This window comes from Halalkalicoccus paucihalophilus (assembly GCF_001593955.1).
Classification (GTDB): Archaea; Halobacteriota; Halobacteria; order Halobacteriales; family Halalkalicoccaceae; genus Halalkalicoccus; species Halalkalicoccus paucihalophilus.
This window is the reverse complement of the sequence record NZ_LTAZ01000004.1, coordinates 707441-815990: the sequence shown is the minus strand read 5'-3', so window position 1 is coordinate 815990 and position 108550 is coordinate 707441. Positions and strand designations below refer to the sequence as shown.

Here is a 108550-nt window from a genome sequence, read left to right as displayed (position 1 = left end):
CTCCTCGCCCCCTCCTTGCCCCCCTTCCTCCTCGTTTTCCCCGTCCTCTTCGGACTGACCGGGGACACCGGTCTCGTCACCGACGTCGGTACAGCCGGCGACGAGCGCGGTACTTGCGGCTGCCGCTGTGAGGAACGTTCGTCGTTGCATACTCGCCCGAGTCGTCCGCGGGACAAGTACTCAGCGGTCGTCCGCGACCGTCGCTCGGCGGAGCGGTTTAGTATCGAGTCACTGTACGAACAGGTATGGCATCGACCCTCTCGTTCGACGATCTGCTCGCGGACGGGTTCGTCATCGGCGCGATCCTGTTCTGTTGGTGGACCGTCGCCCTGATCGTAACGCTGCCCGCACTCGCGCTCGGAAGTTTCCTGCTCGCCGACGCGCTGCGATGGCTCGCGATCTTACTCATGGTGACCGGCGCGGGAAACGCCCTCGTCTACGCGATCGCACGGGGAGTCGCCCTCTCGGAGGAGGCTCGCTTCCAGTAGCGCGAAAAACGGGTCCGTCGGTTGTTATCGCGTTCGAGTAGCGATGCGTACGTCGTCGACCCGCAGGAGGTCCTCGGTGAGACCCTCGCCCTCGCAGTCGTCGTTCGGGCAGGCGTAGTGCCAGCCGTCGCGGGTCGCCCGCCGTTCGGCGAAGCGGTCCCCGCAGACACGACAGAACAGCTGTCCCGCCGAACACGTATCGCGATGGAGCGACAGCGCGACTTCGGTCCGGAAGGTCCGCTTGCAGTTACGGCACGTATACATATCAGATCCTACTCACACGTCAGACATAGCTGTACTGGTTTCAGTCGGGTTGTTGAGACGTCTGAGCCGCCACCGTGGCGTGCACCCCCGAACGTTACTCCTGTCCAAGGATTCCGCGGTGGGTCATCAGTTCGGGATCGAGGACCTCCTCTACTTCGTCCTCGTCGAGATAGCCCTTCTCGACGACGACCTCCCGGACCGTCTTTCCCTCCTTCAGAGCTGTTTTTGCGGCATCGGATGCCTTGTCGTAGCCGATGTGGGGGTTGAGCGCGGTCGCGAGCGCCATCGACTGTTCGACCTGCCGTTCGCAGTGTTCGGCGTTGGCCTCGAGTTTGGCGACAAAGCGCTCGCCGAACGCCTCGGCAGCGTTCGCGATCATGCTGGCTGATTCGAGGAAGGTATGCGCGAGGACGGGCTTGTAGAGGTTCAAGTCGAGTTCGCCGCGTGCACCGCCGGTCGAGACAGTCGCGTCGTTGCCGACGACCTGTTTGTGGACCTGATTGACCGATTCGGCCACGACGGGATTGATCTTCCCGGGCATGATCGAGGAACCGGGCTGGTTCTCGGGCTGTTCGAGTTCGCCCAGCCCGTTTCGTGGGCCCGATGCCAGCAGGCGCATGTCGTTTGCCATCTTGTTCATCGACCCCGCGACGACCCGAAGCGCACCGTGGGCCTCGACCATTGCGTCGTGGGCGGCCTGGGCTTCGAAGTGGTTGTCGGCCTCCACGAAGTCGATCCCCGTCTCCTCGCTGATGTATTCGGCCGCGCGCTCGGGGAACTCCTCATGGGTGTTCAAACCGGTGCCGACGGCGGTCCCGCCGAGTGCGAGTTCCGCGAGGTGGGCGCGGACGGCCTTTACGCGCACGCGCCCCTTCTCGATCTGGGTCCGGTACCCCGAGAACTCCTGGCCCAGCGTCACGGGCGTGGCGTCCTGTAGGTGGGTGCGCCCGGTTTTGACGATGTCCGCGAACTCCTCTTCTTTCTCGGCGAGTTCCTCCTCGAGGGTTTCGAGTGCGGGCAGGACGTCCTTCTCGACGCCTTCGAGCGCCGAGACGTGCATCGTCGTCGGAATCACGTCGTTGCTCGACTGGCCGTAGTTGACGTGATCGTTCGGGTGAACGTCACGCGAGCCGATCTCACCCCCTCGAATCTCGGTCGCGCGGTTGGCGATCACCTCGTTCGCGTTCATGTTCGAGGAAGTGCCCGATCCCGTCTGGAAGACGTCGACGGGGAACTGATCGTCGTGCTGGCCCGCGATCACCTCGTCTGCGGCCTCGATGATCGCTTCTGCGGTGTCCTCCTCGACGAGGTCGAGATCGCGGTTGGCCTCGGCGGCGGCCTTCTTGACGATCCCGAGCGCGCGGATGAACCTTCGGGAGAAGGTGATCCCCGAGATCGGGAAGTTCTCCACTGCACGTTGGGTCTGTGCGCCCCAGTAGGCGTCTTCCGGAACCTCGATCTCTCCGAGACTGTCCTCCTCGATTCGAACGTCCTCGCTCATATCTGGCCCCTCGCGGGCCGGGCGGTAAAACCTACTGGAACGGTGGTCGACCCCGCCCGATCACCGGAACGTAGTCGGGATTCAATAACGATCTTCCCAGCCAGTAGTCGTGTGTCGGTTCTGAACTGTTTGTCGAAAATCAGCGTACTGAATCGATTCAGAAGGCATAATTCTAGCTTGTTATTCGATAATGAAAAATTCTCGAAACGATTAAGTGGGCTGACTACGCTCGTACGAACGCATCTACAGGACTAACCATGAGTAATAAACAATCGAAGACGATTCCGAGACGGGCGTATCTGAAGGGAGCCGGAGCGATGGGTGCGATCGGCGTTGCGGGACTGTCCGGCTGTCTGAGCGGCGGCGAGGGGGGATCGGGCGGTGGCGGGGACGGTAACACGCTCGAGATCCTCCACGGATGGACGGGCGGGGACGGCAAGGAGGCGGCCGACGCCCTCTTCGGCGCGTTCGAGGAGGAGTATCCCGACATCGACCTCGACGAGAACCCGATCGGCGGCGGGGGCAACCAGACCCTCGATCAGACGGTCGCGAACCGGCTCCAGAGCAACGACCCGCCGAGTTCCTTCGCCGGTTGGCCCGGTGCCAACCTCCAGCAGTACGAGGGCGTCCTCGGCGACATCGAGGAGGATGTTTGGAACGAGGCGAACCTGAAGGACGCCCACGCTCCGGAGGCCGTCGAGGCATGTCAGTTCGACGATGGGTTCTCCGCGGTCCCGATCGGTTCCCATCGGATGAACGACCTCTTTTACAACGTCGAGGTCGTCGAGCAGGCCGGCGTCGATCCGAGTTCGCTCACCGACGTGAACGCGTTGATCGACGCGTTCGACGCCGTCAACACCCAGACCGAGGCCACGCCGTTTGCGATGTCGCTCGCCCCGTGGAGCATCCTCCAGACGTGGGCAGTCACGATGCTTGGCACGCAGGGATTCGAGGCCTACACGAACTTCATCGAAGGAAACGGTGACGAAGCGGCCGTTCGCGCGACCTTCGAGACGCTCGGGCAGATGCTCGAAAACTACATCAACGCCGACGCCGCATCCGTCGACTTCACCGAGGTCAACCAGCGCATCATGAGCGGCGATGCGGCGTTCATCCACCAGGGCAACTGGGTCGCCGGCGCGTACATCAACGAAGGACTGGAGTACGGCACCGAGTGGGACGCCGTCCGATTCCCCGGTACCGACGGGATGTACGGCCTGCACATCGACTCGTTCATCTACCCGGGCGAGAACCCGAGTCCCGAGGAGACCGCCACCTTCATGCGCTTTGCCGGCGGCGAGACGGCACAGGTCCAGTTCAACCAGTACAAAGGCTCGATCCCGACCCGTCAGGAGGTGCCGACCGACGAGTTCAACGCCTACCTCACGGATACGATCGAGGACTTCCAGAACGCCACCGAAAAACCCCCGACGCTGGCCCACGGACTCGCGGTCCCTCAGAGCACGCAGTCGGAACTCGAGGGAGTTCTCAACCAGAACTTCGCGGATCCCTTCGACGTCGACGCGGCGACCCAAGGGTTCATGGACACCGTCTAATCACGACACTGTATGAAACGTGTTCTAGCGTTTTTGCGGCGCAGACGGGATGAGAGCCGCGCGCGGACGGACGGAGGGTCGACCGAAAGCAGATCGACGGCCAGACGCTGGCTCGACAACGACTTCGTCCGCTCGGCGCCGTTCTGGGGGCCGCCGTTCCTGCTCATGGGCTTTTTCGTCTATGCGGCGATCGGCTGGAACTTCCTGCTTTCATTGACCGATTATACGGGCTTCGGCGGGGCCGACTACAGCAGCCTCGACTTCGAGAACTACCGGCGATTGTTCGAGGACCCGGCGATCTGGGAGGCGACCAGAAACACGTTCGTTCTGCTGGTCGTCTTTACGATCACGTGTCTGCTCATCGGACTCGGACTCGCGATCCTGCTCGACCGGCAGGTCCGATTCGGGCGGGGTTTCCGGACGATCTACCTGCTCCCCTTTGCCCTCTCGTTCATCGTCACCGCGCAGTTCTGGCGGTGGATGTACAACGTCAACGACGGGATCGTCAACCAGTTCGTCGGGATCTTCGGAATCGGCCCGTACAACTGGCTCGGGAACCCCCAGATCGTGCTGGGCGCGGTGATCTTCGCGCTCGTCTGGCAGTTCAGCGGCTATACGATGGTCATCTATCTAGCCGCGCTCCGGTCGATCCCGACCGACCAGTACGAGGCGTCGCGGGTCGATGGGGCCAGTACGCTTCGGATGTATCGCCGCGTGATCATCCCGCAGTTACGGCCCGCAATGGTCAGCGCCTCGGTCACGCTGGTGCTGTTCGCGCTCAAGGCCTTCGACTTCCTGTATGCGGTCTTCGGGGGCTATCGCCCCAGACAGGGTGCGGACATCCTCGCGACCAAGATGGTCCGTGAGGCATTCGGCCAGTCCCAATGGGCCTACGGGTCGGCGATCGCGATCGCACTGTTCGTGCTGTCGCTCGCGGTGATCGCGCCGTATCTGTACAACCAGTACACACGAGGAAACCTATGAGCGAACGATCCGTCTCGGTCGGCGATGAAACGAGCGACGAAACGACGACGGCGTTCGATCTCCGCAGGATCGGGCTGTACGCGACGATGCTCGGGCTGGTCGTCTTCTACCTGCTCCCGATCGAGTCGGGGCTGGTGACCTCGATCAAGACCTCGGAGGCGCTCATCAACACCCAACCGTTTGCCCCGCCGGGTCCGGCAGGTGTCACCCTCGAGAAGTGGCAGTTCGCGTTCGATACCCTCTGGTCCGGGATGATAAACAGTATGCTGTTTACGATCCCCGCGACGCTCCTCTGTGCGGTCCTCGGGAGCATGGCCGCCTACGGGCTGACGCTCGTCGACTGGCGCGGCCAAGTCGCGGTGTTCGCGCTGTTCATCGCGGGGATCTTCATCCCTTATCAGGCGGTCATCGTCCCGCTGACCCAGTTCTGGTCGCAGTACGCGATGCTCGAGATGCGTCTCGGGCTGCTACTGTCGGCACGGAGCGCGACGCTCCTCGAACTCATCATTACGCACACCGCCTACGGGATTCCGATCTGTACGCTGCTGTTTCGCTCCCAGTACAAGACGATGTCCTGGGAGATGATCGAGGCGGCCAGACTCGACGGCGCGACCGTCTGGCGCATCTACAAGCGGATCGTGCTGCCGCTGTCGATCCCGATGTTCGCGGTCGTGTTCATCTTCCAGTTCACGCAGATCTGGAACGAGTTCCTCTTCTCGCTGACTATCATCGGGAGCGTCAGCGACCCCGCCGCCTCGGCGACGCTGATCCTCTCGGGGCTGGGCGAGGCGCTCGAAGGCGTCGACTACCCGCTGCGGATGGCCGGCGCGTTCATCACGGCGCTCCCGACGCTGGTGGTCTATCTCCTCTTTGCCGACGAGTTCGCGGAGGGGGTAGAGGTATGATCGCCCGACGACTGCAACTAGCAACACGGAGGTTCTGACTATGGCTCACACCAAACTCGATACGGTAACGAAAGTGTTCACGGAGGACGACGGCAGCGAGATAATCGCCGTCGACGAGGTATCGATCGACATCGACGACGGCGAATTCCTCGTCCTCGTCGGTCCGTCGGGCTGTGGCAAGTCGACGACGCTACGGATGATCGCCGGTCTCGAGTCGATCACGTCGGGCACGATCTCTCTCGACGACCGGGTGATAAACAACATCCCGGCCAAGGACAGGGACATCGCGATGGTGTTCCAGTCGTACGCACTCTACCCGCACATGACCGTTCGGGAGAACATGTCGTTCGGGCTCGAGGAGTCGACGGACATGGGCGACGACGAGATCCGAACACGCGTCGAGGAGACCGCCGAGATGATGGGGATCGAACGGCTGCTCGAACGCAAACCGGGCGAGCTCTCGGGTGGCCAACAACAGCGGGTCGCGCTCGGGCGGTCGATCGTGCGCGATCCGGCGGTGTTCCTGATGGACGAACCCCTCTCGAACCTCGACGCGAAGCTTCGCTCCTCGATGCGAACGGAGCTCCAGCGCATCCAGGACGAACTCGGCGTGACGACGGTCTACGTCACGCACGACCAGACCGAGGCGATGACAATGGGCGATCGGATCGCCATCCTCGACGGCGGCGTCCTCCAGCAGGTCGCGACGCCGCTCGAGTGTTACCATCGTCCGGAAAACCAGTTCGTCGCGGGCTTCATCGGCGATCCGTCGATGAACTTCTTCGATATGCGCCTCGAAGGCGAGCGTCTCGCCGGCGAGGGCTTCGAGTATCCGCTCTCGTCGGACATCACGGGGAAACTCGACGACTCTCCCGTCGTTCTCGGGATCCGCCCCGAGGACATCGAACTGATCGACGGGACGGGAGGCGACCACGAGTACGCCGCCGAGGTACTCGTCGTCGAGCCGATGGGCAACGAGAACAACGTCCACTTGCGAATCGGCGACACACGATTTATCGCCACCGTCAACGGGATGCGCCGGATCACAGAGGGCGAAACCGTCACGATTCGGCTGCCCGAGAAGGCGATCCACGTCTTCGACCGGGAGACTGGCGAGGCGTTACACAACCGCCGGCTCGACGAGGAACTGGCCGAACCGCCGGTATAGCCGGCCTACCAACGATAGCGCTACTGTGATTCGTACTCCGCGGGCGTGTAGGTCTTCAGTTCGAGGGCGTGGATGTCCGTTGTCATGTGCTCGCCGAGCGCGTCGTAGACGAGCTGGTGCTGTTGTACCAACGGTTTGCCCTCGAAGGCGGGCGAGACGACGACCGCCGCGAGGTGGTCCTCGTCGTGGACCCCTCTGGGTTGGGTGACCGTCGCCCGTGCGTCCTCGATTTCCTCCTCGATCAGTTCGGCGACGTCCTCGGCGTTCATACGCTCCGTTGTGAGCCGGAGGGGCAAAACGGTTTCAGGTCCACTGATCCAACCCCGTTTGCGTGACCGACTCCTCGATGCGCTCGAACCCGCGGGCGACCTCCTCGGCAGGGATCTCCCAGTCGTCCGTGACGAACTCTTGGGCGGTTTCGATATCGGGCGAGAGCGTCGTGTCGAACTCGTAATCGTCGGTCACGTCGGGATCGAGGAACAGCTCTCGAACCGCCTCCACGCTCCCGATCGCGGCGTCCCGTGAGTCTAGTACCGAGAGGAGATCCCCGTGTTCGTGGATCGCTTTGACCGCCGTTTTCGGCCCCATTCCGTGGACACCCTCGTTGAAGTCGGTCCCACAGAGGATCCCCACGTCGACCAGCTGCTCGTAGGTGAGGTCGTGGGCCGCGAGCGTGGCCTCGAGGTCCATACACTCGGGGTCGCCCTTGCTGGTGAGCTGACGGAGCGTCAGCGGCGAGCCGAACAACAGCGCGTCGTAGTCCTCAGTGCCGGCATAATCCACGTCGCCCGCTTTGGCCATGTGGGCGGCCTGGGCCTCGCCCTCGGCGGGGGCCTCGACGTACGGCACGTCGAGCAGGTCGAGCAGTTCCCGCGTGGTGCGTTGGATGGCGTCGGTCAGGCGCTGGGTGCGCGCTTCGAGGCGGGCGGCCTCGATCCCGTCGCCCCGGTCGCGTGCGGCCCGCGCCTTGGCCGCGGCGCGCTCCTTTGCGGCGCGTCGCTCGCTCACCTCGCCCTCCTTGAGGTCGGTGACGACGCCGTCGAAGACGAACACGGGGACGAGATCGTTCTCGAAGAACTTCGGGAGTCCCTGAACGATCCCCATCAGGTTCGCGACCTCGGTGCCGCCTTCGGTGGTGTAGATCCCGCTCGCGGTCCACTTGACGGTCGTCGTCAGATACCGGTAGAGCCAGTTGTGGGCGTCGATCGCGACGACAGACCCCGACAGCTCCTCGAACCGGATCGGCTCGATGGCCGCGAGGTCCCTGAGTGCTGCGTTTCCCATTGGGATCGGTTGGGTCGCACCCGGTTTCAAGCTACGGATACGCTGTCTGTAGGGAAACGACAACACTTAATCGCCAGGCCCCGTCGAACCGGTATATGGTCGGACGGGGGAAGCTATGGCCGGGTCGCCGGGGGGCGACCCTGATCGGAGTCGTACTGCTCGTGGTCATTACAAGCGGCGTCGTCGCCGGAGTGCAGGGCCAGCCGAACGTCAGCGTCTTCGCGCCCGAGAACACTGTCTCGCCCGGCGAGACGACGCAGATCGAACTCCAGTTGATGAACAACGGGACGATCGAGGAGGGAAGCGAGGGCATCGAAATCATCACTCAGCAGGGTGACCGCCAGCGCGTCCAGACGGCGCGCAACGTGACCGTCGAGGCCGAGGCCGACGGCCCGCCCTTCGAGGTCGAGACCGCGACGGTCCCGGTGGGAAGCCTCCCGGAGGGGACGAGCGGGCCGATCCCGATCACGCTGTCGGTCAACGAGGACGCCCCGGCGAGCACCTATCAGCTCACGGTGACCGTCGAGTACGTCTACACGAGTCAGGTCGAGGACGGCGAGGAGACGGTCGTCTCCGAGACGATCACTGAGGAGGTACCCATCGTGATCGAGGAGAGCGCCCGCTTCGACGTCGAGGACACGAGAAGCGACCTCGAGGTCGGCAGCGACGGCGAGGTGACGGGCACCGTCGAGAACGTCGGCAGCGGGGACGCCGAGAACGCCGTCCTCCGGCTGGCAAACGAGTCGGGCACGCTCGGGTTCGCCGAGCGGGAGTACGCGCTGGGCGACCTCGAACCCGGCGAGAGCGCCGAGTTCGCGTTCGACGCCGACGTGAGCGCGGAGGCGAGCGCGGGCGACCGACAGCTCGATTTCGTCGTCGCCTACCAGGACGAGCAGGGCAACGACCGCGAAGCGACGACGAGCACGCAGGTGAGTGTCGCCCCCGAGAGCGAGAGGTTCAGCGTCGAACCGCTCAACGCGAGCGTCGAAAGCGGAGGGAGTGAGACGGTCGAACTCGAAGTCACCAACGAGGGCGAGGAGGACGTGAGCAACCTCAACGCACAGCTCTTCGCCGACAGTCCGCTCTCGGTCGAGACCGATCAGGCCTACGCCCCCGAACTGCCCGCCGGCGAGTCGGTCGTCCTCACCTTCGACGTGAACGCGGAGAGCGACGTCGCAGGGACCTACCCGGTCGACATCGACTTCAGCTACGACGACGGCGATGGCGACACCCAGCTCTCCGAGCAGTATCAGGTCCCCGTCGAGGTGACCGAACCGGCCGACGACGGCTTCGGCGGCTGGACGCTCGGTGCGGCCGGCCTCGCGCTGGCCGTCATCGGACTGGCGGTCGGAATCCGCCGGTTCGCGTAGATGTCGCGCCACGAGCGCGCCGTCGAGCGACTCGGCGAGGTGATCACCGAGCGGCCGGGAGCCGTCGTGCTGGCCTTTCTCGCGGTCACGCTCCTGTTTGCGGGCGGGCTCGGGGAAACCGGTACCGAAGCGGGGACCGGCCAGTTCACCGAGGACGTCCCCGCACAGCAGGCCTTCGAGGACGTCCAGGACCGCTTCGGTCCGCGCGGCGAGTCCGCCGATACGGCCTCGACACAGCTCATCCAACGGGGTGAGAACGTCCTAGCCCGCGAGGAGCTCATACGAATGCTCGCGCTCCAGGAGTCGGTCCTCGACCGCGAGGAGCTGCGTGCGACCGAGGCGAACAGCGCCGCGGCGATCGTCGCCCGGACGATCGATCCCGAGGCCGATACGACCGCCGACCAGCGCGCAACCCTCGAGGCGGCGAGCGACCGCGAGGTCCGCGAGGCGGTGCGGGCGAACGCCGACAATCCCGCCTTTACTGGACAACTGAGCGAGGACTTCAACACGGAGTCGGCGACCGCCTCGGCGACCATCGGCACCGTCACCCACGAGCTTCCCGGCGGCGTTTCGGAGACGACCGGCAACGACGCGAACAGCCCGATGACGCCGATCCAGCAGGAGATCGAGACGATAGCCGAGCGAAGCGACGGCCAATTCCAGGTGTTCGGCAGCGGTATCGTCTCCGCGGAGTTCCAGACGATCATCGAGGACTCGCTGCTGATCGTCGTGCCCGCGGCCGTCGTGTTGCTGTTGTTCTTCCTGATCGTCGCCTACCGCGACCCGATCGACCTGGCGATCGGGCTGCTCGCGCTCTCGATGACGGTCGTCTGGACGTTCGGGTTCATGGGACTCGCGGGGATCCCCTTCTCGCAGATGCTGATCTCGGTGCCGGTTCTGCTGTTGGCGGTAGGAATCGACTTCGGGATCCACATCATCAACCGCTACCGCGAGGAACGCTCCGCGACGGCCTCCGTCACGGCGGCCATGGAGCGGACCACCGACCAACTGCTGGTCGCGTTCGTGCTCGTGATCGGTACTACTGTGGTCGGATTCGGCGCGAACTACACGAGTTCGCTCCCGCCGATCCGGAATTTCGGGCTGGTGTCGGCGCTGGGGATCGCCTTTACGTTCCTCATCTTCGGGATCTTCATGCCCGCGCTGAAGGTGCTCACCGACCGCTGGCGCGAGGATACCCTTATTCCGGAGTTCAGTTCCGAGCCACTGGGCGAGGAGGACTCGGCGCTCGGGCGCGTCCTGCCGGTCGGGGTCGTAATCGCCAGACGGGCCCCGATCGCGTTCCTGCTCGTGACGCTCGTGGCCGCCGGCGCGATGGGGGCCTACGGGAGCGAGGTCGACACCTCATTCAGCGACGAGGACTTCCTCCCGCCGGAGGAGCAGCCGGGCTACATCGAGTACCTCCCCGCCGAACTCCAGCCTGCCGAACCGCAGGTCACGGGCACGATGAACTACCTGGAGGAGACGTTCCCGCAGGGTCAGGAGGGGACGGTGGTCGTCTCCCTCGAAGGGCAACTCCGGGAGGACTACGCGCTCGAATCGATCCACCGGGCCGGCGAGGATCCCCCCGAAACGGTGATCCGCGACGGGCGATACGCCGATTCCCAGAGCATCATCACCGTCATCGAGCAGTACGCCGCCCAGAACCCGGAGTTCGCCGCGCTGGTCGAGCGAAACGACCGCAACGGCAACGGGGTGCCCGATCAGAACCTCGAATTGATTTACGACGAACTCTACGCCTCGCCCTACGAGGACCAGGCCCGTCAGTACATCACCGAGGACTATCGGGCGGCCCAGGTCCAGTACGCAGTCGAGGGCGACGCCGCCCAGGAGGCGGTCGGCGAGGACGCCCGCGAACTGGCCGATCGCCACCGGCTGGACGCGACCGCGACGGGCGAGACCCTCGTCTTCGAGGCGGTCTCGGACGTGATCTTCGAGTCGGCCCTCCGGAGTCTCGTGCTCGCGCTCGCGGCGACGGGGGTGTTTCTGGTTGCGGGCTACTGGGTCGTCGCCCGCCGGCCGTCGCTCGGCGTCGTCAACCTGTTCCCGATCGCCGTCGCGATCGCGGCGCTCGCGGGGACGATGCGCTATGCGGGGATCCCGTTCAACGCCTTGACCGCGACGATCCTCTCGGTGTCGATCGGGCTGGGCGTCGACTACACCGTCCATGTCGTCCACCGATTCGTCGACGAACTCGACGCCGGGGCCGATACCCTCGCGGCGCTCGATCGAACCGTTCGGGGGACCGGCGGCGCGCTCACGGGGAGCATGCTCACCACCGTGGCCGGGATGGGCGTGCTGGTGCTCGCGATCACGCCGATCCTCGGGCAGTTCGGCCTGTTGCTCTCGATCTCGATCCTCTATGCCTATCTGGCGTCGCTCCTCGTGTTGCCCTCGGCGCTGGTGGTCTGGGCGCGCGTCGCCTGATTCGAAACCCTTACTCTCCATCCACGGGTTCTCCCCGTATGAGCGAACAGTCCGTCGACGCCGAGGAGGTGCGCCACGTCGCCGCGCTCGCGCGGGTCGACCTCGATGAGTCCGAAATCGAGGCCTTCGCCGAACAGTTCGGCGAGATCCTCGACGCCTTCGAGACCCTCGATGAGGTGCCCGAGATCGAGCGCGAGGACGACCTCGAGAACGTGATGCGGGCCGACGAGGTGCGCGAAAGCCTGAGTCAGGAGGAGGCGCTCCGGAACGCCCCCGAGAGCGAGAACGGCTACTTCAAGGGGCCGAGCGTTTCATGAGCGAGTCCTCGATCTTCATCACCGAGGAGCGAATCGAGGGCGAGGACGAGGGTCCCCTCGCGGGCGAGACGGTCGCCGTCAAGGACAACATCAGCACGGCGGGCGTGCGCACGACCTGCGGATCCGAGATGCTCGCGGAGTACGTCCCGCCCTACGACGCGACGGTGATCGAGCGCCTGACGGGCGCTGGCGCGACGATCGTCGGCAAGACGAACATGGACGAGTTCGGCATGGGCTCGACGACCGAGACCTCGGCGTTCGGTCCCGCGCCCAATCCCGCTGCCGAGGGGCGCGTTCCGGGCGGCTCCTCGGGAGGAAGCGCCGCCGCGGTCGCCGCCGGCGAGGCCGACTACGCGCTTGGAACCGACACGGGCGGATCAGTTAGAAACCCGGCGGCCTTCTGTGGCGTCGTCGGGATCAAACCGACCTACGGGCTGGTCTCGCGGTACGGGCTGGTCGCGTACGCCAACTCCTTGGAGCAGATCGGGCCGCTTGCCCCCACCGTGGAGGACGCCGCCAGAGTGCTCGATGCCATCTCGGGACCCGACGACCGGGACGCGACGACCCGCTGCGAAGGCGCTGATAGCGACTACGCGAGCGCCGCCGACGGCGACATAGAGGGGCTCTCGATCGGGATCCCGACCGAACTCGTCGAGGGGGCCGACGAGGGCGTCAGGGAGGCCTTCTGGGACGCGATTTCCGACCTCGAATCGGAGGGGGCGAGCTACCACGAGGTGAGCCTCCCCTCGATCGAGCACGCCGTCGCCGCCTACTACGTGATCGCGATGTCGGAGGCGTCCTCGAACCTCGCGCGCTTCGACGGGGTGCGCTATGGCCCCGTCACGGAGTCGGGCGGTAACTGGAACGAGGCGTTCGCGGCCGTCCGCGAGCAGGGTTTCGGCGAGGAGGTCAAACGCCGGATCCTGTTGGGGACCTACGCGCTCTCGGCGGGCTACCACGACAAATACTACAAGAAGGCACAGGACGCCCGCGCGTGGGTTGCACGGGACTTCGAGGAAGCGTTCGAGGAGGCGGACGTCCTCGCCAGCCCGACGATGCCGGTTCCGCCCTTCGAGGTCGGCGAGAGCTTAGAGGACCCCCTCCAGATGTACCTCGCCGATGCGAACACGGTTCCCGTGAACCTCGCGAACCTCCCGGCGATCTCGGTTCCAGCAGGCGAAACCGAGGGTCTCCCCGTGGGAGTGCAACTCATCGGGCCGACGTTCGGCGAGAAGCGAATCATCCGCGCCGCGAGCGCGCTCGAATAGCTTGTATTACTGGCGGCCATACATCGTTCGAGCTGCTCGCTGGCCCGAGGGTGCGAGAACCGTCACACAGGTACGGCCGACAGTGTCACTCCTTCGGGGAGAGCTTCCCCGCGAAGGTCTGGAATTCGATGGTGTCGTCGGGAATGTAGAACGTGTCGGTCGCGAACTCGTAGACGTTCTCGGGCGTCTCGGCGTTCCAGACGATGTAGCCGAACTCGTCTTCGACGAGCTGTTCGTCTATCGTCATCGAGGACTCTCCGGAACTGAACTCCGAAAACAGGTCCTCGAACAGCCCTTCGATCTCCCTTAGTCCTCTGAAGGTCCCCATGTTGGTGACGACGACCGACTCGTCGGTGTAGTCCTCCATGGTCCCCTCGATGTCCTGTTCACCGAACGTCTCCAAGTGATGGTCGAGAACGGATTCTGTGGTGCTCATAGCGATCTCCATCCCCCTGTCGCTTTCGATCACGTCACGGAGATGAAACGAGGTTCAGCACGAACGACAATAAACGTTGGCTAACTTTCGTACGCGAGGTTCATGATCCACTGGGAGAAGGCGTCGCTGTTGGCGTCGATCTCCTCCTCGCCGATAAACGGCGAGAGCATGTCCCCGGCCATCAGCAACGAGAAGTCCAGATCGCGGGCCGCGGGGGTGAGCAGGTAGGTGTTGTGGCCGTTGTAGACGGTGTCGTGGCGCTCGATCAGGTCGGCCTCCGCGAGTTTCTCGACGATCCGGCTGCCCTTTCGTGAGGAGACGTCGAGTTCCTTCCAGAAGTCGCTCTGGTGGATTCCCCCGCTCCGGCGGACGAGTTCGAGTCCGGCGCGTTCGTCCTCCGACAGCTCGGCTTCGAGTTCGGCGGCGCTCATACCCAAACAACGCCGCCCGACGCCTTTAACGTTGACCGTCCGCGACCGGGAGGGTCATGAGTCGCCTGCCCGTAGGCCGGCCCATGACCCCCGAGGAACTCCGCGCCGAGACGCCCGGTTTCGAGAACTGTACCTACCTCAACACCGGCGCGAGCGGCCCCAGCCCGCGCCGCGTGGTCGAGGCTGCGACCGGATTCCTCGAACACCACGAGTACGAATCGCCGAACGAGGAGGGGATGTACGCCGCCGCGGACGCGGTCTACACGGACGCCCGCGAGGCGGTCGCGGACCTGCTGAACACCGACGAGCGACGGGTGGCACTGACCCAGAGCACGACCGACGGAATCAACCGGATCGCGAGCGCGGTCGACTTCGAGCCCGGGGACGTCGTGGTCCGGACGGACCTCGAACACTCGGCCGGAATCCTGCCGTGGCAGCGCCTCGCGGACCTCCACGACCTCGAAATTCGAGTCCTCGAGACACACGACGGGAGAATAGACCCCGACGAGTACGCCGAGGCGGTTTCTGACGCTCGGCTGGTCTGTTTCAGCGCGCTCACGTGGACCCACGGGACGCGCCTGCCCGTGCGCGAGTTGGTCGAGATCGCCCACGACGCCGGCGCGCGGGTGCTGGTCGACGCCGTCCAGATGCCGGGACAGGCCGATCTCGACGTCGAGGCGTGGGGCGCGGACGCGGTCGCGGCCGCCGGACACAAGTGGCTACTCGGAACGTGGGGTGCCGGTTTCCTCGCCGTCTCGCCCGAATTTCTCGCGGATCTCGAACCGCGCTCGGTGGGCTATCGCAGCGTGGCCGAACCCGACGCCGACGAATACGCTTTCCACGAGGGCGCGCGCCGTCTGGAGATCGGCACGACCAACCCCGCGTCCTACGCCGCGCTCGTCGAGGCCATCCGCACGATGGACGAACTGGGCTACGACCGGATCGAGTCCCGGATCGCCGAGTTGACCGACCGGCTCAAGGCGGGGCTCGGCGAGGAGCGTTTGTTGAGCCCTCGGGAGTACAAGAGCGGGTTGGTAACGTTCGCCGACGGAAATCCCGAGGAAACCGTCGGACGACTCGCCGAGAGCGGGGTTCGAGTGCGGACGCTTCCCGGTGGCGAGTCGATCCGCGCGTCAGTCCACGCGATCAACACCGAGGCCGATATCGAGGCGCTACTCGGGGCGCTCTGAGCGCTCCGAGAGGATCTCGCGGACGGCCCCGCGGTCGACGGTTCCCGACGCCGTGCGGGGCAGTTCGTCGGAAACGGCGACCGTCTTCGGGTGCTTATACTCCGCGAGTCGACCCTCGCAGAACTCCTGAACCTCCGCGGCGCTCGCCTCCCCGACGACCAGCGCACAGACGCGCTCGCCCCACTCGGGGTCGGGCAGGCCGACGACTGCGCAGTCCTCGACCCGAGGATGAGAACGCAGGACACGGGCGACCTCGGCAGGGTGGACGTTCTCGCCGCCGGTGATGATCGCGTCGTCGATCCGGCCGAGCACCCGGACCGAGCCGTCGGGATCGACGCTTCCGAGATCGCCGGTGTGAAAGCCGTGTGGCCCGAAAACCCGCTCGTTCGTCTCCGGGTCGTCGTGGTACCCTTGCATTACTGTCGGCCCCGAGACGACGAGCTCGCCGGGTTCACCCGTCGGAAGCGGTTCGTTCCCGTCGATCGCTCGAATGCGGGTACAGGCGAGCGGTCGTCCGGCCCGCTCGGGGTTCGCGAAGGCCTCCTCGGGCCGGGCGGTCGCGACCTGCGAGGCCGTCTCGGTCATCCCGTAAGTCGGGTGGATCGGGACCCCGCGGCGCTCGCATCGGGCGATCAGTTCCGGCCGAGTCGGCGCACCCCCCGTGAGGACGAACCGGAGCGATTCGGGGAGATCGCCCGAGTCGAGCAGTCGAGAGAGCATCGTCGGCACCACGGAGACGCCCGTGGCGTCGCGTTCGTGGAGGTCGGCGAGCGCCCGCTCCGCGTCGAACCCGCCTCTTCCAGCGAGGACGACGCAGGTCCCGTAGATCGCCGAGCGGACGATCGGCGCGAGTCCGCCCATGTGGTAGCCCGCAAGCGGGTCGTACCAGCGATCCGTCGGGAGTACGCCGAGACGAAACGCCGAGGCGACGGCACTGGAAAGGAGGTTTCGACCCGTGAGGACGACCGCCTTGGGCTCGCCGGTCGTCCCCGAGGTGAAGAGCATCGTCCGGGGCCTGTCGAGCAATTGCTCCTCGGCGACGAACTCGGCGACCGGTTCATCGTCGAGCGTCGAAAGCGACCGAACGGGGGCAGTAGCGACCGTCCGTGCCCGTTTCGCGTGGGGTTCTCCGGCGACGAGCGCCGCGAGGTCGACCCTCTGAACCTGCTCTCGAAGCCCCGACTCGGAGAGACGGGTGTTAAACGGGATCAGTACCACGCCGATCCGCCATGCCGCGTGGACGAGGCGGACGAACTCGGGGGCAGTGTCCGCGAGCACGCCGAGTTGATCGCCCGGCCGCAGACCGAGCGACCACAGTCGACCTGCACGCCACTCGACCGCCCGGTCGAGGTCGGCATAGGTCCACTTATTGCCCGACTCGGCGTCGATCACCGCGGTCGAGTCGGGAACCGCGTGGCGCTGGTACGAAACCGGGTCACGCATCGAACGCACCCCCAGCCCACGGGCCGTCGGTCCCGAGTCCCGGCCCCGTCGGAACCGGGATCGTCCCGTCGCGGACCGGCGCGGGGTCGGGCGCGAGGTCCTCGGCGAGCATATCCGCCGTTGCGAGCCCGCAGGCGCGCTCGAGGTCGAGTGCCGCGGCGGCGTGGACTGCCGCCGTGCGGGCGATCACGGCGTCGATCGTCGTCGTGACGACCACGTCCCCGAGTCGCCGGCCCAGTTCGACGACCCGATCGATCCCGCCGAGCGCCATCGGCTTCAGGACGAAAGTGTCGGCGACGTCTGCGAGCGCCTCGATCTTCGCCACCGTGCGCCCGGCGAGCGACTCGTCCAGTGCGATCGGCACCGGCGAGGAAAGCTCGCGGTGGCCCGCGAGATCGTCGGCTACGAGGGGCTGTTCGACGTACTCGAGATCGTACTCGGCCAGTTCGTCGAGCGCACGAGCGGCCTCTTCGCGACTCCACCCGCCGTTTGCGTCGAGACGTATCGCGGGCCCGGAACCGACCGCCTCGCGGATCACGCGAACTCGTTCGACGTCTTCGACTACGGACCGCGCGCCGACCTTGCATTTGACGGTTTCGAAGCCGTTCTCGACGGCCTCTCGGGCCGCGTTGGCGCTCTCCTCTGGGGAGGCGTCGCCGACCGTCGCGTTGACCGCTACGGTCTCGGCCCGACCGTCGCCCAGCAGGCGGGAGAGCGAAACCCCCTCGTCACGGGCGTCGCGATCCGCGAGCGAGAGCGAGAGGCCGTGGCGTGCGGCCGGGCGGTCCTCGAGGTTCCCGATGACGGCTTCCGGATCATCGATTCCGGCGAGGGCTTCCCGGCATTCCTCGAGCGATTCGGTCCAGCCCGGGAGCGGGGTAGCCTCCCCGACGCCGTCGTCGATCCGGACCGCGAACCCCTCCCGACGAGCGATCTCTCCTGACGCGGTCGAGAGCGGCGTTTCGAGGGGCAGGGAGAACTCTTCGAGCCTCATCCGATCACCAACCCGATCGCGAAGAGCGCGGCGAAGGCCGCAAGCAGTTTTCCCGTCTGTTCGAGCGCCGGATTCAACGCCTCGCCGGAGGTCTCCGTGAACAGCGTCCGAACCAACAGTGCCGCGTAGGGGACGGTAAGATACGGGAGAAGAATGGGAAGGCCGAAGTCCGTCGCGAGGAACCACAGCGGCGTGAGATACGCGAGTGCAAACAGCGCGGCGTACTCGGCCCTGCTGAATCGGTAGCCGAGCATCACCGCGAGGGTGCGCTTGCCGGTCTCGCGATCGGTCTCGCGGTCCCGGACGTTGTTGACCACGAGGATCGTGGTCGCGAGCGCGGCGACGGGGAGGCTGGCGACGACCGCCTCGACGGTGACCGTCCCGGGGGGGAGCCAGAGCGGGAACGGCCCGGCGAGGACGGCGGCAGCCTGCACGTAGTAGGTCCCGGTGACGGCGACCAGCCCGAAGAAGACGAACACGAAGAGGTCGCCGAGCCCGCGGTAGCCGTAGGGGTAGGGGCCACCGGTGTAGGCGATCCCCGAGGCGACGCTCGCGAGGCCGACGACGAGGATCGGGACGCCACCGACGTAGACGAGGTACGTTCCCACGAGGATCGCGAGCGCGAAGGTGAGGACCATCGCTCGTTTGACCTCGCCGGGCTCGATTAGGCCCGACTGAGTGACGCGGGTAAATCCCTCCCGGTCGTCGGTGTCGGCGCCCTTGATCGCGTCGTAGTAGTCGTTCGCGAAGTTCGTCCCGATCTGGATCAGCGTCGCACCCACGAACGCCGCGAGCGCCGGTAGAAGGGAAAATACGCCGTCCTCGAACGCGAGTCCGACCCCGACGAGAATCGGTGCTGCGGCCACCGGAAGCGTCTGCGGACGGGCGGCCATCAGCCACGCCTGCCGTCGGGAGACATCGACCGTACTCATTGCTCGGGAGATGGGACGGGCGGCGCATAGCGCCTGTGGTTCGTCCCGCTACCGGGGAAACTATTTGTCATTTGAGAACAAATACCACGTATGAAATACACGCTCGCGGAGGCGCGGTCGTCGCCAGTAGCGCTGACGGTGTTTCTGGTTGGACTGGCGGTGTTCCTGTTCGCGATCGTCGTCGGCCCGAGCGGTTCGTGGGGCGCGCCGATGGGATCACCGAAGTGGCTGCTCGGCGCCGCCTTCGCCGCTCTCGCCGTCGTCCTCGGCGTCCGTTCGTGGCTCCGATCCGGGTAGCGTCGGTTTCAGGATCGGGGCACGTACACCTAACCCGTCGCGGGTCGAACGGTCCGCATGGCCCGCGTACCCTACGTCGAACGCGAGGACGTCCCCAAAGAACACCGCGACCTGCTCGTCTCCTCGCTGCAGGACCGCCCGCTACACGTCTACCGCGCGCTCGGCAACAATCCGGAAGTGCTCGCCGGCCTGCAGGGCTTCCTCTCCTCGCTCTGGAGCGACAGCGGCCTCAGCGACCGCCGCCGGGAGCTCGTGATCCTCTCGGTGACACGCGAAATCGGAAACGAGTACGAGTTCCACCAGCACGTGAACATCGCCCGCGGCGTCGGGATTGACGACGGAACCATCGCCGCGGTTTCGAGGGGTGAGTTCGACGACCTCGACGACGAGGAGGCGACCCTGCTTCGCTACGCGCTCGCGGTCGTCGGCGGGGAGGTCGAAGACCGGGACCACGACGCCATCACCGACCACTACGACGAGTCGGCGGTAGTCGGGGTCGCGGCGCTCGCGGAGGGCTATACCGCCCTCGGGGGGATCATCGATGCGCTTGGCGTCGAACTCGAAGAGGAATTCGTCGGGTGGGATCCGACCGCCGAGTCCGAGTGACTCAGTAGTGCCACGGGTACTCATCGAAGTCGGGGTCACGCTTCTCGAGGAAGGCGTCGCGACCCTCCTGGGCCTCGTCGGTCATGTACCCCAGTCGGGTCGCCTCGCCGGCGAAGACCTGCTGGCCAACCATCCCGTCGTCGACGGCGTTGAACCCGAACTTGAGCATGCGGATCGCGGTCGGACTCTTCGAGGTGATCGCCTCGGCCCATTCGAGAGCGACATTCTCCAACTCTTCGTGGGTGACCGCCTCATTCGCCATCCCCATCTCCACGGCTTCTTCGGCGGAGTAGGTCTTCCCGAGGAAGAATATCTCGCGGGCCTTCTTCTGGCCGACCTGCCGGGCTAAGTAGGCGGAGCCGAATCCGGCGTCGAAACTCGCTACGTCGGGGTCGGTCTGGAGGAACTTCGCGTGCTCCTCGCTCGCGAGTGTCATGTCACAGATGACGTGCAGGGAGTGGCCGCCCCCGACCGCCCAGCCCGGGACGACTGCGATCACGGGTTTGGGCATGAAGCGGATGAGGCGCTGGACTTCGAGGATGTGGAGCCGTCCTGCCTTCGCCTCGCGGACGTCGGCCGAATCCGCGGTGTCGGCCTCGTCGTCGCCGCGGTACTCGTAGCCCGAGCCGCCCCGAACCGACTGGTCGCCGCCGGAACAAAAGGCCCAGCCGCCGTCTTTCGAGGAAGGACCGTTGCCGGTCAGGAGGACACAGCCCACGTCGGTCTGCTTGCGGGCGTGATCCAGCGCGCGATAGAGTTCGTCGACGGTGCCGGGCCGGAAGGCGTTACGCAGTTCGGGACGGTCGAAGGCGATCCGGACCGCCCCTGCCTCGTGCGCGCGGTGGTAGGTGACGTCGTCGAAGTCGTTTTCGACGGGGTCCCAGCGCTCGGGATCGAAAATCTCGGAAACCATGCGCGCCGGTACGCGACCAGCCGCCAAAAGCGCCCGTCATCCGAGGCGCTCGCGAACCCGCTCGTGGATTTCCTCGCGCCGGCGGTGGCTCGCCTCGCCGTCGACGACGACTTCGATGACATGCGTCCCCGGACTCGAAAGCGAACCCTCGTAGGCGTCCTCGAACCCCGCAAGCGAGTCGGTTCGAACGAACTCGAACCCGTAGAGGTCGGCAGTCGGCGCGAAGTCGAGTCCGTGGGGCGTCTTGAACTGGCCGGTAAACGGCGGGTCGAACCCCTCGATGGGCAGCATGTGGAAGATACCGCCGCCGTCGTTGTTGATGAGGACGACCGTGGCGTCGACCCCACACCGCGAGAGCGCGAGCAGGCCGTTCATATCGTGATAGTACGCGAGATCGCCGGTGACGAGAACGAGCGGGTCGTCGGTGGCGCTGCCCGCTCCGAGCGCACTGCTCGTGATCCCGTCGATCCCGCTGGCGCCGCGATTCCCGAGGACGGTGAGATCTGCCTCGCGGGGCCGGCCGAAGCGGTCGGCGTCCCGGACCGGCATTGAGTTCGAGACGAACACCGTCGCGGGATCGGGCGCCTTCCGGAAGACGCGTTCGAGGACCGCACCCTCGAAGATGCGATCCGTTTCCCCGTCGATCAGACTCCAGTACCGTTCCTCGACCTCCGCGAACCGTGCTCGCCACGCGCCGGGTTCCGGGGAGTCGAGATCCGCGGCGAGCGCGCGAGCGAATTCGGTTCCGTCCGCGGCGACGAGGTCCGTCGCCGTGAACGTCGCTTCGTGCCACTCCCCCGCGGGATCGACGAGGACCTGCCGGGCGTCGGCGTCTCGAAGGTACTCGCGGAGCGTCTTGGAAGTCGGCGAGGCCCCGAGCCGAAGCACCAGATCGGGGTCGAGCGGGTCGACAGCGGCGAGCCACGAGTCGTAGCCACCGCAGACCGTGGCCTCGCCGGGACCGAAGCGCACCCCCGAGAGAGGGTCGGCGAGGATCGGAAATCCGGTCGCACTGGCGAGCGCTCGGATCGCCTTACCGTCGAGACGGTCGGAGGGGCCGGTAACGATCAGGCCGCGCTCGGCGTCTTCGATCGCCTCGCTCAACCGCCGGCGGTCGGTCTCGGAAAGCGTCTGGCGGCCCGGCGTGACCGCGACGAACGGTCCATTTCGTCCCTCGGCGGCAAGCGGATGGCGGTCGGCGAGGTCCGCGGGTACGTCGTCCTCAACCTCGATGGGTTCGAGCGGTTTGGCGAACGGGGCGTTCAGGTGGACCGGTCCCGCCGGCGTGCCCGTACTCTCGGCGAGCGCCCGGCAGACAGTGGTTCGAAGCGAGCGGAGCCGGCGGGCCTCGGGGGCGGGTTCGGGGAGTTCACGGTACCACCGGACGGAGTCGCCGTAGAGCTTCGCCTGGTCGATCGTCTGGTTTGCACCCGAGTCACGTAGCTCGGCGGGTCGATCCGCGGTGAGAACGAGCATCGGAACCCGTGACTGGGAGGCCTCGATCACCGCGGGGTGGAAGTTCGCGGCGGCGGTCCCGGAGGTGCAGACCAGCGGCGTCGGTTCTCCCGTTCGCTTCGCGCGCCCGAGGGCGTAGAAGGCCGCCGAGTGCTCGTCGAGATGCGAGTGGACCGTAATGGAGTCGTGAGTGGCGAAAGCCACCGTCAGCGGTGTCGACCGGCTGCCCGGTGCGAGACAGACGTCCTCGACTCCCGCCTTGTGGAGTTCGTCGACGACGACCCGGCCCCACAGTGTCGCGCGGTTCGGTGCGCTCATTCGGCGGCGAGCGCGTCGAGGATCGCACGGTATTTCAGCTGTACTTCCTCCCACTCCTCGTCGGGATCCGAATCGGCGACGATCCCGTTGCCCGCAAACAGGGTAACGAGGTCGTCGCTCGCGACCCCCGAGCGGATCGCGACCGCGAACTCGCCGTTCCCGTCGGCATCGAACCACCCGACAGGGGCGGCATACCAGCCCCGCTCGAACGTCTCGGTCCCGCGGATCGTCTCCCATGCCTCTTCCGGTGGGAGGCCACCGACCGCGGGCGTGGGGTGGAGCGCCTCGACGATCGAAAGGACGTGCTCGTCGTCCGTGAGTTCGGCTCTGATGGGGGTCCGGAGGTGCTGGATCGTCGCGAGCTTCCGGACGGTCTGTTCTGCGACGCGGACCTCCCCCAGTGGTTCGAGCTGCTCGCGAATGGTGTCGACAACCACACCCTGTTCGTGCTGGATCTTCTCGCTTTCGAGCAGCGAGGTCATCAGCTCGTGGTCCTCCTCGGGGCTCTCCCCGCGTGCGGCCGACCCCGCGAGCGCCTCCGTCTCGACCTGTCGTCCTGAAAGCGAAACCAACCGTTCGGGTGGCGCGCCGAAGAAACTCGCCGATTCAGTGGGTTCGATCAGGAACCGATAGCACTCGGGGTAGGTCCGCCGGAGGCGTTCGAGCACGTCCGGAATCGCGATTGCGGTCTCGAGTTCGACCTCGAGTGCCTGTGCGAGGACGACCTTGCGGAGGTCGCCCGCGGCGATGCGGTCGGTCGCAGCACGCACCTGGCGGGTCCACTCCTCGCGTGGAGTGGTGCGGGTCGTCGAGGCGATACCGGGCGGGGCGGCGCTCGGCTGCATCGCCGGATGGGCCGTGAGCGCCGAGCGGACGCGGTCGAGTTCGGCTTCGACCGCCTCGGAATCGGCGTCGGGGTCGTATCGAGAGACCGTGAGCCATGTCGTCTCGTCGGTTCGCGTGAGCTGAACCCGGGGAACGACGAACTCGGCGGCGGGAAACCCCTCCCACGGCGGGGCCGGTTCGTGGCCGGCATGGAAGGCGAACCCGCCGAACGCCCGCGGACGGGCGGGCGAGGGGAGATCGGCGTCCGGGGCGGAGAACAGCCGACCTGCACCCTCACGGAGGGCGTCGAACCGATCGGGACCCGCGGCGCGAAGGCGGGCTGCCGCACCGCCGCCGACGATCTCGAGGCCATCGGGGGCGGCCCAGTGGATCCGGGGGGGATCGTGGGCGGCGAGAAACGAACGGTAGGAGAGATCCGCCAGTTCACGGGCCCGGCTCACGAGGGTCCCACCCTCGCCGTCGGGAGCCGCGATCACCGAACTATCACGGTGTGAGACGGTCATTACCCGTTCTCGGGGTCCCGTCCCCTTCAGCGTACCTATCCCGCGGAAGACACCATGTTTCCGGTGAAATACACCGGGTATCCGGTGAATTCCGGATCGGCTGTCCGAAACGGACGGTCCGCGCGAGTCGCTACTGCCCGTCGACGAGGACGTCCCGGACCACGGTCGAGTCCTCTAGTAACCGGTGTTTCGTGTAACTGCCCTCGGCGCTGCCGCCGCTGTGGCGGGACTGCTCGATGATGTCGAGAAACGCGTGTTCCTTCAAGAGGTCACGGACCCGCCGCAGGGAGAGGGTTTCGGTCCCCTCCTGTCTGCAGATCTCCTCGTAGACATCGTAGATCGCGGTGGTACGAAAGCCGTCGGCCCCCGAATCGTTGAGCGAGAGAATCGTCAGCGCGTGGAGCACGTATCGCGAGTGGGGCGTCGACCCGCGGATGAGTTCCCGGAAGCGGTCCGTCTCGGCGCGTTTTCTCGCGTCGGTGACGAATCCCTCCTGCACCCGTTCGGCACCCGTAGACTGGGCGATCTCGCCGGCGTACCGGAGGATGTCGATCGCCTTGCGGGCGTCGCCGTGTTCGCGTGCGGCCAGCGCCGCCGCACGGGGAATTACGCCGCCGTCGAGGACTCCCTCGCGGAAGGCGTCGCGACGGGCCTCCATGATCTCGCCCAGTTGGGAGGCGTCGTAGGGTGGGAAGACGAACTCGCGTTCACAGAGGCTCGATTTGACACGCTCGTCCATGCGGTCTTTGTACCGGATCTTGTTGCTGATCCCGACGACGCCGATCTTGCAGTCGGTGAGCTTGCCCGCTTCGCCCGCCCGCGAAAGCTGCATGAGGATCGCGTCGTCCGCGAGCTTGTCGATCTCGTCCAAGATGATGAGCACGACATCGTAGCACGCATCGAGGATGCGCCAGAGGCGCTTGTAGTAGGTCGCGGTGCTGATCCCCTTATCGGGGACGTTGATCTCCGTGCGCTCGGGACGGTTGAAGCTGCTCGCGATCGTCTGAACCGCCTGCGTCTCGGTGGTGTCCTGTGCGCAGTCGACGTACGCGAAGGCGGCGGTGACACCCTCGCCCATCGCGGCGTCGACGAGCCGCTGGGAGACGTGTTTCGCACACAGCGATTTGCCGGTGCCGGTCTTGCCGTAGATGAGGATGTTGCTCGGGCTCTGCCCGAAGATCGCCGGGTTGACCGCGTTGGCCAGTAACTTGATCTCCTCGTCGCGCCCGACGATCCGTCCCTCCTCGGGGAGGTGGTTGATCTCCAACAACTCCTTGTTGACAAAGATGGGGTCATCGCGAATGAACAACTCGTCCGTCTCGACCATACACCCACACCACGTTTCCGGTGAAATAGCGCTTGCGTTTCGGTCGGACACACACACCGGGTTTCCGGTGAAACGCGGTGAGACGGACGGTGTACTCCAAACGAAACGAAGGTTGTCCGAAGGGGAGACGTGAATCCGTAGTCGAAACGAGGGACCCGCACTCTGCTGATCGATCCTCATCGGATCGAAAACACCAGTGAAGAGGGACTGGCACCCATCGCACGTTGGATCAACTGGAGAGAAAGACGATCACAGATCGCCTGTTATTTAATTCGACGAATCAATCAATGGACGGTAACGCACGTATCGTATATAGTTCTATATACTCGAATTAGTCATTTGTTTCCAGCTATTTTGTTCACCGGATCCGACAGGATACCCGAAAGTCCGGTTCGATGTCCCGGTATGTTCGCTCGCCCACCGGTCTCCTCCTCGCCCGTTTCACCGGAAACCCGGTGTGTGTGCGTACCGTCGTCACCCCTTTACGAGGACCGAGACCGAGTGCGGGTCAGCTGTAGCGCTCCTCGTTCCACGGGTCGGCGGTGTTCGAATACCCGCGTTTCTCCCAGAACCCCCGCTGCGGTTCGGTGAGGAACTCGATCCCGTCGACCCACTTCGCCCCCTTGTATGCGTACTTGTGTGGCGTTACGACGCGAAGCGGCCCGCCGTGCTCCTTCGGGAGCACCTCACCGTCGAACTCCCACGCGAACAACACCTCATCGCGCATACAGTCCTCGAGCGGGAGGTTCGTCGTGTAGCCGTCGAGCGCGGAGAACATGACGTGGACCGCCTCCTCGCTCACGCCCGCCAGTTCCGCGAGCGTGGGGAACGACACGCCAGTGAACGAACAGTCGAACTTGCTCCAGCCGGTCACGCAGTGAAAGTCCTGCTTCTGGGTCGTCCGCGGGAGGTCCCTGAACTCCTCCCACGAGAGGGCGAGGTCGTCCTTAACGGCACCCGTGACAGTGAACTCCCAGGAGTCGGGGTCGAGCGTCGGGACCGAGCCCTTTGAGAGGACGGGAAACGCCTCGGTTTCGCGCTGACCCGGCGGAAGACGCTCGTCGCCGAACTCCCGGTAGAGGTCGGTGACGTCGGTCGTACTCATGGATGGAGGAAGTCGACCGACGTACGTATGTTTGCCGGAACATCCTCCGCCCGCGAACCGATGTTTTCCCATCCGGAGATTTCCTTTCCGATTCCGGCATGATTTATCCCGCCAGAGTTAAATACGCCTCTATCGAACCCCCCGATATTCCGATGCCCAAAGTAGAAATCACCGTCCCCGAGCACCTCGAAATGCAGATCGCACAGATGGTCGATCAGGGTGAGTTCGCGACCCGTGAAGAGGCCATAGAGGACCTGCTCTCGGCGGGGCTGAAAGCCTACAAGACGAGCGGACCACAGATGGACGACGAACCCGCACTCGAGGACGACGGGATGATGGGACACGACGACGAGTACGTCTTCTAGTCTCGGGCCCAACGCGGCGGCCGCGAGAAACTACCCGTGTCATCAACTGACCCGGGAAATTCTTAACACGCCGACCGCCATACCGATAGGTACGATGCACAAAGACGAGCTTCTGGAGCTACACGATCAAATGGTCACCATCATGGAGTACTTCAAACGCCAGGAGGACGTCGACGAGAGCCTCTTTAGCCCCTACGACCAGCTCGACGTCGATCCCTCACACGTCCACAAATCCAAGAGCGAACACAAACACGCCGTGTTCGTCCTCGGCAACGCGCTCGCAAACGCCATGAGCAACGACGAGTTCTCGAGTGCAGGCCGGATCGGAAAACGCATGGCGGAACTCGCCGACGACGCCGAGCGCAAGATTTGATCAGTTTTCGAATTGACTCAATAAGTGTGTGTTAGAACCGTCTCTCTACAGCCGAGGAGGCGATCCGCTCGGAGCTACTCGGGATGGCCCGCGCGGGAGCGACGTGACGATATCGCGGCACACGGGCTATCACCGCTGTCTGGTCGGGATGCACGACGGGACGTTACGCGTCGCCGTTCCGGAACTCTAACTCTCGACTTCGGCGATGCCGTCGATCTTCATTCCTTCGAGCGTGCCGATCGTTTCGTCGAGTTTCCCGTCGAGTTCGGAGACGAACTCCTCGGTTCGCTCGGTAGTGATCGCTCCTTGACTGGAGGGCTCGATGAGGTTCTCCTCTTCGAGGACGCGAAGCGAGTAGCGGACTTTGTGGTGCGGGTAGCCGGTCTCGTTCGACATCTTCACGATTCCGATGGGCTCGTTCTCGATGACCATCTTCAGGACCTGAAGGTGTCGTTCCAGCATATCGACTTCTTTCTCAAGCCGGTCTATCATGGCATTTGTTAACTTGTCGTTCGTACTTTTAAAAGTTGCTGTCGGCCCGCCGGGTTGCCGAGGTCGGTCGAACGATTGGCACGGGGCTGATTAACACTTGCGATCGGGACCGCACGGATCGCAATCGGTATGGAGGTCGGTCTGAAACCCCCCGGTATGACCGTAACGATCGTGGGTTCCCAGTTGGGCGACGAGGGCAAGGGCGGCGTCGTCGACCTCTACGGCGACGAGGTAGACGTCGTCGCACGGTACCAGGGCGGGGACAACGCCGGCCACACCGTCGTGTTCGGCGAGGAGGAGTACAAACTCTCGCTCGTTCCGAGCGGCGCGATCCGTGGGAAGGTCGGCGTGCTCGGAAACGGCTGTGTCGTCAACCCCGAGACCCTCTTTGCGGAGATCGACGGCCTTCGCGAGCGCGGGCTCGATCCCGACGTGCGAGTCGCCGAACGCGCTCACGTCATCCTGCCGTATCACCGGGTCCTCGACGGGATCGAGGAGACGGCGAAAGAGGACTCGGACCTCGATGCCGGCACCACCGGCAGGGGAATCGGCCCGACCTACGAGGACAAGATCGGCCGTCGGGGGATCCGGATCGGCGACCTGCTCGATCCCGACTCGCTTCGAACCAAACTCGAATACGTCGTTCCCCAAAAGCGCGCGCTCGCCGAGGACGTCTTCGGAGCCACGACCGACGAGGCCTTCGACATCGGGAGCCTCTACGAACAGTACCGCCGCTACGGCGAACGGCTCGCCGAGGAGGAGATGACCGTCAACGCCGGCGGGTTCCTCACTGAGCGAATCGAGGCCGGCGAGAACGTCATGTTCGAGGGCGCACAGGGGACCTCGATCGACATCGACCACGGCGACTACCCCTACGTGACCTCCTCGAACCCCACCGCGGGCTACGCCGCGACCGGCACCGGCGTCGGCCCGACGGTGGTCGGGCGCGGCGAGGTCATCGGGATCGTCAAGGCGTATCTCACGCGCGTGGGAACCGGCGAGTTGCCTACCGAACTCGGTTCGGTCGAGGGTCAGACGCCGGAGGACGGCGGCCGCCCCGAGATGGCCGACCTCGCGACCGAGATCAGGGACGAGGGCGGCGAGTACGGCACCGTCACCGGCCGGCCGCGCCGCGTCGGCTGGCTCGACGTGCCGATGATCCGCCACGCCGCCCGCGTCAGCGGCTTTACCGGCCTCGCGATCAACCACATCGACGTGCTCGCGGGGATGGACGAGGTCGAGGTCGGACACTCCTACGACCTCGACGGCGAGGAGATCCTGACGATGCCCCCGACGAGCAAGCAGTGGGCGCGCTGTGAGGTCAATTACCGACGGTTCGACGGTTGGCCGGAGGCCGACTGGGAAGCCGTCGCAGCGGAGGGCTACGACGCGATCCCCGAGAACGCCCGTACCTATCTCGAGTACATCAGCGACGAACTCGACACACCGATTTACGCCGTCGGCGTCGGCCCCGGCCGCGAGCAGACGGTGATCGTCGAGACGCCCTTCGCCTGACGACACATACAGTTATCACGACGGCTCCGGAACTGTTCGTGTATGGAGAGGTCGGATTCCGGGGAGGTCGACCGAGAGATCGAACGGCTGGTGGGGGAGATCGATTCCGGAAGCGAGTACGACCGGCGGGCCGAGGAGTTCCTCGAACTCGAAGCGACGTTACAGCAAGTCGAGGGGACGGAAGGCTCCGCGAGCGAGACGCGGACAACCGGGGCGGTGACGGCCGCCCGGCGGATTTCGGTCGTCGACGTTCCCGATACCTATCCCGAAGCGATCGGAACGCCGGCGGCGCTGGCACTCGACCTCCGACTCGATTCCGGGCGCGAGACGACGGTGTACGCCGAGTGGCCCGAAGTGTTCACCGTCGAGACACCGCTCGCCCGACTGCTCGCGAGCCTCGATCTCTCGCCCGACTCTTTCGCGGATCTCAACGGCTCGGAGGTTCCCGTCCAACGGCTCGGTGGCCGATACGTTCTGGACATCCCCGCGTCGACTACGACGGACCGATCACACAGGTGGGTCTACGCGATTGTCGCCTGTCTCGCCGCGTGGGGACTCGTCTGGCTGGCGAATCCCCACGGGGGACTCATTCTTCTGGCGTGGACGCTGTTGCCCGTCGTGACCTACTTCGACCTGATGTACGTCCGCGAGGCGGGCAACTGGAGCCCGCGGCGGTATCTCTGGCCGCTTCTCATGGTGATCTGGGTCGTCAACGTCCCCGCCGCGCTGGTCTACCTCTACAGGCGGGTGCGCGCCCTCGGTCCGTTCTGGCGCTGATTTCTCACTCCTCGGTTCCCAACCGCCAGAGCGCCCGGTAGAGCGTCCAGCAGTCCACGCCGTGTTCCTCGGCGACCGCTCGACACGTATCGAGGAACCTGCGGTACTCCTCCACCGAGAGCGAGTCGGGGTACGAATCGGCGAGTTCTCCAGCCCGGGAGAGCACACCCCACGTTCGCCCGTCGACGGCCACATAGCGGTCGGGATCGATGAACTGGAGGAATGCGCTCGCGACGCCGACGTCGACGCCCTCCAACTCGGTCAGGCGTTCGATCCGTTCGGCGAGATCGGCGGCGTTCGCGGCGTCGATGACGGCCTCGCGGACCGCGCCGCGCTCGTTCTCGCCGAACCGCGCCTCGCCCTCGCGGTGTTCACGGTCGGGGTATGCTCCGAGATAGCGCCGGTAGTACCACTGGACGACCCACTCGGCGTCGCGAAAGCCGAACTCGCCCCCGGCGAACGCCGTCGGATACGTCTCGATCGCCTCCTGTTCGACCGGGTACAGCGGTTCCTCTTCGACGTAGGCCGCCGCCTCCTCCTCGATTACCGAGCGAGTGAGTGTCATAGTCCTGTTTCGAGGGGGGATACCCTCAACGTTCGCCCCGAAACCGTGTTTCGTTACGTATCACTCGATGGGACACACGCAGGCGTTAAGTGAATGGTACACCTTTACACGATCGATGATCAACTACCGAGGGAGGAAGAACGATGGCATCTGAGGAGCAACAACCGGTCAAGACGATCTGTCCGTACTGTGGCGTCGGCTGTGGCATTCAGGTCAACCCCGGCGAGGAACCCGGCGACATGCGCTTTATGCCGTGGGGCGAGGCGCCGGTCAACGAGGGGAAGATCTGCATCAAGGGCGGCGCGGCGACGCAGGTCGTAAACCACGAAGACCGGCTTACCGACCCGCTGATCAAGGAGGACGGGGAGTTCCGCGAGGCCACCTGGGAGGAGGCCTACGAACTGATCGTCTCGGAGATGGAACGCATCCGCGAGGAGTACGGCCCCGACGCGATGGGCTTCTATGGGTCGTCGAAGACGATGAACGAGGAGAACTACCTCCTCCAGAAGCTCGCACGCCGGTACGGGACGAACAACGTCGACAACTGCACGCGGATGTGTCACGCCTCGACCGTCTGGGCACTACGAACGAGTCTGGGCGCGGGCGCGATGACCAACAGCATGGCCGACCTCCGCGAGGAGGCCGACGTCTTCTGGATCCACGGGGCCAATCCCGGCGAACAGCACCCGATCGCCAATAGCGTCTACTTCCGGCAGGCGGTGCTCGAGGGCGCGACAGTCATCCAGGTCGACCCCCACGCCAACAAGACGACGCGGTCGTTCAAGATCGACGAGACCGACCGCCACATGCACCTGCAGGTCGAACCCGGAACGGACATTCCACTGTTGAACGTCGTCATCAAGACGATTTTGGAGAAGCACGAGGAGAACCCGGAGGAGGGGTGGATCGACGAGGCGTTCATCGAGGAGCGCACCGAGGGATTCGACCACTTAAAGGAGACCCTCGATGGTTTCGACAAGGAGGCTGCAGCCGAGGAGTGCGGTGTGTCCCTCGAAGACATCGAACTCGCCGCCGAGAAGTACGCCTCCGCCGACAGCGCCGCCATCTTCACGGGAATGGGGATGAGCCAGCACGCCTGCGGCGTCGACAACGTTCAAAACGAGATCAACCTCGCGCTGATCACGGGCAACCTCGGGCGGCCGGGTACGGGAGTGAACCCGCTTCGTGGCCAGAACAACGTTCAGGGGACCTGTGACGTCGGCGCGATGCCGAACGTCCTGCCCGGCTACCAGCTGGTTGACGACGACGAAGCCAGGAAGAGCGTCGAGGAGGTCTGGGGCTTCGACGTGCCCGCGGAGCCGGGGCTGACGAACGTTGAGATCTCCCACGAGTTCGGCGAGTCGGTCAAGGGGCTGTACGTCATGGGCGAGAACCCCGTGATGAGCGAGCCCGATTCCAACGACGTCGCAGAGCGGATCCAGGAACTGGAGTTCATCGTCGCACAGGACATCTTCATGACCGAGACCGCGAAGTACGCCGACGTAATCCTGCCGGCGACGACGTGGGCCGAGCGCGGCGGCACGGTCACCAACACGGACCGGCGGGTTCAGCGGATGCGCCCCGTCGCGAAAGTCCACGAAAACACGAAACACGACCTCGAGATCGTCTCCGAGATCGGAACCCGGCTGTTCGGCGAGGACGGCGGCTTCGACTTCGAGGACCCCGAGGAGGTCTTCGAGGAGCTTCGGCTCGTGTGTCCGAGCTACCACGGGATGACCTACGAGGCGCTCGGCGAGGAGGGGATCCAGTGGCCCTGCTACGAGGAGGGCGACGAGGGAGATCAGTACCTCTACGAGGAGCACTTCGACACCGAGAGCGGGCTGGGCCACATCGAGGGGGTGAGCCACACCCCGCCGGCCGAGACGCCCGACGAGGAGTACCCGCTGATCCTCACCACCGCCCGACTGGAGGAACACTACAACACGGGAACGATGAGCCGCCGGTCGCCGACGCTCAACCGCCAGCACCCCGAGAACTTCGTCGACATCCACCCGAACGACGCCGAGCGCTACGGCATCGAGGACGGCGAGCAGGTGACGATCCGCTCGCGCCGGGGCGAGATCACCGTCGAGGCGCAGGTCACCGAGGACATCAAGGAGGGCTCGATCTGGACGACGCCCCACTTCGCCGCGGCCTCGGCCAACCGACTGACGAACGACGTGCTCGATGAGCGCGCGAAGATCCCCGAGTACAAGGCCGCCGCCGCCGAGATCGAAGTCGGCATCGAGCCCACGGACGACGCACCGGCGGACGACTGATCGGGCGCGGCTGCCTCCTTCCCGATTCGATCCCCGACAGCTATGTCCCTCGCGGGTCGGCTATCGGTATGAACGTCTATCGCACCCACGAGGGACTGCACCACGCGTTTCGGGACGTCCTGAACTTCTATTATCCCGACTGCATCGACGTTCGTACCGGCGGCTACGTCGCCCAGCTCGACGAACGGGAGGGATACGTCTACGACTCGCGAAGCAAGCACCTCGTCGCGACCGCCCGCGCGGTCAACAACTTCTCCCTGGGTACCCTCGCCGACGGACCTGAGTGGTGTCGCACGGCCGCCGAACACGGCCTGCGATTCCTCTCGACGGTTCACTGGGATCCCGAACAGAGGGGCTACGACTGGCTGCTCGACGGGCGCGTGCCAGTAGACCGAACGCGCTACTGCTACGGCCACGCGTTCGCGCTGCTTGCGGGTGCGCGGGCCCACCAGGCAGAGATTCCCGGCGGGCGAGAGGAACTCGATCGAGTCTTCGAGGTTCTGGAGGAACGTTTCTTCGAGCCCGACCACGGGCTGTATGCCGACCGGGCCTCGCCCGACTGGTCGGAGCTCTCGTCCTATCGCGGGGCGAACGCGAACATGCACACCCTCGAGGCACTACTGGCCGCGGGCGAGGTTACAGGAGAGGAACACTTCTTCGACCGAGCCTACACGGTCGCCGAGCGCTTCGCCCGCGAACTCGCCGCGGAGACCGACGGCCTGCTGTGGGAGCACTACACCGACTCGTGGGCACACGACCTCTCGTACAACGAAGACGAACCGGACCATCAGTTCCGCCCGCCGGGCTACCAGCCGGGGCATCACGCCGAGTGGGCGAAGCTGCTCTGTCTGCTCGCCGAGCATCGCGAGGAGAAGTGGCTTCTCACGCGCGCGATGGAGCTGTTCGACGCCGCGATGGATCTGGGTTGGGACGATCAGTATGAAGGGCTCTACTACACGGTCGAGAGCTCGGGAAAACCGATCGTCGACGACAAATACGGCTGGGCCCACGCCGAGGCGATCGGCGCGAGCGCGCTGTTGGCCCGGCACGACACCACGTATCTGGAGTGGTACGACCGGCTCTGGGAGTACGCCACCACCCATCTGATCAATCCCCGATACGGCAACTGGTACGAGCGACTCACCCGCGAGGGCGAACTGCCCGAGCCGGATCACGGGCCCGAGGTGGAGCCGGGCTACCACCCGATCACCAACTGTTGGCTCGCGATGGAGCGTCTCGACCGTGAGGAGGGTACGCTCATGGCTGGCGAGTAGCCCGTCGAGCGCGACACGCTTTTACTCGGTCCGCCGGTTGGTCACGTATGACGGAACCGATACCGGTGACGGTCGTCAGCGGCTCGCTCGGTGCCGGGAAGACGACGCTGGTGAACCACGTCCTGACGAACCGCGAGGGATACGAGGTGGCGGTGATCGTTAACGACATGGGCGAGGTCAACGTCGACGCGGACCTAATCGCGCGGGAGGGAAACGAGGAAGGGATCGTCGACCTCTCGAACGGCTGTATCTGTTGTGAGTTGCGCGAGGACTTGCTGACCGAGGCGACTCGACTGGCCGACTCCCGGCAGTTCGACTACCTGCTGGTGGAGTCGTCGGGGATCAGCGAGCCGATCCCCGTCGCCCGGACCTTCACCGGGGGCGGGGGAGGCGGTGCGGACGACGGGGACGCTCCCGAGGGCTTTCGCCTCGACACCACAGTATCAGTGATCGACGCCGCGGAGTTCGAGCGGGCGTTCGACGCGGGCGAGATCCCCGAGGCAGAGGGGGAAGAATCCGACCGCCCGCTGACCGAGCTGCTGATCGACCAGATCGAGTTCTGCGACCTCCTGCTTCTCAACAAGACGGACCTGGTCGAGGAAGGAAAGCTCGACGAGATCGAGGCCGTGATCGAACGCCTCCAGCCGCGCGCGGGGATCGTCCGGACGGCCCACTCGAAGATCGATCCCGGGCGGGTGCTCGGAACCGAACGGTTCGACCTGCAGGAGGCCCAGCGTCACGTCGGCTGGAAGCGCGAACTCGCCGGCGTGGAACACGGTCACACGCACCCTGCTGAAGAACTCGGCGTCGAGTCGTTCGTCTACCGCCAGAAACGCCCGTTCCACCCCGAGCGCCTCGACGAGGCATTCGAGTCGCTCTCGGGGATCGTTCGGGCGAAAGGGATCTTCCGGCTGGGCGGGCGCGAGCAAGTGATGGGCTTTAACCTCGCCGGGGAGTCGATCAAGGCGGGGCCGATCGGCGAGTGGCATCCCGAGGACGAACGGCGGACCGAACTCGTCTTCATCGGGACGGAGCTCGACGAGGCGGGGATCAGGAAAACGCTCGACGATGCGGTGTTAACTGACGAGGAGCGCGAATCGGGGCTGGCGGGCGTTTCCGACCCGTTTCCGCCCTAATCGTCGGTGTCGAACTGCTCGCGCAGGTCGTCCCAGGACTCGTGAAAGCCGTAGTTCTCCGCCCGCTTTCGGCTACCCTGATAGGTGGCATCGTACTGGAGGAGCCGATCCCATCCCTCGTGGGTGTTGTAGCCACAGTACTTGCACATGAACCCCTTTTGAGCGCCCGCGAGTATAACGGTTGCCGCGCGACCCGGCCCGGAGCGACAGGGAGAGGTCCGTAGAGAGCCACTAGACAGCATGGACGAACCGAACCGGTCGGTTGGAGTCGGCGAGGACGTACTCCTCGGTCGGTGTGAGCGCTGTGAGTGGTCCGTCACCGCCGGCTCGCACTCGGCGGTCGTCGTGGCCTATCAGGACCACCTGCGCGAGCGCCATCCCGAGGCGTGGCTCCGCGGGTAGCGTTCGAAAAAATAGCTGCTGTCGTTACGCCGACGGACTCAGGGTTCGAGAAGGACTTTCGTGACGCCCTCCTCGCGGTTGTCGAACGCCTCGTACATCTCGGGGGCTTCGTCGAGCCCGACACGATGGGAGACGATCCAGCTGGGATCGGCGCGGCCCTCGATGATCAGGTCACGGAGGGCGCGGTTGTACTGCTTGACGTTACACTGGCCGGTGCCACACTTCAGGCCCTTCTCGAAGAACTTCCCGAAGTCGATTCCCAACCTCCCCTGTGCGGCCATCTCGTCGGGCGCACCGGGATCCGAGGGGACGTAGAGTCCGGGGATCCCGAGCTCGCCGGTCGGACGAACGACTTGAATCAACTGATTGAGGACCACGGCGGGGTTCTCCCTCGCCGGGTCGTAGGCGTCGTCCGAGGGGTCGGTCTCGGGGTCGATCGCCTGATACCCGACGGCATCGACGCCTTTGTCGACCATGCCACCGTGTTCGTTCTTGATCTGCTCGACCGGATCCGAGTCCTCGAAGTTGATCGGGATCGCCCCGCAGTTCTCCTCGACCGCGTCGAGTCGGCTCGGCACCCGGTCGACAGTGTAGATCTCGGCGGCACCCTTGATGTGGGCGCTGTAGGCGGCCATCGCACCGACGGGGCCGGCCCCGAAGATCGCGACCGATTCCCCCGGTTGGAGGTTCGCGAGTTCGGTACCGTGCCAGCCCGTCGGGAAGATATCGGCCAGAAGCGAAAACGAGTCCTCGTGCTCGTCGCCCTCGGGGAGCTTCAGCGCGTTGAAGTCCGCGTATGGAACCCGCAGCCGTTCCGCCTGTCCGCCCTTATACGGCCCCATTGCGACGTAGCCGTAGGCCCCGCCCGCGAAACCGGGGTTGACGTTCGTACAGAAGCCCGTGTAGCCCGACTCGCAGTTCTGACAGAATCCACAGGCGACGTTGAAGGGCAGGACGATCCGGTCGCCCTCTTCCAGAGTGCTTACGCCCTCCCCCACTTCGTCGACGATCCCCATGTTCTCGTGGCCGAAGACGATCCCCGGCTCGGCGTCGGTACGCCCCTCGTACATGTGGAGGTCCGACCCGCAGATACACGTCGTCGTGATGTCGATCACCACGTCGTTCGGGTGTTCGATCTCGGGTTCGTCCACTTCCTCTACCGCCACGTCGTGCGGTCCCTGATAGACCACGGCATTCATTGACATTGACTGTCCCGACTAGCGGGTGGACGGCGAGGGGCATAATCATGATTGTTAACTAACTACTATTAGCTAACAACTGTCGACCGGGGGACCACAACCGGTAACCGAGCGGATGCGGTAGAGCGGCTATGGAGCTTACGGAGGCGTTGCCGTCCGAGGGGCTAACCTGCGTCGTCGGAGCGGGGGGGAAGAAGACGACGCTCTATGCACTCGCGAATGCGCTGGACCGGGCGGTCGTCACCGCCACGGTCAGAATTCCGATCTTCGATCCACACGTCGGGCGCATCGTCGTTACCGACGATCCAGCGAGCGTGATCGACCGAAACGACGAGTGGCCGCTGGGCGTCGTGCCCGAACGCGAGTTCGAGGACCGCTATCGGGGGTACAATCGCGGGGTCATCGAGGAACTCGCCCGGAAGACGGAGGTACCCGTTCTCGTGAAGGCCGACGGGGCACGTATGCGCGAGTTCAAGGCGCCCGACGACCGGGAGCCACAGCTTCCACAAAATACGGACACCGTCCTCCCGATCGCGAGCGTCCACGCCGTCGGCGAGCCCTTCACGGAGGGCGTCGTCCACCGGCCCGAACGCGTCGCCGCCATCGCGGGGATCGACCTCGGCGAGGAGATCACGCCGGAAGCGGTTGCAGCGGTACTCGCGAGTCCCGACGGCGGGTTGAAGGACGTTCCCGACGACGCGACCGTGATCCCGGTGTTGAACAAAGTCGACGACGGCGAGGACGAGGCGGTGGCCCGCGAGATCGCCCGCGGGATCCACGAGCGGGCCGACGTCGAGCGGGTGGTGCTCGCGCGGATGGCCGAGAGCGAGGTCGTGGACGTCATCTGAACCGTTCGGCCGCCCGCTCGAACTCCTCTCGGGTGTTCAGGTTCTCGAAGGTGTCGAGGGTAGCGTATTCGAGGACCTCCGTCTCGTCGATCACGACGTAGTTCAGGTGCTCCAGCGGAGCGATCACCTTCCGCTCGCCCGCCGCGAGCGCGCGCTCGCAGGCGTCGGCCATCGCGTCGGCACGGTAGACGGCGTGGGTGGTCTGAAACCAGCCGTCGCCCACTCGAGGGACCGCGGCGTCGTGACCACGGGCGCGCGAGAAGAGACGGGAGACGAGCGCGGGTTCGACGAAGGGCATGTCGCAGGCCGCGACGAAGGCATACTCGCTTTCGGTGGCCCGGAGCCCCGTCCGGATCCCCGCCATCGGACCCTCGTCGGGGTCGGGGTCCTCGGCGATCTCCACGGGGTTGGGATAGTCCCCGAACGCCTCCTCGACGGCCGCGGTCTGGTCGTCCCGGCAGTTCACGACCAATCGGTCGGTCACGCCTTCGAGGCGGTCGCCGACCCGGCGGATCATCGGCGTGCCGGCGAGGTCGGCGGTCGCCTTGTCCACCTCGCCGAAGCGGGTCGAGCGGCCGCCGGCGAGGACGACGCCGTCTGGCATACCCGGGGGTTATCGCGCAGCGACATAGTTCGCTCGGCGCGAACCCGTCATACTTTTCCCACCCGCAACCCTCGGTCGAGCCATGTACGCCGCAGGTGAGGGTCGATGAAGGAGTCGCTGATGGAGATCGTCTGCTGTCCGATCGACAAGGCGGACCTCGAACTCGACGTCGAGGAGCGCGACGGCGAGGAGATCGTCTCGGGAACGCTGACCTGTACGGAGTGTGGCGAGGTCTACCCGATCGAGGACGGCATCCCGAACCTCCTGCCGCCGGACATGCGCGAGGACGCGACGGCGTAGAAGACCGTGGTCCGGACGCTGCCCGTCGACATCAACCGTCGGTCGGTCCACTCGATCGAGCCCCAACTCCGGGAGTTCGAAACCAGCGAGAGCTTCGCGATCGAACTCACGAACCACGGCTCGGCGACCCACGTCCACCTCAACGTCGACGACGGCCTCGCCGACGCGATCTCGCTCGACGGCGGCAACCACTTCGTCGAGGCCGGACGCACCCGCCGGATCGAGGCCACGGTCGACCAGCGGAGCCGCCCGGTCAGCGGCCGCCTGAAGATCGTCACCGGCTACGGCGCCGAGACGGCGGTGATCGACGTCTCGCTGATCCCGCCCGAGGAGACCCCCGAAAAGGAACCCGTCGAGGTCGACGAGCGCCTCTCGAAGCCACAGCCACGCCAGCGCGATCCGCCCGCCCAGCAACCCGAGACGGGCGTTCCCGCGCGGGCGCTCGCTGCGGGCGCACTCGTCGTCCTCGCGCTGTTGTTCGTCGTGATCGGCTCGCTGATCGCGGGCAATCCCGCGGTGATCCTCGGCGTCGGGATCGTCCTCGTGGCGATTGCCGCCGCGGCCGCGCTGCTCTATAGCTCCTGATCCTCGGGATACGTCGGCGTGCCCGACAGTCCCTCCTCGGTCATCCGTCGTGCCCGGAGGTACCGTGCCCGATACCGGTTGGCCCCCTCGTTCATGTCGGCCTCGCGGATCTCCTCGGTTCTCCCCTCCGCGACCGCGTCGATGATCTCCTCGACCTGTTCCTTCTCGGTGGGCGTGAGCTCGAACTCGTACCGTCGGGTCTCTTCGCGTCCGAGCGTGACGAACTTCCGGGCGGCGGTGATGAACAGCGAACACGGCTCCCGACAGGGGAACTCGCCGTCGCCCCGCTCGACGTCGAGGTCAATTTCCTCGTCCTCGTCCCACATCCGGCGCTTGAGACACTGTGAGTCGACACAGCAGGTCTCGGCGGCGGCTTCGATCTCTTCGACCGAGAGTTGGGAGACGATCTCGTAGATGCCCGACTGGCGCTCGGCCGTCTCACGGAAATGCGTGACGTCGAGTTCGCCCTCGCGCTCGCGGTGCCAGTTCGCGACCGTCGCGGGATAGACGAAGTCGACCGTGCGAACGAGGTCCTCCCCACTGAGATCGGGGTATTCCCAGCCGGTCGGCAGGGTCGGCGCGGTCGAGAGGGGGCGATACCGCCCCCGATCGTCGTACTTGACGAGTCCGCGCGCGTCGAGCGGGTCCTCGTAGCCCTCGAGATCCGTGTTATCGGCGTCGTCGACGTGCCGGAGCGCGTAGCGGCGTTTGCCGTCTTCCCCCAGTTCGGCGGTGATCCGAAGCTGACCCCAGCTCCGTGAGACGCCCGTCGAGAGCGCCTCGTAGCGCTCGCTCACGTCGCGCTCGTCGGCGCGTTCGACCCACCGCAGGAAGTCGTAGCGCGCACCCCCCGTGCCGACCACCCGCGTCCAGTAGTACCAGTTCGAGACGAGCCACGGGTTCGCCTCGGCGAACTCCCTGAGTCCGGCCTCCTCGACCGCTCTGGATTCACCGACGATCCCGACCGTGTACGGGCCGTTCCCCGAAACCGAGAGCCCGTCGAACTCGATGCCATCGGACGCGCTCGCGACGAGCGCGTCGAGCTGTGGCGCGTTCATCAGTCGTCCGCGACCCCCTCGGGTTCGCTCTGAGTCCAGTCGTCAACCCCGCGTACGTCCGCTCCGGCCTCGGCGGCGCGTTCGAGCAACACGTCGGCCATCAGCGACTCGGTGCCGACCGCGCCGGAGTACCAGATCCGCTGTCCATCGACTTCCGTGGGGATCTCATAGCCCGTCCGGTAGTCGTCGGTCAGCCCCATGTCCTCGGGGATGTCCTCCTGTGTGTGAAAGCCGTCGGCGACGAAGAGGGGAACGACGACGACGTCCGGGCTCTCGAAGAACTCGGTGACGTCGTCGACCTCGGGCTCCTCGTCCATGAACAGCGCCTTCACCTCGTCGAAGCGACCCGACTCACGGATCCGATCGGCGTGGTACTGGATCGCCTTCGCGCTGTTCTCGTTTCGCTCGGTTCCGTGGCCGACGATCGCGAGCCCGAAGCCCGCTCCCATGTCGGACTCCCCGGTGATCGACTCGGCGCGCCGGACGATCACGTCGCTCATCGAGTCGTGGGTGCCCGCAGGTCCACAGTAGTGGACCGTCTTTTCGACGTCCGTCGCACGCGAGGTCGCGTAGGTGGCGCTGACGCCGTCCTCGGAGTCCCACGCCGAGACGTCCCAGCCTTCGAGTCGGAGTTCGCGGGGGATCACCCGCTCGGTGAAGTATCCCTCGCTGATGAAGAGCGGAACGACGTAGACCTCGTCGCTTTCGAGGGTTCTGAGCACCTCCCGGAACGAGGGTTCCTCCTTCCAGAAGGCCTCGCGCACCTCGTCGAAGACCCCCGTCTCGCGGATCGTATCGGCGTGCGAGAAGGTGGGTGTCGACGAGCCAGGATTGAGGTGCGACCCGTGGCCGACGATGACGAGTGCCTGCATACTCGATCTAGCGACGGCACGGCCATAGGGCTTACTCCCGGTCGGCCCTTCTGGCCGTCACTCCCGACCGCGCAAATCCCGAAAGATCCCCTGTACCAGCCGCTGATCGCCCAGTTCCAGCGTCGTGGCGTTGATCTCGACGGGGATCTCGTGGCCTTCGGCGTGGAGCACCGACAGCTCTCGCTTGTCGCGGATCACGCCGCTCGATCCGGCGTGCTCCTCGAAGACGTCTCGATAGTATTCGCGGTCGTCCTCGGGGTGCAGTTCCGTCTGGTGGAGCCCCTCGAGTTCCTCGCGCGGGCGACCGAACAGTTCCTCGGCGGCGGTGTTGACCTCGAGGAGGACGCCGGTTTCGGCATCCACGACGAGGATCGCGTCGGGTGCCGCCTCAAGGAGTTTCTCGTAGCCCTCACGGGTCGCAACGAGCGACTGTTCGAGGCGGCGTTGTTCGACCGCGCCGCGAACGCGGTTCGCGAGCAGTTCGAACCCCTCGAGCCCGCCTCCCTTCGAGACGTAGTCGGTTACGCCCGCCGAGATGGCCTCGCTGGCGACCGTCTCGCTGCCCTGACCGGTGAAGAGGACGAACGGGAGGTCCGAGTCGTGTTCGCGAACGCGCTCGAGCAGTTCGACGCCCGTAAGCTGTGGCATCCGGTAATCGCTGACGACACACTCGATCCCGTCGTCTTCGAGACGGTCGAGCACCGCCGTCGGATCGGTCGTCTGCCTGAACTGGAGAGCGGGATCGATCTCCGAGACGGACGTCTCAGTGAGCCGCAAGAACGCCTCGTCGTCGTCGACGTGGAGGACGCGGATCGGCCCCTCCGCCGGTCGCACCGACTTCATTCCCTCATGATGCACGTTTCTCCACAATAGGTGTTTATACCCGTCGGGCGCGGACAGCTGTGGCGATCCGCTCACGGAGCCGACCGACGGGTTGAAAGGCGCGCCCGGCGATCTATCGGGTGATGCTGTCCGTGACGAACACGCTCTCAGGCGAGCGCGAGGCGTTCGAACCGACGGACGAGGAGGTACTGCTGTACGTCTGTGGGCTGACGGTCTCGGACGACGCCCACCTCGGACACGCCCGGGTGTGGGTCCACGCCGACGTGATCCACCGCTGGCTCGAACACGAGGGCTACCCGGTGCGCCACGTCGAGAACTTCACCGACGTCAACGAGAAGATCGCCTCCCGGATCGGCGAGGACGAGTTAGGCGACTCCGAACTCGCGGTGGCGCGTCGCTTCATCGAGGGGACGATCGCCGACATGCGCGGGTTGAACCTGAAGCGGGCGACGGTCTACCCCCGCGTCTCCGAACACATCCCCGAGATCATCGCACTGATCGAGCGGCTGATCGGGGCGGGCCACGCCTACGAGACCGACGGATCGGTATACTTCGACGTCACGAGTTTCGAGGAGTACGGGAAGCTCTCGAACCAGCGCCTCGAGGATCTCGAAGCCCAGGGAGATCCCGATGAACGGGGCGAGAAACGCCATCCGGCGGATTTCGCGCTCTGGAAAGCGGGCGGCGTTTCTGAGAGCGCCATCCGCGAACACGAGAAGGTCGACCACGACCGTCCCCCCGAAGGCGAGACGTGGGACTCGCCGTGGGGCGAGGGACGCCCGGGCTGGCACATCGAGTGTTCGGCGATGGCGATGACACACCTCGACGAGACCATCGACATCCACGTCGGCGGGCACGACCTCGTCTTCCCGCACCACGAAAACGAGATCGCCCAGAGCGAGGCCGCCACCGGCGAGCGCTTCGCGAAGTACTGGCTCCATACCGGCCTGCTCGAGACGAAAGGCGAGAAGATGAGTTCGAGCCTGGGCAACTTCTTTACCGTTTCGGCGGCGCTCGAGGAGTTCGGGCAGAACGTGCTGCGCTCCTTTTACCTCTCGACGGAATACGACTCGAATCAGACGTTCTCCGAGGAGGCGATAGCCGAGGCCGAAGAGCGATTCGAGCGCCTCGAACGCGCATACGAACGGGCGACCGAAGCGGCCGACAGCCCCGATGCCCGGACGAAAGTCGAGGACGAGGACCTCCGGGAGGCCGTCTCCGAGGCCCGTGAGGAGTTCACGCGGGCGATGAACGACGATTTCAGTGTCCGACCGGCGATGGCCGCGCTCCTCTCGCTGGCGAACGCGGTCAACCGCCACGTCGATACCCACGACGAGTACGACTACCGGGGGTTGCGACGGGCCATCGAGACGGTCGAGGAACTGGGCGAGGGTGTCTTCGGGCTGTCGTTCGTCTCGGAAGGCGAGGGACGGGTCGATATCGCGGACGAACTCGTCGAACTCGTCCTGCGCGTGCGCGAGGACGAACGCGAGGCCGGCAACTACGAGCGCGCCGACGAACTGCGCGACGACCTCGAAGCGCTCGGGGTGACGGTGGAGGACGAAGGAGACGGGACGACCTACCGGTTGTAGAAATATACAACGCTAGACACTTATTTTATCTGGAATATTATGAGAAGGTATGAACTACACACGGCGGGCGTTCGGCGCGGGCGTGCTGGCGGGGCTGGCCGGGACGGCCGGCTGTCTCGGGTTCGTTCGCGGTGAGGACGCGCTGGCGTTCGAGGCGGTCGGCGTCCGTCCAAGCGATGGGACGCTTGCGGAGACGGGCTATCGACACACGAGCACCGAGACGGAACCGCTCTCCGAGACGATCGAGATCGGTAATACGACCCGGGAGCTCGAACTGGAGAACGTCGTCGTCGAGTGCGACAGGGGCGTCGATCTGGGCGTGTTGGGAACGGTCCGGGCGGCGACGTTCATCGCCTTCGCGGCGCCACAGTTCGAGGTCCTCGGTCGGACCTTCCATCCCGGCGAGCGCGTCGATCCCCGCCGGATCGCGACGGAGCTCGGGTCGAACTACGACGACCTCTCGATCGGCGAGGAAGTAGCGCAGTGGGAACTGACCGTCTTCGACGAGACGGCGGACGTCTCGACGTTCGAGGGACGGGCGGCGGTGGGCGGAACGGAACTCGACGTCCACGCGCACGTCGGGACCGCGACCAACGACGAGGACTTCGTGATCTTTGTCGGGGCCCATCCGCGTCGGCTCAAGGGCGAACGGACACGCGTTGCGACGCTCGCCGAATCGCTCGCCCCGCTCGAGTGAGCCCACGGCGTTTAATGCGATTCGATCACGATTTCCCGACAGTGATGGTGCTCACCCGCCGCGGCCTCTGTTCGCTCGCCGCCCTCGCGTTCGCGGGGAGCGGCGGCTGTCTCGACGTTCTGAACGGGGAGCCGGCGAGGTTCGTCGCCCCGCCCGCCCCGGTCGCGGACGAGACCCTCGGGGAGACAGGATACGAACTCGGTACCACGGACGAGCGGGTGGAGACGCGGACGTTCGAGGTGGCGGGTCAGAGCCGCGAAGTCGAAGTCGTCAATCGGGTGATCGAGTATCACAGGCCGATCGACATGGGACCGCTCGGCGAGGCCCGAGGGGCCGTCTTCGCGACGCTCTGTACGCCCGCCGTCTCGGTGCTCGGCCGGACTTTCAACCCCGTCGAGGACATGACCAATCGTGAGATCGCAGCGGAGGCCCAATCGCAGTACGAGGAGCTCTCGATCGGGCCGGAGATCGATCGCCGGCCCGTTCGGATCCTCGGGGAAGAACTCGCCCTTTCGACGTTCGAGGGCGAGGCGACGTTCATGGGCGTCGGCATCGACGTGTTCGTCCATACCGCACTCGCGGAGGGCGAAGAGGAGTTCGTCGTCGTCTTCGGGATCTATCCACGCGTCCTTCCGGGCGAAGAGGAAGCGATCGTCGCGCTCGCCGAAGGGGTACGGATCGACGAGTGAGACGCAACGACGGCCGCTACCCGATGCGCCACCGGAGCAACCTTTTTCGGGGCCGCCCGCGCACGTTCGTTGATGATTTACAATGATCGAGAGGCAATCTCGCGTGACGAGTTGACGTCCCTCCAGAGCGATCGCCTCCGCGAGACCGTCGCCTATGCGAGCGAGAACGTCCCGTTCTATCGCGAGCGGCTCGCGGACGCCGGTGTGAGTGCGGACGACATCGACTCCATCGAGGACGTCTCGCGGCTCCCGTTTACGACCAAGGAGGACCTACGCGAGACGTATCCCGACGGGATGTTCGCCGTTTCCGACGAGCGAATCCGCCGGATCCACGCTTCCTCGGGCACGACCGGGAAGTCGAAGATCGTCGCCTATACTGAGGGCGACCTCGACCTCTGGAGCGAGGTGATGGCCCGGTCGCTCGCGGCCGCCGGCGTCTCGCCCGGCGACACCGTCCAGAACGCCTACGGATACGGTCTCTTTACGGGTGGATTAGGTGTTCACTACGGCGTCGAACGCCTCGGCGGGACCGTCATCCCCATCGGCGGCGGTCAGACGCAACGCCAGATCGAACTGTTGGAAGACCTCGAAAGCGACGTCCTGACCTGTACCCCCTCCTATGCCCTGTATCTCGCCGAAACGGCACGTAAGTCGGGGGTCGATCCCCGTGAATTCGCACTCTCGACTGTGATCATCGGCGCGGAGCCTTGCACCCAACCGATGCGCGAAGAGATCGAAGCCGCCCTCAACGCGACCGTCGTCGACATCTACGGTCTCTCCGAGATCATCGGGCCGGGGGTCTCAAACGAGTGTCAGGAAGTACAGGACGGGCTCCACGTCTGGGAGGACCACTTCTATCCCGAGGTGGTCGATCCGAGGACCGGCGACCCCCTTCCGGCGGGCGAGGAGGGCGAACTCGTGCTCACAGCGCTGACCAAGGAGGCGCTGCCGATCATCCGGTATCGGACCGGCGACCTCACCACGCTACAGTACGGAGAGTGTGCGTGTGGGCGGACGATGGTCCGGATGGACAACGTCACCGGACGAGCGTACGACCTGCTGATCGTCCGTGGAGTCAACGTCTATCCGAGCCAGATCGAAAGCGTCGTGCTCGAGTTCGACGCGGTCGCACCCCACTATCGGATCGACCTCGAACGCGAGGGAGAACTCGACACCATCGGGATCACCGTCGAGATCGATGCCGGGTTCGACGGCGACCGCGAGGTCCTCGAAGAACGGATGCGCGAGCGACTCGAGAGCGTGCTCTCGCTCTCGCCGGATACGCTGGCGCTCGTCGAGGCGGGGGAGATCGAACGAACCGAAATCGGAAAGGTACGACGGGTCTACGACCATCGCTAATCCGCAGCACGGAAACCCCGCCGGTTGAGGCGGGGAGGCATCGGGTATCACTATCCCGTTGCTGGCGCGTACCAGCACTCGTTGGTACCGTCGAGAGCAATATACATATACAGGTGATAACGAGCGCGTCGTGACCCGAACTGGGGTCACGGAAGTCGCCCTCGTGTAAAGAGAGATCGCAGCGCCAGAGTGCGCAACGTCGACCGTCAATCGAGGTGTGACCTCTGGCATCGAAACCCACGACGCCCAGCATCATAGTAATTTCCCTTCGCTGAAACGAGGAACTAACGTGACTGGCGGACGTGTCCATTCGGTCGGAGTGGCCGGGAGAATCGACGATGGAGCCGATCGAGGATCCCCGATATGGTCGTCGAGACGACCGCTTCGGTCGGTTCCTTATTCGCGGTCGCTCCGCGAGGCGATGTCGCTCGGGGGCAACCAAACGAAACATGAGAGAAGCGGCCGGTGGCCGTTTCCGGACCGTGAGGATTGCCGTTCGAGCCGAACGACACCCCACGGTTCGCAGTACGCTACACGGGCGTCCGCGATTCGATAGAGGACACAGGTACTGATAGTTAAGCGGTGACCAAACCGCAAAAATCAACGCCGGTGTGTTGGACATCGATTATCGCTCACTCCACTCCATTTGATGGATGCTAACCCCGTGTTCGGCACGGGTGTGGACGAGCTATGTCCGCTTCTCGCTCCGGCGGTGGAGCCAGAGTGCACACCCGATTGCGACGATGCCTGCGGCGGCGCCGATCCCGAAGGCGACCCGATACCCCGTCATCGTGTACACGCGGGTTCCGTCGATATACTCGCCGGTCCAGTAGATATCGAGCGCCCATCCCATGAGGGTTGGAAACGAGGCCGCTCCGAAGAACGACGCCCCGTTGATGGTGCCCAGCGCGATACCGCTTGCTCTGTCGTCGTAGCGGCGCTGAATCATCGGATACGTCAGTACGAACGCACCCAACAGGCTTCCGAGGAGAAAGAACACGACTCCGACCAAGAGCAGCGGCGGGTCGCCGACCACAGCGACGAGTCCCACTGCGGACGTATGGACGACAGCGCCACAGACGATAACCTCGGTCCGACGGTCCGCCGTATCAGAGAGCCGTCCGAACGCCGGAGGGCCCACCACGGCACCGACGCCACCGAGTAACGTGATCGTCGATGCGGTCGTGACCGACACCCCATAGACCTGCACGACGTACGGAATCCCCCACAGACCCACGAGCGTCAGGTTCACGCCCCCGGTACAGTACAGCAGGACGGAGGCGGCCCACGTCCACCGGTCGGCGGTGACCCGACCGGTGAACTCGCGGATCTCCGCGATCGAGAGTCGCGACTGCTCCGGAACGTCCTCGATGGGGGGCAGTCCCGCGCGTTCGGCGGAGTCACGCACGAGCGCCACCGTCGCGCCCGCGACGAGGAGCCCGAACAGCCCGAGTCCGAGCAGCGTCGTTCGCCAACCGGCGAGCTCGACGGCGACGGCAAACGGCGTCGTCGCGAGGACGCCACCGATCCCGCCGACGGCGAAACTCACCCCGTTCATCGTCCCGAACTCCTCGACGCGATACCAGTTCGCACAGAAACGAAGCAGCGAGACGAAGATCGCGCTCCCGCCGAGTCCGATGAGGAGCCGACCGCCGAACGCGGACCCGTAGGTGGTCGCGAGCGCGAACCAGATCGCACCGAGGTTCATCACGACCGCTCCACCCGCGGCAGTGAGTCGGGGGCCGACGCGGTCGACGAGGATCCCCGTCGGGATCTGCATCAGTGCGTACACGAGGAAGAAGACCGCGTGGAGCGTGCCGAGTTGAGCGCCCGTGGTTCCGAGCGCATTCATCAACTCCCCCGAGATAACCGCCGTCGAGAGCCGGTAGACGTTCACCAGAAGAAATGCGAGTGCAAGGATCCCCCACAGTAGCCACCGACGACGGGACGGATCCAACCAGACGGACCGTATCGCTACCACAACCCGGTTTCCCACCGGGAGCTAATGAATCCGTGACATTCCACTCTCCGTGATCGGTGGGGCTCTCGTTATATCGTTGAACCCTCTGTTCGGTATAGCTCTCAAACGAGGAGTATCGAAGCCGGTGGCGGGGATTGTGAACCACGGTCGTTCCGCTCGCGTTCGCTCTATTCCCTGATTCACTCCCACCACGCGTGGCTCTTCAATCCTCGCTTCGTTCGATAGGAAGAGCCGGTGGAGGGATTTGAACCCTCGGCCTATTCCTTACGAAGGAATCGCTCTGCCAGCTGAGCTACACCGGCGGACGGGACTTGTACGCGTTCATAACTAACCGCCAAGACCGTTTTAAGGGTTGTGAATCACGCCGACCGCGTGAGGCGGACGTCGAGACAGACGTTCAGTTCGTGGGGAGCGTACGAACGCACGACGTGGCGCGTCTCGACGTCGACCGCGTAGCCCGCACCCTCGGCGACCTCGCGGATGGCTCGCTCGCCCGGTCCAAACGGGTCCTCGTCGTGTGCGATGTCGTAGTAGTGGAGCACGCACTCCTCGTTGGCGAGCGAGACGGCAGTGTCGAGGAACTCCTCGGCGCTGTGCGGGAGGTTCATCACGATCCGGTCGGACCAGCCGTCGTATTCCGCGTCCGCGACGATGTCGCGGACATCGCCAACAACGGCCGTCACCCGCTCGGCGACGTCGTTTCGCCCGGCGTTCTCGCGGAGGTACTCGACGGCCCGGTCGTTGATGTCGACACCCACTGCCTCCGCACCGCGGGCCGCCGCGGGGACCACGAACGGCCCGACCCCGGCGAACATATCGAAGACGTGCTCGTCCCCTCCTACTTGCTCGGTGACCCGATGGCGCTCGGTCGCGAGTCGCGGCGAGAAGTAGACCGCCGCGAGGTCCAGCGCGTACTCGAAGCCGTACTCGCGATGGACGGTCTCGGTACTCTCGCCTTCGAGTACCTCCCAGTCACGCACGCGTGTCTCGCCTTTCACCTTCGAGGCCTTGTTCAACACCGTCTCGACGGGCAGGTCCGACTCGACGACGGCACGGGCTATCCGCGCGGCGCGCTCGGGATCGTCCTCGTCGAGGATGACGATGTCGCCGAGACGCTCGTAGGAGGGGTCGAACCCGAGCAGGTCCGCGGGCGTCGTCTGGGTCTCGCGGTCGGGTGCTTCACGCTCGACGAGGGCGAATTCCTCGGGTACCGCCTCGGAGTCGATTACAGGAATGTAGAGCCAGCCGTCCTCGACGGTGATCTCGTAGCCGTCGGCGATCAGGTCCGCCTCCGCCAGTTCACGACGGGTCCTCTCGCCCTCGGCCCGCCGAACGCGGACGCAGGGAACCTCCATACCGAACCCAGCCGACCGACCGATTTACCGTTGGCGCTTCGATCGAACGCGTCGCTTAACCCGTCGGCTTTCCCAGATCGAGTATGCTCACGTTCATCGGCCTCGGCCTCTACGACGAGCGTTCGATCACCGTCGAAGGCCGCGACGCCCTCCAGGGCGCTGACCGGGCGTTCATGGAGCAGTACACCAGCCGACTGATCGGTACCGACGTCGAAACCCTCGAAGCCGAACACGGCATCGGGATCGAACTCCGAGATCGGGCGGGCGTCGAGCAGGACCCCGAGGAAATGCTCGCGGCCGCAGAATCCGAGGACGTCGCCTTCCTGGTCGTGGGCGACCCGATGGTCTCGACGACCCACGTCGACCTGCGGCTCCGGGCCGCAGACCGAGGAATCGACACTCGAATCGTCCACGGCACGACCGCCGAGGCCGCCGCCAGTTCGTTGACCGGCCTCCAGAACTACCGCTTCGGCCCCGCGACGACCCTGCCCTTTCCCTACGCCCACGGCGCCGAGGGTCTGCCCGCAAGCGTCACGAACACGATCGACGACAACCGCGATCGGGGTCTGCACACGCTCGTCTACCTCGATATAAAGCAGGAACGCGGGGACTACATGACCGCCGACATCGCCGCCGACCTGCTCTCGGAGGCCTACCCCGACACCCTCGCGGTCGCGGTCTGTCGCGCCGGTAGCCCCGACCCGGTCGTCGCGGCCGACGCCCTCTCGGAACTCGCCGAGCGGGAGTTCGGCGGGCCGCTGCACCTGCTGGTCGTGCCGGGCGACCTCCATCACATCGAGGCGGAGGCACTCCGGACGTTCGCGGACGCTCCGATAGAGCTCGCGCCGCTCGAATGAGGACCCCCTCTCGCTGGACGCCCGTCGCGCTGCTCGCGGGCGCGATCCTCGTCGCCTCGATCGTCCCGATCCCGGGCGCGGTTCCCGAGGAGGGCGGCGGGATCTCGACGAGTGCGGTGTTTCACTTCCTCGGCTACGCGACACTCGCTGCGCTGATCGGTGTCGCGCTTCTCGTCCGCCAGCCTCCGGTTCGTGGGTCGGGAACGGGGATCGCGAGTGCGAGCTCCTACGGCGTCCTGATCGAGTGTCTCCAGTACCCGATCGCCTATCGCACGTTCAGCTACCTCGATATGCTCGTCAACGCAGGGGGCGCGACCCTCGGCGCGCTCGTGTTGCTCTGTGTCCTCGCGGCACGCTCAGATGACCATCGTTAGCCCGCCGCCCAGCACCGCCAGCCCGCCGAGGACGACGCAGACGAACCAGAACGCCACCTCGTTGACGACCCGCATGATCGCGTCGATCATCGCGTAGCCGACGACCGCGCTCACGGCCAGCGCGACGAGTGCCTCCAGTCCTGTCGTCGGCAAACCGTCGTCCGCGAGGATCAACAGACCCGCCCCGATCCCGGCCGGAATGGAGAGCAAGAACGAGAGGCGAAACGCCGCGGGCCCCTCGTAGCCGCGGAACAGGAGGACGCTCGCGGTGGTTCCCGAGCGCGAGATCCCCGGAAGAATCGTCACGCCCTGGAACGCGCCAACGAGGATCGCGTCCACGAGCGAGGGGGTTCCCCGATCCCCCAGCGAGACGGCGTCGGTCGCCCGCTGGAGCAGGCCGGTCAAAACGAGCAGGAAGCCGATCAGCGCGACGAACGCCCCGCCGGTCAGGTCGCTCGCCAGATCGATCAGGGTAATGTAGATCGGGATCCCGACCAGCCCGGTCATCGCGGTCGCGACGATGATAAACGAGGTCTCGGCGTTGGCGTCAGCGAAGGCACGTCGGGGTCGCCAGCCGGGGGCGTTCGCGATCGCATCACGGATCGTCCCGCGGTAGTAGATCGTCGCCGAGAGCGTCGTCCCCATCTGGAGGAACAGCGCGAGTCGCACGGCGATGTCGGGGGCTGTCCCCAGCGCCGTGAGGAACAGCGAGAGGTTGCCCGAACTCGAGATGGGGAGCCACTCGACGAACCCCTGGACGACGCCGGCGGCGACGGCGACGAGGATCTCGCGAAGTGTCACTAGTTGCGGGCACTCATGATCTGATAAAAGGGATGACGGTTTGGGGTTCGACTTGTGCCCCGTTTGTCCGTCCGAACGCGCTTAGTTCGGGAACAACGAGTCGCTGTTCGGATCGCGCTCGATGATCTCGATCTCGTGGTCGTCCATGTCCTTCGTGAAGGCGTACTCGTTGTCACAGGACTCAGGATCGCGGTAGTCGGGGGCGTCCCGGGTCATCAGGTCGTCCCAGAACTCGTTCAGGTCATCGGCACGAACACAGAGATGGCCCCACGCGTCACCGAGGTCGTAGGTGTTGTCCCCGTAGTTGTAGGTGAGTTCGAGCGCCATCGACTCGTCGCTCGCGCCCTCGGGTTTCATGAAGTAGTTCGCGAAGGAGTCGGCCTCCCAGCGGCCCGTGTGTTCGTACTCGAACTTCCGGGTGTACCAGCCGAGCGCCTCGTCGGCGTCCTCGACGCGGATCATCGTGTGGTCGATCGACCAGAGCGCGCCCTGCTCGGGGTCGCGTTTTACGATCTCGATCTCGTGGCCGTCGGGGTCCTTCACGAAGGCGTACCGGCCGCCACACGAGTCGGGGTCCCGGTAGTCCTCGACGCCCTCGTCCATGAGCTGTTGGTAGTAGTCCTCGAGCTCGCCGTCGGGGACGCGAACCGCGATGTGGCCCCAGGCGTCACCCATCTCCTCGGGCCCGCCGTCGTGGTTGTGGGTGAGTTCGAGCATCGCGCCCTCCTCGCCCAGCTTCTCGGGACCCAGATAGACGTTGGTGAAGGTGTCCGCCTCCCAGCGGTCCTTCTCCTCGTAGCCCAGATGCTCGCCGTACCACTCGAGCGATTCCTCTAAGTCCGAGACGCGCATCATGACGTGGTCGAGTGTCGCTCCCATACCCGGGCCAACGCCTCCGGGGGCCAAAACAGTACCGAGAGCCGACGGATTTGCCGCCTATCGGGTTGCTACACGGCGACTCGCTGCGGGTCGGCCCGCCATGAGAGGCCGAACAATGCGAGCGCGACCGCCAACAGCGCCAGCGCCTCGATGTGTATACCCGTGACGACGACGGCGGCGAGCGCGAGCACGCTTCCGATTCCCAGCGCGACGGTTCGACGTGTCTCCGACGAGCGATAGCGAGCCAACAGGCGGAACGCGAGAAAGAGGAAAACGGCGCTCAGGGCGATCCCCGCGAGCACGTCGACGAGGTAATGAAGGCCGAGGGCGACCCGACAGAAGCCCACGATGGCGAGGATCCCCGTCGCGGCGGCGTACCGGCGTCGGCGAGTGCTCACCGGCAGTACCGTCGCGAGCGAGAGGTACGTCGCCGTCGAGATGACGGCGTGGCCGCTGGGAAAGCCGTAGCCGCTGGCGTAGCCGGTCAGCGAGTAGATGAGCTGAAACGGCACCCAGAGCGCTTCGAGCGCGACGAGCGGCTGGTCGGGACGGGGCAGCGCGAAGAGCTCCTTGGTGAACAACACCAGCGCGATCGCACCGATCACCAGTCCGCCGGCGGCGACGATCCGGTCTCGGTCGGTCCCGTCGTAGCGGACGGCAAGGACCACGAACAGCAGCGTCACGAACCAGATATCGCCCAGTTGGGTGAGCAACGCGACGACGATCGCGAACGAGTCGGGGATCGCCCCCTGAACGAGGTCGAACTCGCCGACGCCACGGGACATACACGAGGGTTCGTCCCGAGCCGTATAGGCACCTCGGTCGTCGTCGAGGCGGCATCTCGCGGCCTAACGACTCGCCGGGTCCGTCCCGCGGATCCGAATCGGTCCTCGTCCAACCGGTGGATCGCGCCGTCCGACCGGATTCCGACGAACAGCGCGGGGATCGGGCGGCGGCTCGCGATGGCCGGCACGATCGCCGGAAGGCGACAGGATCAAGAGGGATCCGAGGCCGCCAACCACGTCACGACCGTTCGAGAACCCCTCACAACAGCTCGCTCGTGCTCGGCGATTTATCGTCGGAGGATGAACTTCACGACGTCCTCGTCGGCGAGTTCGTGGTCGGTGCCGACCTGCTGTTCGTCGTGTTTTGCGCTCGGGCCCGAGACGCGTGCAAAGCGGAAGCGTTCCTTGAACTCCCCGCCGAGTTTCTCCATCGCGTCCTCGATGTCGCTGCCTTCTTTGAGGATCAACGGCTCCTCGTAGTCGATCCCGCGACCGGGCTTGTCCATGTAGATCCGGATCAGTCCGAGCGTATCCCAGATCCGCTCTTTGAGCCCCTCCAATCCCTTTTCTTCCTCGGCGGAGATGAACGTCACCTCCTCGGGGTCCAGATCGTGGGCCCGCAGGTCCTCGTTGACCGTCTCCAGATAGTCGCGGTCGATCAGGTCGGCCTTGTTGACGGTGACGATCGAGGGGAGATACACCCGGTTTTCCATGATCGAGTCGATCAGTCGGTCCACGTCGAGCTCCTCGCGAACCGTGACGTTCGCGTTGACGTAGCCGTGTTCCCGTAATACCTCCTTGATCACGTCCTTCGGGAGGCCCGGATCGCCGCTGGCTGTTACGCGGATCCCCCCGCGGCCCTTCTTTACGATCGAGAGGCTCGGCGGCTCGGTGTCCAGACGGACCTTGTTCGCGTAGAGCTCCTCGCTCAGGCGCTCGTACTGGTCGATCTCGAACACCGTGAGGACGTAGACGACGAGGTCCGCTGCCCGGACCACCGAGAGGACTTCCCGGCCGCCACCCCGCCCGCTCGCGGCACCTTCGATCAATCCCGGTACGTCCATGATCTGGATGTTCGCGCCCCGATACTGGAGCATTCCGGGGTTGACGTTCAGCGTGGTGAACTCGTAGGAACCGACCTCGCTTTCGGCGTTGGTAAGCGCGTTGAGCAGGGTGGATTTACCGACGCTCGGAAAGCCCACGAGCGCAACGGTGGCGTCGCCGGTCTTCTCGACGGCGTAGCCGCTGCCGCCGCCCGCGGAGGACTGGTTTTCGAGTTTCTCCTTCTTGTCCGCGAGTTTCGCCTTCAGCCGGCCGATGTGGGCTTCGGTCGACTTGTTGTATGGCGTCGAAGCGATCTCCTCCTCGATCGCCTCGATCTCTGCTTCCAGTCCCATCGTCCCCTACTCGCCGCTTCGAGCGAAAAACCCTTTCCGTTTACCGGACCCGAGTTCGGTACATTCATACTACCCGCCTATCTCGTTAAAAATGTACGATGCCAGACCCGTCACGGTTGCGAGATAGCACCCAGATCGTGGTCCCGCCGGCCGCGCTCGATGGCATCAGGGGTGATCTCGAGTCGAGATTCGCCGTGACGGTGTTCGACGAACGTCAGTCGGTGCGGATCATCGGGAGTCCGATCGAGATCAAGGACGTAAACACGTACCTCGCCCGGCACGGGATCTCCGTTCCCTGATCGGAATCGACCGACGAACAGCCACCCCCGTCTGGGAAACAGTCTCCTTTCGCGAGCGTCGGCGGGACCGGCCGAATCGAGCGTGTAAGCCAGTCACACGACCGCTGGCCGGAAGGCAAGTCTTAAACCCGATGCGACGGTTCCTCCGGGTATGGCTGGAACGATCGAAGCGCTCGTTCCGGGCGGCGAGGCCACCCCCGGCCCGCCGCTCGGTCCCGAGCTCGGACCCACCCCCGTAGACGTACAGGCCGTCGTCCAGGAGATCAACGACCAGACGGCGGCGTTCGACGGCACCGAAGTCCCCGTGACGATCACCTACGAGGACGACGGTTCCTTCGAGATCGACGTCGGCGTCCCGCCGACGGCGGCGCTGATCAAGGACGAGGCCGGTTTCGACACCGGCAGCGGCGAGCCCCAGAAGGACTTCGTCGCGGACCTCTCGGTCGACCAGGTCAAACAGATCGCAGAGCAGAAACTGCCCGACCTGCTGGCCTACGACCTGAAGGGCGCGGCAAAGGAGGTCGTCGGTACCTGTACCTCGCTCGGCGTCACTATCGAGGGGGAGAACCCACGCGAGTTCAAGCAGCGCCTCGACTCGGGCGAGTACGACGACGAGTTCGCCGAGGAAGTCGCGGCCTGATCCGGCGACAGTTTTACCCGCTATCCATGTGACATAGCAGTTGCTATGGCTGGAGAACTCGAACACGAAGCCGAACTGACTCGGGAGGAAGCCGCGACCTACTTCGAAGAGGTCGCCGACGGACTGCGATCCAACGAGGCGTTCACCGTGGTTCTGGGCGACGTCGAGGTCGATATCGACCCCGCGGAAACCGTCGAGTTCGAGGTCGAACTCGAGGACAGCGAGGACGAACGCGAGTTCGAGATCGAGATGGAATGGCCGCGAGGCGACGAGGAACTCGAGATCGACGCCGAGGAGTGATTCAGATCGCGAGCAGCAGGGTAGCGTAACCCGCAGCACCGAGTGCGAACGACCAGAATCGGCTCTCGCGTTCCTCGGGAAGCTCCTCTTTGATCGCATTGAGGACGACCGCGCCGCCCAGAAACCCGACCGGGACCGCGAGCGCGATCTCGCCGAGCGTTATCGCCGTTCCGAGACCCCATCCGAGGAGGACGCCGCCCGCGAGCAACCAGCGACCGATCCGGTGGTAACTCCTCGCGTGGTGGTGACGGAGCCCGTAGTCGTTGACGAGGAAGTGAAGCGCCATCGCCACGATGAACACCACTAGCGACTCGGTACCGGGGTCGATCCGGTGGACGAGGAGGTAGCCCACCAGACAGTTGTACAGCCCGAACGAGGCGACGTGGATCCAGAAGACCGGCTCGTCGACCGCCCGCTCACTCCGGCGCGAGCGTTGGGCGAGGCGTTCGAGCCCGTAGAACGTGGCGAAGCCGGCGAGGGCAACGAGATATACGTGGCGGTCGAGAAACCCAGCGAGCGGGTCCGCGGTCCCGAACGCGCGTTGGTGCTCGTTCAGTTCGGGCAGCATATGGACGAACACGTACGCGACCGAGACGCCACCGCCAAAGGAGAGCCAGCGGCTGCGTGGGATCCGGTCCAGACCGCGGAGCCGCCCGGCAAACAGGTGGACGGCCGCGAGACAGCACGCGGCGAGGAACGCGAGCGCCGACATACCGTCGATAGGGCGCTGTGGCGTAAGCGCCTTGTGCCGACGGCCGCTATCGCTTCGACGGGTTTAAGTCGCCCATTGCACTTCTCCCAACCGAGACAGGTGCAGCCTGTTTCACACCGTAGCAGACACGCAGTCGTACTACGGAGGTGAACGATGGCAGATCAGGATATAGAACAAGCAGTCGCTCGCGCACTCGAGGACGCCCCACAACGGAATTTCCGTGAGACGGTCGACCTCGCGATCAACCTGCGCGATCTCGATCTCAACGATCCGTCGAACCGCGTCGACGAGAGCGTCGTCCTTCCCTCGGGAACGGGACAGGACACGCGTATCGTCGTCTTCGCCGAGGGCGAAACCGCCGTCCGGGCCGAAACCGTCGCCGACGAGGTCTTCTCTAGCGATGACCTCGACGATCTGGGCGACGACCAGGACGCCGCGAAAGACCTCGCCGACAACACCGACTTCTTCATCGCCGAAGCCTCGATGATGCCCACCATTGGTGCATCGCTCGGGCAGGTGCTCGGCCCCCGCGGGAAGATGCCGACGCCGCTCCAGCCCGACGAGGACGTCGTCGAGACGATCAACCGGATGAAGAACACGGTGCAGGTCCGCAGCCGGGACCGACGAACGTTCCACGCGCTCGTCGGCACCGAGGAGATGTCCGCCGAGGAGATCGGCGACAACATCGACACGATCCTGCGCCGGCTGTACGGCGACCTAGAGAAGGGCCCGCTCAACATCGATTCGGTCTACGTCAAAACGACGATGGGACCGGCCGTCGAGGTGGCCTAAATGAGCACCACAGGAGCCGAAGGCGAACGCAAGACCGAGAACCTCCCCGAGTGGAAGCGCGAGGAGGTCGACGAGCTCGTCGAAATGCTCGATTCGTACGAGAGCGTCGGCGTCGTCAACATCGCCGGCATTCCGAGCCGCCAGCTCCAGAACATGCGCCGTGATCTCCACGGCAGTGCGGAGCTGCGGGTCAGCCGCAACACGCTGCTCACCCGTGCGCTCGAAGCGGTCGGCGACGGACTCGACGACCTCACCGAGCACGTCGCGGGACAGGTCGGCGTCATCGGGACGAACGACAACCCCTTCGGGCTGTACAAACAGCTCGAGGAGTCGAAATCGCCCGCGCCCATCGGTGCCGGCGAGGTCGCCCCGAACGACATCGTCATCCCCGAAGGGGATACGGGAGTCGACCCGGGACCGTTCGTCGGCGAACTCCAGCAGGTCGGTGCCGCCGCGCGGATCCAGGACGGCTCGATCCACGTCACCGAGGACTCGCAGGTCCTCTCGGAGGGCGAGGAGGTCTCACAGGACCTCTCGAACGTCCTCTCGGAGCTCGGCATCGAGCCAAAGGAGGTCGGACTCGACCTCCGATCCGTCTACAGCGAGGGCATCCTCTTCGATCCCGAGGATCTGGCGATCGACGTCGACGAGTACCGTGCGGACATCGAGGCCGCCGTCGCCGGCGCGCGGAACCTCTCGATCAACGCCGTCTACCCGACGGCCCAGACCGCACCCGCGCTGCTCTCGAAGGCGACCGGCGAGGCGAAGAGTATCGGCCTGTTCGCCGCCATCGAGAGCCCCGACCTCGCCGACGACCTCGTGAGCAAGGCCGACGCGCAGATGCGCGCGCTTGCCGCACAGATCGACGACGAGGAGGCACTTCCCGAGGAGCTCCGTGGCGTCGAAGCGCCCGAGCCCGATGAGGAGGCCGACGCGGACACGGACGAGCAAGAACAGGCTGACGAAAACGAGGCCGACGCCGAGCCCGACGACGACGATGACGACGACGATGACGCAGGTGGCGAAGGGCTCGGAGCGATGTTCGGATAACGAGGAGATACTTACAATGGAATACGTTTACGCAGCACTCATCCTGAACGAGACCGGCGAAGAGATCAACGAAGACAACCTGACCAGCGTCCTCGAGGCCGCTGGTACCGACGTCGAGGAGTCCCGAGTCAAGGCGCTCGTCGCTGCACTCGAGGACGTCGACATCGACGACGCCGTCGAACAGGCCGCCGCCGTCCCCGCCGCAGGCGGGGCCGCTGGTGGCGCTGCGGGCGGCGAGGCCGACGAGGCCGACGACGGCAGCGAGGAGGAAGCCGAGGAAGCCGAAGCGGAAGAGGAAGACGACGAGGACGATGACGCGGGTGGCGAGGGCCTCGGCCAGCTGTTCGGTTAGACGCCTCGACTACAGACTTCTCCGTTTATTTTCCGTCGAGAAGCGACCGCTGAAGTCGCTGTGTCGTTCCCGACGTTCAAATAGGATGCCGGGTTCAAGAGGCGCGTGGACCTCGGCGTCACCATCTCGACCGACCCCGCTCTCGCCCTATACGCGCTCACGTTCGTCCTCGGTGGCGCGCTATTGGGCACGCTGAGTGGTCTGACGCCGGGACTACACGCGAACAACTTCGCGTTGCTTCTGGCCGGGGCGGCACCTCTCGTACCGGGCCCACCGCTTTTGGTCGGCGCGGCGATGCTGTCTGCGGGCGTCGTCCACACCTTTCTGGACGTGGTGCCGGCGCTGGCACTTGGGGTCCCCGACGCCGAAATGGCGGTAGCAGCCCTGCCCGGCCATCGACTCGTGCTCGAAGGGAGAGGCTACGAAGCCCTGCGACTCTCGGCGATGGGCAGCGCACTGGCAGTGGTGTTCGCCGTGCCGCTTGCGGTCCCGATGACGTTCCTCATGATCAAGGCGTGGCCGACGCTCGCGGCGAACATGCCGCTCGTTTTGGGGACGGTCGTCGCGATCATGCTGCTAACCGAGAACTCCCTCTCGGGGTTCGCTGGCGGGGTGCTCGCCTTCGGGATCAGTGCCCTATTGGGGATGGCGACGCTCGATCTCGACCCCGCAGCACCGCTGTACGGCGACGTCCTCGCGCCGCTGTTCGCAGGGCTCTTCGGCGCACCGATTCTGATCGACGCGATGGGTGGCTCCGGCATCCCCGAGCAGACCGATAAGACCATCACGATCCCGCGGCGGGCGGTGCTGTTGCCGGCGGCGGCCGGGGCACTCGCGGGTGCAGTCGTCGGCTACCTGCCAGGCGTTTCGAGTGCGATCGCGGCCGTTCTCGCGCTGCTCGCGCTTCCGGGATCGAGCGGGGATAGGGGGTTCGTGATCGCGACCAGCGGGGTCAATACAGCCAACACGATCTTCGCGCTGTTCGCGCTGGTGGCGCTCGGCGCACCCCGAACCGGCGTACTCGTTGCGGTCGAACGCGCCGAGGTGCCGTTGAACCTTCCCGTGTTGCTTTCTGCCGTCGCCATCGCTGCCGCGATCGGGTTCGTCCTCGTGCTCGTCGTCGGCGACTGGTATCTCCGGGTCATCGGCACTGTCGACTACGCCAAACTCTGTGTCGTGGTTCTCACGCTGCTCGTGGTTCTGTCGTACGCTTTCGCGGGTGCGATCGGTATCGTCGTCTTCCTCGTGAGCGCGCTCGTCGGGTTCATTCCCGTACGGTTCGGTGCGAACCGCGTCCATCTGATGGGCGTGCTGATCGGTCCCATCGCGCTGTGGTACTACTGATCCCGAACGACAACGGTTAAAAGCGCCGCGGAGCAAGGACGGGGTATGAGTCAGTCCCAACAGAAGCGAGCACGAAAGTGCGTCTCGTGTGGGATCAACATCTCGGGGACCAACGCCGCCCGATTCGCATGTCCCGAGTGTGGTACCCAGATCTACCGCTGTGCGAAATGCCGCAAGCAGAGCAATCTGTATAAGTGTCCCGACTGCGGCTTTACGGGGCCATAACCATGGGGAAGGTCGCCGCGAAACTCAAGGTCATGCCCCAAAACCCCGAGATCGACCTCGACGAGCTTCAGGACCGACTGGAGGGATCGCTTCCCGAGGGCGCGAAGATCAACGGGTTCGAGCGCGATGACGTCGCGTTCGGGCTGGTCGCACTGCTCCCGACCGTGATCGTCCCCGACGATGCCGGCGGCACCGAAGCCGTCGAGGAGCGCTTCTCGGAGGTCGAGGGCGTCGAGAGCGTCGAAGTCGAGAACGTCGGTCGCATCTAACGAAAGCCCTCACAGCCGCTTGGCAGCGGCTGTTCGCCCTTTTCATTTCCAACCAGGTGCCGCCGAGTCGCGCCGTCCGGTCGGACGGCGCTCTCGGGGAACGCCTGCCCTTCCCCGTTCGATCGGTGGTCGCCCAGTCGGCGACCACCGATCGAGACCACCGTCCCACCGCGGACGGTCTTCAGTTCACGGCCGTGTCGATCGCCTGTTCGAGATCCGCGATCAGGTCCTCGCCGTTCTCGATGCCGACGCTCACCCGAATCAGACCGTCGGTCAGACCGGCCGCGATTCGCTCCTCGCGGGGGATCGCTGCGTGGGTCATCGGCGCGGGCTGTTCGATCAGGCTTTCGACGCCGCCGAGGCTCTCGGCGAGCGTGAACACCTCCGTCTCAGAGACCAGCGTGCTCGCCTGCTCCAAGGTGCCATCGAGTTCGAAACTGAGCATTCCGCCGAAGTCGTCCATCTGTTCGGCGGCGATCTCGTGGCCCGGATGCGATTCAAGCCCGGGGTAGAACACCTGGTCGACGTCGGCGTGGTCGTCAAGCCACTCCGCGACCGTCCGGGCGTTCTCGCAGTGACGGTCCATCCTCACTGGCAAGGTCTTCGTGCCCCGAAGAACCAGAAAACAGTCGAAGGGACCGGGCGTCGCGCCGACGGAGTTCTGGTAAAACCCCAGTCGTTCGTCGAGATCCGCGTCGTCGGTCACGAGCGCGCCGGCGACCACGTCCGAGTGTCCGCCGAGGTACTTTGTCAACGAGTGACAGACCACGTCGGCACCGAGGTCGAGCGGACGCTGGAGATAGGGGGTGGCGAACGTGTTGTCAATGGCACAGATCACGTCGTGTGCGTCGGCGATCTCGCTTGCGCCCTCGATGTCGACGATCGACATGAGGGGATTGGTTGGCGTTTCGAGCCAGAGGAGTTCGGTGTCCTCCCGAAACGCCGCCTCGATCTCGTCGAGGTCGGTCATGTCCACGAACGAGAACGCGATGTCGTACTCCTCGTAGACCTGCGTGAAGATGCGGTGGGTGCCGCCGTAGACGTCCTCGCCGGTCACGACGTGATCGCCCGATTCGAGCAGGTTCATCACGGTGTTGATCGCGCCCATCCCCGAGGAAAAGGCCCGACCGAACTCCCCGCCCTCAAGCGAGGCGAGGTTTTCCTCCAGATCCGTCCGGGTGGGGTTCCCAGTACGGGAGTACTCGTAGCCTCGGTGCTCGCCGGGGGCGTCCTGCACGTACGTGGAGTTGGCGTGAATGGGCGTCATGAGCGCGCCGGTCTCCTCGTCGGGGTCCTGTCCGGCGTGGATCGCGCGGGTCTCGATTCGCTGTTCGGTGGTCTTCGGGCCGTCCATACTTCCTGTCGCGCGGCCGAGCCGATTACTCTTGTCGTCGGACCGCGAGGGGATACGTACGGATCATACGATTTATAACCGTCACGGGGTAACTCGTCGGTACGACTATGCCGAGTTCAAACGGACCCCTCAACAGCACACGCAAGAAACTCTCGAACCACCCCCGCGAGCGCGGGACCTCCCCGCCACAGCGTGCCGTCGCCCGCTACGAGGAGGGCCAGCGCGTCCACCTCAAAATCGACCCGAGCGTTCCTGAAGGCCGGTTCCACCCCCGGTTCAACGGCCACACCGGCGTCGTCGCGGGTAAGCAGGGAACGGCCTACAAGGTCGAGATCACCGACGGCGGCAAGCGAAAGACGCTGATCGCAAAGCCCGCCCACCTGCGCGCCCAGGAATGACGATCTTCAGAGAGATACTCGACGAGGAGTATCTCACGGTCTCGGAGACGAAAGCACTGCTCGCGGACGTCGAGGCCGAGCGTGCCGCCGATCCCGACCGGGAGATGCGCTACGAACTCGCGCGTGCGATCGAGCACGTCAACACCTTCGCGGTCCTCTCGCCCGAGGACGCGAACGCGCTCGTTTCGGACCTCCGGGAACTCGAGAAGGTCGACGAGTCGACCGCCTACAAGATCGCCGACCTCCTGCCGCGGGATCGGGACGAACTCCGCTCGGTCTACGCCCAAGAGCGCTATTCGCTCTCGGGTGACGAACTCGACGAGATCCTGAACGTCGTCTCGCAGTACGCGTAGTCGGCCGACTCTTTAAGTGGCCGCTTCGCGTACAACCGCCATGAGCGAGAGCGACGCTACCCCCGTAGAGGACGCGATCGTCCTCGACTATCTCCCCCACGGCCGGGCGGACGACGACCGCCCGGGGTATCAGAAGCCGCCGATCGCGTTCGTCCTCGACAGCGAGCACTTTACCCTTCACGAGCTGACGCTCACCGACGACTCGGGGGTCAAGATCGGCGACCGGCTCGACATCACCTCCCCGCCCGAAGGTGTCGAACGGGTTCATGCCATCGACTACGAGGACCTCTCGAGCGGCGCGCGCTCGGAACTCGAATACGTCATCGAGGACCTCATCGAGGAGGAGGAAGACCGGTTCGTCTCCATCTACAACGACGCCCAGCCGATCACCCTTCGGCTCCACCAGCTCAACCTGTTACCGGGGATCGGCAAGAAGCTCAGGAACACGATCCTCGACGAGCGAAAACGCCGGCCTTTCGAGGACTTCGAGGACCTCGACGACCGCGTGACGGGGCTGCACGACCCGCAGGGCGTGCTCGCCGACCGCATCCTCGAGGAACTACGCGAGGACGAACTCAAATACCGGTTGTTCGTCCGCGAGCAATAGCGAAACGAGAGGTTTACGACGAGCGGTCGTCTACGCCCGGGAAATGAGAGATCCCGACGGACTGCTCGCGCGCGCCGGGGTTCGTGGCGATCCGAACGCCGACCAGCACTTCCTCGTCGACGACCGGGTGCTCGATCGGCTTCCGGAGTACGCTATCGGCATCGACGCGGATCTCGCCCACGTCCTCGAGATCGGAGCCGGCACCGGCGCGCTGACCGACAGGCTCTGTCGCGTCGCCGATCGCGTCACCGCGATCGAGCGCGACCGGGACCTCATCTCGTTTCTCCGCCGCGAGTTCGCAACCGAGATCGAAGACGGGCGTCTCACCGTGATCGAGGGCGACGCCCTCGACGTCGAGATTCCCGATTTCACGACCTGTATCTCAAACCTCCCGTACGGCGTTTCCAGCCGGATCGCGTTTCGCCTGTTCCCCAGAAAACGCCCGCTCGTCTTGATGTTTCAGCGGGAGTTCGCTGAACGGATGGTTGCCGATCCCGACACGCCCGAGTACGGTCGGCTCTCGGTTTCCGCACAACACTACGCCGACTGCGAGATCGTCGAGACCGTCCCCAAGGAGGCGTTTTCGCCACCACCGGCGGTCGAGAGTGCGGTCGTCCGGGCTCGCCCCAGAGACCCCGAGTACACCGTCTCGGACGAGGCCTTCTTTTTGCGGTTCGTCAAGGCGCTCTTTACCCAGCGGCGAAAGACCCTCAGGAACGCGATCCGCAACACGGGCCACATCTCCGGGCTCGAAGACCCCGACGCAGTCGTCGAGGCCGCCGACGAGGGGATGATGGGCCGGCGTGCAGGAACCCTCGCTCCGTCCGAGTTCGCCGCGCTCTGTGAGGTGGCGCTCGAACGGGGCGATCCGAAGTGAGCGAGCTACTCGCCGGATTGGACGTACTGGCCGAGCGCTACCCGACGGTTCCGATGCGAATCGTGATCACGTTTCTCGCGGTCGCGATCGTCTCGTTGGTGAGTTGGAGCGTCGCGCGCCTCCGTCGGTTCCCCGACGACGAGGTGCAATCTACCGTCGTCGATCTGGCCGGCTCGATCGCCATCGCCGGCTCGCTGCTCGGTGCGATCGCGGTCGTCATCGGGGTCTGGGGACAGGCCAACACCGTCGCGTTCGCGCTCGACCGGGCGAACGTCGACACCGCGACGTTCGGTCGCGTGCTGTTGACGGTCGGCCTGCTCGTCGGGACGTTCGTCTTCGTGCGCTTCCTCAAGGGGCTGATCAGCGAACTGCTCGGCGGCCACGAGACGGTCAGCGAACACCAACTCGAGGTAACCTACCGGCTCACGCAGGTCGGGAGCTACATCCTCGCCGTTCTCGTCGCCCTCGGGCTCTGGAGCGTCGACCTGAGCGGCTTGTTGATCGGGGCCGGCGTCCTCGGTGCGATCCTCGGGCTCGCGGCCCAACAGACGCTCGCGTCGATCTTCGCGGGGTTCGTCCTGATGTTCTCGCGCCCCTTCGAGATCGGCGACTGGGTCGAAATCGGCGATCAGGAGGGGATCGTCAGCGACATCACGATCGTCAGCACCCGGATCCAGACGTTCGACGGCGAGTACATGATCGTCCCGAACGACGAGGTGAGTTCCCAGACGATCAACAATCGCTCGAAGAAGGGGCGCTTGCGCCTTCGGGTCTCGGTCGGCGTCGACTACGACACCGATCTCGATCGGGCCGAGGCGGTCATCCGCGAGGCGATTTCCGACCTCGACGAACTCATGCGGGTTCCGACCCCGCAGGTCGTCGTTCGGGAGTTCGGTGACTCCTCGATCGACTTCGAGGTCCGGTTCTGGATCGACAAGCCGAGTGCACGCCGGCGCTGGCGGGCGAAACAGTCCGTTATCAAGGCAATCAACGCCGCGTTCGATCGCGAAGACATCTCGATCCCGTTTCCACAGCGCGCGCTCACGGACCGGAACGGAAGCCTCGGCCGGGTCGACGGCACCCGAACCACGCGAGAACGACACGGTGAGAGCGAGTCGTGACCCGCGATCTCGCCGACCGGCGCGGCGTCGAAACCGAGGTCTATGGGGCCGCCGAGGACTCGCGGCTGCTCGCCGAGGCCGCCGTCGAAGCGGTCGAACCCGGCTGGACCGTACTGGACTGTGGCACCGGATCGGGCTACGTCGGCGACCGTCTCGCAGAAACGCGCGCGCGCGTGATCGCCTCCGATCTCAATCCCCATGCCTGCGAGCGGGCTCGCGATCGGGGACTCGAAGCGGTTCGCGGGGACCTCCTGGCCCCCTTCCGCCCGGGCGTCTTCGACGCCGTGGCATTCAATCCGCCCTACCTTCCGACCGATCCCGAAAACGAGTGGGACGACTGGATGGAGGTCGCCCTCTCGGGCGGCGAGTCCGGGCGCGCGGTGATCGAACCGTTCCTCGATTCGGTCAGCTGCGCCCTCGCACCCGGTGGGATCGTCCTTTTGCTCGTAAGCAGCCTCACCGGCTTCGAGACGCTCCTCGAGTACGCCGAAAACAGGGGATTCGAGGCGAGCGTCGTCGCCGAGGAGTCGTTCCCCTTCGAGACGCTGTCGGTGCTGAGACTGGTCCGATAGAAGGTGTATTACTCTCAAGCATCAACCAGAATAAGAAATATTAAACAGTCGCATTACCTACGACGGGTACATGAGTATCGTCACGACTACACCGGGGCTGTATCCCCTTCCCGATTGGGGGAAGGACTCGCTGTCGAGTCTCAAGGGTCACCAGAAGGGGGACCTGATCGGGGGCGACGAGGGAGAGGAGATCACGACGACATACGACGAGATCCGCGAGGAGTTCCTCACGGATCAGCGCGAGGCCGGACTCGACCGCGCCGTCGAGGGCCAAGCGCGCTGGGACGACATGCTCGCCCACCCGCTCGCGGTCCACGAGAACGTCGAGACCCGCGGGATCGTCCGCTACTACGACAACAACAACTTCTACCGCGATCCCGTCGTGACCGGCGAACTCACCGCCAACGGCGATATCGCGCGCGAACTCCAAGCCACAAGCGAGCACACCGACTCGCTGCAGGCCGTCCTGCCGGGGCCGTACTCGCTCGCGGACCTCGCGAGCAACGAACACTACCGGGAGGGCGACTTTCTGGACGCGATCGCCGATTTCCTCGCGGGCGAGATCGGATCGTTCCCGGCCCACGAGACCCTGTTCCTGCTCGAACCCTCGCTCGTCGAAACCCCGCCGGGCGACGGTGAGGACGAACGGGCGAGCGAGGCGATCGACCGCGTGGCCGCGGCGACCGACGCCGAGGTCGTCGTCCACACCTACTGGGGTGCCTTGGAGGAGAAGGTCCACGCCCACCTGCTCGACGCCGACGTCGACGCCGTGGGCTACGACTTCGTCAGCGACGTCGAGGACAACCTGTACAACATCCAAGAGTACGGCACGAAGGACTCGATCGCGCTGGGCCTGCTTGACGGACAGAATACACTGGTAGAAAGCCCCGATACGATCGCAGAACGCATCGACTGGATCGGCGAGCGTCTGCCCGCCGAGGAGTTCGAGACCACCTACGTGAGTACCAATACCGAGCTGTTCTATCTGCCCGAGAACAAATATAAAGAAAAACTCGCGGCGCTCGGTGAGGTCGCCGCCCGCGAGGAGGTGACGGCATGAGCGCAATCGCAACGGAGTTGCTCCCTGCTCACACTCGACACCGGAGGTGTCTCGCATGAGTACTCGAGAACAGTTCCGCCGGCCCGACCACGACAACGAGACGTTCATCATGACCACGGTGGTGGGAAGCTACCCCAAACCCAAGTGGCTCCACCGAGTCCGGGACCTCTGGGAGGACGAGGAAGCGAACTTCGACGATGAGGACTGGGCGGAGGCGACCGACGACGCCGCCCGCGTCATCACCGACGAACACGAGCGGGCAGGACTGGACGTGCTCGTCGACGGAGAGGTCCGCAGAAACGAGATGGTGGAGTTCTTCGCCCACCGGATCGACGGCTACGAGTTCAACGGGCCCGTGAAGGTCTGGGGGCACAACTACTTCGACAAACCCTCGGTGGTCAGCGAGGTCACCTACGACGAGAACTGGCTGGTCGACGAGTACGAGTTCGCCGCCGACCTCACCGACAGGCCGGTCAAGGTCCCCATCACGGGTCCCTACACGCTCGCGAACTGGTCGTTCAACGAGGCCTACGACACCGAGGAGGAACTGGCCTACGATCTGGCCGATCTGGTCAACGAGGAGATCCAAAAGCTCGTCGACGCCGGAGCCCGATACATCCAGATCGACGAGCCCGCGCTGGCGACCACGCCAGACGACCACGCCATCGTCGGCGAGTGTCTCGAACGCATCGCCGAGGAGGTCCACGAGGACGTCTACCTCGGACTGCACGTCTGTTACGGCGACTACTCCAGAATCTACCCCGAGATCCTCGACTATCCAGTGGATGAGTACGATCTGGAACTCGCAAACGGCGACTACGAACAGCTCGAGGTCTTCAAGGAGCACGACTTTACTGGCAACCTCGCTCTCGGGGTCACGGACGTCCACGTCGCCGAGGTCGAGTCAGTCGCCGAAATCAAGGAGAACATCAAAAAGGGCCTCGAGGTCGTGCCCGCCGACCGCTTGACAGTCTCGCCGGACTGTGGGCTAAAGCTCCTACCCCGAGATGTGGCTTACGAGAAGATGGCGAACATGGTGCGGGCCGCCCGCGAGGTCGAAGCCGAGATCGACAACGGCGAGATCGAGGTCGCGCGCACGCCCGCAAGCGCCGACTGAACCGTTTCAGTCCCTACCGTTCCCGTGGCCGATCCGATCCACGAGACGGGCGCCAGGGATCGATTCGACGCCGGCCTCGCCTACGCCGTTGGACGCGGCTGGGACTGGACGCAGGCGCTCGCGCTGGCAAACGCCTGTGCGTCGTACTACGTCGATACCGGCCGAAGCACCGACCGGACGTCGCTTTCAGCGTGGCTGTGATCGGGTGACTCGGCGGTGATCTTCGGGGGCCTTACCAACAGTTAAGAAGGTCTGTACGCCCCTTCTAGGCGATTCGATGACCGTACCAACGCTTGCGCTGCCGAGCGGCGATCAGATTCCGACCGTTGGCCTTGGAACGTGGGATATCGGGGGCGAAACCGTCGAGGAGTCCGTGCGTTCGGCCCTCGACGCCGGCTACAGGCATATCGACACCGCCGAGGGCTACATGAACGAGTCCGAGATCGGGAACGCACTGGCCGACTACGACCGCGAAGACGTCTTTCTCACTTCGAAGGTACTCCCCTCGAACCTCGCGTACGAATCCGTCATCGAGGCCTGCGAGGCCTCGCTGGACCGGCTCGGGACCGACTACCTCGATCTGTACTTAATTCACTGGCCCAACCCCGCGATCTCGCTACGTGAGACCCTGAACGGGATGGCGCGGCTTCACGAGCGCGGGTTGGTCCGCAACGTCGGCGTCTCGAACTTCAGCGCCTACCAGCTCAGCGCCGCCCACCACGTCTCTGAGGTCCCCATCGCCGTCAACCAGATCGAGTTCCACCCCTGGTTCCAACGGCCCGGCCTCGTCGAGTACTGCCGGGAGACCGGGACGGTGGTCGAGGCCGCCGCGCCGCTCGCTCGGACGGGGGTCTTCGACGACGAGACGATTCAGGAACTCGCCGAGAAGTACGACACCTCGCCCGCCCAGGTCGCCCTCCGCTGGGCGATCGAAAACGAGGTCCCCGTCCTACCCAAGTCCTCCTCCCCGGAGCACGTCCGCGAGAACCTCTCGGTCCTCGACTGGGAACTCGACGACGAGGACCGCCGCCGGATCGACGAACTCGACCGCGACCGGCCCTGTTACGACACCGGAGCGAGGGACTGGTCCGGCGACGTCTACGGGATCTCGCAGTGAAACGGAGAAAACGGTCTCTTGACGCGAGCGAAACGGCCTACTCGTAGAGCCAGGTCTCGTCGACGCGCTCATAGTCGAGCAGCTCGTCGTCGTCGAAGAACAGCTCGATCTCGCGCTCGGCGGACCCCGCTTCAGTGTCCGATCCGTGGATGACGTTGCGACCCAGATCCAGCCCGAAGTCACCGCGGATGGTGCCGGGCGCCGATTCGGCGGGGTCGGTCTCGCCCATCATGGTCCGTACCTGCGCCACTGCGTCCTGGCCCTCCCAGACCATCGCGAAGACCGGGCCGGAGGTGATGAACTCGACGAGCCCCTCGAAGAAGGGCTTGCCCTCGTGTTCGCCATAGTGCTCGTGGGCGAGTTCCTCGTCGATCCGCATGAACTTCCCGCCGACGAGCTTCAGACCGCGCTCCTCGAACCGCGAGACGATCTCGCCGATCAAACCACGCTGCACGCCGTCGGGCTTGACCATCACGAAGGTGCGCTCCTGATCGCTCATTCTTCGAGGTCCTCCTCGGAGTCATCGACGGTTTCGGCCTGCTCTGCGCCGTCGTCGTCCTCGGTATCGACCGTGGCTTCCTCCTCGGTGGCGGCGACCTCGCTGCCCTCGTCGGCGGCGTCGGCGGCGGTCGCTTCCGTGTCCGCTGCGGCCTTCTCGGCGGCGCGCGCACGCCCCTCCTTCTCGGCGCGGCCCGCGGCGGTCCACTCCAGGTCGCGCGCTTCCCGTCCGAGGAAGTAGTTCTTCTCCGCCTTCGAGTCGACGAAGTTGAGCACGGTGCCGTCGGTCCGGACGAACATGACGCCCGTACCGGGTTCGATCTCCTCGCCGGTGTAATCGCAGGTGCGTGTCTCGACCATTATTGACCCCCGATGGAGTCGGCCTCCCGGGCGGTCTCGCGAAGCTGAAGGATGTCACCCTCGCGGACCGGACCCAGGACGTTTCGCGTGATGATGCGCCCCTGGTTCTCGCCTTCGCGGATGCGGCATTTGACCTGCATGGCTTCGCCGTGCATCCCCGTTTTGCCGACGACCTCGATGACCTCGGCGGACGTGGATCCGTCAGTCGTCTCTTCTGTGCTCATCCTCTCTCACCTCAGCGAAGGTCCTCGACCTTCTTTCCGATGTCCTCGACCTCGCTTTCGGCCTCGCCGGCGTCCGTGATCGCGGCGGCGGCGCTCCCGACCTCGAGACCGGCGGCGTGCCCGACGTCGTCCTGTGTCTCGACGAAGACGAAGGGGATTCCCTTCTCGTCGGCGAGCTCCGGGAGGTGCAGCACGATCTCCTCGGGCTGGACGTCCTCGGCGATGACGACGAGTGAGGCGTTGCCCCGCTCGATGGCTTTGGTCGTTTCGTTCGTTCCTTTCTTTACCGAACCCGTGTCTCGGGCGACCTCGAGGGCCTCGAGGGCGTCCTCTTGAAGGTCGGCCGGGACGTCGAAGTTGACGTATACTGGCATTGTAATCTCCTCCTGCACGCGGGCTCTCGCTCCCCTGCCTGCATAGATCCTAAACGGCTAGGAGCGTCATGACCCCGCGCAGGCTGTACACCGGAGTAGCGCACCACCCCATAAAAGCGTGTTCAAACGGTAGAGGGCGTGCGAGCCCGGCACACGGAAATTCCCACAAGACGTTTGTAATTGAAATAAAAACTCGACTCGCCGAATGGTCACCGATCGATCCGCGGGCCCGCACCCCTCTCGGTGGGCTCGTCGTCGCCGCACTCGCCGACAGCCTATTCATCGGAAACGTCCTCCTGTCACTCTTCGTTACCGATATCGTGCTCGTGGCGTGGTGGGTCTACCTATTCGCCCGCCTGGTGTTTGCCGTCGAGCGCTACGTGGACCGCCGGTAGCGACGAGGGGCAACGGCCATACGGCCCCGTTTCCAAGCCGGGACATGGACCTACCCGCGGTCGCTACCCGCCTCCTCAGGGAGGCCCGGGAGACGAACGAACGGCGACTGCTCGTGCTGGCCGGCGACCGCGAACGCGGATTCGACGCCCTCCGGGGAGTTCTCGATGCCCTTCCCGTCCCGGTAACCGACACTACCCTCGTTGGCGATCGTGAGAGCCTTCCCTGCGAGCAACTCGATCCGAAACGGACCGGCGAACTGCTCGGAACCACCCGCGAGGTCGTCGTCTACGACGCCCACGACCGCTTCGAGCCGAACGCGCTCGGGCGACTCACGGGCGTCGTCGACGGCGGCGGGCTGTTGATCCTGCTCGCACCCGACTTCGATAGTTGGCCCGACCGGCGCGACGGGTTCGACGCGAGCCTCGCGGTCCCACCGTTCGAGGAACGCGACGTGACCGGACGCTTTCGCGAGCGCATCGTCGCGCTTCTCCTAGTGCACCCCGGGATCGCTATCGCGAACGTCGACTCCGGCGAAACCGAACGCGACGGCTTGACTCGCCCAGCGCCGCGTCACGAACGCGCCCCGGTTTCGATCCCCGACGACCGGAAGTTCCCACGGGCGGCCTACGAAGCCTGCCTGACGGGCGACCAGGCCGCGGCGCTCTCCGCGCTCGAAGCCCTCCGCGAGGACGGCCGCGCGGTCGTGATCGAAGCCGACCGCGGGCGTGGCAAGTCGAGTGCCGCCGGCCTCGCGGCGGGCGCGCTGGCGGCCGAGGGCGAGGACGTGCTCGTGACCGCCCCCGACGCCCGAAACGCTGCCGAGGTGTTCGCACGCGCCCGCGAACTGCTCGAGGGATCGCTCGAACGCGACGAGAAGTACGACCTCGAAACCACTGCGGGCGGGAGGGTTCGTTTCGTTCGACCGCTCGATATCGTAGAGGAGGAATCGGACGTGCTGCTCGTCGACGAGGCGGCGGCCCTGCCGGTTCGCGTCCTCGAACGCTGTCTCGGGATCGACCGGGTCGCCTTCACCACCACGATCCACGGCTACGAGGGAGCAGGTCGAGGGTTTTCCGTGCGCTTTCGCGACCGTCTAGAGGGGAGCGACCACGAGGTTCGTTCCACGAACATGGTCGACCCCATCCGCTACGCCGCGGGCGATCCCGTCGAGGTGTGGGCGTTCCGCGCGTTGTTGCTCGATGCGCGACCGCCGGCAGCACAACTGGTCACCGACGCGACACCCGAGACGACCGTCTATCGACGGCTTTCGAAGTCGGCCCTCGCGGCCGACGAGGGCCTGCTTCGAGAGGTCTTCGGCCTGCTCGTCACGGCTCACTACCGGACCGAGCCCAACGACTTGGCGAGGCTTCTCGACGCGCCCAACCTCTCGGTGCGCGCACTGACCCACGACGGCCACGTCACGAGCGTCGCACTGCTGGCCCGCGAGGGTGGCCTCTCCGCCGAAACCCGACGAGAGCTCTACGACGGCGGCCGGATCCGCGGGAACATGATCCCCGACCTACTGACGAGCCAGTTGCGCGACGAGCGGGCTGGCGAGCCGGTCGGCTGGCGGGTGCTCAGGATCGCCACCCACGATGCGGTTCGTTCGATCGGCCTTGGCTCCCGCCTGCTTTCGGAGATTCGCTGGGAGTTCGACGATGAGGTCGATTGGCTCGGCGTCGGCTACGGCGCGACGCCCGAACTCCTCGACTTCTGGACGGAAAACAGCTTCTCGACGGTTCACCTCTCGACGACGCGAAACGACGCCAGCGGCGAATACTCGGCGGTCATGCTCGCGCCGACGAGCGATTCTGGATACGACCTCCACGATCGCCACGCCGCGTGGTTCGCCGACCGGATCGAAGGAACACTTTCGGACCCCCTCGACGACATCGATCCCGACGTGGTCCGTGCCGCGCTCGGCTCCGTCGATACTGTCGTCGATCCCGATCTCACGGAGCGCGACTGGATCCACGTCGCGAGTGCGGCCTACGGTCCCGGGGCCTTCGATATCGCGCCGGGGAGCTTTCGCCCGCTCGCCGTCTCGCACCTGATCGACGGCGAGGCGCCGCTTACCGACCGAGGGGAACGCCTGCTCGTCCGAAAGGTCCTGCAGGGCCACCCGTGGGACGAGGTCGCCGAGGAGTTGGGGTTCGTCTCGACGCGGATGTGTATGCGCGAACTCGGCGGGAGCTTCAAGCCGTTGGTCGACGAGTACGGATCAGAGGCGGCACTCGCGCAGAAACGCCGCTACAGCGATGACTGATATCCGAATCTGTGCCGAAAACGGTTGCAAACGTTCGGGAGCGGTCAGACTCCACGTCCCGTGGGCCGACGACCGGGTGGTCTGTACCGCCCACGCCCGGGTGCTCGTCCAGCAAGAGGGCGTCGTCGCCGAACCCCTCGATGACGTCGACTGGACGTGATCAGGGGTGAGCGAAGTACGCCACCGATTCGACGTCGGCGTGCTCGTCGACCCTCGCGAAGCCGATCCGCTCGAACTGCACCATCTCATCCGCTTCCGTGTCGGCGAACTCGGGTTCGGCCCGTCCCTCGCTATCCCCGTCCATCGTCCGCAGTCGGACGGGGACGCTCCCTTCCTCGGGCACCCAGTGGATCACGTCGACACCCCCCTCGCGCACGGCGTCGATGTCGTCGCCGGTGAACGCGAACCCCTCATCCGAGTAGCGCACGCACCCGAGCCCCTTGAGCCAGATGCGCTCGCCCTCCCCGGGGAGATCCACGGGTTCGACAAGGACGGCGTCCTCGACGGGAATCTCGCGCGTGCCACGCTCCTCGTGGTCGGGATGGCGGGGCGGTTCGGCCGCGTCAGGACCGTCGCCCGACAGGTCGATCCGCTTGCCGTCTCGGACGAGGAAGTACCGATCGGAGCCGTCGTCGATTCGTTCCCTGTTTTTGGCGTAGACGGTGCTCATCGCCAGATCCACGTCGGTGGTCGAGGTGCCCAGTTCGATCATCGCTTCCGTGAGTGCCTCGCCGTGGATCCCGCGCCGGCGCACGCTCGCGATCGTCGGGGCGCGGGGGTCGTCCCATCCGTCGAGTTCGCCCGTCTCGATCAGCTCCTTGATCCGCGAGGTGCTCATCTTCACGTCGTAAGCGTCGATCTGGACGTGGCCCCAGTGAATCACCTCCGGGTACTCCCAGCCGAAGTACTCGTAGAGGAAGCGCTGGCGCTTCGCGGAGTCCTGCAGGTCGATTCCCCGAACGATGTGGGTGATCCCCGTGAGGTGGTCGTCGACGCCGGACTGGAAGTCGAGCATCGGCCAGCAGCGGTACTCGGCGGCCTCCTCGCGGGGGTGCGGGCGGTCGATCATCCGGAAGGCTACCCAGTCCCGCAACGCGGGGTTCTTGTGGGTGATGTCGGTACGAACTCTGAGGACGATCTCGCCGGCGTCGTACTCGCCGTCGACCATCGCCTCGAACTCGTCCATACTTTCCTCGACCCCCTTCTCACGGTGCGGACAGGCCTCGCCCGAGTTCTTCAGCTCCGAGAACGTCTCCGCGGGACAGGTGCAGGTGTAGGCCCCATCCTTCTCGATCAGCCCTCTCGCATACTCGTAGTAGGTCTCAACTCGATCGCTCGCGCGGATGACCTCGTCGGCCTCGAACCCGAGATATTCGATAGCGTCGAGAATCGCGTCGTAGGCGTCGAGATCCGGACGTTTGGTCTCGGGGTCGGTGTCGTCGAACCGACAGAGCATCGAGCCGTCGTAGCGCTCTTTGTACGTGCCGATCACCGCGGGCATCCGGGCGTGGCCGAGGTGCCACGGCCCGTTCGGGTTCGGGGCACAGCGCATCCGGATCTCGTCGTACTCCTCTGCGTTGGGCAGATCGGGCAGGACGTGCTCGTCCTCCTCCTCGTCGGCCTCCAGTTCCTCGAGCAGGTCGGGTGCGAGATTAGCCAGTCGTTCGTGGCGTTCCTCGGACCCGAGATCGTTGACCCGCCCGGCGATCGGGGCGGCGATGCCGGGGATCTCGTCGCCGTGTGGCCGGAACTCGGGGTTCTCGCCCATGAGCGGACCCATAATCGCGCCCACGTCGGCCTCCCCGTCGTGTTTGACGGCGTTCATCAGCGCGTGCTTTTCGGCCTCCCGTTCGATCCGCTCTCGCAGCTCCTGGTCCATTACCGGGTGGTTCGCGCGAGTGGGTGAAAAGAAAACTGATCGGGGCTGGGGACCTAGTAGCCGCGCTCGATCAGGAAGTCGGCGATCGATTCGAGCTGGGCACGGGCCTCGTTGTCCGGGAGGACGGCGAGTTCTTCTTTACCCTCGCGGACAAGCGACTCGGCCTTCTCTCGGGCGTACTCGATGCTGCCGGCGGATTCGAGCGTCGAAACGGCGTCGTCGATCTCGCCCTCGGTGACGGCGTCGACGCTGTCAGTCTCGATCAGCGAGTCGACGTTGATACCCGCCTCGCGGGCGTGGAGCGTGATCAGCGTCCGTTTGCCTTCCACGAGGTCGCTCCCGCGCTGTTTGCCAAGCGTCTCGCTGGGAACGGTCAGATCGAGCACGTCGTCTTGGATCTGGAACGCCGTCCCGGCGTTCAGTCCGTAGCGGTAGAGCGCGTCGACGGTCTCTTGATCGGCCCCCAGCAGGATGGCCGGAACGCTCGACGACGCCCCGTAGAGCACGGCGGTCTTGAGTTCGACCATCTCGAGGTACTCCTCCCGAGTGACGTCGCCTCGCGACTCGAAGTCGACGTCGAGCGACTGTCCCTCACAGATCCTCGTACAGGTACGAGCCAGCGTGCGCACGGCCCGGAGACCTCGTTCCGGTGCTGCACCGCTCTCGAGCATGATCTCGAAGGCCTTCGAGTAGAGCGTATCGCCGGCGAGGATCGCGGTCTCGAGGTCGTACTCGCGGTGGACCGCCGGGACGCCCCGTCGGAGGTCGTCGTCGTCCATGATGTCGTCGTGGATCAGCGTAAACGACTGGATGGTCTCGATCGACACCGCCGCACGCATCACGTCGATCGTCTCCGGCGCTCGCGGCTGGCCGCTCGCGTCGTTCGCGGAACCACGTTCCGCGCTCCCGTCGAGCGTCGGGAACTCGCGGTAGTTCGTCGAGAGCGGTTCGACGTCACCGAGCGCCTCGGCGACCAACAGCAAGACCGCCGGTCGGAGGCGTTTCCCGCCCGCCTTCAGTAGGTATCGCGACGCCTCGTAGAGCCGTTCGGGCCGGACGATCGGTAGCTCCTCGTCGATCGCCTCGTTGACCCGCTCGCGGCGCTCGGTCACCGCCTCGGTCACCGACCGTGCCTCTGAGTGGGTCATGCTACTCGACCAGCTGGATGACGTTCCCGTTGTGCGTGACGTGAAGGTCACGACCGAGTTCGTAACCCTGACCCTGTGCGAGGTCGACGTAGCCCGAGTAGCCTTTCATGTTCTGGTGAGCTGGGATGACGTGTTGGGGCTGGAGGGCATCCAGCATCTCGTAGTGGCCTTCCTGACAGAGGTGACCCGAGACGTGAATCTCGTCGTAGATTCGCGCACCCTGCATCCGCAGCAGGTTCTCCGATTGGTAGCGCTGGCCCTCGTTGGTCGGCTCCGGGATGACGCGGGCCGAAAAGAGCACTTTGTCGCCGTCGTCGAGCTGGTAGGGCGTCTCGCCCCGTCCCATCCGGGTGAGCATCGCGCGCGGTTCGCCCTGGTGGCCCGTGACGATGGGCAGGAAGTTCTCCTTGCCCTCGTTCATGATGCGCTTGAAGGTGCGGTCGACCGATTTCCGGTGGCCGAACATCCCCACCTCGTCGGGGAAGTCGATGAAGCCGAGTCGTTCCGCCGTTCCGGAGTACTTCTCCATCGACCGGCCGAGGAGAATGGGCGTGCGGTCGATGTCCTGGGCGAACTCGACGAGCGACTTCACGCGAGCGATGTGACTGGAGAACGTGGTCGCGACGATCCCGCCGTCGTAGTCCTCGATGCTCGTCATGACGTCCTTCAGGTGGCGGCGTGCGACCGCCTCGCTGGGGGTTCGACCCTTCTTGTTCGCGTTGGTGCAGTCCTCGATGTAACACAGCACGCCCTCGCCCTCGCGGCCGATCTCGCGAAAGCGCTCCATGTCGATCGGATCGCCGATCACGGGCGTGTGGTCCATGCGCTTGTCGAGCCCGTAGACGATCGCACCCTCGGGGGTATGCAGGACGGGGTTGATCGCGTCGATGATCGAGTGTGTGACGTTGACGAACTCGAGTTCGAGGCCGTTGCCGATCTCCATCGAGGATCCGGCCTCCATCTTCTGGAGGTCGTTCTCGACCATGAACTTGTTCTCGTCCTGGATCTCCTGTTTTACGAGTTCGATCGTGAACGGGGTAGCGACGATCGGCGCGTCGTAGCGGTGGGCGAGCTTGCTGAGCGCGCCGATGTGGTCGAGGTGACCGTGGGTCGGGACGATCGCCTGCACGTCACCCTCGATGTCGGACATCACACGATCGTCGGGGATCGCGCCCATGTCGATCAGATCGAGGCTGTGCATCTTTTCGGTCTGTACGTTGTCGTGGATGAGGACCTTCGACAGGTTGAGCCCCATGTCGAAGATGACGACGTCGTCGCCAGCGCGGACGGCGGTCATCTGCCGTCCGACTTCCTCGTAGCCGCCGATTGTTGCGATTTCGATTTCCATAGTTGGATGTATAGCCGCTCGCCTGATGGCGAACGCGCTCATTGAAAACCGCGGACGCTCCCGGCACCGCATCACCGTGAGTCGACAGGTCCCGAACGCTTTCGAGTTCCCGCATGCGGCAACGGCCGCATTACCCGCGGGTTTCGTTACGCGGCGCTACGCGACCCGTCCGTATAAACTACGTGGGTTCCGATTCGGATCCGCGTCTTAGGGTGCTCGTCCGACCGCCAATGATCCGGTGGTCCCCTCGAACCAACGCGTCGCCGCCTCCCGGTCGCCGCCGACGTCCTCGACGACGAACGCCGTCTCCGGCCACCACGTCCCGCGGCGTTCGAGCCGTAGTCGCTCATCGCCGCGTTCGGCCGTCTCGATCCGCGAGCGGGAGACGAATCATGCCGACGCGCGCGCCACCGTCCTGGCGGATCAGCCCGCCGTCGACCAGCCGGTAGGTCCGCGGACGTCTCGCACCTAAAACCCCAGAAAACAGCGCCGAGAAGCCCAATCCCATCACGAACGAACGAGACACGGACGGAACACTGACCAGCCACACTCCGACGATCAACACCACGCCGAGGACCCCGAACAGGGCCGCTCGCCGTCGGCGCGTCCGGGCGGTCGGACGCACCCGCAGGTGGACGACCCGCTCCGATTGCTCCTCGTAGTGGCGCGCTTGGGCGTTCGTGACGCTTGCGTACAGTGCGACCCCTGCCATCGACCAGCACAGGAGTATCCACGTCAATGGGTCGACCGGCGAAACGAACGCCACGCCGGGAACGTACACGCTCACGAGGAAGATTACGAGCGGAACCGCCGCGAGGACGGCGTGCAGGCGCCGATCCGCCAGCGCGACCGCCGGACGCGGGTGAAGTCGACCCAGAAACGCCACCAGCCCGACGCTGCCGGCGACGACGACGAGGGCGAGCGGGCCGCTCAACGGCACACTGTCGAACGTCAGAACGAACAGCGACAGCGCGAGGAGATACGCGCTCGCCGAGACGACGCCCCATCCCGGTGTCCGTACCATGAGGAATACATCTCCGATAGCCGATAAAAACGTTCCGGCAGGCTCAGTCGATGCGCGTCCCTGCCGATCCGTCCGCGAGGAACGCTTCGAGGGCGTCCGGCCCGAAGACCGAGGCCGGGACGTCGAGATTCAGCAGCGCCCGCACTTTCGCGGCCATCCCGCCGGTGACGTCCGTCGACTCGCTTCCCCCGAGATACGCCTCGACCTCGTCATAGCTCCCGATCCGGGGGATAACCGCGCCCGTGTCGTCAAGGACGCCCGGAACCGTCGAACACAGCCCTACCCCGTCGGCGTCCAGTCCCTCCGCGAGCGCGACGACGAGTTCGTCGCCGCTGATGATCGTCGCGCCCTTTTCCCGCTGGGTGATCACGTCGCCGTACGTCACCGGGACGAACCCCTCGGCGAGTGTCGTCTCGATCCCGTCGAGCGGGAGCCCGAGGGTTCCGTCTCGGGACCGGTAGGCGAGCGAGAACGGATCGACGGGCACTGCGGGGACGTCCTCGGCACCGAGGGCCCCCAGTACATGCCCGTTCAACCGTTCCATCGAGGCGTGGATCTCCCGAACCGCCGCCGCGTCGTGAGTTCCCTCGGTCCGCGAGACGCCGTGTTTCGCCGCGTAGCGGTGGCCGAAGCTCCCCGCACCGTGGACGACGACGAAGTCCTCGTGACCAGCGAGGGTTTCCGCGAGGGACGCGAGTCGTTCCTCGTCGACCGTCTCTTCGCGGTCCTTCTCGGTGATCACCGAGCCCCCGAGCTTGAGAACGATCACGCGAGGCACACCCCCTCGTCGTCGAGTTCGGCCCGAAAGCCCTCCTCACACCCCGGCGTAAACCTGAGTGCGGTCTCGGTCTCCTCGGTCTCGTCGAGCGCGACGATACAGCCCCCGCCGCCCGCGCCCGTCAGCTTCGCACCGTGGGCGCCCGCGTCGCGGGCCGCCCAGACCATCCGGTCGAGCGACCGCGAGGAGACCCCAAGCGCCGAGAGTAGGCCATGGTTGAAATCCATCAGTGTTCCCAGTTCCTCGATATCGCCCTCCGCGAGCGCGCGCTCGCCCTGCCGGACGATGTCGCCGACCGTCTCGACCGTATCGGCTGCGAAGGGGTAGCGCTCGCGCAGTTTTCGAACTCCCGAAACGAGTTCGCCCGTGTTTCCCGCACCGCCGTCGAAGCCGATGACGAAGGGGAGGTCCGGCGACTCGATCGCCCGGCAGTCCTCGCCCTCGACCCGGACCGCCCCGCCGGTAGCAGAACAGAACGTATCGGCCCGCGAGGCCTGGCCCTCCTGGACCTCGTGCTCCGCGCGATAGGCCCGGTCGGCGATCTCCTCCGTACTCAGCTCGACGCCCAGTTCGCGGGTCGCGGCCTCGATGCCCGCGACGACGACGGCGGCCGAGGAGCCGAGTCCCGCCCCCAGCGGGATCTCGCTCTCGATGGTGATGTCGAAGCCCGCCTCGGGCGTGTCCGCCGCCTCGCGGGCCTGCGAGACCGCGGCGTCGACGTAGCCCATCGCCGCCCGGATCAGTCCCGGCGAGACGTCGACGTCGGGCGCCGTGTCGGTCTCGCCGCTGTACTCGACGGTGAAGCCGTCGAGCGAGAGGTCCTCGGCGTGGACCCGGAGCCGGCTGTCCGCACGGCGTTCGGCGGTGACCCACGCCCGGCGCGAGATCGCACACGGGACCGCGGGCTCGCCGTAGACGACGGCGTGCTCGCCGAAGAGATACACCTTCCCCGGTGCGCTTGCGGTGGTCATACCGAACCCTGATCCACGACGCGGTTTATAGCTACAGGTTCGATCGTTCCTCGTCGCGCCGGCTGTAAAAATATCAAATTCCGATAGGTTTTTGTTAGTTGACGTAAGGGTTGTACCGTGAACGTACTCGTCACCGGCGGGGCCGGGTTCATCGGCAGCCACCTGACCGACGCGCTCGTTTCCGACCACGAGGTCACCGTCCTCGACGACTTTTCCAGCGGGCATCGATCGAACCTCCACCCGGCAGCGGGTGTCGTCGAGGGCGATATCCGCGATGCGGAAGTCCTAGAGGATGCCGCCGCGGACGCGGACGTAATCTTCCATCAGGCGGCAAGCGTCAGCGTCGACCGTTCGATCGAGGATCCGGAGTACAGCCACGCCGTCAACGTCGACGCGACCCTCTCGCTTCTGGAGGCCGCCCGGAAACACGACGCCCGCTGTGTCCTCGCATCGAGCGCGGCGATCTACGGCCAGCCCGAGTCGGTACCGATCCCCGAATCGGCCCCGAAAACGCCCGAATCGCCCTACGGCATCGAGAAACTGAGTATCGACCAGTACGCCCGCGTCTACAACGACCTCTACGACCTGCCGACGGTCGTCCTCAGGTACTTCAACGCCTACGGCCCGCGCCAGACCGCCGGCGATTATAGTGGTGTTATCAGCGTCTTCCTCGATCAGGCCCGTACCGGCGAACCGATCACGGTCCACGGCGACGGCTCCCAGACCCGGGATTTCGTCCACGTCTCGGACATCGTCCGGGCGAACCTGTTGGCGATGGAAACGGAGTACGTCGGCGAGGCGTACAACGTCGGGACGGGGGAGACGACGACAATCGACGACCTCGCGCGAACCGTTCGGGACGTCACGGGATCGGACTCGGAGGTCGTCTACACCGAGGGCCGCGATGGCGACATCGACAGAAGCCGTGCCGAGATCGAAAAGGCCCGCGAACACCTCGGGTACGAACCGACGGTCGCGCTCGAAGACGGACTCCGGACGTTGGTGGACGGTCGGCTGGCACCCTGAATCGGCAACGCCAGTCTATTTATAGGAAGGAGTTGGATTCCGAACACGATGCGAGTCATCAGGGTGACAGATGCGGATCGATGGGAGGGGTTCGTGGAGGACAACGGAGGACCGGTGTTCGACGGCTGGGCGTGGGGGGCGCTGTGTGAGGCGTGTGGCCATCGGACCTATCGCTTCGCCGTCGAAGAAGACGGGGACCTGCTCGCCTGCGTACCTCTCGTCTACATGAGGAGTCGTCTGTTCGGCGACCAACTGGTCTCGATGCCTTACAGCGCGTACGGATCGGTCGTGAGCAGAGAGGACGCCCCCGAGGCGGCGACCGACCTCTTGCTCGAACCCGTCCGCGACCTCGCCGACGAACTCGGCGTGGATTTCGTCAGCCTCCGGGGACGGGACCTCGGCGACCCGCCGGGATTCGAGAAGCAAAACCGCTTCGTTACGTTCGACATCTCCCTGTCGGGCGGTTCGGAGGCGGTATGGGACTCGCTCGACGGCTCGAACCGTACGCACGTCCGCAAGGCCCGAAAGGAGGGCGTCGAGTACGAGAGAGCGACCTCGAAAGCGGACCTGCGGCGGTACTACGACCTGTACCTGCGAAACATGCGTGACTTCGGGAGTCCGCCACACTCGTTTTCGTTTTTCACGCAGTTGTGGGACGACCTCGGCGATCACATGACCGTCGAACTGGCGCTGAAGGACGACCGCCTGATCAACGGCCAGATCCGATTTCTCTACGGCGATCGGTGTTTCGACTGGGGCGGGATCACCGACTACGAGTATCGTGACCTGCAGGGCGGGAGCTTCCTTCTGTGGAACGGGATCGAGGACGCCTGCGAGTCGGGCTGCTCGACGTACACGTTGGGACGGACCCGGGAGGGAACCGGCGTCTATAGCTTCAAGAAGAGTTGGGGCGGTGAGAAGGTGTGGTTCGACGACTATCACTCCTTCCCCGATGCCTCGACGACGCTCCCGGACCCAGACGACGAGAAGTACGATCGCCTCAAGGACGTTTGGGAGCGCCTGCCGTTGAAGGTGACCGAACTGATCGGCCCGCCGATCCGCCGGAACATCAGCCTCTGATCAGCGTTCGTCGAGAACCGACTCGTAGAGGTCGAGGTGGACCTCCGCGATCGAATCCCACGAGAGGCGTTCGCCCTCCGCGGCGCTGTTCTCGGCCATCCGCGCGCGTTTCTCGGGATTTTCGAGCAGATCGATGATCGCGTCGGCGAGCGTCTCGGGGTCCTTCGGAGGAACGATTGTCCCAGCACCGGACTCGCCGACCTGTCTCGGGAAGTCGCCCGCCGAGGAGGCGACCACCGGCTTGCCGAAGGCAAAGGCGGTCGCGAGCGCGCCGCTGTGACCCTTCGTTCCGCCCTTCTGCTGGCGATACGGGACCGCAACGAGCGCGGCCCGCGAGAAGAACTCCCCTACTGTTTCGTTCGGGATGAAGTAGTCGTGGACCTCGAAATTCTCGGGATACCGATCGATGACCGTCCGTGAGCGTTTTCCGAGCCGGCCGTTGCCGGCGATGACGAGGGTGACGTCGGGGATCCGCTCGCGGACGATAGAGACGGCCTTCACCAGCGTGTCGATCCCCTTCGCGGGGATGATGTTGCCGAAAAAGAGGACGGTGTGGTCCTCTTCAGGGTGCTTCTCGTAGTCGTAGTCGCCGAACATGTCGTTGACGCCGTGGGGGATGACCGAGATCGACTCCGGATCGGGGACTCGCTCCCGAAGCACCCGCCGCTGGTTCTCGGTGTGGACGATCGAGCGCCGAACGTCGAGATCGGGGATCAGCGTATCGACGAGTTCCTCGAGGGCGTCCGGCGGCCGGGAGATCGGGAACCGCTCGATCGGCACCTCGTGATACGTTACCACGAATGGATAGCGCTCGTCCAGCCGATAGCGCTTCGCATAGAACTTCACCTGCGGGAACAGGTCCGTGGGATCGTGGACGACGTCGGGATCGACCGCCTCGATCAGTCGGAGGTTCTTATAGGAGGCGAGCGCCGACAGGTTACGCCGGACGTCGAAGTTGAACTTGCGAAGTTCGGGCAGCGAGATGTTCATCGACTCGAAGGCGTTGAGTACCCGCACGTCCTCGGAGAAGACGTCGTCGGCGGTGGTCTCGGTGGGTTTGAGCACCGTCACGTCGGCGTGCTTTGCGACCGCGTTCGCGAGTTGGGCGGCATAATGGGGGAGCCCCCCGCTGTTCTGCGAGAGGACGTACGCGATTTTCATCACCGGATCTACACTGCGCCGATAATTATATCCTTCTGACGGATTCGCACACCACTCGGTGTTAATTGAGCGATTGGCCGACGGGATTCACAGCGCCGTCTCCGGATCTCGTCTGGCGGTCGGTTCAGCGGTCGGATCCGAACAACACGTCGACGAGATAGAACACGGTGCTTCCGATCAGTCCGACGACCGGCAGCGGGGAGACACCGATCTGGAGCGATCGGACGAAGTAGCTCATCGCCCGCCGGTACTCCCCGTCCTTGTGGAGGTAGTAGCCCATCGCGAAGTACATCTGCCGGTAGAAGACGTAGGTGAAGGGGCTGACCTCGGGGACGCGCTCGCTGGCGAACGAGACGTACTTCTTGCCCTCGGTCAGGTAGTGGGTGGCGTTGATCCGGTCCGCGGACAGACTCGTCTCGTGATACCGGACGGTGAACGTCTCGCGACAGAGACAGACGCCCGCCTGCGCGGCTTCGAGCGCGAAGAGGTGATCCTCCCACCGCTCGAGGTCCTCCTCGAAGCGTACCTCGACCTGCTCGGTGTCCAGCAGGATCGAGGACATGACCTCGTTGAGGTCGCCGACGAACAGTTCGTAGAAGAAGTCGTCGCGAGACATCGAGGGATCGCCGTCGAGACAGAGTCCTGCACCCGTCCGTTCCATCCGTCTCAGTTGTCGTTGCAGTTTGTCGGGCTTCCACAGGTCGTCGGCGTCGAGAAAGGCGACGTAGCGCGTGTCGGCGCGCTCGAGACCCCGATTGCGCGTCGTCGCCGGTCCACGTCCCTCGGGGTCCTCGACGACGAGCGTTTCCGTCGGAACCGACTGACGGTCGATCGATCGCTTCGCCTCCTCCAGCATCCGTTCGGGCGTGTGTGACGCGCTGTAGGGGACGATGACCGAAACCGTCGGATCCGGGCCGGTAGATGACATGTCTCTGATATCAGAACGGACGCACTTGACTATTGCGTAGAGGAACGAACGTCGTCCTCAACCGCCGGATTCGGTGACGTCTACCCAGACGTAGGTGCTGCGGTAGGCGTTCTCCTCGCTCGGCGACTCGGGGGGGTCCCCGACGTACAACAGGTAGGTGAGTCGCAGGTTCTGGCCCGACTGGTCGGGGCTGACGACGTGTTCAGTCTCGACGGTCTCGCCGTCCTCCAGCGAGAGCTCGAACCGATCGAGTTCCGTCGCCGACTGGACGGTCAGCTGAGAGCCCTCCGTCTCGACCTCCTGGAGTTGGACGACGACGGTGTAGGTGGTCGCCGTTCCCTCCTGGTTCCCGATGCCGACGATCAGGGGCTGTTGTTGGCCGGCAGTGAGTTCGGTCGGATACTCCTCCGAAACGGGATCGCCGTCCTCCTCGTGAAGCAGATACAGTTCGGTGTAACCCTCCTCTTGGACCGGGACCATCGCGTACGCAGCGCTACTGATGACCAGCAGTACGACGAATCCGAACGCGACCGTCGAGAGCAGGTCCCCGCCGGACCGCCCCGATCCGAACGGGTTGAGGAGATCGACCCACACCGTGGCCGGCCGGCCGAACCGCTCGGACGGAGAAAGCGCCATCCGCCGGATCACTGCGACGATCAGGAGCGCGGCCGTCACTAGAGCCAGAATCCGTATCGCCGCCGTGGTGCCCCCGGTGACGGACGTCGCGACCAACCCTCCGGCGACGGCCCCGAGGAGACCACCGCTGGCGGCGATCGAGAGTGCGAACCGTTCGAGACGGGTGATTCGACCGTCCGAGCCCCCTCGGCGTGTGTGGGCCGTTTCGGCGGTGTCCGTGTCCGTATCCGCGCTCGGAAACAGCGCGGCGATGAGGGCGTATCCCGGTACGAATCCGACGAAAACCGCGCGCACTGCGGTTGCAAAGAGGGAGTCCTCGATCACGGGGAACGTCGTCACGATGACGAGGGCCACGACCAGTCCGACGACGACCAAGTCGGCAGGGACTTGCCGGAACGACGAGAAGGTGGCAGACTCGTCGACGGTGTCTTGCATCGTCCGAACGTACTGCCGCAATTGATATAAACGTGACAGTTCCTACGGTCGTTCGATCCGTTAATTCATCCAACGGGCTTTCCGACAGTGACAGCCGGATTCGCCGTCGAACGCCGTCGTAGAGCCGTGTGACGCAATAACGAGTTTCGTGATAGATCGAATCGACCGACCGGACAGTCCCGAACGGATCACTAAGACAACATATTTACACCGTCGAGACGAAACCGCGGGCATGAAACACGGGGAGGCACTGACGAACGAGCAGGTCGAACGCCTCGTCGATCGACGGGTCGAGGAACGGCTGGTCGAACTGATGGAGGGGTCGGGTCGAGTTCCCGACGCGATCCGCGAGGGCGTTTCGCGACGGGAGGCGATGGCGATGGCGGCCGGCGGCGTCGCGGGATACGGTATCTCGACGCTCGTCGGTCCGAGCGGGTCAGGGGGCGGAACGATCGTCGGCGAGGACGATGGGGAGGACGGTGAAACCTCCGCGGCGGACCTCCAGCGCGCCCTCGAGGAGTCGTCGGTGGTGCGCATCGCCGGCGAGATCGACGTGAGCGGGGAAATCCCGATCAGGATCCCCCAGAACACGATCCTCTGTGGCGACGGCGTCTACCGACAGGCGCTGGACGCCATCGGCGGCGACGGCCTGCGCGCCGCCGACGAGGGACCGATCGTCGAGGTGGCGGGCAACGACACCCAGATCACCGGTCTCGCTCTGGTCAACACTGCCGACGGCGGCGACGCGATCCGGATGACCGGCTACACCGGGCGGGTCTCGCATACGGATCTCTATGCGGGGCGCTACGGGATCAACTGTAATCCGAACGAGACGACGACCGAACCGCGGCTCAACTTCAATCGCGTCCTCTCGACGACCGGTGCGGACGGCGAGAGCGTCGGTATCCGTATCGAGAACATGAACGACGCGAAGGTCATCAACAACATCGTCGCGGGGTTCGACACCGAGATCGTCGTCAACCAGGAGAGCGCGATCGTCTCGCTGAACCACACCTACACCCATCCGGCGTCGGATTCGGCCGTCGGCATCCGGATCGGTGCTCCCGCGGTTCGCGTCGTGAACAACCGGATCGAGGGGGAATCCAATCGGGCGGGGATCGAGATCACGGCCAGCGAGCGGTCGATCGTCTCCCAGAACCTCGTTCAGGTCCCGTCGGGCGCCGACGGGATCCGTCTCGACATCGGCTCGGAACTCGCAAACAGTTTCCTCGCGTATAACCAAATCGAGGGGTTCTCCTCGGACGATCCCGCCGGTACGGCCGTCGCCGCACCGGGCGTCGAGGCGTTCTACCGCTCGGTCGTCGGCCCGAACGCCGCCCGCTATTTCGACGCGGAGGGATTGACTGGCGTCGTCGAGGCGGCAGGGGCCGGCGGGACACCAAGCGCGAATCGGTACTTCACCTACCAACCCGTCGAGAACATCGACGACGACAGCCTCTGGATGAAAGCCCGCCAAGGGATGTACCGAATCGCCTGATTCGGATCAGGCCCCGTCGCGTCCGAACTCCCGTGTCTCGGTGCCGTCGTAGCGGAACACGTCGGCCTCGCCGCTCGTGTAGACCTTGTTCGTCGAGCGCTCGATCGCCGCTCGTTCCGATTCCGTGAGGTAGTACTGCGGTGGCTCCCCGTCGTAGGCCGCGGCGTCGACGACGGCGCGTGCACGGACGTAGACGTATCCCTCAGAGAACTCGATTCCGGGCTTCCAGTCGACCTTGATCTGTATCACGCTCGCATCGGAGTACGACTCCGGAACGATCCCTCGGAACATCTCGCCGGTGTAGCTGTCGGTGTAGACGACCGGGGCATCGGTGCTGGTGTCGTCGATCCACTCGCCGCCGTCGATCTCCGCGTCGGTGTACGCGAGCGAGTGGGTGTCCTTATCGAGGGCGATGTCGGAGGTGACGGGTGCGCCGACCGCGTTGTAGGCGACGCCCGTATTGAGCAACAGGAGGAGCGCCAACACCCCCAGAATCGGCCGCCAAACTGGTATGTCGATGTCGCGGATCGCGCCGGCGAGCCCCACGAGCGCGAGCGCGCCGACCGGCATGAACGGGGCCAACACGACGAGAACGATCTGATACATCCGGTCGGCGCCCAGATTGCCCGTGACGAAGTAGGACGCGCCGAGAAACATCAACATGGGTACTGCGAGGGTCGCCAGTTTGATCGCTTCGGGTCGCTGTCGCCGGTCGGCCGAGAACAGCCCGACGAACGCCTGTGAGACGACGCCGATCCCGGCCAACGCCATGAGAACCATGTGAACGAGCAGGGTAAGCAGATACATGATACCGGATCCCTCCTCTACCGCGCTCGCGCCCGACCGGTGGGACGCCTCGCCCGAGAGGGCAGCGTAGAGTTCGGTCGGGATCCCCGCAAGAACGGTCGCGACGCTCTCGATCATCCCCGGGGTCGTAAGCGCGTACCACCCGATCGCCGTCCCGCCCAACGCGACCGCGTAGGTCCCGACGATCCCCCATCCGAGGTCCTCGCCCGAATACGCCTCGTAGATCCGACCGAGCACGTACGCGACCGCGAGCGAGATGACGACGATGTAGGTCGTGGTGTAGTGTGAGAAGACCAGCCCCAGCCCGAAGACGAACCCGATCCACTCCTTTCCGGGAAGTCGGTCCCGATCGGTGATCAACACCAGAAGGAGCAACACCACGAACAGTTGGGCGATGCGCGTCTTTCCCGGCGTCCCGTTGAACGCCCGGAAATATAACACGAAGAAGTACGCCCCAACGAGGGCCGCGTTCGCTCCGAAGGTGTCCTTGAACGCGTAGTAGACCCCGACCGGGACGAGGGCAAACAGCAGCGAGAAGAGCAGTTTGAACACGAGCGCCAGATCGATACCGGTCACGACCGAGTAGACGGCCGGAACGGCCCCGACGACGGGAATCGAGGAGTAGACGTCATCACCCAGCCCCGCCTCCCAGACGCCGTTTTCCAACAACAATTGGACGAAGAAGTAGTTCACCTGGATGTCCGATCCGACGACCGCGTTGGTGATCAGGTTGCGGTGGAGGAAGATCCCCGCCGCGACGGCGAACACGGCGAGCGGGTAGAGCTTCGGAGGGAGGGCGCTGATCGAAACGAGTACGACGACGGCCACAAGCAGGAGAAACACGTACATCAACCAGTTGCTCCCCGCGACGTTCATCCGGTGAGCGGCTATCGCTGCGAGCACCGGCAGGCAGAGCAGGAACGCGGCGATCTTGCCATCCCGTGGAGCGAGCGACGGAACCCGGAGGACGACACTTCGATCCCGCCAATACGACAGGACCGTTAACACGAGACAGACCGCGCTGACGGTGAGCGAAAGCGGGAGAAACGAGAGGGGATCGTCGATACCGAACAACGGGTACAGGAGGCTGACAACCATGCTCGTGGCGGCGAGAAACACCAGACTGAACCCGACGACGTAGAGGAGTACTTCGCCGACGTCGTCGATGCCGTGATCGACGAACAGGAGGAGGAGAAATCCCGGAGCGAGCGTCAGTAGTACGACTCCGAGAGCGTTCTGTACCAGTGAAAGCTCGATACCGAACGAGGCGGCTCCGACGACGGCCCAGAACGCGACGAGAAGGCTCCCCATCGACACGGCGACGGCCCGACAGGACAGTCGGATCTCGTGGATCGTCCCGGACCCGCCACCGAACGCTTCCGGATCCGCCATCGAGCGTGCACCCCGAAACGATCCCCCCCCGGAGGTCATATCCGTAACGATCAGTCAGACACGTATAACTATAACGGAATTAACATCACGTCACCGCGGGTGGACAGGCGGCCCTCGCGCCAGTAACCCCTTCGATCGGTGTCTCGAGGATCGGAGACTTCGGTAGCCATCTGTAGACTACTCGAGAGGTGTCGCTCATGAGGAGTCCGAGAGCGATTTCGGGGGCCGGAGAAACGATACGAGTACCCGTACGCCGGGCACGACAACCTGTCGTCGGAGCGAAGGGATGACGGCCGAGAACGACAGATAGCTCGCGACCCCGACACCGACACAGATCGCGAGCAAGGCGATCCCCTCGAAGGGAAGGGCCGTACGGACCCCCCAGACGACCAGCCCCATCGCCGCCGCACTGACCGTCGACCACGCGACGAGTCGGTACGGCACACGCAGGGTGATGTTCTGGGAGAGATAGCGGCCGTTGAGGAGCGTCTGAACGATCGCTGCGGTCGTGGTCGCGATCGCCGCACCCAGCAGTCCGACGGTGAGCACGAGCGCGACGTTGAGCACGAGGTTGATCGCGATCGTCACCACGACCGCCCGTGCAACGAGATCGACCCGGTCGATGCCACGAAGCGTGCTACCCAGTACGTCGTTGACCGACTGGAAGACCTTCTCGATCATCAACACCACGAGGACGCCCGCCGCAATGGTGTACTCCGAACCGAAGACGGTCGCTAGGACCTCGTAGTTAAGCACGAACACCCCGACGAACGCGGGGATCGAGAGGAACAGCGCGACCCCGATTGCCTCCGGGACGACCGCCTCGATCCGATCGACGGCCGCCTCGGAACTCCACTGGCTCATCTGGGGGAACAGCGTGATCGAGAGGGTCTTGCTGACCAGCAACACCAACAGCGTCACCTCCCAGGCGACCTCGTAGGCCCCGACGTCCGCGTAGGTCAGAAACAGCCCGATGATCGCGACGTCCATCCACTGGTAGACCTGCCCGCTGACCGACGAGAGGAAGTAGTACTTCGCGTAGTCGTACAGCGACCACGCCGAGAGTTCGGCCGGCCGGCCGACGCGCGTCTCGAGTTTGACGAACGCCCAGCAGGCCGCCGTCGTCGATCCGAGGATGAGCCCGTAGATCAGGCCCTCGACCCCGTAGCCGGCCCACACGAACGCCAGCCCGCTCGTGACCCAGACCGCCTCGCGGGCGAACTCGATGATGGCCGTCTCTCCGACGCGGAGCTCGCCCCGGACCGCCTGGATGAACAGGTCCGCGAACTCCTGGATCACCAGCGCGATCACGAGGTAGATCGCGAACTCGCCGCCGAGGTACCCGTTGAGGTACGGCCGGACCAGCAGAATCAGCCCGGCCGCCCCGGCGACGGTCACGAGTTTCACCGCGATCGCGGTCGCCAGCATCGTCCCCGGCTGTTGGCCCTCGCTCAGGCGCTTTTCGAGCGCGCCGCGAACCCCGAAGTCCGCGACGATGGTCGTCAGCCCGAGCACCGTCTGAAACAGGAAGAAGATCCCGATCTGTGTCGGTCCCAACTCGCGGGCGAACACCGTGATGCCGGCGAAGAACACGACCGCGTTGCCCCCCTTCGCGAGAAAGACCTTCAACGCCGAGCGGGAGATATCCATTCGGTGGCTCTATGACGCCTGCGGTTATATACTTCCAGATCGATTACAGGTCCGAGCCGGATGATTTTAGTGACGAATGAACTGGCACCCGGTGTCGGACACGAACGGGCGTCGGTGGGTGATCAGTCCGGCTGTATGATCAGCGGTACGCGGAGACGACATCGGAGAGGAGTTCGCGACATGGCCCACGAAGCGAGCCATGCGTACCGACGTCCGCGGTCAGCGAGAGGAGGTAGAACAGCGGGAGCCCGGAGTAGGTGTTCGAGTCGCCGTACGCCGACGGGCCGATCGTTTGCGCGTACTCGGCCATGATTCGACCCCCGGTTCCCCGACCGTCCATCATCTCGACGAACAGCCGATGGAGCGGCGTGTTGTACTGGTGAATGACGAACGGTCTGAAGAAATCGTCGATCACGTAGTCCTCCCGGATGTCCTCCCAATCGAGGAGGTACACCGCGTCGTTGATGAAGACGTTCCCGGCGTGGAGGTCGCCGTGGATCGACCCACGATGGAGGACCGGCGGTAACTCGAGTTCGTCGAGGAGCGCCAGCCCGCTCCGGACGGGTTCGGTCGTTTCGGTTCCGGCCGTCAACTCCGCTTCGAGTGTCCGAACCGCGGTGGCGGTCTCGACCCGGTGGCGGTCGGTCTCGTAGAGGGCAGTGAGCTGTTCGAGGGCGTCGAGCAGTAGATCCCACTCCGTTATCGGATCCGCGAGTTCCCGTCCGTCGAGGTACTCCTTGATGACGTACGGGTACTCGGGGTCGTCCTCGACGATCGGTGCCGTGTTGATCGAGTCGGGAAGTTGCTTTCGCCGTTCGATCTCACGCTGGAGTTTCGCCTGATCGTCGGTGGCGATCGTGTACACTCGACCGCGATCCAACCCCAGCATCGTAATCCGGTCGCCGATGACCGCGACGTCGAACGGATCCTCGACTGGGACGGAGAGGGTCTCCGAACGAAGTATCGGTACGAACGGGAGGAGTTCCGGGATCGAGGCGACGATCTCGATCGCGAGCACTCCAAGACGGCTCTTCCAGTCGTCGCCGGCGAGGCGATCTACGAGCCACTCGATCGCTCGGGATTCCGGTCGAAACGCGTAGGTGATGTAGTTCCCCGTGTCGAGAACCAGATACGTCTCCCCCCTGCACGAGCCCCCTCGGTGTTCGTAGAACGCCTCGATCAGATCCATCGGATCGGATGGTGTAGCGCTCACCGTCTCGATACTGCTCATTAGGTACCTGTAGGTATATGTGGATATATATAATTGCAGGAATAGTGAGACGTTTCATTTCGTATCGAATCGTTCATCTCGAAAGAGAACCGGAACGATGACGAAGAATACCGTCTAGAGCGGTCGAGCGGTGACTTCGTCGATCATCCGTTGCCATCGCCGATCCCCGTTAATCAATGATTTAACCGCTGATAGATCGTGCTGACGCATGATCGTGATCCGCGAGAGGGTGAACGGTGCGGTGAAGTCGACGATGTCCGATCCGATGACCGTCGTCGCGGTTTCGTAGCCCGCCTCTCGAACTAGATCGGTAACAGTGTCGTCGAACGCACCGTAGGGATAGGCGAAACTCGTCGGCTTCTCGCCGGTGATCGCCGCGATCGCGTCCCGCGACTCCGCGATCTCCCGGCGGGCCGTCCGACGATCGACGGCGGTCAGGTCGGGATGCGTCATCGTGTGTGCACCGATCTCGTGGCCGCGTGCTACGAGGGCCGAAACGTCCCCGCGATCCATGACTCGTGCCCCCTCGAAGGGCTCCCCGAAGAGGCCGGGAACGAGGTAGTGAGTCGCCGGCACGCCGTACTCCTCGAGAACCGGAAGCGCGTTCTCGACCGTCGAACGAAGCCCGTCGTCGAAGGTCACTACCGCCGGGTTCGACGGGAGCGTGCCGTCCCGCCACCGACTCACCGCCCCGTGTAGAGTGAAAAGGTCGAACGTCCGGGAGAGCCACTCGATCTGTCGGCGAAAGCACGCCGGGGTGACCCCCCACGGTCCGCCCGACTCCGTCACGCCGTGGTAGAGGACGATCGGACACCGTACGCCGTCGGGCCGATACAGTCCCGTGAGCGTCGCCCGAAACGCTCGATCCACGAGCCGCCGCCCTCCCTCTCCGCCGATCATATCGATGCCCACGGCCATCACCGACGTAACCCTGTCGGCCCAACGACATCCGCGACCGCCTCTGCACTCCGGGGCGGTGATCGACCTATCCAATTACACATATGTAAAAAGAGTTATATTATTTCGCGTGTTCACTTCGAGCGATGGAACTGGTGTATCTCGTCACGCAGAACACGGGGGGGTTCCCGCACTACGCGGCCGAACTCGCGAACGCGACGGCACGACACGCCGACGTGACGGTGCTCAAACCCACCGAGACCACCGCCGACGACGTCTTCTCCGAGGACGTTCGCGTCATCGACGCGTTCGAACCGATCTCGCTCTCCCTTCCCGACCTATACGACTACGAGTTCAACGTCCGTGAGAACCTCCGGGCGATGTGGTCGTATCGCTCGCTCGAGCGGGTTCACGACATCGATCCCGATATCGTTCACGATCCAACCGGCTTCTTCCCGTACGTGAAGTTCTTCGCCGGGCGGTACGATCTCGATCGCTACCCGCTAGTCGTCACGCGCCACGAGGTTTCGGCGACCCGGTTTCCGATCACCCGGCCGCCGGTTCTCGCGGAACGCCTCGCGGGGGCGCTCGTCCCGGAAGTCGACCTCGCGAAGACGGTCGTTCACACGCGAAGCCAGCACGAAGCCCTCCTCGAGCAGTCATTCGAGGAGTCGGAGCTGGCGGTCATCCCCCATGGAACCTACGACTTCTTCTCGGAGTACGATTACGAGGAACGACCCGAGGAACGACACACGCTGCTGTTTTTCGGCAACGTCATCCCCTCGAAGGGGCTCGACACCCTCGCGGAGGCGGTCGTCCTCGCGAGCGAGGAACTCCCGGACATCGAACTCGTCGTCGCCGGCTCGGGAAGCCTCTCGGCGCGGACGGCGAGGATCATCGCGACCCACGGCGAGCACTTCGAGGTCCACAACGAGTTCGTTCCGAACGATCGCGTCGGCGAACTCTTCTCGCGGGCCGCCCTCGCGGTGATGCCCTATCACTCCGAGGGCGGGATGAAGGGCCACAGCGGCGCGCTCGCGACCGCCTTCTCTTTCGCCACGCCGGTCGTCACCTCCTCGATCGGGGACTTCCCGAGGCTCGTCGAGCGATCGGGAAGCGGGCTGGTCGTTCCCCCGAAAAACGCGGCCCGTCTGGCGAACGCCATCGTCGCCGTCCTCGAGAACGACGATCTGCGCGCGGAGTTCGCGAAGAACAGCGAGAGACAGGCAAAGCGGTTCTCGTGGGAGGCCGTCGGGAAACGCCACCTCGACCTCTACGAGTCGATCCTCGACGCCCGTTAGTCGATCTCACCCGACAGCCGGTCGGCGAGACCGGACGCCGCCGCCGCGAGTTCCTCCGACGCGCCCCCACCGGTCGCCCGCCTCGACGATCCGCCCGCCCCGCCGCCCGCGACGGCCGTCAGTTCAGCGGCCAAGTCGGTAGCGTCGAGGTCGGCCATCGCATCGCCGACGGTCACGACGAAGGTGTGATCGGGCTCGGTCGTGACGATCGTCACACCCTCGTTGTACTCGGGAGCGTATTTTGCGAGCGCGCGAGCCTCGTCCGCGTCGCCCTCGATCGTGATCGCGAGCGCCCGCGGACCGTCCATCTCGGCCGTTCGGGCCTGCCACCAGCGTTCGGCCCATCGACTGGTGAGCGATCCCACTTCGCTTTTCGCGGTGTCCCGTTCCTTTTCGGCGGCCGCGATTCGCTCCCGAAGGGACTCGATCGCCACCGGGAGTTCATCCGGCGCCACGCCCGCCTGCTGTGCAGCCGTTTCGAGCGTTCGCCTCGCCTCGGTCTGTCGCTCGTCGATCGCCTCGTCGCGAGCACTGCTTACCGCGAGTCCCTCGCGGATCGTTCGTGTTCTGTGCCACCAGTAGAGGTTCGAGGCGGCCGTAACGAATGCACCGGTTACGACCGCGAGCAGGGTGTTCGTTCTCATTCGTGTATCCACCACTTGAGCCACGGACCGAGCGTCCGGTTGGTGACCAGCGGCGCGAACGCGCGTGCCACCGGAGCGATTCGTTTGTACTCGTCGATCGACGCCACCCCGGTCCGTCCGGGCGGGTAAACGAGACTCGTCAACTGTGTCTCCGCGCCGCCGAACTGTGTCTTGAACTCGTGAACGTTCGAGCCACGCTCGTTTCGGCCGAAGTCGACGACCGACGCATCGCCCTCACAGGCCCGACGGATAATCTCGGCGTACAACAGGTCGTTGGGTTTGTAGTCCCACACCTCGGGCGTCGAGGCGTTGCTCCAGATCAGACAGCGGTCGTCGTATTCGAACGCGAGCAAGCCGGCGATCACCTCTCCGTCGTAGTTCGCACACAGGAGCGTTACGCTCTCGGTGAGTTTCTCCATGAGGGCCGCGAAGAACGCGGCGGGAAACGGCGGGCTACCCAGCCGACGCATCGTCCGGAGATAGAGCGGGTAGTACGGATCGATGGAGTCGGCTTCGCTGACGGTCACGCCGGATTCGCGAGCCTTGCGGACGTTCCGGCGAGCACCGCTCGCAAACGAGTCGTCCCAGACTGCCTCGAATGGACGATCGACACCGAGTTGGAGGCAAATCCCCGTCTCGACGCCGCCGAAGCCAGCCGCGCTGTAGCCGGTCGTTTCGGTCCAGTCGGATTCCTTGAGGATCAGCGTCTCGAACGGTGGGATCGCATCGGCCAACGCGGCGAGTATCGGTTCGCTCTCGTCGTCGAGCAGCGGGAACCCGTACTCCCCGAACGGGGTCGTCACGGTCGTCCCGAACACGGCGGGGACCTCGAACCCGGGAACGGCGGCGACGGTTCGATCCCGGTCGGTAACCAGTCGATATCGCGGCGTGTAGCCGAACGCCGATTCGACCGCCCGTTTCCAGCCGAGAGTATGAAACACCGTCGCGTTCGCCCGGTTCTCGACGAACCGTTCCCACTCGGTGTCGTCGGCCTTTCGGAGCGCGTACTCAGTGGTCATAGAGCTCCATCACCCGTTTACAGGTCGTAAACTCGTGAGCAGCCAAGAGCTCTCCGAGTTTCTCGCGTGCCCGATCGAGACCGTGAAAGCTGATGAACCGTTTGTGTGCGGGCACGCCATCGACCCGGACCTCGGGGTTGAACTCCCAGGGATGAAAGTAGATGGTGGCGGGAATCCCTCGTCGGTTGAGGTTCGAGATCCCGCGCGAGAGTAGCCACCTCGGTAGAATCCGACCGTAGAACCCGCCAGCAGTCGGAATCCGGACTCGGGGATGGAACACTGCCAACGGGAGTTCGAACAGGTCGTCGGTATCGCTGGGGGAGGCGTCGATGAACGGACGGCGGCGATCGACCCAGTAGGGGGACACCGGTGCACCGTTGACACCGTACATCGGCGTTTTGACTGGAAACACGCTCGAATCGTACCGATACCCCGTCTCGAGAAGCGCGTCGAACGCCCAGCGGGTTCGTGGCGTAACCGAGAAGTTGGGCGCACGAAACCCCGTCGGCCGTCGACCGATCGCCGTCTCGATCGCGTCGGCGCTCGCGTCGAGTTCCTCCGTGAACGCTTCCGGCGTGAGTTCGAACAGCGGGGTGTGCGTCTGACCGTGGGAGGCGATCTCGTGGCCGGCGTCCGCGACCCGCTCGATCAGTTCCGGATACTCGCGGGCCACGTCGCCGACCACGAAGAACGTCGCAGCCGTCTCGTGCTCGTCGAGGACATCGAGGACGATTTCGACGGACGTTTCGATCCGATCGATCGGATCGTCCACCTCGTCGCGCAACAGCGTTGCGGTGTACCAGTGTTCGAGGTCGAACGAGATGACGTTCGCGAACCCACCAGCTAGCGCGTCCCGCGTACTCCGACTCATGTGCGTGAAACTACCGCCCGAACCGTACTTTATTATCACCATCGTAACATCTGTCCCGGCGTTCGAACGTGACTATCCCGACCGGGCCGGGAGAAACACGTCGAACGGAGCCGAAAAAGCCGTTCATTCATCCTATCGGTCCCTAAAGCACTCGACTCCCACGAAACCGGTTCGGTAGAACGCGATTAATGATCCCGATAAAAACGTATTGGATGATTTATTCAGGTCCAGAGGGAAGAACGAAGCAGTCGTACGGATACTATTATCTGCTTTTCGATACTTTCAAGGAGTGGAGAATAACCGCGGCGATACAGGCGAAGAAACCACCGAAGCAGAACAACGCGGAGAGGGCCGTAAGGACGAACGATAACGACCCCGTCGCGAGGAAGACGGAGACGAGCCAGTAGAGACCACTGATACCTAAAACGAGACTCAAAACCCCCGGCGTTCCGAGGCTGATCAACGGATGTGTGTTCTGAACGGTCGTGGAGATGTTGTTCACGAGGTTGTAGCCGTGGGAGATCGGGTCGTGGCTACTCGCGTTCGCGACGTCGTACCGGACCCTGATTCCGACCTCCTCGATCCCGTATCCCCGCTGATGGGCGTGATAGAGGATATCAGTACTGGCGTTCATCTGACTTCCGATCGTCTCGTCGTCGGCCAATCCCGCGATCGCACGCCGGTTGTAGGCTCGAAAACCGCTCTGTGTGTCGGAGATCCGTTTACTCGGGTGAAACGCCCCGATACTCATGTTCGTGAGCGTGTTGACGACGAACAGTCCGAGTCGCCGGTATCGGGGAATATCGGCAGCCGCACCGTCGACGAATCGGCTTCCGATGACGATCTCCGCGTCGGCCTCACGCTGTGCCGCAACGAGTCGCGGAATATCGGCCGGATCGTGCTGATCGTCGGCATCGAGGATCACGAGATGTCTCGCGTCCTGCCTGTCAGCGGCACGAAAGAGCGTTTTGAGCGCCGCTCCGTAACCGCGGTTGTACTCGTGTTCGATGACGTCCGCACCTGCCTCGCGGGCCAGAAGCGCGGTGTCGTCACGGCTCCCGTCGTCGACGACGAGCACACGATCGCCGTATTTCTCGGCCGCCTCGACGACGTGTTCAATCGATCCCGCTTCGTTGTACGCGGGGATCCCGATGACGATCGAGGGCCGTTGACGGACGGCGCTCGTCGGAACCGCCTCGACGGCGAAACCGGTACCCTCAGTGAGCTCCGTCTCGCTTTGCGCGTAGTCGATCGCGGAAAAATCGGACGACTGATAGATCAATCCCGGATAGCCAGCCGTCCGTGCGGCGACCGCCAACGTCGAGACCAGCGACTCCCGATCGGTATCGGCGTGATCCGGATAGACGATCCGTGCGTCGAGCATCCGTGCGAGATCGACCGCTTCCGGTTCGGTCTCCTCGCCATGGGTCACCAGAACGTCGTAGCCCTGTCGAGTCGCTTGGAGGATCGTTCGGGTCAGCTCGGCCTCGTTCTCTCGAGTTGCGATCAGACCGATCGCCGGTTTCGAGTGTTCCGTCTTGTAGATCTCCTTTTCGGGGGTGTACTGCGACATCGTTAGCCCCCGGCAGTTGTCCGACCGATCGAATCGGTGGCTCGTTCCCCGAAACTGCGTGTTAGACACCTCTCTGTCCGTGAGATCGTCTGTTCCCCTTCCTGCGGTATATAGCCCTGACTCATATATCCCACCCCTGGCTGACTAGCCGTCAGACAGGTCAAGACGATGAGCGAAGGGCTATTAGTTAATTGGCAAATATGTTTTCGTAATTGGGTGGTTAATCGATACGTTGAACGTTTAATCAGTCCGATTGCCCTAACAGCACCGATAGCGGATCGTTCATCGAGTCGGAGAGTCGAAGTCCTCTCCGCATCCGGTTCGGACGATAGACGGGTAATTACGAGCCGTTAAATCCGGCCGTCGATGGGAATTCGTCCCCTCTCTCTAGCGTGTTCTAGCGGAACCCCAACGGGCAACGGGACTGATCGGAAAAACAATAGTAATTCGAACCGATCACTATCAGAACTTCGACCGTTCCGAATCTCGCTATCGGTCATGTCCGGAACCGCCGTACGGCTCGTTCGAGCGATTCAGAGATCACGGAAAACGGAGACGTCTACGGATGGTTCACGGGCGCTTCGTCTCCCTCGTCTGGCAAAACGGGTTACGATCGGCTGACGGGTGATCTCTCAGTTAAAAAACCGGTCGCTAGATCCCGCTCTCGAAGTCTTCGAGCGCGTAGACCGTATCGGCACCGCGCCGATCAAGCGTCTCGTTGGCCAGTAGCCAGTAGACGACCGACAGCGCCTTGCGGCCCTTGTTGTTCGTCGGGATCACGAGGTCGACGTTGCTCGTCGAGTTGTTCGAGTCACACATCGCGATCACGGGGATACCGACCGTGATCGCCTCCGTCACGGCCTGCGCGTCGCCGATCGGGTCGGTCACCACGAGCACGTCGGGTTCGATGTAGCCATCGTACTTCGGGTTGGTCAGCGTGCCGGGGATGAACCGTCCGGTCCGGGCGCGCGCGCCGATCGTCTCGGCGAACTTCTCGGCCGGGAACCGGCCGTACTGCCGGGAGGAGGTCACCAGCACCTGCTCGGGGTCGTAGTTCGAGAGGAAGTCCGCAGCGGTGCGGATGCGCTCGTCGGTTTTCGAGATGTCCAGCACGTACAGTCCATCCGTGCGCACGCGGTGGATGAACCGCTCCATGTCCTGGGTCTTCTGCTGGGTCCCGATGTGGGCCCCCGCGCCGAGGTACTCCTCGACCGGAATGAGGAGGTCTGCCTCGTCGTCGGGCATGACGTCCTCGTCGAGCGACGGTCCGGCTGGGTCCTCCTCTGTGTCTGGTTCGGCCTCGGCCTCCTCGGTGTCGGCGTCGGCGGTCGGTTCCTCGGTCTCAGCTCTGACGTCCTCGTCGGGATCGACCTCGGGGTTCCCGCCCGCTTCGGGTTCGGGTTCCTCGTCGATCTCCTCCTCGGCCGCGTCGAGCCCGTCTTGGTTTGGTTCGTTGCTCATAATGCGTCCTCCGCGATGCGGATGAGTTCGTTGAGTTTGGCGGTTCGCTCGCCGCCGGCCGCGCCCGTCTTGATGAAGGGGGCGTCTGTCGCTACGGCGAGGTGTGCGATCGTGGTGTCCTCGGTCTCGCCCGAACGGTGCGAGACGACCGGCTCGATGCCGTTTCGCGTCGCGAGTTCGATCGCGTCGAAGGCGTCCGTCAGCGTGCCGATCTGGTTGGGCTTGATCAGGATCGAGTTGGCCGATCCCTGCTCGATCCCCTGCGAGAGACGCTCGGTGTTGGTGACGAACAGGTCGTCCCCACAGATGAGTGTCTGCTCGCCGACTTTCTCGGTCAGGTCGGCAAACGCCTCGAAGTCGTTCTCGTCGAGGGGGTCCTCGACGTAGACCAGATCGTACTCGGAGACGAGCTCCGCGATGTAGTCGATCTGCTCCTCCGTCGAGCGCGTCCGGTCGCTGTAGACGTACTCCTCGTCCTCTTCGTCGTACATCTCGGCGGCCGCGACGTCGAGTCCGAAACCGATCTCGAAGCCGACTTCCCCACTGACCGTCTCGGTCGCCTCGGCCACGATCTCGAAGGCTTCCTCGTCATCCACGGAGGGCGCCCACGCACCCTCGTCGCCCTTTCCTGCTGGAATCGAGCGCTCGGCGAGGATATCGTGGATCTCGCCGTGGACCGCGGCGTTGGCGAACACCGCGTCGGTCACGCTCGGCGCGCCGACCGGTGCCGAGAGGAACTCCTGGATGTCCGTGGCGTCGGCGGCGTGTTCGCCCCCGCCGACGACGTTTCCGAGCGGTATGGGGAAGTTCTCCCCCCGGAACGCCCCCCCTAAATGCTGATACAGCGGCGCGCCGAGCATGTCCGCGCCGGCTTTGGCGGCGGCCATGCTGATCGCAACCGCGGAGTTCGCGCCGATCTCCGAGAAGTCGTCGGTACCGTCGGCGGCGTGAAGCGCCGCGTCGACGCTCCGCTGATCGCCGGCGTACACTTCGTCGACGAGTCGGGGCACTGCCCGTTCGCGGGCGGCGGCGATCGCTTCCTCGGGGGCGAGTTCGATCGCCTCGTGTTCGCCCGTACTCGCGCCGCTCGGGGCGGCCCCGCGGCCGAACCCGCCGCTCTCGGTGAGCACGTCGGCCTCGACGGTACCGTTGCCACGCGAATCGAGGATCCGACGCAGCCTGACGTCGACGATCTGCGTCATTGTCCACCCCGCCGGACGGTGAAGGGAAGCGCCCCCGCGTCGTACTCCTCGGCGGCGATCAGGATCGGCTCCGATTGATCCGTTTCGACCAACACGGGCGCACCGTAGGACACCTGCAGCGCTCTCGCGCCGAGGATGCGGGCCTTCTCGTACCGGCTGAACTGTTGGTTCGTCATTGGTAGGGTGCGACCACGTCGACGAGGTCGGTGTGCGAGACGAGCATCCGGCGACAGCAGTGACGCGAGACGCCTAGGTCGTCGAGCACCTCGGCTGGGTCCTCCCCCTCGTCGACGCGGGCCGTAAAGGCCTCCCAGTGCTCGCCGACGACGTTACCACACGTGAAACACCGGACTGGTACCATCATGGGTGAATCACCTAGCGGTAGGACTTCTGGTAGCGCGCCCGCGCACCGGGCCCGCCCCACTTCTTCGGTTCGGACTGGCGCACGTCGTTCACTAGCAGGGAGCGGTCGAACTCCATGTACGCGTCGCGCAGTTCGGCGTCGTTTCGGAACTCGACCAGTCCGCGCGCGATCGCGGTCCGGACCGCGTCGGCCTGGCCGTTGTAGCCGCCGCCCTGGACGTCGACGTCGATGTCGACGCCGTCTCGGATGTCGCCGACGATACGAAACGGTTCGAGCATCTTCAGGCGGGCGATCTCCGGTTCGACCAGCTCGACGGGCTGGGAGTTGATACGAACGCGTCCCTCGCCGTCTTGGACGGTGGCACGCGCGATGGCCGTTTTCTTCTTCCCGCTAGTGTTCGTTACCATGTGACGTTTGCCCCCAGGTTCTCGCTTACTTCGCCCAACTGGACGAACTTGATGTGCGAAAGGCGATCCAGCGACGTTCCCTCTAAGACCTCCGCGTCGCGGTCGTGGGGGTTGCCGACGTAGACGCGGACGTTCTCGAACGCCTCGCGGCCGCGGGTCGTCTTGTACGGGATCATCCCACGGATCGCGCGTTTCATGAGACCGTCGGGTCGTTTGGGATAGTACGGACCGCGGTCGCTTCCGACCTCGGCTCGCTTCTGGTAGACGCTCATGATGTCATCATCGTTGCCCGTGATGACGGCCGATTCGGCGTTCACGACGGCCACACGCTGGCCCGAGAGGGCCGCTTCCGCGACCTGACTCGCGACGCGTCCGAGGATGCAATCGCGGGCGTCGACGACGAGGTCGGCCTCGAACTCGGCGACGCTCATGCGATCACCCTCACGTTGCTGCCGTCCGGGTTCTGTTCGATGGCCTCTTCGAGCTGCACGACCTGGCCATCGGCCTGTTCGATCTTCGTCTCGGCGGTCCCCGAAAAGGAGACGGCCGCGACGGTGACGTTCTTTTGCAACACACCGCTTCCGAGAACCTTACCGGGTACGACGACGGTCTCGTCTTCGGTCGCGTACCGTTCGATGCGACCGAGGTTGACCTCGGCGTGGGTCCGGCGTGGTTTCTCGAGGCGGTCTGCGATGTCGCTCCACACGTCGGCACCCGAATCGCGGGAGACCGACTTGCATTCGGCGATGAGACTGGTGAGCCTCGGATTGGTCTTACTCATAGTTCCTCCTGAGTGTAGTGGTGGTGCGGAAAAGTCGGTGCGGAGTGCAGGGAGCAGGATTTGAACCTGCGGACTCCTACGAGACAGCGCCCTGAACGCTGCGCCGTTGGCCAGACTTGGCTATCCCTGCGCGCAGTCTGCTGTAGTTTCTGCCCCGTAAAACCCCTTTCGGTTACCCACCGCTGGCCAAAGCGGTCGCTCTCCGCGAAAGCGAACGCCGGGGGGTGGGTGGCGGGACACATACGATGCTATAGTGCGACGGCGTCTTCGAGTTCGCGGGCGCGATCACCGAGCGATGCGGCGGCCCGGTCGACCAGTTCTTCGACCGGCATCGAGCCGTCGGTCTCGACGTGGAAGACGAACGCGCCGGGGACGTCCTCGACGCGCAGTTCCTTGCCGGGATACCGCTCGGTCAGATCGTGGTCGAACTCGCTGGTCGGAACGAGTTCGCCCTCTTCGGTCTCGATGACGCCACGGACGATGTTTGCCTCCTCCTCGGCGAACTCTCCGCGGTCGCCCTCGACGATCACGCGCTGGAGATGTCTGTAGCCGACCGCGACCCCACCCTGATGTTTGGCGTGGTCGCGTCCGACGTCCAGCACCGCGTCGGCCTCGATTTCGAGGCGTTGTCCCTCCTTGAGGTCGATAATGGGCACGTTCTGCTCTGCGGGCTCGACCTGTTCGTCCGAACTCACGAGGTCGCCCGAGTAGGCGGTTGCGGGCCCCTCGACGTCGAGTGCGAGGGTCACTTCCTCGCCGAATTCGTAGTCGTCGGGCGTCGACAGCGGGACGAGCCCGAGTCGGAGTGCGAGCTGTTCGTTGAACATCACCGAGGAGTTCTCGATGAATCGGACCGAATCGATCGCCAAGGTTGGGACGTCCGCGATCATCGCCCGGCGGATGCCGTTTGCGAACGCGGGCGTCGCGCCCCGAACGAGGAACCGCGCGCTGCGGTCGTCGCGTTCGATGACCTCGACGTCGAAATCGTCCTCCATGCTAGAACCCGCTGTTTTTGGGGGCGCGACAGCCGTCGTGCGGGATCGGCGTGACGTCCTCGATGCGTCCGATCTCCAGACCGGCGCGCGCGAGCGCACGGATCGTCGCCTGTGCACCGGGACCCGGGTTCTGCTGGCGGTTCCCGCCTGGTCCGCGGACGCGGACGTGGACGCCCTCGATACCAGCATCGAGGACCTCTTGGGCGACGGTTTCGGCCATCTGCATCGCCGCATAGGGCGAGGCCTCGTCGCGGTTCTGTTTCACGACCGTGCCGCCCGAGGATTTGGCGATCGTTTCGGCGCCGGTCTGGTCGGTGATCGTGATGACCGTGTTGTTAAACGAAGCGTGGACGTGTGCGACGCCCCACTTGCTGTCTCCTGATTCGCTCATCTATTGTTCCTCCGCGCGTTCGGGGTGTAGTTCGTCCGCGAGCGGGCTGTTCTCGTCGAAGCTCACCGAGTCCTCCTCGGTGGTGGGTACCATATACGAGGGGACCGTCACCCGCTGGTTCTCGACCGTGACGTGGCCGTGCGTGATGAACTGGCGGGCCTGCTTTGGCGTGTTACCGACGCCCTTGCGATAGGCGACGGTCTGGAGGCGCCGTTCGAGCAGGTCGGTGACCTCGAGCGACAGGACGTCGTCGAGGCCTTCCTCGGTGCCGAGGATGCCGATGCGCTGGAGCCGGGAGAGGAACTCCCCGCCCTCGCTTGCGGCGTCGTCGGCGTCGCCCTGCGCCTGGCCCAGCAGTCTGCGGGCCTCCCGGCGGAACGAGCGCAGCTCGGACTGGGCGCGCCAGAGCTCCTCCTTGTTCTTCAGGCCATAGCGCCCCACAAGCGAGTGCTCGCTGGCGATGCGCTCGCCCTGGAAGGGGTGGTTCGGCGTCTCGTAGAACTTGGTGTTGCTACCGAGCGCCATTACTCTTCACCACCCTCTTCTGCCTCTTCCTTGATGGCCTCGACGTTCACGCCGATGGTCCCCTCCGAGCGTCCGGTCGAACGGGTACGCTGGCCGCGGACTTTCTGGCCGCGCTGGTGGCGCACGCCGCGGTAGGCGCTGATCATCTGCAGGCGGTTGATGTCCTGCCGGCGGGTAAGATCGAGGTCGTTACCCGTCTCGTGGGTGACCTCGCCGCTGTAGTAGCCCTGGTGGTTCGCGAGCCACTCGGGGTTGTTCTCGGCGAAGCCCTCGACTTCCTCGACGATGGCGTCGATCTCGTCGTCGTCGAGTCGCCCGAACGTCGCGGTACGCGAAATACCGGTGTTCTGGGCGATGATTCTGGCCGCTCTTCGGCCGATACCGTTCATCTCGCTCAGTGATCGTTCGACGGACTTCGTCCCATCGAGGTCGGTCTGCCCGATGCGAACGAAGTATTGGAGGTCCTCGTCGTCCTCCTGTCCGTCCTGTTGTTCTGGGTCTTCTGCACTCATGTGTCTCTGTACGGGGGTCTTTCCGGCCGCATCCGTTGCGGTGGTGGACTACCAGATACGACTGGTAGTGTAGCGTCGTGGCGGGGATTCGAACCCCGGAGGCTGAACGCCACAGAGTTAGCAACCCTGCGCCTTAGGCCGCTTGGCTACCACGACACCGTGATCTGTACTGTCGCCCTTCCGGACTCGGGACCCGTTGCCCCTGCAGTGTATGCATCCGCACCTATCCCGCTCGGATACTTAAGGCCACCGGATCACCCCGAAGTGAGCGAGCCGAGCACCGCGTCGGCGTCGGCGAGATACGTCTCGAACACCCGCTCGCCGTGAGCCCACGAGAGATGCTGGCGCTTGTAGGGGTTCGGCGTGAAGAAGTGCCCCCGTTCGCGCATCCCGCGGGCGAACTCCGCGAACCGCTCCTCGTCTAGTCCGAGCACGTCCTCGTAGTTCCGTGGCTCCCCGGTGACGCCGAACTGCGGCGAGAAGACGCTGCCGTAGCCCACGGCCCGCCCCTCGATTCCGTGATCCGCCAACAACCCTTCGAGCCCCTCACGGTAGCGCTCGCCGAGTGCCGAGATCTCCTCGACGACGGGCTCCGTTTCGAGTAATCGTAGCGTCTCGCGGGCCGCCGCAAGTCCCACTGGATGGCCCGAGTACGTGCCGCTGATCACGACTCCCGATGTGTTGTCGCCGCCCGCTTGCGCCATGAGGTTTTCCCGGCCACAGACCGCCGCGATCGGGTAGCCGTTGCCCATCGCCTTCGCCAAGCAGGTGAGATCCGGCGTCACGCCGAACTCGTGTTGCATCCCGCGTGCGGAGTGGCGAAAGCCGGTGATCACCTCGTCGAAGATCAGGGGCACGTCATTTTCGGCCGTGACCTCTCGAAGGGTCTCGAGGAACCCCTCCTCGGGCAGCAGACAGCCCACCGAGTGGGGGATCGGCTCGCAGATCACCGCCGCGACGTCGTCGAACTCCTCGAAGGCGTCTTCGAGCGCCCCGGGGTCGTTGAAGGGCAGAACCTCGGTGTGTTCGACCGCTTCCGGGAGCATCCCGTCCGATTCGGGATGTCGTTTCCCGACCCGTTCCTGCGGGGGATAGACGCTCACGTCCACGTAGTCGTGCCAGCCGTGATAACAGCCCTCGAACTTGATGACGCGGTCGTTGCCCGTATAGGCGCGTGCGAGCCGGATCGCGTGATAGGTCGCCTCGGTACCGCTGTTACAGAAGTTCACCTGCTCGGCACTGGGAACCAGATCGACGAGGCGTTCCGCGACCTCCACTTCGAGGGGCGTGGTCGCTGTCCCGTAGAGCACGCCCTCGTCGATCGTGTTGGTTACAGCCTCGTCGACCGGAGGATGGCCGTGGCCCAGTACGATCGGCCCGAACGCGAGGTGGTAGTCGGTGAACACCTCACCATCGACCGCTTCGAGTGTCGCACCCGCCGCACCCGAGAACGCGATCTCGCCGAAGTCGTACGCCTGTGCCCGCAACCCGGTCTGTGCGCCGCCCGGTATCACCGCGCGGGCGCGCGAAACGACCGAACGGTTCGTCACGTCGTCTCCCATATCGGGGCCACTTCGCGAGCCATCGTAATACTATGGTCCGGCCGGAACTATACCGACGGCGGCCCAACGGACGCTATGGAGATCGGAATCGTCGGAGCGGGCGTTGCCGGGATCGGCGTCGCGTACGGACTTCGCGGAGCCGACGTCGAGGTGACGCTCCTCGAGAAGAACCGAGAAGTGGGCGGCCGGGCCGCAACCCGATTCGAGAACGGGTGTACCTACGATTACGGTGCGAACTACGTCACGCCCGACCCCGACTTAGAGGCGTTCATGCGGGAGACCGGAGGCGACCTCGTCGAGATAGAGGAACCCGTCTGGACGTTCGATTCGGTGGGAACTATCGAACCGGGTGAGGCCCGCGACCGGCCCGCACTCACCTACGAGGGAGGGATCGCCGAGTTCGCGAGGCGCGTTCTCTCACGGGCCGATGCGACCCTCGAAACCGAGACCCGTGTCGAGTCGATCACCCGCGACGGCGAGCGCTGGCGGGCCGAGTGCGAGGGGAGGGTCCACGGGTTCGACGCGCTCGTGATGACGCCGCCGGCTCCACAGACCGCCGCTCTCCTCTCGAACGCCGACTGGGACGACCCGTTCCGCGAGGAACTCGTAGCGAGCATCGAGGCGGTTCCCTATCGAACGATCCTCTCCGTCGTCCTTCGGTACCCCTTCGAGATCGACCGACCCTACTACGCGCTGGTCAACACCGACCGGGACCACGAGATCGGCTGGCTCTCGCGCGAGGAGTGCAAGAGGGGACACGTACCCGACGGCGAGTCGCTGCTCGTGGTTCAGATGGCCCCCGAGTGGTCGCTCGAACGTTACGGGGAACCCGACGGATCGATCGCGGAGGCGGCCGCAGGGCTCGTCGCCGACCTGCTCGACGGCCCTCGACTCGGAACGCCGGCTTGGACGGACTGTGGGCGGTGGCGACACGCGCTTCCCGACGACGAGGTCGACACCGATGTGCTAGAACGCGTGGCCGAGTCGTCGTTGTTCTTCGCTGGCGACTGGGTCGCCGGGGACGGTCGGGTAGCCGCCGCCTTCGGGAACGGGTGTGAACTCGGGTGGCGATTAGCGGAGTCGGGAGACGAGCCCCTCCAAGTGGTCGATCCCGACGACGGCGACGATCGGTCCCGATAGCTCGCAGAGCGCCTTGGCCATACACTCCTCACAGATGGCGTCACGGTGAGCTACGTGAGGCGGTGAAAAGGCCGTTGCAGACCGCGCCATCGAGACGTACGAGCGTTCGTCGGCGGCCAACTCCACGAGTCCCGCAGCGGGATCACAGTCGTAGGTGAAGGGGCGTTCACCCTCGAGTTCCAACCGTCGGCCGATCGCGGTGGCGGCGAGCCGACACCGAAACGCGCGCTTGCTCGCAGTTCGAACGCTTTCGTACAGCCGTTCGAGCGTCCCGGAATCGAGATGCTCGCGCTCGATATATCGGTAAAACGCACGCGAAAACCCGCTGCTAGGGCCGTCGATCCCGACGATCGACGCGGTGCTCGCACGGATAGCAGCACTCATCTCACCGCCCGCGTTCGACGGGAACTCGGCGTCCGTCGCATAGGTACGATATAGTGGGATCGCAAGCGGTGGGAGTTCGAGCGCCAGCGTTTCGGGGCCCGAATCACGAATCACCGCCTCGACCCGCGCGACGCTCGCGGGGTGGTCGTGGACGACACCGACGAGGGTGAGCTCCGGCAGCGTTCGGACGTATTCGGGGTTCGGGAGGGACGAGAGAGTAGTCGACACGGCTTCTCGATAGTAACGAGCCCGG

The 108550-nt window shown here is 64.9% G+C and carries 120 protein-coding genes, 3 tRNA genes and 1 pseudogene; 56 read left to right on the top strand and 68 right to left on the bottom strand.

The genetic code is table 11. The annotated features are described in order from the left end of the window. The first annotated feature begins 245 nt into the window (after nucleotides 1–245). On the top strand, nucleotides 246–488 hold the full coding sequence (locus HAPAU_RS09415) for a hypothetical protein (protein WP_066381897.1): 243 nt from the start codon (nucleotides 246–248) through the stop codon (nucleotides 486–488). A 24-nt stretch (nucleotides 489–512) separates the two neighbouring features. On the opposite strand, the gene HAPAU_RS09410 is transcribed toward HAPAU_RS09415, so the two are convergent. Both HAPAU_RS09410 and HAPAU_RS09405 read right to left on the bottom strand, forming a co-directional pair. Next, nucleotides 513–752, bottom strand: a complete 240-nt coding sequence (locus HAPAU_RS09410) for an HVO_2901 family zinc finger protein (protein ID WP_066381896.1) — start codon at nucleotides 750–752, stop codon at nucleotides 513–515. 94 nt (nucleotides 753–846) lie between these two features. Then, nucleotides 847–2253 carry a class II fumarate hydratase gene (locus HAPAU_RS09405; protein WP_066381894.1) on the bottom strand — a complete coding sequence of 469 codons (1407 nt, stop codon included), beginning with the start codon at nucleotides 2251–2253 and terminating at the stop codon, nucleotides 847–849. 257 nt (nucleotides 2254–2510) lie between these two features. Between HAPAU_RS09405 and HAPAU_RS09400 the strand changes: the two genes are divergently transcribed. The 4 genes from HAPAU_RS09400 to HAPAU_RS09385 are packed head-to-tail and all read left to right on the top strand — an operon-like array spanning nucleotide 2511 to nucleotide 6866. Beyond that, nucleotides 2511–3809, top strand: coding sequence for an ABC transporter substrate-binding protein (locus HAPAU_RS09400; protein WP_066381890.1), 1299 nt, complete (start codon nucleotides 2511–2513; stop codon nucleotides 3807–3809). 12 nt (nucleotides 3810–3821) lie between these two features. Further along, nucleotides 3822–4793 (top strand): carbohydrate ABC transporter permease, encoded by a 972-nt coding sequence (locus tag HAPAU_RS09395; RefSeq protein ID WP_066381887.1) that lies wholly within the window; start codon nucleotides 3822–3824, stop codon nucleotides 4791–4793. Further along, the gene (locus tag HAPAU_RS09390) at nucleotides 4790–5698 is read left to right on the top strand and encodes a carbohydrate ABC transporter permease (protein WP_066381885.1); all 909 of its coding nucleotides are present in this window, start codon (nucleotides 4790–4792) and stop codon (nucleotides 5696–5698) included. The genes HAPAU_RS09395 and HAPAU_RS09390 overlap by 4 nt, the downstream gene beginning before the upstream one ends. A 40-nt stretch (nucleotides 5699–5738) precedes the next feature. After that, nucleotides 5739–6866: an ABC transporter ATP-binding protein gene (locus tag HAPAU_RS09385; RefSeq protein ID WP_066381884.1), complete on the top strand. Its 1128-nt coding sequence runs from the start codon at nucleotides 5739–5741 to the stop codon at nucleotides 6864–6866. Between the two features lie 20 nt (nucleotides 6867–6886). Here HAPAU_RS09385 and HAPAU_RS09380 read toward each other — a convergent pair whose 3' ends face one another. Beyond that, entirely contained in the window at nucleotides 6887–7135 is a 249-nt protein-coding gene (locus HAPAU_RS09380) for a BolA family protein (protein WP_066381883.1), read from the bottom strand. A 34-nt stretch (nucleotides 7136–7169) separates the two neighbouring features. Next, nucleotides 7170–8150, bottom strand: coding sequence for a flap endonuclease-1 (gene fen / locus HAPAU_RS09375; RefSeq protein WP_066381882.1), 981 nt, complete (start codon nucleotides 8148–8150; stop codon nucleotides 7170–7172). A gap of 95 nt (nucleotides 8151–8245) precedes the next feature. Here fen and HAPAU_RS09370 point away from each other — a divergent pair, with 95 nt between their 5' ends. From HAPAU_RS09370 to gatA, 4 genes are read left to right on the top strand one after another with little or no spacing between them, the layout of a single operon-like run. After that, nucleotides 8246–9520, top strand: a complete 1275-nt coding sequence (locus HAPAU_RS09370; RefSeq protein ID WP_066381880.1) for a COG1361 S-layer family protein — start codon at nucleotides 8246–8248, stop codon at nucleotides 9518–9520. Next, nucleotides 9521–11965 carry an efflux RND transporter permease subunit gene (locus HAPAU_RS09365; protein ID WP_066381879.1) on the top strand — a complete coding sequence of 815 codons (2445 nt, stop codon included), beginning with the start codon at nucleotides 9521–9523 and terminating at the stop codon, nucleotides 11963–11965. Nucleotides 11966–12003: 38 nt separating this feature from the next. Then, nucleotides 12004–12282, top strand: coding sequence for an Asp-tRNA(Asn)/Glu-tRNA(Gln) amidotransferase subunit GatC (gene gatC / locus HAPAU_RS09360; RefSeq protein WP_066381878.1), 279 nt, complete (start codon nucleotides 12004–12006; stop codon nucleotides 12280–12282). Then, the gene (gene gatA / locus HAPAU_RS09355) at nucleotides 12279–13550 is read left to right on the top strand and encodes an Asp-tRNA(Asn)/Glu-tRNA(Gln) amidotransferase subunit GatA (protein WP_066381877.1); all 1272 of its coding nucleotides are present in this window, start codon (nucleotides 12279–12281) and stop codon (nucleotides 13548–13550) included. The genes gatC and gatA overlap by 4 nt, the downstream gene beginning before the upstream one ends. Nucleotides 13551–13635: 85 nt before the next feature. Here gatA and HAPAU_RS09350 read toward each other — a convergent pair whose 3' ends face one another. Together HAPAU_RS09350 and HAPAU_RS09345 are read right to left on the bottom strand one after the other, a co-directional pair. Continuing rightward, nucleotides 13636–13986 carry a nuclear transport factor 2 family protein gene (locus HAPAU_RS09350; protein ID WP_066381991.1) on the bottom strand — a complete coding sequence of 117 codons (351 nt, stop codon included), beginning with the start codon at nucleotides 13984–13986 and terminating at the stop codon, nucleotides 13636–13638. 80 nt (nucleotides 13987–14066) lie between these two features. Then, the gene (locus HAPAU_RS09345) at nucleotides 14067–14417 is read right to left on the bottom strand and encodes a helix-turn-helix transcriptional regulator (RefSeq protein ID WP_066381876.1); all 351 of its coding nucleotides are present in this window, start codon (nucleotides 14415–14417) and stop codon (nucleotides 14067–14069) included. A gap of 83 nt (nucleotides 14418–14500) precedes the next feature. On the opposite strand from HAPAU_RS09345, the gene HAPAU_RS09340 reads away from it, so the two are divergent. Further along, nucleotides 14501–15607: an aminotransferase class V-fold PLP-dependent enzyme gene (locus HAPAU_RS09340; protein ID WP_084383686.1), complete on the top strand. Its 1107-nt coding sequence runs from the start codon at nucleotides 14501–14503 to the stop codon at nucleotides 15605–15607. Here HAPAU_RS09340 and HAPAU_RS09335 read toward each other — a convergent pair. Genes HAPAU_RS09335 through HAPAU_RS09325 form a run of 3 tightly spaced genes read right to left on the bottom strand, consistent with a single transcriptional unit; the run spans nucleotide 15590 to nucleotide 18976 of the window. After that, the gene (locus HAPAU_RS09335) at nucleotides 15590–17050 is read right to left on the bottom strand and encodes a class I adenylate-forming enzyme family protein (protein ID WP_066381873.1); all 1461 of its coding nucleotides are present in this window, start codon (nucleotides 17048–17050) and stop codon (nucleotides 15590–15592) included. The two genes, HAPAU_RS09340 and HAPAU_RS09335, sit on opposite strands and share 18 nt — an antisense overlap. Further along, on the bottom strand, nucleotides 17043–18044 hold the full coding sequence (locus tag HAPAU_RS09330) for a mandelate racemase/muconate lactonizing enzyme family protein (protein ID WP_066381871.1): 1002 nt from the start codon (nucleotides 18042–18044) through the stop codon (nucleotides 17043–17045). Before HAPAU_RS09330 ends, HAPAU_RS09335 begins: the two co-directional genes overlap by 8 nt. Beyond that, on the bottom strand, nucleotides 18041–18976 hold the full coding sequence (locus HAPAU_RS09325; protein WP_066381869.1) for a 1,4-dihydroxy-2-naphthoate polyprenyltransferase: 936 nt from the start codon (nucleotides 18974–18976) through the stop codon (nucleotides 18041–18043). Before HAPAU_RS09325 ends, HAPAU_RS09330 begins: the two co-directional genes overlap by 4 nt. A 90-nt stretch (nucleotides 18977–19066) precedes the next feature. On the opposite strand from HAPAU_RS09325, the gene HAPAU_RS09320 reads away from it, so the two are divergent. Both HAPAU_RS09320 and HAPAU_RS09315 read left to right on the top strand, forming a co-directional pair. Further along, nucleotides 19067–19273, top strand: a complete 207-nt coding sequence (locus HAPAU_RS09320) for a hypothetical protein (RefSeq protein WP_066381864.1) — start codon at nucleotides 19067–19069, stop codon at nucleotides 19271–19273. A 57-nt stretch (nucleotides 19274–19330) separates the two neighbouring features. Beyond that, on the top strand, nucleotides 19331–19879 hold the full coding sequence (locus HAPAU_RS09315) for a carboxymuconolactone decarboxylase family protein (protein WP_066381863.1): 549 nt from the start codon (nucleotides 19331–19333) through the stop codon (nucleotides 19877–19879). 1 nt (nucleotide 19880) lies between these two features. On the opposite strand, the gene HAPAU_RS09310 is transcribed toward HAPAU_RS09315, so the two are convergent. The 5 genes from HAPAU_RS09310 to HAPAU_RS09290 form a co-directional block, all read right to left on the bottom strand. Next, nucleotides 19881–20792, bottom strand: a complete 912-nt coding sequence (locus HAPAU_RS09310) for a 1,4-dihydroxy-2-naphthoyl-CoA synthase (protein WP_066381860.1) — start codon at nucleotides 20790–20792, stop codon at nucleotides 19881–19883. Between the two features lie 36 nt (nucleotides 20793–20828). Beyond that, entirely contained in the window at nucleotides 20829–22565 is a 1737-nt protein-coding gene (gene menD / locus HAPAU_RS09305; protein WP_066381858.1) for a 2-succinyl-5-enolpyruvyl-6-hydroxy-3-cyclohexene-1-carboxylic-acid synthase, read from the bottom strand. Continuing rightward, the gene (locus HAPAU_RS09300) at nucleotides 22562–23914 is read right to left on the bottom strand and encodes an isochorismate synthase (RefSeq protein ID WP_066381857.1); all 1353 of its coding nucleotides are present in this window, start codon (nucleotides 23912–23914) and stop codon (nucleotides 22562–22564) included. The genes menD and HAPAU_RS09300 overlap by 4 nt, the downstream gene beginning before the upstream one ends. Before the next feature lie 130 nt (nucleotides 23915–24044). Further along, a complete protein-coding gene (locus HAPAU_RS09295; protein WP_066381856.1) occupies nucleotides 24045–25241 on the bottom strand; it encodes a Cdc6/Cdc18 family protein in 1197 nt (398 codons plus the stop codon). Between the two features lie 508 nt (nucleotides 25242–25749). After that, nucleotides 25750–26346, bottom strand: coding sequence for a sulfite oxidase-like oxidoreductase (locus tag HAPAU_RS09290; RefSeq protein ID WP_066381854.1), 597 nt, complete (start codon nucleotides 26344–26346; stop codon nucleotides 25750–25752). 152 nt (nucleotides 26347–26498) lie between these two features. Here HAPAU_RS09290 and HAPAU_RS09285 point away from each other — a divergent pair, with 152 nt between their 5' ends. Next, complete coding sequence (locus HAPAU_RS09285) at nucleotides 26499–26711, top strand: ribbon-helix-helix domain-containing protein (protein ID WP_066381853.1); 213 nt, start codon at nucleotides 26499–26501, stop codon at nucleotides 26709–26711. A gap of 94 nt (nucleotides 26712–26805) precedes the next feature. Next, nucleotides 26806–27084: a UPF0058 family protein gene (locus HAPAU_RS09280; RefSeq protein ID WP_066381851.1), complete on the top strand. Its 279-nt coding sequence runs from the start codon at nucleotides 26806–26808 to the stop codon at nucleotides 27082–27084. Between the two features lie 186 nt (nucleotides 27085–27270). Here the strand turns inward: HAPAU_RS09280 and HAPAU_RS09275 are convergent, their stop codons facing one another. Then, nucleotides 27271–27576: a hypothetical protein gene (locus tag HAPAU_RS09275; protein WP_066381849.1), complete on the bottom strand. Its 306-nt coding sequence runs from the start codon at nucleotides 27574–27576 to the stop codon at nucleotides 27271–27273. Between the two features lie 156 nt (nucleotides 27577–27732). Between HAPAU_RS09275 and HAPAU_RS09270 the strand changes: the two genes are divergently transcribed. After that, nucleotides 27733–29091 (top strand): adenylosuccinate synthase, encoded by a 1359-nt coding sequence (locus HAPAU_RS09270; RefSeq protein WP_066381989.1) that lies wholly within the window; start codon nucleotides 27733–27735, stop codon nucleotides 29089–29091. Nucleotides 29092–29133: 42 nt separating this feature from the next. Continuing rightward, nucleotides 29134–29868 (top strand): hypothetical protein, encoded by a 735-nt coding sequence (locus tag HAPAU_RS09265; RefSeq protein WP_066381847.1) that lies wholly within the window; start codon nucleotides 29134–29136, stop codon nucleotides 29866–29868. Nucleotides 29869–29872: 4 nt separating this feature from the next. Here the strand turns inward: HAPAU_RS09265 and HAPAU_RS09260 are convergent, their stop codons facing one another. Further along, on the bottom strand, nucleotides 29873–30433 hold the full coding sequence (locus tag HAPAU_RS09260; RefSeq protein WP_066381843.1) for a hypothetical protein: 561 nt from the start codon (nucleotides 30431–30433) through the stop codon (nucleotides 29873–29875). Nucleotides 30434–30576: 143 nt separating this feature from the next. Between HAPAU_RS09260 and fdhF the strand changes: the two genes are divergently transcribed. The 3 genes from fdhF (at nucleotide 30577) to HAPAU_RS09245 (ending at nucleotide 35122) form a co-directional block, all read left to right on the top strand. Beyond that, nucleotides 30577–32712: a formate dehydrogenase subunit alpha gene (fdhF, locus tag HAPAU_RS09255; RefSeq protein WP_066381841.1), complete on the top strand. Its 2136-nt coding sequence runs from the start codon at nucleotides 30577–30579 to the stop codon at nucleotides 32710–32712. 68 nt (nucleotides 32713–32780) lie between these two features. Beyond that, the gene (locus tag HAPAU_RS09250) at nucleotides 32781–33986 is read left to right on the top strand and encodes an AGE family epimerase/isomerase (protein WP_066381838.1); all 1206 of its coding nucleotides are present in this window, start codon (nucleotides 32781–32783) and stop codon (nucleotides 33984–33986) included. A gap of 47 nt (nucleotides 33987–34033) precedes the next feature. Then, complete coding sequence (locus tag HAPAU_RS09245; protein ID WP_066381837.1) at nucleotides 34034–35122, top strand: CobW family GTP-binding protein; 1089 nt, start codon at nucleotides 34034–34036, stop codon at nucleotides 35120–35122. On the opposite strand, the gene HAPAU_RS19665 is transcribed toward HAPAU_RS09245, so the two are convergent. Further along, nucleotides 35119–35271, bottom strand: coding sequence for a hypothetical protein (locus HAPAU_RS19665; protein ID WP_169802637.1), 153 nt, complete (start codon nucleotides 35269–35271; stop codon nucleotides 35119–35121). The two genes, HAPAU_RS09245 and HAPAU_RS19665, sit on opposite strands and share 4 nt — an antisense overlap. A 91-nt stretch (nucleotides 35272–35362) precedes the next feature. On the opposite strand from HAPAU_RS19665, the gene HAPAU_RS21635 reads away from it, so the two are divergent. Further along, the gene (locus tag HAPAU_RS21635; protein ID WP_169802636.1) at nucleotides 35363–35524 is read left to right on the top strand and encodes a hypothetical protein; all 162 of its coding nucleotides are present in this window, start codon (nucleotides 35363–35365) and stop codon (nucleotides 35522–35524) included. A gap of 38 nt (nucleotides 35525–35562) precedes the next feature. Here the strand turns inward: HAPAU_RS21635 and HAPAU_RS09240 are convergent, their stop codons facing one another. Further along, on the bottom strand, nucleotides 35563–36723 hold the full coding sequence (locus HAPAU_RS09240) for a glutathione-independent formaldehyde dehydrogenase (protein ID WP_066381836.1): 1161 nt from the start codon (nucleotides 36721–36723) through the stop codon (nucleotides 35563–35565). A 131-nt stretch (nucleotides 36724–36854) separates the two neighbouring features. Here HAPAU_RS09240 and yqeC point away from each other — a divergent pair, with 131 nt between their 5' ends. After that, a complete protein-coding gene (gene yqeC, locus HAPAU_RS09235) occupies nucleotides 36855–37571 on the top strand; it encodes a selenium cofactor biosynthesis protein YqeC (protein WP_066381834.1) in 717 nt (238 codons plus the stop codon). Here the strand turns inward: yqeC and HAPAU_RS09230 are convergent. Beyond that, complete coding sequence (locus HAPAU_RS09230; RefSeq protein ID WP_066381833.1) at nucleotides 37564–38175, bottom strand: molybdenum cofactor guanylyltransferase; 612 nt, start codon at nucleotides 38173–38175, stop codon at nucleotides 37564–37566. The two genes, yqeC and HAPAU_RS09230, sit on opposite strands and share 8 nt — an antisense overlap. Before the next feature lie 105 nt (nucleotides 38176–38280). Between HAPAU_RS09230 and HAPAU_RS09225 the strand changes: the two genes are divergently transcribed. Together HAPAU_RS09225 and HAPAU_RS09220 are read left to right on the top strand one after the other, a co-directional pair. Further along, complete coding sequence (locus HAPAU_RS09225) at nucleotides 38281–38475, top strand: methytransferase partner Trm112 (protein WP_066381831.1); 195 nt, start codon at nucleotides 38281–38283, stop codon at nucleotides 38473–38475. Nucleotides 38476–38481: 6 nt separating this feature from the next. Continuing rightward, nucleotides 38482–39060 (top strand): DUF7524 family protein, encoded by a 579-nt coding sequence (locus HAPAU_RS09220; RefSeq protein WP_066381829.1) that lies wholly within the window; start codon nucleotides 38482–38484, stop codon nucleotides 39058–39060. Here HAPAU_RS09220 and HAPAU_RS09215 read toward each other — a convergent pair. Genes HAPAU_RS09215 through HAPAU_RS09205 form a run of 3 tightly spaced genes read right to left on the bottom strand, consistent with a single transcriptional unit; the run spans nucleotide 39048 to nucleotide 41833 of the window. Then, nucleotides 39048–40118 carry a DR2241 family protein gene (locus tag HAPAU_RS09215; RefSeq protein WP_066381827.1) on the bottom strand — a complete coding sequence of 357 codons (1071 nt, stop codon included), beginning with the start codon at nucleotides 40116–40118 and terminating at the stop codon, nucleotides 39048–39050. The genes HAPAU_RS09220 and HAPAU_RS09215 overlap by 13 nt on opposite strands. Then, a complete protein-coding gene (locus tag HAPAU_RS09210; RefSeq protein ID WP_066381826.1) occupies nucleotides 40118–40990 on the bottom strand; it encodes a CbiX/SirB N-terminal domain-containing protein in 873 nt (290 codons plus the stop codon). Before HAPAU_RS09210 ends, HAPAU_RS09215 begins: the two co-directional genes overlap by 1 nt. A 57-nt stretch (nucleotides 40991–41047) precedes the next feature. Beyond that, nucleotides 41048–41833, bottom strand: coding sequence for a PAS domain S-box protein (locus tag HAPAU_RS09205; RefSeq protein ID WP_066381824.1), 786 nt, complete (start codon nucleotides 41831–41833; stop codon nucleotides 41048–41050). Between the two features lie 119 nt (nucleotides 41834–41952). On the opposite strand from HAPAU_RS09205, the gene cysS reads away from it, so the two are divergent. The 4 genes from cysS (at nucleotide 41953) to paaK (ending at nucleotide 46170) form a co-directional block, all read left to right on the top strand. Beyond that, nucleotides 41953–43425, top strand: a complete 1473-nt coding sequence (gene cysS, locus HAPAU_RS09200; protein ID WP_066381822.1) for a cysteine--tRNA ligase — start codon at nucleotides 41953–41955, stop codon at nucleotides 43423–43425. A gap of 49 nt (nucleotides 43426–43474) precedes the next feature. Next, nucleotides 43475–44122, top strand: a complete 648-nt coding sequence (locus HAPAU_RS09195; RefSeq protein ID WP_066381820.1) for a DUF6517 family protein — start codon at nucleotides 43475–43477, stop codon at nucleotides 44120–44122. A 14-nt stretch (nucleotides 44123–44136) separates the two neighbouring features. Further along, the gene (locus HAPAU_RS09190) at nucleotides 44137–44811 is read left to right on the top strand and encodes a DUF6517 family protein (protein ID WP_245634063.1); all 675 of its coding nucleotides are present in this window, start codon (nucleotides 44137–44139) and stop codon (nucleotides 44809–44811) included. Nucleotides 44812–44883: 72 nt separating this feature from the next. Continuing rightward, the gene (gene paaK / locus HAPAU_RS09185) at nucleotides 44884–46170 is read left to right on the top strand and encodes a phenylacetate--CoA ligase PaaK (protein ID WP_066381818.1); all 1287 of its coding nucleotides are present in this window, start codon (nucleotides 44884–44886) and stop codon (nucleotides 46168–46170) included. 688 nt (nucleotides 46171–46858) lie between these two features. Here paaK and HAPAU_RS09180 read toward each other — a convergent pair. From HAPAU_RS09180 to HAPAU_RS09170, 3 genes are all read right to left on the bottom strand, one after another. After that, nucleotides 46859–48151 (bottom strand): MFS transporter, encoded by a 1293-nt coding sequence (locus tag HAPAU_RS09180; protein ID WP_245634062.1) that lies wholly within the window; start codon nucleotides 48149–48151, stop codon nucleotides 46859–46861. A 229-nt stretch (nucleotides 48152–48380) separates the two neighbouring features. Next, nucleotides 48381–48453 (bottom strand) — tRNA-Thr (locus tag HAPAU_RS09175). 57 nt (nucleotides 48454–48510) lie between these two features. Continuing rightward, nucleotides 48511–49506, bottom strand: a complete 996-nt coding sequence (locus tag HAPAU_RS09170) for a class I SAM-dependent methyltransferase (protein ID WP_066381813.1) — start codon at nucleotides 49504–49506, stop codon at nucleotides 48511–48513. Between the two features lie 83 nt (nucleotides 49507–49589). Here HAPAU_RS09170 and dph5 point away from each other — a divergent pair, with 83 nt between their 5' ends. Beyond that, the gene (gene dph5, locus HAPAU_RS09165; protein WP_066381811.1) at nucleotides 49590–50363 is read left to right on the top strand and encodes a diphthine synthase; all 774 of its coding nucleotides are present in this window, start codon (nucleotides 49590–49592) and stop codon (nucleotides 50361–50363) included. Further along, nucleotides 50360–50737, top strand: a complete 378-nt coding sequence (locus HAPAU_RS09160) for a VanZ family protein (RefSeq protein WP_066381809.1) — start codon at nucleotides 50360–50362, stop codon at nucleotides 50735–50737. Before dph5 ends, HAPAU_RS09160 begins: the two co-directional genes overlap by 4 nt. Here the strand turns inward: HAPAU_RS09160 and HAPAU_RS09155 are convergent. The 4 genes from HAPAU_RS09155 to HAPAU_RS09140 form a co-directional block, all read right to left on the bottom strand. Next, nucleotides 50720–51538, bottom strand: coding sequence for an undecaprenyl-diphosphate phosphatase (locus tag HAPAU_RS09155; RefSeq protein ID WP_066381807.1), 819 nt, complete (start codon nucleotides 51536–51538; stop codon nucleotides 50720–50722). The two genes, HAPAU_RS09160 and HAPAU_RS09155, sit on opposite strands and share 18 nt — an antisense overlap. An 81-nt stretch (nucleotides 51539–51619) precedes the next feature. After that, on the bottom strand, nucleotides 51620–52417 hold the full coding sequence (locus HAPAU_RS09150; RefSeq protein WP_066381805.1) for a VOC family protein: 798 nt from the start codon (nucleotides 52415–52417) through the stop codon (nucleotides 51620–51622). 68 nt (nucleotides 52418–52485) lie between these two features. Then, nucleotides 52486–53202 carry a phosphatase PAP2 family protein gene (locus HAPAU_RS09145; protein WP_066381803.1) on the bottom strand — a complete coding sequence of 239 codons (717 nt, stop codon included), beginning with the start codon at nucleotides 53200–53202 and terminating at the stop codon, nucleotides 52486–52488. 287 nt (nucleotides 53203–53489) lie between these two features. Next, entirely contained in the window at nucleotides 53490–54599 is a 1110-nt protein-coding gene (locus HAPAU_RS09140) for an OBG GTPase family GTP-binding protein (RefSeq protein ID WP_066381801.1), read from the bottom strand. A 98-nt stretch (nucleotides 54600–54697) separates the two neighbouring features. On the opposite strand from HAPAU_RS09140, the gene HAPAU_RS09135 reads away from it, so the two are divergent. The 3 genes from HAPAU_RS09135 (at nucleotide 54698) to HAPAU_RS09125 (ending at nucleotide 55838) form a co-directional block, all read left to right on the top strand. After that, a complete protein-coding gene (locus HAPAU_RS09135; protein WP_066381800.1) occupies nucleotides 54698–54898 on the top strand; it encodes a VNG_1110C family protein in 201 nt (66 codons plus the stop codon). 151 nt (nucleotides 54899–55049) lie between these two features. Next, nucleotides 55050–55538, top strand: coding sequence for a 50S ribosomal protein L11 (locus HAPAU_RS09130; RefSeq protein WP_066381799.1), 489 nt, complete (start codon nucleotides 55050–55052; stop codon nucleotides 55536–55538). 45 nt (nucleotides 55539–55583) lie between these two features. Then, complete coding sequence (locus HAPAU_RS09125; RefSeq protein WP_066381798.1) at nucleotides 55584–55838, top strand: amphi-Trp domain-containing protein; 255 nt, start codon at nucleotides 55584–55586, stop codon at nucleotides 55836–55838. 1 nt (nucleotide 55839) lies between these two features. Here the strand turns inward: HAPAU_RS09125 and HAPAU_RS09120 are convergent, their stop codons facing one another. Beyond that, the gene (locus tag HAPAU_RS09120; RefSeq protein ID WP_066381797.1) at nucleotides 55840–56550 is read right to left on the bottom strand and encodes a hypothetical protein; all 711 of its coding nucleotides are present in this window, start codon (nucleotides 56548–56550) and stop codon (nucleotides 55840–55842) included. A gap of 153 nt (nucleotides 56551–56703) precedes the next feature. Between HAPAU_RS09120 and HAPAU_RS09115 the strand changes: the two genes are divergently transcribed. The 6 genes from HAPAU_RS09115 (at nucleotide 56704) to HAPAU_RS09095 (ending at nucleotide 60582) form a co-directional block, all read left to right on the top strand. Then, the gene (locus tag HAPAU_RS09115) at nucleotides 56704–57342 is read left to right on the top strand and encodes a 50S ribosomal protein L1 (protein ID WP_066381796.1); all 639 of its coding nucleotides are present in this window, start codon (nucleotides 56704–56706) and stop codon (nucleotides 57340–57342) included. Then, entirely contained in the window at nucleotides 57343–58392 is a 1050-nt protein-coding gene (locus HAPAU_RS09110; protein ID WP_066381793.1) for a 50S ribosomal protein L10, read from the top strand. A 16-nt stretch (nucleotides 58393–58408) separates the two neighbouring features. Further along, nucleotides 58409–58744, top strand: coding sequence for a 50S ribosomal protein P1 (gene rpl12p, locus HAPAU_RS09105; protein WP_066381791.1), 336 nt, complete (start codon nucleotides 58409–58411; stop codon nucleotides 58742–58744). Nucleotides 58745–58849: 105 nt separating this feature from the next. Further along, nucleotides 58850–60088: a tripartite tricarboxylate transporter permease gene (locus HAPAU_RS09100; RefSeq protein WP_066381789.1), complete on the top strand. Its 1239-nt coding sequence runs from the start codon at nucleotides 58850–58852 to the stop codon at nucleotides 60086–60088. Between the two features lie 45 nt (nucleotides 60089–60133). Continuing rightward, a complete protein-coding gene (locus tag HAPAU_RS19660) occupies nucleotides 60134–60313 on the top strand; it encodes an HVO_2753 family zinc finger protein (protein WP_084383685.1) in 180 nt (59 codons plus the stop codon). Between the two features lie 2 nt (nucleotides 60314–60315). Then, nucleotides 60316–60582: an elongation factor 1-beta gene (locus tag HAPAU_RS09095; RefSeq protein ID WP_066381787.1), complete on the top strand. Its 267-nt coding sequence runs from the start codon at nucleotides 60316–60318 to the stop codon at nucleotides 60580–60582. Here HAPAU_RS09095 and HAPAU_RS20900 read toward each other — a convergent pair. Continuing rightward, nucleotides 60579–60743: a hypothetical protein gene (locus tag HAPAU_RS20900; RefSeq protein WP_157078438.1), complete on the bottom strand. Its 165-nt coding sequence runs from the start codon at nucleotides 60741–60743 to the stop codon at nucleotides 60579–60581. The two genes, HAPAU_RS09095 and HAPAU_RS20900, sit on opposite strands and share 4 nt — an antisense overlap. 20 nt (nucleotides 60744–60763) lie before the next feature. Beyond that, complete coding sequence (locus HAPAU_RS09090) at nucleotides 60764–61936, bottom strand: cystathionine gamma-synthase (RefSeq protein WP_066381785.1); 1173 nt, start codon at nucleotides 61934–61936, stop codon at nucleotides 60764–60766. A 107-nt stretch (nucleotides 61937–62043) separates the two neighbouring features. Here HAPAU_RS09090 and HAPAU_RS09085 point away from each other — a divergent pair, with 107 nt between their 5' ends. The 10 genes and pseudogenes from HAPAU_RS09085 (at nucleotide 62044) to HAPAU_RS09045 (ending at nucleotide 69158) form a co-directional block, all read left to right on the top strand. Beyond that, nucleotides 62044–62334: a 50S ribosomal protein L21e gene (locus HAPAU_RS09085; protein WP_066381783.1), complete on the top strand. Its 291-nt coding sequence runs from the start codon at nucleotides 62044–62046 to the stop codon at nucleotides 62332–62334. Next, a complete protein-coding gene (locus HAPAU_RS09080) occupies nucleotides 62331–62687 on the top strand; it encodes an RNA polymerase Rpb4 family protein (RefSeq protein ID WP_066381781.1) in 357 nt (118 codons plus the stop codon). Before HAPAU_RS09085 ends, HAPAU_RS09080 begins: the two co-directional genes overlap by 4 nt. Nucleotides 62688–62727: 40 nt before the next feature. After that, nucleotides 62728–63294, top strand: coding sequence for a DUF655 domain-containing protein (locus HAPAU_RS09075; RefSeq protein ID WP_066381777.1), 567 nt, complete (start codon nucleotides 62728–62730; stop codon nucleotides 63292–63294). 43 nt (nucleotides 63295–63337) lie between these two features. Further along, nucleotides 63338–64171, top strand: a complete 834-nt coding sequence (locus HAPAU_RS09070) for a 16S ribosomal RNA methyltransferase A (RefSeq protein WP_066381776.1) — start codon at nucleotides 63338–63340, stop codon at nucleotides 64169–64171. After that, on the top strand, nucleotides 64168–65292 hold the full coding sequence (locus HAPAU_RS09065) for a mechanosensitive ion channel family protein (protein WP_066381774.1): 1125 nt from the start codon (nucleotides 64168–64170) through the stop codon (nucleotides 65290–65292). The genes HAPAU_RS09070 and HAPAU_RS09065 overlap by 4 nt, the downstream gene beginning before the upstream one ends. Further along, a complete protein-coding gene (locus HAPAU_RS09060; protein WP_066381772.1) occupies nucleotides 65289–65864 on the top strand; it encodes a HemK2/MTQ2 family protein methyltransferase in 576 nt (191 codons plus the stop codon). The genes HAPAU_RS09065 and HAPAU_RS09060 overlap by 4 nt, the downstream gene beginning before the upstream one ends. 70 nt (nucleotides 65865–65934) lie before the next feature. Beyond that, complete coding sequence (locus tag HAPAU_RS09055) at nucleotides 65935–66924, top strand: 5-methyltetrahydropteroyltriglutamate--homocysteine methyltransferase (protein ID WP_066381767.1); 990 nt, start codon at nucleotides 65935–65937, stop codon at nucleotides 66922–66924. Nucleotides 66925–66979: 55 nt separating this feature from the next. Then, nucleotides 66980–68041 carry a methionine synthase gene (locus HAPAU_RS09050; protein WP_066381765.1) on the top strand — a complete coding sequence of 354 codons (1062 nt, stop codon included), beginning with the start codon at nucleotides 66980–66982 and terminating at the stop codon, nucleotides 68039–68041. A 15-nt stretch (nucleotides 68042–68056) separates the two neighbouring features. Next, nucleotides 68057–68242 (top strand): annotated as a pseudogene (locus HAPAU_RS20895) (PfkB family carbohydrate kinase); the annotation flags it as partial. A gap of 76 nt (nucleotides 68243–68318) precedes the next feature. Then, complete coding sequence (locus HAPAU_RS09045) at nucleotides 68319–69158, top strand: aldo/keto reductase (protein WP_066381763.1); 840 nt, start codon at nucleotides 68319–68321, stop codon at nucleotides 69156–69158. A gap of 37 nt (nucleotides 69159–69195) precedes the next feature. Here the strand turns inward: HAPAU_RS09045 and ndk are convergent, their stop codons facing one another. From ndk to rpl7ae, 4 genes are read right to left on the bottom strand one after another with little or no spacing between them, the layout of a single operon-like run. Beyond that, nucleotides 69196–69657: a nucleoside-diphosphate kinase gene (gene ndk, locus HAPAU_RS09040; protein ID WP_066381761.1), complete on the bottom strand. Its 462-nt coding sequence runs from the start codon at nucleotides 69655–69657 to the stop codon at nucleotides 69196–69198. Next, nucleotides 69654–70016 (bottom strand): 50S ribosomal protein L24e, encoded by a 363-nt coding sequence (locus HAPAU_RS09035; RefSeq protein ID WP_066381760.1) that lies wholly within the window; start codon nucleotides 70014–70016, stop codon nucleotides 69654–69656. The genes ndk and HAPAU_RS09035 overlap by 4 nt, the downstream gene beginning before the upstream one ends. After that, entirely contained in the window at nucleotides 70016–70240 is a 225-nt protein-coding gene (locus HAPAU_RS09030; RefSeq protein WP_066381758.1) for a 30S ribosomal protein S28e, read from the bottom strand. The genes HAPAU_RS09035 and HAPAU_RS09030 overlap by 1 nt, the downstream gene beginning before the upstream one ends. Nucleotides 70241–70251: 11 nt before the next feature. Further along, complete coding sequence (rpl7ae, locus tag HAPAU_RS09025) at nucleotides 70252–70614, bottom strand: 50S ribosomal protein L7Ae (RefSeq protein WP_008417441.1); 363 nt, start codon at nucleotides 70612–70614, stop codon at nucleotides 70252–70254. Between the two features lie 68 nt (nucleotides 70615–70682). On the opposite strand from rpl7ae, the gene HAPAU_RS09020 reads away from it, so the two are divergent. From HAPAU_RS09020 to HAPAU_RS21630, 3 genes are read left to right on the top strand one after another with little or no spacing between them, the layout of a single operon-like run. Continuing rightward, a complete protein-coding gene (locus HAPAU_RS09020) occupies nucleotides 70683–71009 on the top strand; it encodes a hypothetical protein (protein WP_066381756.1) in 327 nt (108 codons plus the stop codon). A 44-nt stretch (nucleotides 71010–71053) separates the two neighbouring features. Beyond that, nucleotides 71054–73276 (top strand): tRNA(Met) cytidine acetyltransferase TmcA, encoded by a 2223-nt coding sequence (gene tmcA, locus HAPAU_RS09015; protein ID WP_066381755.1) that lies wholly within the window; start codon nucleotides 71054–71056, stop codon nucleotides 73274–73276. Continuing rightward, a complete protein-coding gene (locus HAPAU_RS21630) occupies nucleotides 73269–73436 on the top strand; it encodes a hypothetical protein (RefSeq protein ID WP_169802620.1) in 168 nt (55 codons plus the stop codon). Before tmcA ends, HAPAU_RS21630 begins: the two co-directional genes overlap by 8 nt. Here the strand turns inward: HAPAU_RS21630 and HAPAU_RS09010 are convergent, their stop codons facing one another. The 6 genes from HAPAU_RS09010 to mvk all read right to left on the bottom strand — a co-directional run bounded on the left by HAPAU_RS09010 (nucleotide 73437) and on the right by mvk (nucleotide 80424). Beyond that, nucleotides 73437–75155 (bottom strand): glutamate--tRNA ligase, encoded by a 1719-nt coding sequence (locus HAPAU_RS09010; RefSeq protein WP_066381754.1) that lies wholly within the window; start codon nucleotides 75153–75155, stop codon nucleotides 73437–73439. A gap of 53 nt (nucleotides 75156–75208) precedes the next feature. Further along, a complete protein-coding gene (gene idsA3, locus HAPAU_RS09005; RefSeq protein WP_066381753.1) occupies nucleotides 75209–76303 on the bottom strand; it encodes a geranylfarnesyl diphosphate synthase in 1095 nt (364 codons plus the stop codon). A gap of 1 nt (nucleotide 76304) precedes the next feature. Further along, the gene (locus tag HAPAU_RS09000; RefSeq protein ID WP_066381750.1) at nucleotides 76305–77651 is read right to left on the bottom strand and encodes a ribonuclease J; all 1347 of its coding nucleotides are present in this window, start codon (nucleotides 77649–77651) and stop codon (nucleotides 76305–76307) included. Nucleotides 77652–77997: 346 nt separating this feature from the next. Next, the gene (locus tag HAPAU_RS08995) at nucleotides 77998–78675 is read right to left on the bottom strand and encodes a hypothetical protein (protein ID WP_066381748.1); all 678 of its coding nucleotides are present in this window, start codon (nucleotides 78673–78675) and stop codon (nucleotides 77998–78000) included. Between the two features lie 43 nt (nucleotides 78676–78718). Then, nucleotides 78719–79444: an isopentenyl phosphate kinase gene (locus tag HAPAU_RS08990; protein ID WP_066381746.1), complete on the bottom strand. Its 726-nt coding sequence runs from the start codon at nucleotides 79442–79444 to the stop codon at nucleotides 78719–78721. After that, complete coding sequence (mvk, locus tag HAPAU_RS08985) at nucleotides 79441–80424, bottom strand: mevalonate kinase (protein ID WP_066381743.1); 984 nt, start codon at nucleotides 80422–80424, stop codon at nucleotides 79441–79443. Before mvk ends, HAPAU_RS08990 begins: the two co-directional genes overlap by 4 nt. A 117-nt stretch (nucleotides 80425–80541) precedes the next feature. Here mvk and HAPAU_RS08980 point away from each other — a divergent pair, with 117 nt between their 5' ends. Together HAPAU_RS08980 and HAPAU_RS08975 are read left to right on the top strand one after the other, a co-directional pair. Further along, entirely contained in the window at nucleotides 80542–81450 is a 909-nt protein-coding gene (locus tag HAPAU_RS08980; protein WP_066381741.1) for an NAD-dependent epimerase/dehydratase family protein, read from the top strand. Nucleotides 81451–81498: 48 nt separating this feature from the next. Next, complete coding sequence (locus HAPAU_RS08975) at nucleotides 81499–82530, top strand: lipid II:glycine glycyltransferase FemX (RefSeq protein ID WP_066381739.1); 1032 nt, start codon at nucleotides 81499–81501, stop codon at nucleotides 82528–82530. Here the strand turns inward: HAPAU_RS08975 and HAPAU_RS08970 are convergent, their stop codons facing one another. The 3 genes from HAPAU_RS08970 to HAPAU_RS08960 all read right to left on the bottom strand — a co-directional run bounded on the left by HAPAU_RS08970 (nucleotide 82531) and on the right by HAPAU_RS08960 (nucleotide 85690). Next, nucleotides 82531–83691, bottom strand: coding sequence for a glycosyltransferase family 4 protein (locus HAPAU_RS08970; protein ID WP_066381738.1), 1161 nt, complete (start codon nucleotides 83689–83691; stop codon nucleotides 82531–82533). It abuts the gene before it with no gap. 124 nt (nucleotides 83692–83815) lie between these two features. Then, nucleotides 83816–84619: a glycosyltransferase family 2 protein gene (locus tag HAPAU_RS08965; protein ID WP_066381735.1), complete on the bottom strand. Its 804-nt coding sequence runs from the start codon at nucleotides 84617–84619 to the stop codon at nucleotides 83816–83818. A gap of 57 nt (nucleotides 84620–84676) precedes the next feature. After that, on the bottom strand, nucleotides 84677–85690 hold the full coding sequence (locus HAPAU_RS08960) for a DUF1616 domain-containing protein (protein WP_066381733.1): 1014 nt from the start codon (nucleotides 85688–85690) through the stop codon (nucleotides 84677–84679). A gap of 232 nt (nucleotides 85691–85922) precedes the next feature. On the opposite strand from HAPAU_RS08960, the gene HAPAU_RS08955 reads away from it, so the two are divergent. Then, nucleotides 85923–87188: a hypothetical protein gene (locus HAPAU_RS08955; RefSeq protein ID WP_066381729.1), complete on the top strand. Its 1266-nt coding sequence runs from the start codon at nucleotides 85923–85925 to the stop codon at nucleotides 87186–87188. 6 nt (nucleotides 87189–87194) lie between these two features. Here the strand turns inward: HAPAU_RS08955 and HAPAU_RS08950 are convergent, their stop codons facing one another. From HAPAU_RS08950 to HAPAU_RS08935, 4 genes are all read right to left on the bottom strand, one after another. Beyond that, a complete protein-coding gene (locus HAPAU_RS08950) occupies nucleotides 87195–89426 on the bottom strand; it encodes a DUF2206 domain-containing protein (protein WP_066381728.1) in 2232 nt (743 codons plus the stop codon). Nucleotides 89427–89582: 156 nt separating this feature from the next. After that, nucleotides 89583–91037 (bottom strand): oligosaccharide flippase family protein, encoded by a 1455-nt coding sequence (locus tag HAPAU_RS08945; protein WP_066381727.1) that lies wholly within the window; start codon nucleotides 91035–91037, stop codon nucleotides 89583–89585. Nucleotides 91038–91176: 139 nt separating this feature from the next. Continuing rightward, on the bottom strand, nucleotides 91177–92268 hold the full coding sequence (locus HAPAU_RS08940) for a phosphotransferase (RefSeq protein WP_066381725.1): 1092 nt from the start codon (nucleotides 92266–92268) through the stop codon (nucleotides 91177–91179). A gap of 114 nt (nucleotides 92269–92382) precedes the next feature. After that, nucleotides 92383–93168, bottom strand: a complete 786-nt coding sequence (locus HAPAU_RS08935) for a polysaccharide deacetylase family protein (RefSeq protein ID WP_245634061.1) — start codon at nucleotides 93166–93168, stop codon at nucleotides 92383–92385. 143 nt (nucleotides 93169–93311) lie between these two features. Here HAPAU_RS08935 and HAPAU_RS08930 point away from each other — a divergent pair, with 143 nt between their 5' ends. Further along, complete coding sequence (locus HAPAU_RS08930) at nucleotides 93312–94466, top strand: glycosyltransferase family 4 protein (RefSeq protein ID WP_066381718.1); 1155 nt, start codon at nucleotides 93312–93314, stop codon at nucleotides 94464–94466. On the opposite strand, the gene HAPAU_RS08925 is transcribed toward HAPAU_RS08930, so the two are convergent. The 18 genes from HAPAU_RS08925 to HAPAU_RS08840 all read right to left on the bottom strand — a co-directional run bounded on the left by HAPAU_RS08925 (nucleotide 94463) and on the right by HAPAU_RS08840 (nucleotide 106773). Then, nucleotides 94463–95110, bottom strand: a complete 648-nt coding sequence (locus HAPAU_RS08925) for a hypothetical protein (protein ID WP_066381716.1) — start codon at nucleotides 95108–95110, stop codon at nucleotides 94463–94465. The genes HAPAU_RS08930 and HAPAU_RS08925 overlap by 4 nt on opposite strands. Continuing rightward, nucleotides 95107–96129 carry a lipid II:glycine glycyltransferase FemX gene (locus HAPAU_RS08920; RefSeq protein WP_066381714.1) on the bottom strand — a complete coding sequence of 341 codons (1023 nt, stop codon included), beginning with the start codon at nucleotides 96127–96129 and terminating at the stop codon, nucleotides 95107–95109. The genes HAPAU_RS08925 and HAPAU_RS08920 overlap by 4 nt, the downstream gene beginning before the upstream one ends. Then, nucleotides 96119–97000: a polysaccharide deacetylase family protein gene (locus HAPAU_RS08915; protein WP_066381707.1), complete on the bottom strand. Its 882-nt coding sequence runs from the start codon at nucleotides 96998–97000 to the stop codon at nucleotides 96119–96121. Before HAPAU_RS08915 ends, HAPAU_RS08920 begins: the two co-directional genes overlap by 11 nt. 262 nt (nucleotides 97001–97262) lie before the next feature. Beyond that, a complete protein-coding gene (locus tag HAPAU_RS08910) occupies nucleotides 97263–98573 on the bottom strand; it encodes a glycosyltransferase family 2 protein (RefSeq protein WP_245634060.1) in 1311 nt (436 codons plus the stop codon). A 651-nt stretch (nucleotides 98574–99224) separates the two neighbouring features. Then, nucleotides 99225–100034 carry a 30S ribosomal protein S2 gene (rpsB, locus tag HAPAU_RS08905; RefSeq protein ID WP_066381706.1) on the bottom strand — a complete coding sequence of 270 codons (810 nt, stop codon included), beginning with the start codon at nucleotides 100032–100034 and terminating at the stop codon, nucleotides 99225–99227. Next, a complete protein-coding gene (gene eno / locus HAPAU_RS08900) occupies nucleotides 100031–101236 on the bottom strand; it encodes a phosphopyruvate hydratase (RefSeq protein ID WP_066381705.1) in 1206 nt (401 codons plus the stop codon). Before eno ends, rpsB begins: the two co-directional genes overlap by 4 nt. Next, on the bottom strand, nucleotides 101233–101412 hold the full coding sequence (locus tag HAPAU_RS08895) for a DNA-directed RNA polymerase subunit K (protein ID WP_066381704.1): 180 nt from the start codon (nucleotides 101410–101412) through the stop codon (nucleotides 101233–101235). The genes eno and HAPAU_RS08895 overlap by 4 nt, the downstream gene beginning before the upstream one ends. After that, nucleotides 101409–101600, bottom strand: coding sequence for a DNA-directed RNA polymerase subunit N (locus HAPAU_RS08890; RefSeq protein WP_066381703.1), 192 nt, complete (start codon nucleotides 101598–101600; stop codon nucleotides 101409–101411). The genes HAPAU_RS08895 and HAPAU_RS08890 overlap by 4 nt, the downstream gene beginning before the upstream one ends. Nucleotides 101601–101611: 11 nt before the next feature. Continuing rightward, the gene (locus tag HAPAU_RS08885) at nucleotides 101612–102007 is read right to left on the bottom strand and encodes a 30S ribosomal protein S9 (RefSeq protein ID WP_066381702.1); all 396 of its coding nucleotides are present in this window, start codon (nucleotides 102005–102007) and stop codon (nucleotides 101612–101614) included. Beyond that, nucleotides 102001–102438: a 50S ribosomal protein L13 gene (locus tag HAPAU_RS08880; RefSeq protein WP_066381698.1), complete on the bottom strand. Its 438-nt coding sequence runs from the start codon at nucleotides 102436–102438 to the stop codon at nucleotides 102001–102003. The genes HAPAU_RS08885 and HAPAU_RS08880 overlap by 7 nt, the downstream gene beginning before the upstream one ends. Next, nucleotides 102435–102788 (bottom strand): 50S ribosomal protein L18e, encoded by a 354-nt coding sequence (locus HAPAU_RS08875; RefSeq protein WP_066381697.1) that lies wholly within the window; start codon nucleotides 102786–102788, stop codon nucleotides 102435–102437. The genes HAPAU_RS08880 and HAPAU_RS08875 overlap by 4 nt, the downstream gene beginning before the upstream one ends. Nucleotides 102789–102833: 45 nt before the next feature. Further along, a tRNA-Leu gene (locus HAPAU_RS08870) sits at nucleotides 102834–102918 on the bottom strand. A 118-nt stretch (nucleotides 102919–103036) separates the two neighbouring features. Next, on the bottom strand, nucleotides 103037–103783 hold the full coding sequence (locus HAPAU_RS08865) for a DNA-directed RNA polymerase subunit D (RefSeq protein WP_066381695.1): 747 nt from the start codon (nucleotides 103781–103783) through the stop codon (nucleotides 103037–103039). A gap of 1 nt (nucleotide 103784) precedes the next feature. Beyond that, nucleotides 103785–104174 (bottom strand): 30S ribosomal protein S11, encoded by a 390-nt coding sequence (locus HAPAU_RS08860; protein WP_008417422.1) that lies wholly within the window; start codon nucleotides 104172–104174, stop codon nucleotides 103785–103787. After that, nucleotides 104175–104699 (bottom strand): 30S ribosomal protein S4, encoded by a 525-nt coding sequence (locus HAPAU_RS08855; protein WP_066381693.1) that lies wholly within the window; start codon nucleotides 104697–104699, stop codon nucleotides 104175–104177. It lies immediately after the preceding gene. After that, nucleotides 104699–105211 carry a 30S ribosomal protein S13 gene (locus HAPAU_RS08850; RefSeq protein ID WP_066381690.1) on the bottom strand — a complete coding sequence of 171 codons (513 nt, stop codon included), beginning with the start codon at nucleotides 105209–105211 and terminating at the stop codon, nucleotides 104699–104701. Before HAPAU_RS08850 ends, HAPAU_RS08855 begins: the two co-directional genes overlap by 1 nt. 73 nt (nucleotides 105212–105284) lie before the next feature. Beyond that, nucleotides 105285–105367: transfer RNA gene (locus tag HAPAU_RS08845), tRNA-Ser, on the bottom strand. A 98-nt stretch (nucleotides 105368–105465) separates the two neighbouring features. Next, nucleotides 105466–106773 (bottom strand): aspartate aminotransferase family protein, encoded by a 1308-nt coding sequence (locus HAPAU_RS08840; protein WP_066381688.1) that lies wholly within the window; start codon nucleotides 106771–106773, stop codon nucleotides 105466–105468. Between the two features lie 75 nt (nucleotides 106774–106848). Here HAPAU_RS08840 and HAPAU_RS08835 point away from each other — a divergent pair, with 75 nt between their 5' ends. Further along, nucleotides 106849–107913 (top strand): NAD(P)/FAD-dependent oxidoreductase, encoded by a 1065-nt coding sequence (locus HAPAU_RS08835; RefSeq protein WP_066381686.1) that lies wholly within the window; start codon nucleotides 106849–106851, stop codon nucleotides 107911–107913. Here the strand turns inward: HAPAU_RS08835 and HAPAU_RS08830 are convergent. Further along, the gene (locus HAPAU_RS08830) at nucleotides 107845–108525 is read right to left on the bottom strand and encodes a hypothetical protein (protein ID WP_066381684.1); all 681 of its coding nucleotides are present in this window, start codon (nucleotides 108523–108525) and stop codon (nucleotides 107845–107847) included. The genes HAPAU_RS08835 and HAPAU_RS08830 overlap by 69 nt on opposite strands. Between the last annotated feature and the right edge of the window lie 25 nt (nucleotides 108526–108550).

Excerpts from the sequence above, each read along its gene's own strand:
- HAPAU_RS09415 (WP_066381897.1), top strand. The coding sequence starts at position 246 with ATGGCATCGACCCTCTCGTTCGACGATCTGCTCGCGGACGGGTTCGTC.
- HAPAU_RS09410 (WP_066381896.1), bottom strand. The coding sequence starts at position 752 with ATGTATACGTGCCGTAACTGCAAGCGGACCTTCCGGACCGAAGTCGCG.
- HAPAU_RS09405 (WP_066381894.1), bottom strand. The coding sequence starts at position 2,253 with ATGAGCGAGGACGTTCGAATCGAGGAGGACAGTCTCGGAGAGATCGAG.
- HAPAU_RS09400 (WP_066381890.1), top strand. The coding sequence starts at position 2,511 with ATGAGTAATAAACAATCGAAGACGATTCCGAGACGGGCGTATCTGAAG.
- HAPAU_RS09395 (WP_066381887.1), top strand. The coding sequence starts at position 3,822 with ATGAAACGTGTTCTAGCGTTTTTGCGGCGCAGACGGGATGAGAGCCGC.
- HAPAU_RS09390 (WP_066381885.1), top strand. The coding sequence starts at position 4,790 with ATGAGCGAACGATCCGTCTCGGTCGGCGATGAAACGAGCGACGAAACG.
- HAPAU_RS09385 (WP_066381884.1), top strand. The coding sequence starts at position 5,739 with ATGGCTCACACCAAACTCGATACGGTAACGAAAGTGTTCACGGAGGAC.
- HAPAU_RS09380 (WP_066381883.1), bottom strand. The coding sequence starts at position 7,135 with ATGAACGCCGAGGACGTCGCCGAACTGATCGAGGAGGAAATCGAGGAC.
- fen (WP_066381882.1), bottom strand. The coding sequence starts at position 8,150 with ATGGGAAACGCAGCACTCAGGGACCTCGCGGCCATCGAGCCGATCCGG.
- HAPAU_RS09370 (WP_066381880.1), top strand. The coding sequence starts at position 8,246 with ATGGTCGGACGGGGGAAGCTATGGCCGGGTCGCCGGGGGGCGACCCTG.
- HAPAU_RS09365 (WP_066381879.1), top strand. The coding sequence starts at position 9,521 with ATGTCGCGCCACGAGCGCGCCGTCGAGCGACTCGGCGAGGTGATCACC.
- gatC (WP_066381878.1), top strand. The coding sequence starts at position 12,004 with ATGAGCGAACAGTCCGTCGACGCCGAGGAGGTGCGCCACGTCGCCGCG.
- gatA (WP_066381877.1), top strand. The coding sequence starts at position 12,279 with ATGAGCGAGTCCTCGATCTTCATCACCGAGGAGCGAATCGAGGGCGAG.
- HAPAU_RS09350 (WP_066381991.1), bottom strand. The coding sequence starts at position 13,986 with ATGAGCACCACAGAATCCGTTCTCGACCATCACTTGGAGACGTTCGGT.
- HAPAU_RS09345 (WP_066381876.1), bottom strand. The coding sequence starts at position 14,417 with ATGAGCGCCGCCGAACTCGAAGCCGAGCTGTCGGAGGACGAACGCGCC.
- HAPAU_RS09340 (WP_084383686.1), top strand. The coding sequence starts at position 14,501 with ATGACCCCCGAGGAACTCCGCGCCGAGACGCCCGGTTTCGAGAACTGT.
- HAPAU_RS09335 (WP_066381873.1), bottom strand. The coding sequence starts at position 17,050 with ATGCGTGACCCGGTTTCGTACCAGCGCCACGCGGTTCCCGACTCGACC.
- HAPAU_RS09330 (WP_066381871.1), bottom strand. The coding sequence starts at position 18,044 with ATGAGGCTCGAAGAGTTCTCCCTGCCCCTCGAAACGCCGCTCTCGACC.
- HAPAU_RS09325 (WP_066381869.1), bottom strand. The coding sequence starts at position 18,976 with ATGAGTACGGTCGATGTCTCCCGACGGCAGGCGTGGCTGATGGCCGCC.
- HAPAU_RS09320 (WP_066381864.1), top strand. The coding sequence starts at position 19,067 with ATGAAATACACGCTCGCGGAGGCGCGGTCGTCGCCAGTAGCGCTGACG.
- HAPAU_RS09315 (WP_066381863.1), top strand. The coding sequence starts at position 19,331 with ATGGCCCGCGTACCCTACGTCGAACGCGAGGACGTCCCCAAAGAACAC.
- HAPAU_RS09310 (WP_066381860.1), bottom strand. The coding sequence starts at position 20,792 with ATGGTTTCCGAGATTTTCGATCCCGAGCGCTGGGACCCCGTCGAAAAC.
- menD (WP_066381858.1), bottom strand. The coding sequence starts at position 22,565 with ATGAGCGCACCGAACCGCGCGACACTGTGGGGCCGGGTCGTCGTCGAC.
- HAPAU_RS09300 (WP_066381857.1), bottom strand. The coding sequence starts at position 23,914 with ATGACCGTCTCACACCGTGATAGTTCGGTGATCGCGGCTCCCGACGGC.
- HAPAU_RS09295 (WP_066381856.1), bottom strand. The coding sequence starts at position 25,241 with ATGGTCGAGACGGACGAGTTGTTCATTCGCGATGACCCCATCTTTGTC.
- HAPAU_RS09290 (WP_066381854.1), bottom strand. The coding sequence starts at position 26,346 with ATGAGTACGACCGACGTCACCGACCTCTACCGGGAGTTCGGCGACGAG.
- HAPAU_RS09285 (WP_066381853.1), top strand. The coding sequence starts at position 26,499 with ATGCCCAAAGTAGAAATCACCGTCCCCGAGCACCTCGAAATGCAGATC.
- HAPAU_RS09280 (WP_066381851.1), top strand. The coding sequence starts at position 26,806 with ATGCACAAAGACGAGCTTCTGGAGCTACACGATCAAATGGTCACCATC.
- HAPAU_RS09275 (WP_066381849.1), bottom strand. The coding sequence starts at position 27,576 with ATGATAGACCGGCTTGAGAAAGAAGTCGATATGCTGGAACGACACCTT.
- HAPAU_RS09270 (WP_066381989.1), top strand. The coding sequence starts at position 27,733 with ATGACCGTAACGATCGTGGGTTCCCAGTTGGGCGACGAGGGCAAGGGC.
- HAPAU_RS09265 (WP_066381847.1), top strand. The coding sequence starts at position 29,134 with ATGGAGAGGTCGGATTCCGGGGAGGTCGACCGAGAGATCGAACGGCTG.
- HAPAU_RS09260 (WP_066381843.1), bottom strand. The coding sequence starts at position 30,433 with ATGACACTCACTCGCTCGGTAATCGAGGAGGAGGCGGCGGCCTACGTC.
- fdhF (WP_066381841.1), top strand. The coding sequence starts at position 30,577 with ATGGCATCTGAGGAGCAACAACCGGTCAAGACGATCTGTCCGTACTGT.
- HAPAU_RS09250 (WP_066381838.1), top strand. The coding sequence starts at position 32,781 with ATGAACGTCTATCGCACCCACGAGGGACTGCACCACGCGTTTCGGGAC.
- HAPAU_RS09245 (WP_066381837.1), top strand. The coding sequence starts at position 34,034 with ATGACGGAACCGATACCGGTGACGGTCGTCAGCGGCTCGCTCGGTGCC.
- HAPAU_RS19665 (WP_169802637.1), bottom strand. The coding sequence starts at position 35,271 with ATGTGCAAGTACTGTGGCTACAACACCCACGAGGGATGGGATCGGCTC.
- HAPAU_RS21635 (WP_169802636.1), top strand. The coding sequence starts at position 35,363 with ATGGACGAACCGAACCGGTCGGTTGGAGTCGGCGAGGACGTACTCCTC.
- HAPAU_RS09240 (WP_066381836.1), bottom strand. The coding sequence starts at position 36,723 with ATGAATGCCGTGGTCTATCAGGGACCGCACGACGTGGCGGTAGAGGAA.
- yqeC (WP_066381834.1), top strand. The coding sequence starts at position 36,855 with ATGGAGCTTACGGAGGCGTTGCCGTCCGAGGGGCTAACCTGCGTCGTC.
- HAPAU_RS09230 (WP_066381833.1), bottom strand. The coding sequence starts at position 38,175 with ATGCCAGACGGCGTCGTCCTCGCCGGCGGCCGCTCGACCCGCTTCGGC.
- HAPAU_RS09225 (WP_066381831.1), top strand. The coding sequence starts at position 38,281 with ATGAAGGAGTCGCTGATGGAGATCGTCTGCTGTCCGATCGACAAGGCG.
- HAPAU_RS09215 (WP_066381827.1), bottom strand. The coding sequence starts at position 40,118 with ATGAACGCGCCACAGCTCGACGCGCTCGTCGCGAGCGCGTCCGATGGC.
- HAPAU_RS09210 (WP_066381826.1), bottom strand. The coding sequence starts at position 40,990 with ATGCAGGCACTCGTCATCGTCGGCCACGGGTCGCACCTCAATCCTGGC.
- HAPAU_RS09205 (WP_066381824.1), bottom strand. The coding sequence starts at position 41,833 with ATGAAGTCGGTGCGACCGGCGGAGGGGCCGATCCGCGTCCTCCACGTC.
- HAPAU_RS09195 (WP_066381820.1), top strand. The coding sequence starts at position 43,475 with ATGAACTACACACGGCGGGCGTTCGGCGCGGGCGTGCTGGCGGGGCTG.
- HAPAU_RS09190 (WP_245634063.1), top strand. The coding sequence starts at position 44,137 with ATGCGATTCGATCACGATTTCCCGACAGTGATGGTGCTCACCCGCCGC.
- paaK (WP_066381818.1), top strand. The coding sequence starts at position 44,884 with ATGATTTACAATGATCGAGAGGCAATCTCGCGTGACGAGTTGACGTCC.
- HAPAU_RS09170 (WP_066381813.1), bottom strand. The coding sequence starts at position 49,506 with ATGGAGGTTCCCTGCGTCCGCGTTCGGCGGGCCGAGGGCGAGAGGACC.
- dph5 (WP_066381811.1), top strand. The coding sequence starts at position 49,590 with ATGCTCACGTTCATCGGCCTCGGCCTCTACGACGAGCGTTCGATCACC.
- HAPAU_RS09160 (WP_066381809.1), top strand. The coding sequence starts at position 50,360 with ATGAGGACCCCCTCTCGCTGGACGCCCGTCGCGCTGCTCGCGGGCGCG.
- HAPAU_RS09150 (WP_066381805.1), bottom strand. The coding sequence starts at position 52,417 with ATGGGAGCGACACTCGACCACGTCATGATGCGCGTCTCGGACTTAGAG.
- HAPAU_RS09145 (WP_066381803.1), bottom strand. The coding sequence starts at position 53,202 with ATGTCCCGTGGCGTCGGCGAGTTCGACCTCGTTCAGGGGGCGATCCCC.
- HAPAU_RS09140 (WP_066381801.1), bottom strand. The coding sequence starts at position 54,599 with ATGGGACTGGAAGCAGAGATCGAGGCGATCGAGGAGGAGATCGCTTCG.
- HAPAU_RS09135 (WP_066381800.1), top strand. The coding sequence starts at position 54,698 with ATGCCAGACCCGTCACGGTTGCGAGATAGCACCCAGATCGTGGTCCCG.
- HAPAU_RS09130 (WP_066381799.1), top strand. The coding sequence starts at position 55,050 with ATGGCTGGAACGATCGAAGCGCTCGTTCCGGGCGGCGAGGCCACCCCC.
- HAPAU_RS09125 (WP_066381798.1), top strand. The coding sequence starts at position 55,584 with ATGGCTGGAGAACTCGAACACGAAGCCGAACTGACTCGGGAGGAAGCC.
- HAPAU_RS09120 (WP_066381797.1), bottom strand. The coding sequence starts at position 56,550 with ATGTCGGCGCTCGCGTTCCTCGCCGCGTGCTGTCTCGCGGCCGTCCAC.
- HAPAU_RS09115 (WP_066381796.1), top strand. The coding sequence starts at position 56,704 with ATGGCAGATCAGGATATAGAACAAGCAGTCGCTCGCGCACTCGAGGAC.
- HAPAU_RS09110 (WP_066381793.1), top strand. The coding sequence starts at position 57,343 with ATGAGCACCACAGGAGCCGAAGGCGAACGCAAGACCGAGAACCTCCCC.
- rpl12p (WP_066381791.1), top strand. The coding sequence starts at position 58,409 with ATGGAATACGTTTACGCAGCACTCATCCTGAACGAGACCGGCGAAGAG.
- HAPAU_RS19660 (WP_084383685.1), top strand. The coding sequence starts at position 60,134 with ATGAGTCAGTCCCAACAGAAGCGAGCACGAAAGTGCGTCTCGTGTGGG.
- HAPAU_RS09095 (WP_066381787.1), top strand. The coding sequence starts at position 60,316 with ATGGGGAAGGTCGCCGCGAAACTCAAGGTCATGCCCCAAAACCCCGAG.
- HAPAU_RS09090 (WP_066381785.1), bottom strand. The coding sequence starts at position 61,936 with ATGGACGGCCCGAAGACCACCGAACAGCGAATCGAGACCCGCGCGATC.
- HAPAU_RS09085 (WP_066381783.1), top strand. The coding sequence starts at position 62,044 with ATGCCGAGTTCAAACGGACCCCTCAACAGCACACGCAAGAAACTCTCG.
- HAPAU_RS09080 (WP_066381781.1), top strand. The coding sequence starts at position 62,331 with ATGACGATCTTCAGAGAGATACTCGACGAGGAGTATCTCACGGTCTCG.
- HAPAU_RS09075 (WP_066381777.1), top strand. The coding sequence starts at position 62,728 with ATGAGCGAGAGCGACGCTACCCCCGTAGAGGACGCGATCGTCCTCGAC.
- HAPAU_RS09070 (WP_066381776.1), top strand. The coding sequence starts at position 63,338 with ATGAGAGATCCCGACGGACTGCTCGCGCGCGCCGGGGTTCGTGGCGAT.
- HAPAU_RS09055 (WP_066381767.1), top strand. The coding sequence starts at position 65,935 with ATGAGTATCGTCACGACTACACCGGGGCTGTATCCCCTTCCCGATTGG.
- HAPAU_RS09050 (WP_066381765.1), top strand. The coding sequence starts at position 66,980 with ATGAGTACTCGAGAACAGTTCCGCCGGCCCGACCACGACAACGAGACG.
- HAPAU_RS09045 (WP_066381763.1), top strand. The coding sequence starts at position 68,319 with ATGACCGTACCAACGCTTGCGCTGCCGAGCGGCGATCAGATTCCGACC.
- ndk (WP_066381761.1), bottom strand. The coding sequence starts at position 69,657 with ATGAGCGATCAGGAGCGCACCTTCGTGATGGTCAAGCCCGACGGCGTG.
- HAPAU_RS09035 (WP_066381760.1), bottom strand. The coding sequence starts at position 70,016 with ATGGTCGAGACACGCACCTGCGATTACACCGGCGAGGAGATCGAACCC.
- HAPAU_RS09030 (WP_066381758.1), bottom strand. The coding sequence starts at position 70,240 with ATGAGCACAGAAGAGACGACTGACGGATCCACGTCCGCCGAGGTCATC.
- rpl7ae (WP_008417441.1), bottom strand. The coding sequence starts at position 70,614 with ATGCCAGTATACGTCAACTTCGACGTCCCGGCCGACCTTCAAGAGGAC.
- HAPAU_RS09020 (WP_066381756.1), top strand. The coding sequence starts at position 70,683 with ATGACCCCGCGCAGGCTGTACACCGGAGTAGCGCACCACCCCATAAAA.
- tmcA (WP_066381755.1), top strand. The coding sequence starts at position 71,054 with ATGGACCTACCCGCGGTCGCTACCCGCCTCCTCAGGGAGGCCCGGGAG.
- HAPAU_RS21630 (WP_169802620.1), top strand. The coding sequence starts at position 73,269 with ATGACTGATATCCGAATCTGTGCCGAAAACGGTTGCAAACGTTCGGGA.
- HAPAU_RS09010 (WP_066381754.1), bottom strand. The coding sequence starts at position 75,155 with ATGGACCAGGAGCTGCGAGAGCGGATCGAACGGGAGGCCGAAAAGCAC.
- idsA3 (WP_066381753.1), bottom strand. The coding sequence starts at position 76,303 with ATGACCCACTCAGAGGCACGGTCGGTGACCGAGGCGGTGACCGAGCGC.
- HAPAU_RS09000 (WP_066381750.1), bottom strand. The coding sequence starts at position 77,651 with ATGGAAATCGAAATCGCAACAATCGGCGGCTACGAGGAAGTCGGACGG.
- HAPAU_RS08995 (WP_066381748.1), bottom strand. The coding sequence starts at position 78,675 with ATGGTACGGACACCGGGATGGGGCGTCGTCTCGGCGAGCGCGTATCTC.
- mvk (WP_066381743.1), bottom strand. The coding sequence starts at position 80,424 with ATGACCACCGCAAGCGCACCGGGGAAGGTGTATCTCTTCGGCGAGCAC.
- HAPAU_RS08975 (WP_066381739.1), top strand. The coding sequence starts at position 81,499 with ATGCGAGTCATCAGGGTGACAGATGCGGATCGATGGGAGGGGTTCGTG.
- HAPAU_RS08970 (WP_066381738.1), bottom strand. The coding sequence starts at position 83,691 with ATGAAAATCGCGTACGTCCTCTCGCAGAACAGCGGGGGGCTCCCCCAT.
- HAPAU_RS08965 (WP_066381735.1), bottom strand. The coding sequence starts at position 84,619 with ATGTCATCTACCGGCCCGGATCCGACGGTTTCGGTCATCGTCCCCTAC.
- HAPAU_RS08960 (WP_066381733.1), bottom strand. The coding sequence starts at position 85,690 with ATGCAAGACACCGTCGACGAGTCTGCCACCTTCTCGTCGTTCCGGCAA.
- HAPAU_RS08955 (WP_066381729.1), top strand. The coding sequence starts at position 85,923 with ATGAAACACGGGGAGGCACTGACGAACGAGCAGGTCGAACGCCTCGTC.
- HAPAU_RS08950 (WP_066381728.1), bottom strand. The coding sequence starts at position 89,426 with ATGACCTCCGGGGGGGGATCGTTTCGGGGTGCACGCTCGATGGCGGAT.
- HAPAU_RS08945 (WP_066381727.1), bottom strand. The coding sequence starts at position 91,037 with ATGGATATCTCCCGCTCGGCGTTGAAGGTCTTTCTCGCGAAGGGGGGC.
- HAPAU_RS08940 (WP_066381725.1), bottom strand. The coding sequence starts at position 92,268 with ATGAGCAGTATCGAGACGGTGAGCGCTACACCATCCGATCCGATGGAT.
- HAPAU_RS08935 (WP_245634061.1), bottom strand. The coding sequence starts at position 93,168 with ATGATCGGCGGAGAGGGAGGGCGGCGGCTCGTGGATCGAGCGTTTCGG.
- HAPAU_RS08930 (WP_066381718.1), top strand. The coding sequence starts at position 93,312 with ATGGAACTGGTGTATCTCGTCACGCAGAACACGGGGGGGTTCCCGCAC.
- HAPAU_RS08925 (WP_066381716.1), bottom strand. The coding sequence starts at position 95,110 with ATGAGAACGAACACCCTGCTCGCGGTCGTAACCGGTGCATTCGTTACG.
- HAPAU_RS08920 (WP_066381714.1), bottom strand. The coding sequence starts at position 96,129 with ATGACCACTGAGTACGCGCTCCGAAAGGCCGACGACACCGAGTGGGAA.
- HAPAU_RS08915 (WP_066381707.1), bottom strand. The coding sequence starts at position 97,000 with ATGAGTCGGAGTACGCGGGACGCGCTAGCTGGTGGGTTCGCGAACGTC.
- HAPAU_RS08910 (WP_245634060.1), bottom strand. The coding sequence starts at position 98,573 with ATGTCGCAGTACACCCCCGAAAAGGAGATCTACAAGACGGAACACTCG.
- rpsB (WP_066381706.1), bottom strand. The coding sequence starts at position 100,034 with ATGAGCAACGAACCAAACCAAGACGGGCTCGACGCGGCCGAGGAGGAG.
- eno (WP_066381705.1), bottom strand. The coding sequence starts at position 101,236 with ATGACGCAGATCGTCGACGTCAGGCTGCGTCGGATCCTCGATTCGCGT.
- HAPAU_RS08895 (WP_066381704.1), bottom strand. The coding sequence starts at position 101,412 with ATGACGAACCAACAGTTCAGCCGGTACGAGAAGGCCCGCATCCTCGGC.
- HAPAU_RS08890 (WP_066381703.1), bottom strand. The coding sequence starts at position 101,600 with ATGATGGTACCAGTCCGGTGTTTCACGTGTGGTAACGTCGTCGGCGAG.
- HAPAU_RS08885 (WP_066381702.1), bottom strand. The coding sequence starts at position 102,007 with ATGGTAACGAACACTAGCGGGAAGAAGAAAACGGCCATCGCGCGTGCC.
- HAPAU_RS08880 (WP_066381698.1), bottom strand. The coding sequence starts at position 102,438 with ATGAGCGTCGCCGAGTTCGAGGCCGACCTCGTCGTCGACGCCCGCGAT.
- HAPAU_RS08875 (WP_066381697.1), bottom strand. The coding sequence starts at position 102,788 with ATGAGTAAGACCAATCCGAGGCTCACCAGTCTCATCGCCGAATGCAAG.
- HAPAU_RS08865 (WP_066381695.1), bottom strand. The coding sequence starts at position 103,783 with ATGGAGGACGATTTCGACGTCGAGGTCATCGAACGCGACGACCGCAGC.
- HAPAU_RS08860 (WP_008417422.1), bottom strand. The coding sequence starts at position 104,174 with ATGAGCGAATCAGGAGACAGCAAGTGGGGCGTCGCACACGTCCACGCT.
- HAPAU_RS08855 (WP_066381693.1), bottom strand. The coding sequence starts at position 104,699 with ATGGCGCTCGGTAGCAACACCAAGTTCTACGAGACGCCGAACCACCCC.
- HAPAU_RS08850 (WP_066381690.1), bottom strand. The coding sequence starts at position 105,211 with ATGAGTGCAGAAGACCCAGAACAACAGGACGGACAGGAGGACGACGAG.
- HAPAU_RS08840 (WP_066381688.1), bottom strand. The coding sequence starts at position 106,773 with ATGGGAGACGACGTGACGAACCGTTCGGTCGTTTCGCGCGCCCGCGCG.
- HAPAU_RS08835 (WP_066381686.1), top strand. The coding sequence starts at position 106,849 with ATGGAGATCGGAATCGTCGGAGCGGGCGTTGCCGGGATCGGCGTCGCG.